Below are 113,911 nucleotides of genomic sequence, written 5' to 3'. Positions count from 1 at the left end.
CAGCATAGGCAGCGAATGGCAGGTAGCTACCGCCGCCGGTAATGAAGGTTTGATACACCGCAGGTGAACTCACTGCACTGGTATCCACCGTCACCGCCTGCGAAGCCGCCGTATTGTTGGCGTCCAGCGTGGCACAGCCATAGCTGCCGGCCATGCGCAAATCGCGTGAAATCTGCAGCAGGGCAATGCGGGCATCCTGTTGCATGCTGATGCGCTGGCTGACCACATTGAAAGTGCGCTTGCTGTTGACATAAACCGCTACAACCGCTCCCAACACGATCATGCCCAGGGTCAGTGACACCATCAGCTCGATCAGGGTAAAGCCGCGCATCCGTTTCATGGAATTACTCATGGTTCAAACTGCAAAACATAGCCATATACCCGGCTTGTGGTACTGGAAGCTGACGAATTGGCACTATTGTTGCCCAGGGCAGTATTCGCGGCTTTTTCCATGGCAGCCTTCCAGGCCACCCGTATCATCAGCTTGCTGCCACCGGTGCAACCACCCAGTTTGCTATCGTTGAAATTAACGGTGGACGAGGCATTGCTGTCGCGACAGATAATGGCCCGCACATTGTTCTGGCTGCTGTCGGAGAATGCTGTGGCCAGGTTATTTTTGAATTGGTACAGGTCGTAGGCCGCCATTTGTGCACTCGTGCACTGCGCACCGCTCGCCGCATTGCACAGGGTGGCAGGAACAGTAGTGTGGTCGCTGTAGCTGGTTTCCACGTAGTTGGTCCAGTCTTCCGTCACGCTGCCACTGGCATTGATCACCGCATTGGAATTGGCGCGCATCGCATCAGATACTTCGGCAGCCAGCATGGCGGCTACGCCCTGCTGCTCGGCTTCGCGCACGGTCTTGAGGGTGCGGCCTTGCATCCCGGCCAGGGCCAGCATGCCGACACCGACAATCAGAATGGACATCAGCACTTCCAGCATGGTGAAGCCGGTCATTTTCTTCATGAGCAGGCTCCGCAACTGCTGTCGGTACTGCTATCACAAGCCTTGCTGCGGCCAGACCCAATCACCAGGATGACACGGCACAGATTATTGCTGGTGTCCTGCAACACCAGCTTGCGGCTGTTGCCATCCAGCAAACGGCCATCACTGCCAAAGGCCAACTGGTTGACGCTGCCCACTGGGCTGCTGGACATCACCAGATTGATGGCCGACGCGTTATTCATTTCGCCGTAGAAGGAAAAGCTCTTGATCGCTTCGCCACTGTCATAGCTCCCCATGGTGCCGGTGCTGATATTGTCGGCGTACACCAACAGCCCATAACCCCAGTTGTACTTGCTGCTGGTTTGCTGGTTGAGGCAGCCGCTGATGCTCATGCTGTTGGTATTGAGATTGGCCGAGCAGATGTAAACCGGCTGGTTGCGCCGCACGGCTTCGGTGCGGGCATAGTTGAAACCCGCCACGATGCGGTTGGCTTCGGTAGTGATCTTGTTGCTGGCCACCAGCATTCTGAACTGGGGGACGGCAACTGCCATCATGATGGCGCCAACGCCTACAGTGACCATCATCTCGACCAGAGTAAAACCCAGTCGTCGCTGGCGGGGCGCTACTGTTTTTCCTGCTGGGAATTGGGACATGGTGGTACGCATGGACAAGTCGCATGGCGATACGCTGCCAGCGAATATTCCATTATCAATACAATTTATCAATGCTACGCATTCTACATAGATAAAGGCTATTTACAAGATTTTTCCCAAAATAACAAAAGATACATCTTAAATTTTACATTTCAAAATCTGATTCATATTTGAGGTGAGACAAGGCCAAACACTAGAAATCAATAGAAAACAGCGTTAAATATTGATCAAATTATTCATACCCTGTTATCAAACCAAGCTTACCAGCCGGATGCGGCGCATTCTGTCTTGCTTGTGACACAGTTCTTTCGTACAGACTCGCTTGATCCCATACCAGATAATTTCAGGCCGCCTCTCCTCATGCAGGCCAATCGGTTCATCTCCCATCCGCTGCCTGGGCCAGACTGGGTCAATGCAAATCGTCATCCGGACGGCAAGCCCCACACACCACCGCGTGGATTGTCTGCGCTGCCTTTCCACCGGATTGCAGCCCGCATGCCACAGCTGACCCACAATAAGCTTGCAAACTAGACGACTGGTCTAGTACTATCTCGCCATGTCACGTCCCAGCCAGTTTTCCGATACCCGCGAACACCTGCTTGCCACCGGTGAGTCCATCATCCTGGGCAAGGGTTTTTCTGCCGTTGGCCTGGCCGAAATCCTCGGCTGCGCCGGGGTGCCCAAAGGCTCGTTCTACCATTACTTCCGTTCCAAGGAAGGCTTTGGGGTGGAAATGCTGCGGCGTTACTTTGAACATTACGATGCGCGCCTGCTGGAAGCGCTGGACCCAAGCCAGGGTGATGCACGCAGCTGCTTGCTGCGTTACTTCTCCGGCTGGCTGGACCGCCACCAGCAATGCGAGGAAGGCAATCAAAGCTGCCTGGCCATCAAGCTGGCCGCCGAGGTCTCTGACCTGTCCGAACCCATGCGCGAAGCGCTGGCCGAGGGCATGGGCCGGGTGATTGTCCGGCTGGCCGACTGTATCCGGCGTGGGCAGCAAGAAGGCAGTTTGTGTACCCGCCTGTCCGCGGAAGACACCGCTGGCAGCCTGTACAGCCTGTGGGTGGGTTCCGCCTTGTTGTTCAAGGTGCAGCACACCCAACAGCCCATGTTGCAGGCACAGGCCCTGACCGACGCCATGCTCAAGCCGGGTGACTGTCAGGCAAGCTGACGCAGTAACAGGAATTTATTTTGCCCGCCCCTGCAGCGGGTATTTTTGACATATCAACTAGACGACCGGTCTATTTATTTTACCCAAACGGGAGAATGCCATGAACAGCACACTGGAACTGATGCAACAACATCGCAGTATTCGCAGCTATCAGGACAAACCCATCCCCGCCGAAGTACTGGACGCAGTGCTGGACGCCGCCTGGAAAGGCCCCACCTCCATCAATGGCCAGCAAGTTTCGCTGGTGGTAGTGCAGGATGCCGCACGCCGCCAGCAGATTGCTGCTCTGGCCGGTGGCCAGCCGTGGATTGCCCAGGCCCCGGTGTTTGTCACCCTGGTGGTGGACTTCTACAAAACCCGCCTTGGCGTGGAAGCCGCAGGTGCCGAGCAGGTGATTCAGGACAGCGTGGAAGGCTTTGCCGTCGGCGCAGTAGACGCCGGCATTGCACTGGGCAACCTGATGACCGCCGCCCGCGCGGCAGGGCTGGGCGTGGTGCCGATCGGCGGCATCCGCCGCAATCCGCAAGCCATGATCGAGCTGCTACAACTGCCGGAACTCACCTTCCCCATCGTGGGCGTGGCACTGGGCTATGTGGATCAGGACAGCAGCATCAAACCGCGTCTGCCGCGTGACAGTTTTGTCCATCACGAGCATTACCAGGCTGCCAAGCTGCCGGAACAAATCCGCCAGTATGACCAGACCCTGGCCAGCTACTGGCAGCAGATTGGCCGCCCGGATGGCCTGCCGTGGACAGCCAATACCGCACAGTACTACCAGAATGTGTATTTCCCCGAAGTCGCCCCGGTTGCCCGCAAGCAGGGCTTTGGTTTTGACCGTTAATCAACTTGTCTTTGCCTACAGGAAGAAGCTGAAATGAGTCTGGATAAACTGTTTACCCCGCTGCAAGTGGGTGCCGTCACCCTCAACAACCGTGTGGCCATGGCCCCGCTCACCCGCCTGCGCAATACCGAGCCGGGTGATGTACCGACTGATTTGTCGGTGCAGTATTACACCCAGCGCGCCAGTGCCGGGCTGATCATTGCCGAAGGCACGCATATCTCCCCCACCGCCAAGGGCTATGCCGGTGCACCGGGCATTTATAGCGAAGAACAAGTTGCCGCCTGGAGCAAGGTGAATGCATCCGTCCACGCTGCCGGTGGCAAGACCGCGCTGCAACTGTGGCATACCGGCCGTATCTCGCACCGCTCCTTGCAGCCGGATGGCGAAGCACCGGTAGCCCCGTCGGCCATCCGCGCCGAAAGCAATACCAATATCCGCCAGCCGGATGGCAGCCTGGCCCGCGTGCCATGCGATGAGCCGCGCGCGCTGGAAGTCTCCGAGCTGGAAGACATTCTGGAAGACTACCGCCGCGCCACCGACAACGCGCGCCGCGCCGGTTTCGACCTGGTGGAAATCCACGGTGCCCACGGTTATCTGCTGGACCAATTCCTGTCGCCGGAAGCCAATGTACGCACCGACGCCTACGGTGGCATCGTGGAAAACCGCGCCCGCTTCCTGCTGGAAGTCGTAGATGCCGTGGTAGCTGAATGGGATGCCGAACACGTGGGCATCCGCATTTCGCCGCTGGGGGTGTTCAATGGCGTGTCCAACGTCGAGCAGCAAGACATCGCACTGTATGTGATCGAACAGCTGACCAAACGCAAGCTGGCATTCCTGCACATTTCCGAACCGGACTGGGCTGGTGGCCCGGCATTGAGCGAAGCCTTCCGTCAGGAAATCCGCAAGCGTTACCCGGGCGTAATCATCGCCGCTGGTGGCTATAGCGCAGAAAAAGCGGAAAAACTGATTGGCGAGGGCTATATCGACGCCGTGGCCTTTGGCCGCAGCTATATCGCCAACCCGGACCTGGTGGAACGCCTGCAAGCCGGTGCTGCGCTCAACACCCCGGATGCCGCCACCTTCTACGGTGGCGATGCCAAGGGCTATACCGACTACCCGACGCTGTAAACCTGATCAATCACTGACAACAACAGTCCGGGTTGGCCAGCGCCGCCCGGACCACATCACACGAGAAGCCACACCATGAAAAAAGTCCTGTTTGTCCTCACCAGCCATGACACGCTGGGCAATACCGGCCACAAAACCGGTTTCTGGATCGAAGAATTCGCCGCGCCCTACTACGCGCTGGCTGACAAGGGCGTTGCCATCACGCTGGCCTCACCCAAGGGTGGTCAACCGCCCATCGACCCCAAGAGCGCCGACCCGAGCTTCAGTACCCCGGCCACCGAACGCTTTAATCAGGACAGCGCGCTGCAAGCCGTACTGGCCAATACCGTCCCCCTGGACAGCGTACAGGCCGATGATTTTGATGCTGTGTTCTACCCCGGCGGCCATGGCCCGCTGTGGGACCTGGTCGACAACAGCGCCTCCATCGCCCTGATTGAAGCCTTTGTTGCCGCCAGCAAGCCGGTAGCCGCCGTGTGCCATGCCTCGGCCGTGCTGGTGAATGTGCGCGATGCCGCAGGCCAGCCCTTGGTGGCCGGTCGCAAGGTCACCGGTTTTTCCAATACCGAAGAAGACGCGGTGCAACTGACTGACATCGTGCCGCTGCTGGTGGAAGACGCACTGCAAGCCAAGGGTGGCCTCTACGAAAAAGGCCCGGACTGGGGGGTATTCGTGCGTGAAGACGGCCTGCTGATTACCGGTCAGAACCCGGCATCATCCGAACTGGTGGCTGAAAAACTGCTGGCCCGGCTGAACGGCTGATTGATTGCTACAGGGCGGACAGGCAACGCAGCGCCGCCGGCTCCAGCGTAAAGCGGGCCGGTGCCTGGCCGACCAGTTCGCCATCCACCTCCAGCGGGCAGTCTTGCCCCTCTACCAAGATGCTGCGCACACTCAGATAGCGCACCCGCTCGTCCAGCACCGGCTGTGCCTTGCGCAGGCTGGGCAGATGGCGCAAAAAATCCAGCCCGCCGCCACGCCGTATCATCACCACTTCCAGCAAACCATCGTCCAGCCGTGCCATAGGGGCAATGCCCAACCCGCTGCCAAAGTAACGGCCATTGGCCACGCACAGGCTGAGGAAATCACCGCTGATGACTTCGCCATCAGCCAGCGTCAGTTGCATGCGCCGGGGACGGTAACGCAGCAGAGTGAGCAGGATGGACAGATAAAACGCCACGCTGGCCGGCAGCCAGCCCGGCAGGCGGCGCACTTGCTGCACAATGGCCGAGCTGATGCCCAGCGAAGCGATATTGCCAAACCAGATCACCCGCTCGCCGTCAGCACCAGGCAGGCTCAGCCGCCCCAGGTCGATACGGCGCACGCGCTGACTGGCAATCAGCTGTTCCAGTTGCTCCAGTGAATCGCTCACCCCCAGCGAACGGACAAAGTCATTGCCGGTGCCAAAGGGCAGCGCGCCCACCGCCACCCGCTCACGCGCGGTGGCATCCGCGCGCATCACGCCATTGATCACTTCGTGGATGGTGCCATCGCCCCCCACGGCAATCAGGTAATCGCAGCCCTGCCGTACCGCCGTGAGCGCCATGTCTTCGGCACTGGCCGCCGACGTGGTGATGTGGATGTCCACCTGATAATCCGCAGCAAAACGCTGCAACAGGCGGTCGGGCAGGCTGCGCGGACAACGCAGGCCATGCAGGATGAAAACCAGCCGGGTCTGAGCCATAACAAGACTATCGCAACATAACCGTTGGATTATCAGACAGAACATCGGCTTTTGATACCAGCCTGCTCTGCACTGCCAACAGCCCAGTCAGCACTGCAGGTAATAAAATCAATGCACTAATCGCGCCAGCCAACTGGCTGGCAAGGCGGTTTTCTGATAGATTACGCGGTTTTGCTGCGCGGCATTTTGGCTGCCAGTACCTGCCGGGTGAGACCGATCCCGCGTGCGTATTGCCACCGCAACAGCACCTTGCACCGCAAGGCCAAGCAAGCTGCGACAGCACCACTGCCTCGACTGTTTATCGATGGATCACGCCATGACACCGAATACCACTAAGACTGCGGAAAAAGCACTGGTTGTGCTGTCCGGCGGTCAGGACTCCACCACCTGCCTGTACTGGGCAGTGCAAAAATTTGGCGCGGCCAATGTGGAAGCCCTTACCTTTGACTACGGCCAGCGCCACCGCGTGGAGCTGGACTGCGCCCGCAAGATTGCCGTCATGGCAGGCGTACGCCAGACCGTGCTGCCCATCGACACCTTTGCCGCCATTGGTGGCAATGCGCTGACCGATGACAGCATTACGCCCGAAGAAGGCAGCCGTGACGACGACGCCCTGCCCAACACTTTTGTGCCGGGCCGCAACCTGATATTCCTTACTTTTGCTGCCGCTTTTGCTTACACCCGCGGTGCCCGTCACATCGTCACCGGCGTGGCGCAAACCGACTACTCCGGCTACCCGGACTGCCGCGAAAACACCCTGCAAGCGCTGCAACTGGCGGTACGCCTGGGCATGGACAGCCGGGTGGAACTGCATACCCCGCTGATGTATCTGAGCAAGGCCGAAACCGTCACCCTGGCGCAGCAAGTAGGCGCCATAGAAGCACTGGCCTGGAGCCACACCTGCTATAACGGCGCGGTGCCGCCTTGCGGTCATTGTGCTTCCTGCGAGCTGCGCGCCAAGGGCTTTGCCGAGGCTGGCGTGGCCGACCCGCTGATCGAACGCTGCAGCAAGGAGGCCTGACATGCATGCATCCTGCCTGCTGGCCGGTGGCCGCTTTGAAGCCGCCCGCCGCGTTGCCGGTGACGAACACCGTCTGAGCGGCCTGCACGGCCACAGCTTCCGCGTACTGGCGCGCGCCGATGTCACCCACATCGAACAAGCCGAACTGCATACCGCACTGGCACAGGCCCTGGCCCCGCTCGACTATGCCGACCTCAACCAGCAACTGCCGCAGTGTGACGATCTGAGCCTGGCCCAGCACATCAAAGATGCGCTGAACTGCCCGTCCGCCCTGCTGCTGCAAAGCGCACCGGAACGCGGTGTGATGCTGGAAAACGGTACCGCCCTGCACTGGATTGCCGCCAGCTTCGAGGCCGCCCACCATCTGCCCCACGTACCGGTCGGCCACAAATGCGGCCGCCTGCATGGCCATGGTTTTGGCGTGCGCATCGTGGCAGATGCCCGCCAGCACAGCCAGGCCGGGCTGGAAGCGGCCTGGGCACCGCTGTTCCTGCGCTTGAACCACCGCTACCTCAATGACATCGCCGGGCTGGAAAACCCCACCAGCGAGGTGATTGCCGCCTGGCTTTACCATGAGCTAGAGGCCGCTGGCCTGACAGGCCTGGCCTGGGTGGAAGTACGCGAAACCCACACGGCGGGCAGCCAGTTCGACGGCAAGCGCTTCCGCATCTGGAAGGAACAACGCTTTGAAAGCGCGGTACCCTTCGACAGCCATGGCAACTACACCGGCCACAGCTATCTGGTGCGGCTGATGCTCACCGGCAGCCTGGACCGCACCATGGGCTGGCTGTTGGACTTTGGCGATGTGAAAGACCGTTTCAAGCCTATCTACCGCCAACTGGACCACAACCCGCTGGACAAGCTGGCCGGCGTGCGCGACGGCCACAGCCAATCGGTGGCCGAATGGGTGCATGCCCATCTGTCGCCGCTGGTGCCGGAACTGGCCCGCATCGACCTGATGGAAAATGCCCATCAGGGTGTGTCGCTGCTGTTCCATGACGATATGCGCTGGCCGCTGCTGCAAGGGGAATGACCATGTACACGGTAAAGGAAATCTTCTACACCTTGCAGGGTGAAGGCCGCCAAGCTGGCCGTGCTGCGGTGTTCTGCCGCTTTAGCGGCTGTAATTTGTGGTCTGGCCGCGAGGAAGACCGCAGCAAGGCGGTATGCCAGTTCTGTGATACCGACTTTGTCGGCACCGGCCCGGATGGCGGCAAGTTTGCCAGCGCTGCCGAACTGGCCGCCCGTATTGCCAGCCAGTGGCCAGCAGGTAGCGGCGGCACGCCCTATGTGGTGTGCACCGGCGGTGAGCCGCTCTTGCAACTGGATGCCGAGTTGATTGACGCCCTGCATGCCGAGGGTTTTGAAATCGCGGTGGAAACCAATGGCACCATCGCCGCCCCGGCCGGTATCGACTGGATCTGCGTCAGCCCCAAGGCAGGCGCGCCTCTGCTGCAAACCAGCGGCAATGAGCTGAAGCTGGTCTACCCGCAAGCCACCCAGTTGCCGGAAACTGTCGCCCATTTGCAATTTGACACCCGCTATTTGCAGCCGATGGACGGGCCGGAGCTGGCGGCCAATACCCGCGCCGCCATTGCTTACTGCATGGCGCATCCGCGCTGGCGTTTGTCAGTACAGACCCACAAGGTGGTGAATATCCGCTGAGCACGGCTCAAGCCTGCTGCGGCGCGCTACTGTCCATCGCGTCAAACCATCGGGTGCACAGTCGCCCGATTTTTTTTGCCTGCACGTGTAAGAAAGTGCCAGTGGCGTCGACAGATGCTGCAGAGACAGTCACGCAGCAGGTCGGCGTAATCAGCATTGAAATTATGGCAACGGCAGCCAATGGCAGCGAAATGCAGATAATTTCAAAATATTTTTCGCCAGTGTGTAAGAAAGCCCCAGCCCGTGCGACTGACTCCTGAAACCCGGCATTTGCCGCTACCCCCGACAGGAGATTGACATGAACACTTCCAAAACTCTGCTTGCTTCCGCCATGGGCGCTGTAGTTACCCTGGCCGCCCTGACTGCCGCGCCTGCCCAGGCAGCAGAACAGGAAAAATGTTACGGCGTGGCCATGGCCGGCATGAACGACTGTGCCTCCGCCACCGGCGCACACGGCTGCAAAGGCCAGGCCATGGTGGACAAGGACCCGGGCGACTGGAAGCTGGTGGCCAAGGGCAGCTGCCAACAGATGGGTGGCAATACCATGGCACCAATGAAACAATAAGCAGTCTATTCAAGCTTGCAAACCACAGGCACGGGCATGCACCGTGCCACCCCAGCACAACAACTGTTTTTTCAGGAGAACCACCATGAATGCTTCCAAAGCCCTGCTCGCTTCCGCCCTGGGTGCCGTTGTCGCCATGGGCGCGCTTAGCGCCACCCCGGCTGCCGCCGCAGAAAAGGAAAAATGTTTCGGCATTGCCCAGGCTGGCAAGAACGACTGCGCCTCCGGTGCCCACTCCTGCGCCGGCCAGGCCACCAAGGACAAAGACCCGGGCGACTGGAAATACGTCGCCAAGGGCAGCTGCGAGAAAATGGGCGGCAAGCTGGCCAAGTAAGCCAGGCCGCTCGTTTTCTGAATCCTGATCACAGAAGCTGAACCATGAGCCACTCCACCCTCCCCGCTGTTGCCGGCATAGGCCTGCGCGCCCCCCACTATCGCCAGGTGCTGGACACCCTGCCACCGCTGGGCTGGGTGGAGGTTCACAGTGAAAACTTCTTCGATGGCGGCATGCCGCTGGCCATGCTGCAACGGGTGGCGGAACACTATCCGCTGTCGCTGCACGGCGTGGGCCTGGGGCTGGGCTCGCTGGTACGCCCGGACGGGAAACATCTGGCCGCGCTCAAGCGGCTGGTGGATGCCATCCAGCCATCCGCGGTGTCGGAACACCTGTCCTTCAACCACAGTGCCCAACGTTATGTGAACGACCTGCTACCCATTCCTTACACCCGCGCCGCACTGGAGGTGATTGCCAGCCATGTGGCGGAAACCCAGGAGCTGCTGGGCCGTGCCATCTTGCTGGAAAACCTGTCCAGCTATGTCGAATACCCCGGCAACGAGATGAACGAAGGCGAGTTTCTGGCCGAACTGGTGGCACGTACCGGCTGTGGCCTGCTGCTTGACGTTAACAATCTGTACGTCAACGGGGAGAATCTCGGTACCGATGTGCAGGCGGTACTGGCCGCCCTGCCCGCGGCTGCAATTGGTGAAATCCATCTGGCAGGCTATAGCGAGCGCGACGGCATGCTGGTGGATACCCACAGCCAGCCGGTACACCCCGGTGTGTGGCAGCTGTATGCCCAAGTAATTGAAAAGCTGGGCCCACGCCCGACACTGATCGAGTGGGATCTGGACATTCCGCCGCTGGATACGCTGCAAGCCGAGGCGGCCAAGGCCGACAGCATCCTGCAAGGAGCGCACCATGACGCCTGAAGCACGCTGGCAGACAGCGCTACTGGAGCTGATTGCCCGTCAAGAGCAACCGCCGGATGACACACTGGGCCTGGATGCAGCAGGACTGGCGGTCTACCGCAACAACTACCGGCTTGGTCTGATGGACACCCTGAAAATGATTTATCCGGTTTGCGGGCAAATCGTCGGCGAGGAGTTTTTTACCGGACTGGCACGGGAATATAGCAAGCGCAACGCCTCGCTCAGCGGCAACCTGCATGAATACGGCGGCCTGTTTGGCGACTTCCTGCAAGGTTTTCCACCGGCACAAACCCTGCCTTATCTGGCCGATGTGGCCCGGCTGGAATGGGCAGTACACCGCAGCTATTACGCCATCGACCAACAAGCACTGACTGCCGTGGCGCTGACCGGCGTGGCAGCCGAACACTACGGTGCATTGCAGTTCCGTCTGCCTGACAGCTGCACCGTGTTGAGCTCTCCCTGGCCGATTGTCGGCATCTGGCAAGGCCATCAGCCGGGACACGCTCTTGAGGTCAATCTGGATGCTGGCGGCGAAGCCGCGCTGGTGCAGCGTAATGCGGGCCGTGTCGGCGTTACGCTACTGAGCCCCGGCATGGCCGCGCTGCTGCACAGCCTGCAACAGGGCGAAACACTGGGCCAGGCTGCTGAACAAGCCTTGCAGGCCGAGGCGGATTTTGACCTGCAAGCGGCGCTGCTGCACTTGTTCACCGACGGCCTGATCACCGAATTCCATCTTTAACCCAGCACAAAAGCCCTGCATCCGTCCGTGTGGCGGAGGGGCGCGGCTTGCCTGCCGCAAGGGAGACCGACCATGAACGCTCTCAGACAAAAACTGCTGCCACTGCAGCGGCTGTTCGACCAAGCCAGCCATAGCGCCCGCCCACTGGTGCTGCTGTTGTTCCGACTGTGGATTGCCAATGTGTTTTTCAAATCCGGTCTGACCAAGCTGGATGACTGGGACACCACCGTCTTGCTGTTTACCGAGGAATACCACGTCCCCTTACTGCCACCTGCGCTGGCTGCGGTGATGGGAACCTTGGGAGAAACCGTGTTTTCCAGCCTGCTGGCCATCGGGCTGTTTGGCCGCTTTGCCGCCGCCGGGCTGTTTGTGGTCAACCTGATGGCGGTGATCAGCTATCCCGGCCTGACCGATGTCACCCGCCAGTTCCATCTTTACTGGGGCATGTTGCTGCTGGCACTGTTTGCCTTCGGCCCCGGCGGCCTGTCGCTGGATGCCGCCTGGCAACGCTGGCGTCTACGTCGCGCAGGACATTGAAGCCACAGCGCCGGAAGGGGGCACATCCCCATTCCGGCTGTCGGCCTGCAAGTGGCATAATGACGTATTGCCCATCAGACTGCTTGTAAGCCCATGTCCATCACCCTCGTCATTCAATCCCCCCGCCTCGACAGCCGCGAACTGCAGGAACTGGCCACACTGGCCGGTGCCAGCAGCATCCAGCAGCCCAGCCCGGAGGTGGCCAGACTGGCCGACGCCGACCCGGCCAGCCGCGATGCCATCAGCGCCTGCTGCCAGACCCTGGGCTATGACTTTGCCTTTGTCGACAGCAGCCTGAAACTGGCGGACTTCGGCCTGTTGGTGTCCGATATGGACTCAACGCTGATCACCATAGAATGCATTGATGAAATTGCCGACATGCAAGGCATCAAGCCACAAGTAGCCGCCATTACCGAACGCTCGATGCGTGGCGAACTGGACTTTTCCGCCTCGCTGCGCGAACGGGTGGCCTTGCTGGCAGGCCTGTCGGAAGGCGCGCTGGAAAAGGTTTACCAGGAGCGCCTGCAACTAAGCCCCGGTGCGGAAAAACTACTGGCCCACTGCAAGGAACACGGCATCCGCTTCATGCTGGTTTCCGGCGGTTTCACCTTCTTTACCGAGCGGCTGAAACAGCAACTTGGACTGGACTATGCTTACGCCAACCAGCTGGAAGTGGTGGATGGCAAGCTGACCGGCCGCGTGGTGGGAGACATTGTCGATGCCGCCGCCAAACAGCGCCTGCTGATCGAAAAACGCAGCGAACTGGGCTTGCGTCCGGAACAGGTGATTGCCATGGGCGACGGTGCCAACGACCTGCTGATGCTGGGCGAAGCCGGCGTAGGCGTGGCTTACCGTGCCAAGCCGGTAGTGCAGGACAAGGCCGATGTCGCCATCAATGTCGTGGGGCTGGACGGCGTGGCCAAGCTGTTTGCCTGATTACGTTTTCACCGGGAGATCACCATGCACCTGCTGCCCGCGCTGGACAGTGCCAGCTTTGATGCCCACCTGCCCTTGCAGGTGCAGTTGCTGAACGACGCGCAGTGCTCTGCTGCACGCCAGCGCGAAACCCGGCTGGCGCTGCGGGTGCTGGCAGCACCGAGCGAGACGCCTGAAGAACCGGACCCGATGCTGATGCGTCTGGAAGCCAAACTGGACCTGGCGCTGGAAATCGCCCTGCTAGGCCATCATCCGGACCGCCCGCCGCTCACCCCCTGCCGACTGGGACTGGACAGCATCGCCTGGGTGTCCGACCACCCCTGGCGGGTGGGCGATACGGTGCAGATTGCCCTGATGCCCAATCCCGATTCGGCGCTGATGTTGTTTCTGGCGGCGCATATCGAAGATCAGCACCCCACTCCCGACGAATCCTACGCCATCATTGCCCGCTTGCAGCTGCCGCAAGACGAACAGACCCAGCCCTTATGGGAACGCTGGGTGTTTCGCCGACATCGCCGGGCCATTCTGGAACGCTGAAACCACCCCGCTGCATTCCGCTGCAATGGGCGGGAAAGTGGAATAGACTGGACTGCCCGGCACCACGCCCTTATGCAAGGATGTCGCCATGGCCAGCCCGTTTACCCTCCAAACGCTAATCGACACCGTACAGGGTGGCTTGTTACTGGTAAAGCCGGAAAACGGCCTGATCATCGCCGCCAACCAGCTGGCTGCCATTTTGCTGGCAACGCCTCACCCCAAGCTGCCAGGCAGTCCGTTCAGCCAATTCCTGCCACAGGCAGAGGACAGCAGCGCCCTGCGTAATCTGCTCGACCAGCAAGGCATGATCTACAACCTGCCCTTTCGCTTGATCAGCGCCAATGGCAGGGCGCTCGACGTGCAACTGTCATTGCGTGAAGTGCTGCTGGCGGACCAAACCAGCCTGGTCATCAGTTTTAGCGACCGCAGCGAAAGCCAGTTGATGCACCAGTTGATCAAGCTGGAACACGAACTGCTACAGCGCGCGCTCAATATGTTGAAAAGCATGAACCAGGGCACATCAAACCAGCTGGAAGATGACCAGCTCATGGGCGCGGTCAGCATCCCGCAGCTCTTGAGTAACGCCCATGCCGAAACCGGTCGCATCCGTCGCTATGGCGGTGCACTCGCCAGCATGCTGGTGCAAGTTGTCAATCTGCCACCGCCGGATGACAACACCACCCGGCGCCAGTTGTTACGTCTGGCTGGCAGCCTGTGCATGCAAGGAACACGCGACAGTGATCAGGTGGCACGCCAACAGGAAGACAAATTTCTGGTGTTAATGCCCAATACCAGCCTGGATGGCGCGCAGGGAGTGGCGCAACGCCTGCAGCAAACACTGGGCCAACTGGTATATCGCCATCAGGCAAGGGAATGCCAGGCAGAAGTCTGTATCGGCCTGAGTGCATTGCGGGTGGCTGAAACCGCCCCCAATGCCATGCTCCAGCGCGTGGACAGCGCGCTGGAACAAGCCAGACAGGCCGGCAGCAACCAGATCAGCCGCCTGGCCTGAAGCGTTAGCGCTGTCCCTGCCGAGCCAGATGCACAGCCATCAGCCCCAGCACGCCGCCCATCAGCCAGCGCTGTAACTGCAAAAACAGCGGCCTGCCAGCCAGAAACGCTGCCATCCGGCCGGCCAGCAAAATCAATAGCGCATTCACCAGCAAGCTGATGGCAATCTGACTGCAGCCCAGCAGCAAGGACTGGGATAACACGCTGCCTTGTAGTGGGTTGATGAACTGTGGCAGCAAGGACAAATACATCACAGCGACCTTGGGATTGAGCAAATTGGTAAACAAACCCATGGCAAACAGCTTGCGCGGACTATCCGGTGGTAATTGGCGCACCGCAAACGGCGAATGGCCGCCGGGCTTGAGCGCCTGCAAGGCGAGGTAAAACAAATAGGCGGCACCGGCCAGCCGCAGTACGTCATAGGCAAGGGGCACGGCCAGCAACAAGGCACTGATGCCAAGCGCGGCGCACAACATGTAGCACAAGAAGCCTGCGCCGACTCCCGCCAGCGAAACCATACCTGCACGGCGCCCCTGACAGATAGAGCGAGACAACAGGTAAGCCATATTGGGACCGGGCGTCAGCACCATGCCCAAAGCCAGCAGGGAAAAGGTTAACCAGTGTGCGCTGTCTGGCATGATGGGCTCCGGTTTGGTAGTCAGCGCCTAGTGTGCCTGAGCCTTTTGCAAACCATCCAGCAGTTTCTGGTGTATGCCGCCAAAACCACCGTTACTCATCACCAGGATATGATCGCCACTGCGGGCTTCAGCCAGAATGGCGGCGATGAGCGCATCCAGCTGATCGAAAGTCTCCGCCTTGTCGCCCATCGGCAGCAAGGCTTCAGCCGGGCTCCAGTTGAGGCCGGCTGCCGAGCAGAACACCCGGTCGGCCAGCACCAGCGAGGCGGGCAGCGCATCCTTCATGGTGCCCAGCTTCATGGTGTTGGAGCGCGGCTCCAGCACCGCCAGAATGCGTGCGTCACCCACATGGCGACGCAAGCCTTCCAGCGTGGTGGCAATGGCAGTGGGGTGATGGGCAAAGTCGTCATACACGGTGACACCAGCCACCTTGCCGCGCACTTCCATGCGGCGCTTTACGTTGTCAAAGCGTGCCAGCGCGGCAATGGCATCACGTACGGCCACCCCGGCGTGGCGAGCGGCGGCAATGGCGGCCACCGCATTCAGGCGGTTGTGCTCGCCCATCAGCGTCCACTCCACCCGGCCTTGCTGCAGGCCATGCAGCAGCACATCGAAGTGGCCATGGGCATCCGGCTCGCCCGCTTGCCAGCCAGATTCGATACCAAACGTCTCTACCGGCGTCCAGCAGCCACGCTCCAGCACGCGGCTCAGGCTGGCCTCGCGGCCATTGCTGACAATCAGGCCCTGCGCCGGGATGGTGCGCACCATGTGATGGAATTGTGTTTCGATGGCAGCCAGATCAGCGAAGATGTCCGCATGATCGTATTCCAGATTATTCAGGATGGCAGTACGCGGCCGGTAATGGACAAACTTGGAACGCTTGTCGAAGAAGGCGGTATCGTATTCGTCCGCCTCGATCACAAAGAAAGGGCTGCGGCTGGCCGGGTCCTGCGTCGGCGCACCGGGCAGGCGGGCAGAGACGCCAAAGTTCTGCGGAATGCCGCCAATCAGAAAACCCGGAGCCAGACCGGCGTCTTCCAGAATCCACGCCAGCATGGAGCTGGTGGTGGTTTTGCCATGGGTACCGGCCACTGCCAGCACCCATTTGTCGTGCAGCACATTTTCCGCCAGCCATTGCGGGCCGGAGATATACGGCAGGCCGCGATTGAGGATTTCTTCCATCAAGGGCTTACCGCGGGTGACGACATTACCAATCACATACATGTCGGCCCCCAGTTCCAGCTGTTCGGCCCCGAAACCCTGGGTCAGGGTAATGCCCATGGACTCCAGCTGGGTGCTCATCGGAGGATAGACGTTGGCATCGCAACCGGTGACGGTGTGGCCGGCCTGCTTGGCAATGGCAGCAATGCCGCCCATGAAGGTGCCGCAAATGCCCAGAATGTGGATGTGCATGTGAGTGAATGCTGTGTTAACCGCGAGGGAGCTATTATAACGCTGCATTGGCCTTATATTTCACTCTGTTCACACGCGGCCCATGGCCCGCTCATCATTCCAGCCGGACACTTTTGGCAAACGGGCCGGCAGATCAGGAGAAAACAGATGCGCCACGATATCGTGATTCAACAACCGGCCAGCCCAGTACAACTGATGTTGCTGTTCCATGGCGTGGGTGGCAGCCCGGAAAGCATGGCCGAACTGGGACGCTATCTGGGCAAAAGCTTTCCGCAAGCGCTGATTGTCAGCGTGGCCGGGGCGGATGAGAGTGATCTGGGTCAGGGTTTCCAGTGGTTTTCGGTACAAGGCGTCACCGAGGAAAACCGCTTGCAACGGGTAGCCACCGCCCTGCCTCGCTTTGTCGCTGCCGTGGAGTACTGGCAGCAGCAAAGCGGCCTGGGCCATGCCGCCACCGCGCTATTGGGTTTCAGCCAGGGTGCCATCATGGCGCTGGAAGCTGCGGTCGCCTACCCGGCGCTGGCCAGCCGGGTGCTGGCGTTCAGCGGTCGCTTTGCCAGCCTGCCTGAACGTGCACTGCCGCACACCACCATCCACCTGTTCCATGGCAAGGCCGACCCGGTGATTCCGTATGTGCACAGCGTGCGGGCAGCCGAGCACCTGATTGCGCTGGGGGGCGATGTGACCGCTGAAATCGAGCCATTCGTCGGCCATCAACTGCATGAGGACTTGCTGGAAAAAGCGGTGGAATACCTGCAATCGCATATTCCCAAACATGTGTGGGATGAGGCGCTGTCCGCCACGCCACCACAGGGCAGCATCAAACCGCATTGATGTCACGGCGAGTCTCCTGGGTGGAGGCTCGCCGTTTTTGCTTCAGAAAAACAGCCAGGTCAGCAGCACAAACAGCGGCATCAGCACCGCACCAGACCACAGCATGTAGGCAAAGAAGCTGGGCATGACCACGCCGCGCTGCTCGGCAATGGCTTTCACCATGAAGTTGGGGGCGTTGCCGATATAGGTATTGGCCCCCATGAACACCGCGCCCATGGAAATGGCCAGCAGGGTTTGCGCCAGCGGCCCCATCAGCGTCACCGCATTGCCATCCGCCAGATTGAAAAACACCAGATAGGTGGGGGCATTGTCCAGGAAGCTGGATAGCAGCCCGGTCATCCAGAAATACATGGCATTCGCCGGCTGGCCATCTGCCCCGGATACCGCATGCACCAGCGCCGCCAACTGGCCGCTGCTACCGGCACGCAAGATGGCAATGGCCGGGCCTATGGTGATGAAGATGCCGGCAAACAGCTTGCCCACTTCCAGAATCGGGTCCCAGTTGAATTCATTACCGGCCCGTACCTGCTTTGGTGTCAGCAATAAAGAAGCCAGCGCCAGCAATAACAACAGCCCGTCACGCACCAGGTTTTGCAGCTCGGCATGTACACCGGCCACTTCCAGATGAATGCCCGGCTGCCAGAAACCGGACAGCAGCACCGCCCCCACCACACCGGCCAACAAGAAGAAATTACGCTTGCCATACAGCCGCAGTGGTTGATCTTGATGCGGCTTGAATTCTTCGTCCTCACGGCGGTAAAAATGGCTGTCCAGCAAAAAGAACACCAGCAACAAGGCGGCAGACAGGGTCAGTACCGGCAGCAGCATGTGCTGGAAGGTCCAGCCGAATGTCACGCCCTTGAGGAAGCCCAGAAACAGCGGCGGGTCGCCCAACGGCGTCAGACCGCCGCCGACATTGGCCACCAGGAAAATGAAAAACACCACCACATGCACCCGGTGCTTGCGGTTGTCATTGGCCTTCAGCAAAGGGCGAATCAGCAACATGGCCGCCCCGGTAGTGCCCATGATGGAAGCCAGCGCCGTGCCGATGGCCAGAATGGTGGTATTGACCCTGGGCGAACCATGCAGGCTGCCGCCCACCAGAATGCCACCCGACACCGTATACAGCGCCAGCAGCAGCATGATGAAGGGAATGTACTCGGCCACCAGCGCATGCACGATCAGGCTGATGGCACTGCCTGCGCCAAAGCTGGCGGTAAACGGCAGCAGGAACAATACCGTCCAGCAGGCGGTGATCTTGCCGAAATGGTGATGCCAGAAGCCCGGCGCAAAAATGGGGAACAAGGCAATGGACAGCAGGATGCCGGCAAAAGGCAGCACCCAGGCCAGGCTGAGCGTGCTGCCATCCAGATCGGCAGCCTGCGCCAGTGCAGGCAGGGTCAACAGCGGCAGGAAAAACAGATAGCGCAGTGCGTTAGGCATTGAAGCTCCGTGAATACCGCGTACACATGAAAAAGGCCGGAACAGCGTCTCCGGCCCCTTATTGCCCGACCGCGCGGGCCATGCAGCCGGAAGCCTTACAGGCGGCCAGGCTGCTGACAAAGTATTGATGCGACGGCATTGGACCCGGCAAAGCCGGGCCTTCCGACTAAGTGGTTAATTCCGCAGCCTTCCCATCTAATCCCAATCCCCCCGCCCTTGCCTTGCCAATTGAAGAAGGAGCCTCGCTTTCCTTTCAGAAAGCGAGAAGAGGGTGTCAATAATCTGAAAGCCTACAGACTGCCCTTCTGGATGAACTCGATCTTATAACCGTCCGGGTCTTCCACGAAAGCAATCACCGTGGTGCCGTGTTTCATCGGGCCAGCCTCGCGCACTACCTTGCCACCCTTGGCGCGCACCGCATCACAGGCCTGATAGGCATCTTCCACCCCGATAGCGATATGGCCGAAGGCGTTGCCCAGCTCATAGCTGTCGGTATCCCAGTTGTGGGTCAGTTCCAGCACGGTATGGTCGGCTTCGTCACCGTAGCCGACAAAGGCCAGGGTGAAGCGGCCTTCCGGGTAATCCTGACGGCGCAACAGGCGCATGCCCAGCACGTCTTGATAAAAAGCCAGCGAACGTTCCAGATTACCGACACGCAGCATGGTGTGCAGAAATTGCATGTTGTGGACTCCTGTGTGATGTAAGGGCGGCTGCCACCGGCTGACCCGTTGCACCGGATCTGGCTCAGGGTCAACCAAAGCGGAACAGGCTACTGCCCTGTTGTTTCAACCAATGACGTGCGTTTTGCCAATCGGGAAACAGGCGGGCGGTTTCCTGCCAGAAGGCCGCCGAATGGTTCATGTGCTGCAAATGCGCCAGCTCGTGGGCCAGCACATAATCGATGATGGCGAGCGGGGCCTGCACCAGTCGCCAGTTAAGGCGGATATCGCCCCGCGCGGTACAACTCCCCCAGCGGGTACGGGCGGATGACAGCGAAAGTTTGCCGGGTGGGCGCGGGCAGTGTGACTGCATCTGCGCCATGCGCTGGGCAAACAGCAGCTGGGCCTGGCGCTTGAGCCAGGCGGATACCACGGCCTGCAGGCCAGTCTCGTCATCCGGCGCTACGCCGGAGACTTGCAATACATCGCCTTCCAGCCTGGCGCTGCGCCGCACTCCGGTTACCCGCTGCAGGCTGATGGGCCGTCCCAGCAAGGTCAAGCCTGTCAGATCGGCCAGTTGCTGTTTTTGTTCCCGCTGCATCACCACATGGCGGGCAATCCAGTCGCGCCGCGCCTGCAATACTTCGTGCAGACGGGCCTGGCTGACGCGCGGATGGGCAATCAGCTCCACCCGGCCATCGGCAATGCGGATGCCAATGCTTTTGCGCACCCGGCGTACCAGGTGCACATCCACCGCGCCCTCAGGCAGCGGCAGGACGGTCCAGGCGGCGGCGCTTGTCATCGGGATGGGCAAAGGGGCCGACACCGCCAATTTCCCGCTGGCGCGCTTCAATCCACTGCTGCGCCTGCTGGGTCATGGCTTCGGGGCCGACACCGTCTTGCGGGTAAATGGCCGGGCCAATCACTACGGTGATCTCCCCCGGATATTTCAAAAAGGCATTACGCGGCCAGAATTCGCCGGCATTGTGTGCCACCGGCACCAGCGGCATGTCCAGCTGGCGCGACATGCGTGCCGCACCATGCTTGTACTTGCCAGCCACGCCCGGCTTGGTACGCGTGCCTTCCGGAAACACGGTAATCCAGAAGCCGTGTTTCTTGCGCTCCAGCCCCTGCTTGAGCATGCGGTCATTGGCACGGGCACGGTCGGAACGGTTGATGGCAATCGGGTTCATCAAGGCCAGGCCCCAGCCGAAGAAGGGCAGCCACAACAGCTCGCGCTTGGCCACGTAAATCTGCGAAGGGAAGATTTTCTGCAAGGCCAGGGTTTCCCAGCCGGACTGGTGCTTGGAACAGATGATGGAGGGGACGGACGGCATGTTTTCCGCGCCGATGACCTTGTATTTCAGTCCCACCACATGCACCAGCAGCCACAGCATGATCTTGGCCCAGCTCTCGCCAAACACATGGCGGGTACGGCGCGGCAACGGCGCAGCAATGAACAGGCCCAGAAAGCACAGCGGCGTGACAATCAGCAGTAACAGCCAGTAAATCAGGTTACGAATCCAGATCATGGGTTAATTCAGCCTCACAACAAACCACTTCAGGAATTGATCAGGTGTTCTGCGGCGTCAAACAGGTCGTCGAACACCAGCGTGCCTTCGGGCAAGCCGCCCTTTTCCAGGGTTTTCATGCCTTTGCCGGTACGTACCAGAATGGGCTGACCGCCAACCGCCGCCACCGATTCCAGATCGCGCAGGCTGTCGCCAATCAGCGGCAGGCCTTGCAATTTGACATTGAAACGCTCGGCCAGCTCCAGCACCATGCCCGGCAGGGGCTTACGGCATTCACAGCCGTGATCCGGCCCGTGCGGGCAGTAGGCTACGGCATCGATGCGGCCACCAGTCTGACCCACCAGACGGTGCATCTTCTCATGCATGGCGTTGAGCGCATGCACATCGAACAGGCCACGGGCCAGGCCGGACTGATTGGTGGCCACCACCACGCGCCAGCCCGCCTGGGTCAGGTTGGCTATCGCTTCCAGACTGTGCGGCAGCGGTACCCATTCCATGGTGTTCTTGACGAAATCATCGCGGTCTTCATTGATGACACCGTCGCGATCCAGGATGACAAGTTTCATGTTGAGCGTGCACTTCCTGAGAAGGGAATGGGGAGTGGCGAGTAGAGCGTAGCGGAGCCCGGCTTGTTGCCCACTCCCTATTCCCGACTCTCCACTCCCCTCCCGGGTTAATCCGCCAGCAGCGAGATATCCGCCACGCGGTTGAACAGGGCTGCCAGGCGGGCCAGCAAGGCAATACGGTTGGCACGCACGGCCAGGTCGTCCGCCATCACCATCACGCCATCAAAGAAGGCATCCACCGGTGCCTTCAGGCTGGAGAGCTGCGCCAGCGCACCGGCAAAGTCGTGGGCGGCAAACTTGGCATCCACCTGCGGAGCCAGCTCGGTCACGGCAGCGTACAGGGCCTGCTCGGCGGCTTCGCTCAGCAGGGCCGGGTTTACCGAGCCCACTTCGCCTTCCACCTTCTTCAGGATGTTCTTCACCCGCTTGTTGGCGGCAGCCAGGGTAGCCGCTTCCGGCAGTGTCTTGAAGGCAGCCACGGCCGCCAGTACCGCCGGGACTTCGTTCAGGGTGGACGGAGCCAGTGCCAGCACGGCTTCCACTTCGTCAGCCTGATAGTCAGCCGCCAGGTAGTTCTTCAGGCGGTCCATCATGAAGGCAAACACTTCGTCCGCCGTGGTGGCGGACAGCTTGCCAGCCGGGAAGGCGGCAGCCACCAGCGTCAGCAGGGCCTTGAGGTCCAACTTGGCCTCTAGTGCCATGCGCAGCACGCCCAGGGCGGCACGACGCAAGGCGTAGGGGTCTTTGTCACCGGTCGGAATCAGGCCGATGCCCCAGATGCCGACAATGGCTTCCAGCTTGTCTGCCAGCGCCACGGCAGTGGCGATATCGCCCTGCGGCAGGCTGTCACCGGCAAAGCGCGGGTGGTAGTGGCCTTCAATGGCGGCGGCAACCACGTCGCTTTCGCCGTCGTGCAGAGCGTAGTACATGCCCATGACGCCTTGAAGTTCGGGGAATTCACCCACCATGTCGGTGACCAGATCGGCCTTGGCCAGCAAGGCGGCACGTTCGGCCACGGACTGGTCTGCACCCAGTTGGGCGGCGATCTGGCCGGCAATGGCTTGCAGGCGTTCGACACGTTCCAGCTGGCTGCCGATCTTGTTGTGGTAAACCACTTCGGCCAGTTTGGCCAGACGGGTTTCCAGACGGGCTTTCTGATCCTGCTCGAAGAAGAACTTGGCATCGGACAGGCGGGCGCGCAGCACGCGCTCGTTACCCTGGATGATGTGGCTGGGGTCGGCGGTTTCCAGATTGGACACCAGCAGGAAGCGGTTCATCAGCTTGCCCTTGGCATCCAGCAGCGGGAAGTACTTCTGATTTTGCTGCATGGTCAGGATGAGGCATTCCTGCGGCACCTTGAGGAATTCGGCTTCGAAGCCTGCTTCCAGCACCACCGGCCATTCCACCAGCGCGGTTACTTCGTCCAGCAAAGCGTCGTCGGCGGCAATGGTGGCACCATGCACGGCAGCGGCATCGGCCAGGCGCTTCTTGATCAGTTCGCGGCGTGCGTCAAAGCTGGCCAACACCTTGCCCTGCTCGAACAGCACGCGGGCATAGTCGTCGGCTTTTTCGACAAACACATCGCCGCTGGACAGGAAGCGGTGACCACGGGTGGCGTTACGGCTGGTGAGGCCCAGCAGGCTGCCATCGATCACGGTTTCGCCCCACAGCATGATCAGGCCATGCACCGGACGTACGAACTGGTAGTCGTAGTCGGCCCAGCGCATCAGCTTGGGAATCGGCAGCTTTTTCAGTGCCAGCGCCACGATGTCGGTGAGTACGGCGGACAGGGCTTCACCGGTCTTGGTGCTTTCATAGGCAAACACGTCCTGCTTGCCATCGCTCATGGTGGTGAGCGCGGAGACATCCACACCGCAGGAGCGGGCAAAACCAGCCAGTGCCGGGGTGGGCTGGCCATCCTTCATGCCGGCGGCCACAGCCGGGCCCTTGCGCACGATTTTCTGGTCCGGCTGCACGGCCAGCACGGCCGGGACTTGCACAGCCAGGCGGCGCGGCGAGGCAAACACGGTGGCGGCGACATCGGCAGCCACAAACTGCAGTTTTTTCAGTTCTTCGGTAATGGTCTGGCCAAAGCTGTGCGACAGCTTTTCCAGCGCCTTGGGCGGCAGCTCTTCGGTGAGCAACTCGATAAGCAAGGTGGCGTTCATGATTTATTCAGGTTTCTTGTGCGGAGCGGATTTGGCGAGATAGCACACGACTTGCAACATGGTGTCGGCAACCGACCCCTGCTCCACCGACTGCCACTTCCAGGCAAAACGTTGTACCGGGAACATGGTGGCGTACAGCTGGCGGCCACGCTTGTCGGCATATTCGAAGCCGACAAAGGTATATTGCTGCTTGCTGCAGCTGGCATAGCCGCTGGTGCGCCGGATGAAATACTTGATGTCGGTGGCCTTGTCGTACTGACGTTCGCTAAAGCGCTCCTGATTCACAAAATGGACCAGCCCGTCCTTTTCTACCCAGATGGAATTACGGTCCATAGACAGTTCCAGCGCGGAACCTTGCTGGTATACGCCCCAGTCAGGTTCTGCCGCCATGGCAGGCAGGGACAGCAGGGCCAGAAGCAGACTGATCCGTGTTTTCATGGCCGGTCAGGCCTTGGGGCACATGGGGAAACCCAGTGCCTCGCGCGCGGCGTAGTAAGCCTGAGCCACACCGCGCGACAGGGTACGCACCCGGCCGATATAGGTGGCACGCTCAGTGACCGAGATCGCACCACGCGCATCCAGCAGGTTGAAGCAGTGACCGGCCTTGAGCACCATTTCGTAAGCCGGCAGCGCCAGCGGGATGTCCAGCAGACGCTTGGCTTCGGATTCGTAGTAGCTGAACAGTTCGAACAGCTTGGGCACATTGGCGTGCTCGAAGTTGTAGGTGGACTGCTCCACTTCGTTCTGGTGGTACACGTCGCCGTAGGTCACGCGCTGACCGTTGGGGTAGACCGTCCACAGCAGGTCGTAGACGTTTTCCACACCTTGCAGATACATGGCCAGACGTTCGATACCGTAGGTGATTTCACCCAGTACCGGCTTGCAGTCCAGACCGCCCACTTGCTGGAAGTAGGTGAACTGGGTGACTTCCATGCCGTTCAGCCAGACTTCCCAACCCAGACCCCAGGCACCCAGCGTCGGGTTTTCCCAGTCGTCCTCGACAAAGCGGATGTCATGCACGGTGGGGTCGATGCCCAGCACCTTGAGCGAACCCAGGTAGAGTTCCTGGATATTGGCCGGCGACGGCTTGAGCGCTACCTGGAACTGGTAGTAATGCTGCAGGCGGTTCGGGTTTTCACCGTAGCGGCCATCCTTGGGACGACGCGACGGTTGTACATAGGCGGCGTTCCACGGCTCCGGGCCGATGGCACGCAGACAGGTGGCCGGATGTGAGGTACCGGCGCCCACCTCCATGTCGAAGGGTTGCATGATGACGCACCCTTGCTCGTTCCAATAATTCTGGAGGGTAAGGATGATTTCCTGGAAGGTAAGCATAGACGTGGGGTAGCGAGTAAAAAGTCAAAGGTCGATTCTACCGCCTAGAGCCCACGGCGCAAAGCAAGGAGACGGCCTGAACGTACGCCGCGTTGTGCATTGCATGAAAAGCCAGCTTATTCGGACAAATGATAATGCCGTCGCAGACGCGACAATGTACCGGCTTGCTGCTGCAGGAATTGATTGAACTGATCGATGATTTCCGGATTGTGCGTGGATGACAGCATCAGCGGCACCCGGTCCACCGGCAATTCCCGTGCCGGTTCCAGCTGACCGGCAGCGCCCATGGTTCGGGCCAGGCGCATGCCGACACTCCAGTCCAGATAGATCGCTTGCACACGTCCTACCAGTAACTGCCGCAAAAGACCCTGCTGCGAGCTGTTTTCTGTCAGCTGGATCTGGCCACTGTGCACCTGGTCCAGATAAGCAACCGGGGTAAAACCGGTCAGCGTAGCCATATTGCTCAGCTGCTCCAGCTTCAGGGCCTGATGTGGAGCACGCACCAGCAAGCCCTCTTTCAGTGTCACCAGTGGCAGGCTGTAGCTGAGCAAGACACCCCGCCTGGCGTCCACACTCCAGCGCGGGTGATCGGGAAATTTGAAATCGACATTCTGCTCGGACAAAAAGGCAGACATCAGCCGTGCAGGCGGCATCGGCTTGTAGACAAACACATAGCCCCGGCTGCGTGCAAAGGCATCCAGCACATCGCGCGCCAGCCCCCGATAATTGCCATTGCTGTCCAGATAGTAATAAGGCGCGTAGTCCAGTGCCTCTACCCCGATGGTCAGAACACGGGAATCAGCCAGCGCAGGCAACGCATACAGTACGCCCCAGCATGACAGCAGAAACCATCGACGCATCCAGCCCCTGTTACCCATGTACTTTACTCATCCTTACCTGGCGGACAGACAGCGTAGATAAGCCGGATGTCAGCAAGATGGCCAGCACGACAGGCAGGGACAAATCATGTCATTTTAATTAATTGGCATGAAAAATTGCGCCCCAGCCCGGAAGCAACAGCGAAAATGCAGCGGGAAACCAGAGAATCTACAGCAGCCAGCGCAACCTGGCACAACGATGACCAAGCCCGGCACAGCCGGGCTTGGTCATCCATCTGACTGGCTTGCCAGCCAGGCCGGGGACTCAACTCCAGTCCAGAATCACCTTGCCGCTTTGGCCGGACAACATCGCAGCGAAGCCCTGCTCGAAATCATCCACCTTGAAGTGATGGGTGATGATGGGACGGATATCCAGCCCGGACTGGATCAGCGCCACCATCTTGTACCAGGTTTCAAACATCTCGCGGCCATAAATACCCTTGATTTCCAGGCCCTTGAAGATGACCTGGTTCCAGTCGATGGCGGTATTGGCAGGAGGAATGCCCAGCAAGGCCACCTTGCCACCGTGGTTCATGGTTTCCAGCATCTGGCGGAAGGCCTGCGGGTTGCCGGACATTTCCAGGCCCACATCGAAGCCTTCGCACATGTGCAACTCGCTCATCACCTGTTTCAGGTCTTCCCGCGCCACGTTTACTGCGCGGCTGGCACCCATCTGGCGCGCCAGTTCCAGGCGATAGTCGTTGACGTCGGTAATCACGATATGGCGCGCGCCCACATGCTTGGCAATGGCCACCGCCATGATGCCGATGGGGCCGGCACCGGTAATCAAAACGTCCTCACCTACCAGATTGAAGGACAGCGCGGTATGCACCGCATTGCCGAAGGGGTCGAAGATAGCCGCCAGATCGTCGGAAATGTCGTCCGGAATGGGGAAGGCATTGAAGGCCGGAATCACCAGGTATTCGGCAAATGCACCTTCACGGTTGACGCCCACGCCCACCGTGTTGCGGCACAGGTGGCGACGGCCGGCACGACAGTTGCGGCAATGGCCACAGGTGATGTGGCCTTCGCCGGATACACGCTGGCCGATTTCAAAGCCGCGCACTTCGGAGCCCATCGCGGCCACTACGCCGACGTATTCATGCCCCACGTGCATCGGCACCGGAATGGTCTTCTGCGCCCATTCGTCCCAGTTCCAGATGTGGATATCAGTGCCGCAGATGGCGGTTTTGCTGATCTTGATCAGCAGGTCGTTATGGCCGATTTCCGGTTGCGGTACATCGTTCATCCACAGCCCGGGAGCGGATTTGAGTTTGGAAAGTGCTTTCATGATGTTTGCCTGCCTGTCAGTTGCGCGCCCGCCGGACTTGTGGCCAGCGGGCTGATGTCTGGATGCGGTTCAGTCGATGACTTTCAGATCGCGGCCCACCTTGATGAAGGCGGCCACCGCGCGCTGTACCTGCTCCACCGTGTGACCGGCCGACATCTGGGTACGGATGCGCGCCTTGCCCTTGGGTACCACCGGGAAGGAAAAGCCAATCACATACACGCCCTCTTGCAGCAAGCGGGCGGCCATTTCCCCAGCCAGGCGGGCATCACCCAGCATCACCGGAATGATGGGGTGCTGACCCGGCACCAGGGTGAAACCGGCGGCAGACATTTCGTTGCGGAACAGCTCGGCATTGCGCTTGAGCTGGACGCGCAATTGACGGCCTTCGTTCTGAATCAGCTTGAGCACTTCCAGGCTGGCGGCGGTAATGGCCGGAGCCAGGCTGTTGGAGAACAGATAGGGGCGCGAACGCTGACGCAGCAGATCGACAATAGGCTGGCGTGCCGACACATAACCGCCGGAAGCCCCGCCCAGCGCCTTGCCCAGCGTGCCAGTGTAGATATCCACCTTGTCGGCCACGCCGCACAGCTCTGGCGTACCGGCACCGTTTTCACCGATGAAACCGACGGCGTGGGAGTCGTCCACCATCACCAGTGCACCATGACGGCCTGCCACTTCGCACAGGGTTTTCAGGTCGGCAATGATGCCGTCCATGGAGAACACGCCGTCGGTCACGATCAGCTTGAAACGCGCACCGGCCGCTTCAGCGGCAATCAGCTGCGCTTCCAGATCAGCCATGTCGTTGTTCTTGTAACGGAAGCGCTTGGCCTTGCACAGGCGCACGCCGTCGATGATGGAGGCGTGGTTGAGTTCGTCGGAAATCACCGCGTCTTCTTCACCCAGGAGGGTTTCGAATACGCCACCGTTAGCGTCGAAACAGCTGGAATACAGAATGGTGTCGTCGGTGCCAAGAAAGCCGGAAATGGCTTGTTCCAGATCCTTGTGCACCTGCTGGGTACCACAGATGAAACGTACCGAGGCGCAGCCATAACCATAATCATCCAGCCCGCGCTTGGCCGCGTCGATCAGGCGGGCATCATCGGCCAGACCCAGATAGTTGTTGGCGCAGAAGTTGAGTACATGGGCACCACCGGACAGGGCGATATCGGCACGCTGCGGGGTGGCAATCACCCGCTCCGGCTTTTCAAAACCATCCGCGCGGATTTGGGCCAGCGTCGCTTCAAGATGGGCAAGATAGGTATGGTTCATGGCAGGGATGTCCTTGTAGGCCAATCGTGGGGCGCCGGGACTGCAGTCGCAGCGGGATCACCGCGCGCCGGAAACTGTCATCCATTCTAGCCCAGCGTATCCGGCTTTATCAGTGACAGTTGTCAAGGAAATCACGGGGCGGCTGTCACCATTATTTTGTTCAGCCATGACGCACTGTCACCATCCATTTCACCTTGATAGCCCCCTCCGGCCAGCAGGCGAGCACGCCATTGCATGGTTTTACAGATCCAGCACGATACGACTGCCTTTGGCGCGCGATACGCAAATCAGCATGCTGTTTTGCGCCTGTTTTTCTTCTTCGCTCAGGTATTGGTCACGGTGCTCGGCCTCGCCTTCGACAATGCCCACCTCACAGGTGCCGCATACCCCTTCGCGACACAGACAATCCACCGCCACCGAGCCATCCGACTCGATGGCTTGCAGGATGGTTTGTTCTGCCGCCACCGGAATTTCGCGCCCGGAACGGGCCAGCACCACGGTAAATGCCGCGCCACCCGAAGTGCTGGCAGCAAACTGCTCCCAATGCAGGCGGGCGGGTGGAATGCCCTGCTCTGCTCCGGCCTGCTGCACGGCCTCAATCAAGGACTGCGGCCCGCAGACATAGACGTGGTCATGTTCACCCAGGTGTGCCAGCAAGGCACTGACATTGCACTGCTCCCCCCGGGAGGCATCATGAAAATGGCAGTGCGCGCCGTAACGGGCGGTCAGTTCGTCGACAAAGGCCGCCTGCTCCTGACTGCGAAACGCGTAATGCAGCTCAAAGGCTGCGCCACTGGCCTGCAGCACCTCCATCTGCGACATGAAAGGGGTAATGCCGATGCCACCGGCAATCAGGATTTGCCGCTCTGGCGTGGCATGCAGCGGGAATAAATTGTTGGGCGGTGAGATCTGCAAAATATCCCCCTCGGCCAAAAAGTCGTGCATGAAGGCCGATCCGCCACGCGAGACCTCCTCGCGGCGCACGGCAATCTGGTACTGCTGTAGCTTGTATGGAGAACTGAGCAGCGAATAGGCGTTGTGGATCAGTCCGCTGGCCGCAGGGATTTGCACCATGATGTGGCTGCCGCCACTGAAGGCCGGCAGCGGGCCGCCATCTGCCGCCTCCAGGGTGAAGCGTTTGATCAAGGGACTGGCTTGTTCGATCCGCAGCACGCGGACGTTGATATTCGGGGTTTTAAGGCTCATGTCACTTCATGCTCGGGATTAACTGGAAAACCGGAAGTGTCCGCCCAGTGGGCAGCGCACCTTGGTCCATGGATATAGACATGCTGCCGCATGAGCAGAGGATGAGTCAGCGTCATGCAGAACACTCCAGGCGCAATGGCGGCAGTGCAAACGCGCCGCCGCCAGGGATGGACTTACTTAGCGTGTTGCTGTGCGACCAGATGATGGAAATGGGCAATGCCGTGCTCGCTGATGCCACTGCGCTGGCGATCGGTCATGATCCGCCCCTGACCACGATAGCCACGCGACTTCAGCCCGCGCTGCACACTTTCCACCAGGCGCAGGTCTTCCGGCCGGAATACGGTGCGATACCATTCCACCAGTGCCTGCTGTTGTTCCGTCAGTTCTTTGTTACGAAAATAGATGTCGTAATGCTGCAAGGTGGTTTCGGCATTCATCGGGTATTCGTAAATCACCGTCATGAAGTCGGCACCCGGCGGTACGTTGAACATGGTGCAAGGCCAGGCCCAGTAACCGCTGAAGCTGGGGTCCTTGACCGAGGGATCAATCCTGAAAGATTTCTCGGAGGAACGGGCCAAGCCGTACTGCAACGTCCAGTTGCCGTGCAGGGTGTGCGTGTATTTGTCCACCTGGACCGAATCGGCAAAACCCGGATGGGCCGGCGCACAGTGGTAGCACTCCATGTAGTTGTCAACGATGACTTTCCAGTTGGCGGGCGTCTGCGTGACAAAACGCGCAGCCAGATGCAACTGGTCGATCACCGGGCATGCCTGACGCAAGCTGTCGGCCAGACCGGGCAATTGCTGCTCCACCGGGCCGGCCGCCAGATTCATGTTGATGAAGACGAAGCCGGCGTACTCCTCCACCTTCAGCGGCGACAAAGTCGCCTTGCCCGCATCGAAATCGACTACGTTTTCGCAATTGCGGGCATGGCCCAGTTGACCGTCCAGTTTGAAGGTCCAGGCGTGATAGGGACAGGTCATCACGTTCTTGGCCCGGCCACTGCCTTGCAGCAACTGATGACCACGATGGGGGCAGACATTGTAAAAACTGCGCAGGACACCATCCCGTCCACGTACCACGATGATGCTTTCACCAGCGACATCGCGGGTGATGTAGTCGTTGGATTCAGCAAGTTCGCTACCATGTGCCACGCAAATCCAGCTGTGGGCGAAAATCTTTTCCTTCTCAAACTGATAGACCTGGTCCGAGGTGTAATACATGGCCGGCAGTGTCCAGGCGCGTTCGGGATCGCCGCAGAAATCCGGGCTCAATCTGGTGTAGTCATGCATGGAGGTCTCCTCTGCTTGGGGGTCACAGGGCTGCAAGTACCTGCCCTTTACTTTGCCGGTCACACCTTAGAGATCGAAATGGCAAGACCGGCGGCGTGCGCGCAGCGCGACAGAACAGGCGGCTGCGCCATTAATCTGAGCTGTGGTCAGCCAGCATGCGACGCATGGCCACCACCAGCGCCCGATACATGCGGGCGGTCTGGCAGCCCTGTTGCCAGAAGCGCAGGCAGCCATGCAGCAGGCCATGAGCCAAATAACATTCCGTCGCCACGCCACTGCGCTGCAGGCGGCGGGCATAGCACAGGCCATCGTCACGAAGGGGGTCGTATTCGGCTACTGCAATAAAAGCGGGGGGCAAACCTTGCAGACTGGCAGCTGCCAACGGGGCCAGCCGCGGGTCGGCATGCGTGGCCGGATCCGGCGCGTACTGCGCCAGGCAATAGGCCATGTCATGACGGCCAAATAACGGGGCATCGGCGTGTTCACTCGCTGCGGGTTCCGTCGGCACTGCCGCCAGCACGGGATAAATCAATACCTGCCCACACAAGGCTGGCCCTGCCCGGCCACGCACAGCCAGGCATAAGGCCGCAGCCAGATTGCCTCCGGCGCTATCACCGGCAACCACAACTCGGGTGGTATTGATACCCAGCTGCAGGCCATCCACGCGCAGCCTGTCCCACAAAGCCAGGCAGTCGTCGAAGGCGGCGGGAAAGACATGCTCCGGTGCCAGCCGGTAATCCACCACCAGCACCGCAGCAGCACACGCCAGCGCCAACGGGGCCGCAATCACCGCATATGAATCCAGATCTCCCAGTATCCAGCCGCCGCCATGCAGGTACAGCACACAGGGCCAGCCGGCTGACGGTGAGGTAGTGGCTGGGCGGTACAAGCGCAGCGGAATATGCCGTCCATCCACCGGCAGGACATGGTCTTCAAGCTGCACACCATCTGGCAGCGGCGCAGTGAAGTGACGGCACAGCGCGCTGTAGGCAGCACGCATCGCCACCAGGCTGTCATCGGCAGCGTGGAACAGGGCGCTCTGGTTTACAAATGACCGCATTTCTGCAGAAAGCTGATAAGTTCTCGCCATGGCCACACTCACGAGCCTGACTGTTTGCTGGCCATGGCGGGAGGCGGCTCGTCGCCAATCTGATGCGCCGGAACATCACCGTAATCTTCACGCAGCCACTTGAGCAGGCCATACACCATCACCAACGTGATCAAGGCGAAGGGAATGGCGGTAATGATGACCGTACTCTTCATGGTATTGAGTGGAGCCTTGGCAAAAATCATTGCCAGCGGTACCAGCGTGAGCATGACGCACCAAAACAGGCGATCTATGGGCGATGGATCCTCCCCTTCAGACAGCTTGCGGGTACAGGTGGCGGAGACTGCATAACCCACCGCATCCATGTGGGCCGCCAGGAAGATCGCCATCACCACCAGAAAAAAACCCGTGACCCAGGCTCCGGCAGGTAACAGGGCCAGCAACTGGGCAATGGCCGACTCCCCACCCTGCGCCTGCAATACCTGTGGCACTGCCACCAGGCCAGTGATGAAGCTGTGCACGCCGTAGCTTTCCAGCACGCCATAAACAAACCAGATGCCGGCACAGCCCCCGAACATCATCGCCAGTAGCACCTCGCGGATGGTGCGGCCACGCGATACGCGGGTGACAAACAAGGCCACGCCTGGCGCATAGGAAATCCACCACAACCAGTAAAACACCGTCCACTCACGGGTAAACTTGCCGTCGCCCAGCGGATCGGTAAACAGGCTCATGTCGACAAAGCTGCTGAGCATCAAGCCCAGGCTGGACAACACATTACTGGTAATGAAGTGGGTAGGCCCCAGCAGATACACATAGGCTGCCAGCGCCAGTACACCCCAGCACACCAGCTGGCTGAGGCGCTTCATGCCGCCATCCATACCCACCCAGGATGACAGGGTAAACAGCACGGCAACCGAAAGAATCACGACCAGCTGGGTGACAAAATTATCCGGAATGCCCGTGAGGGCGGACAGCAAGCGGGTAAAGGTGGTGGCGGTCAGCACCAGCGAAATGGTCAGCGCCCCGAACATGCACAGCATGAACAGCAAATCCACCAGCCGGCCCAGCATGCCATCCGGGCGATGTCCTGTTATAGCGGCAATGATGGCCGCCAGGCTCAAGCCTTTGTTCTTGCGCACGTGATAGTAGTAACACATGGCCACCGCGCCCACGGCATACATGGCCCAGGCACTCAGGCCGGAATGAAACAAGGAATAAGCCACACTGTACTTCAGCGCCTGCGGCGATGATGGTGGCAGGTTCAGACCGGGGGTCTGGTAATAATATGCCCAGTCCAGGAAACCCCAGTACAAGGCAGACGACCCCATGCCGGACATGATGAACATGAAAATCCAGGACAAGGTGGAGTAATCCGGCCCGCCTTCACCCAAGCGAATTTGCCCGTACTTGCTCATGGCCAGCCACACCACAAACAGTACCGAGCCAAAGGCAAACAGCAAGATTGGTGAGGCAAAAACATGGGTACACCAGTACATCAAGCGATCCGCCACTTCGATCGAAGCCTGCGGCATGGCGATCATCATCACCACCATCAGCATCACGATCAGCAAACTGACCAGTGCCAACGGCACGTCGCGCCGGCTATGTGTGAGCTTGTGCATTCTGCCTCCCTGCTGCCAGGCTCAGGCCTGACCTGATTCGGAAATAAGAAATTACGCCATCCGGCCTGCGTCGCCCCGACGGCTGATGGCCAGGCCAGTCTGTGCTGGATCAGGCTTGAATCGCCAATGGTGCGTATGTAACGGCGGCGGCAATGGCCAGCCCCAGCTCGGTCGTGCTGGCATGGCCACCCAGATCAGCCGTCAGCGGGCCGGCCAGCAACACGGATTCGATTGCCTGCATGATGGCATCGTGCGCAGCCCGGCAATTCCCCTGGCCGTGGCCGAGAAAGTCCAGCATCAGCGCAGCCGACCAGATCATGGCGATGGGATTGGCAATGTTTTTGCCGAAGATGTCCGGCGCGGAACCGTGCACCGGTTCAAACAGGGAGGGAAAGCGACGGTCGGGATTGAGATTGGCCGACGCAGCCAGGCCGATGGTGCCGGTACAGGCAGGCCCCAGATCGGACAGGATGTCGCCAAACAGATTGGACGCCACTACCACATCAAAACGTTCCGGCTGCAATACAAAGCGGGCGGCCAGAATATCCACATGCTGGCATTCCCATTGCACGTCGGGATAGTGCTGTGCCACTGCGGCCACGCGTTCATCCCAATAGGGCATGCTGATGGCGATACCGTTGGATTTGGTCGCGGCAGTCAGCTTTTTGCGTGGCCGGCTTTGAGCCAGGGAAAAAGCATGGTGCAGGATGCGGTCCACCCCATGCCGGGTGAAGATTGACTGCTGTAAGACCAGTTCCCGCTCGGTACCTTCGAACATGCGCCCACCCACGGCAGAGTACTCACCCTCGGTATTCTCCCGCACCACCACAAAGTCGATATCCCCCGGCTGGCGATTGGCCAGCGGACAGGGAACGCCAGGCAAAAGGCGTACCGGTCGCAAATTGACGTATTGGTCGAACTGGCGGCGGAATTTCAGCAAGGACCCCCACAGCGACACATGGTCGGGGACTTTGTCCGGCATGCCCACCGCCCCGAAATAAATGGCGTCAAAACCCTGCAAGATGGCAAACCAGTCGTCCGGCAACATCTGGCCGTGCTGCTGGTAATAGTCGCAGGATGCCCAGTCAAACTGCGTTACCGACAAATCAATATCAAAGCGGCGGGCTGCGGCTTCCAGCACACGCAAGCCTTCTGGCATTACCTCCTGGCCGATGCCATCTCCCGCAATGGCAGCAATGCTGTATGCCCTCATCTTGCTCTCCTTAGTTCTTTCGCCATCATCAGCTGCGACATCAAGCGCTAGCATGGCGGAAAAGCAAGCCGGGATAATGGGTCGTGCTGTGCATACAGAAGACACGAAACATGAAAGATTTGCTGCAGCTGGAAGATTTACGTGTTTTTTGCCTGGTGGTCCGTAAAGGTGGGTTTGCCGCAGCGGCAGAAGCCATGCCCGCCTCGCCAGCCTATGTGAGCAAACGCATTCGCGTGCTGGAACACAGCCTGGGTTGTCGGCTGCTCAATCGCACGACACGACGGATTGCCCTGACGGAACAAGGAGAACGCATTCACGACTGGGCCGAAAAGATACTGCAGGATGTGGAACAGATGAGTGTGGAAATCGGGGCTGCCCGGCAACAGCCACGTGGCATGATGCGCATCAGCAGCAGCTTCGGTTTTGGCAGGGTTCACCTGGCACCGGCGCTGGGTGAGCTGGCACGCCATTACCCGGAGCTGAGTATCCGTCTGGAACTGGCCGACTGTCTGATCGACCTGGCACAGGAAGGCATTGATCTGGACATCCGGGTAGGCAACGAAATTGCCCCGCAACTACTGGCCCGCAAACTGGTGGATAACCGTCGCATCCTGTGTGCCGCGCCCGACTACCTGTCGCGGCACGGCACGCCGACCAGACTGGAAGCACTGAATCAGCACAATTGTCTGGTCATCAAGGAAAGGGATCATCCCTTCGGAGTATGGCGGCTGACCGGCCCACAGGGTGAACACTGTATCCGGGTGAATGGCGCCCTGGCTGCCAACCACGGAGAAGTGGTTCACCAATGGGCCTTGCAAGGCCACGGCATCATGTTGCGCTCGCTATGGGACGTAGCCGGCGAACTGGAACGGGGAGAATTGGTGCAGGTTTTGCCCGACTATTACCTGCAGGCAGATATCTGGGCGGTGTATCCGGAAAAGCTGGCCAGCTCTGCCAAGCTGCGGGTCTGTGTGGAATTCTTCCAGCAGTATTTCAGGTCAGGCAAGCTGGCCTGACACGGCCAGCCATGCTGCAAGTGCAGCACCACTACTTGGGCTTGCGCAAGCTTGCCGGGGTATGCCCGGCAGGGTTGTCCGCGTCTTGCTCCTCGTCATCATCCGCATAGGGCTGGGGTTTGACGCCGGGCAAATCAACCGGCGGCGGAGCCTTGGACAGACGGGCCAGCGAACCGATGGTGGACATCACCAGGGCGACGATGACGAACAACCAGAACCAGGTGGAGTGCAGAATATCCATGGCCATTTCCTTCAGGAATCATCTTGCCACCACCCGGCAGTTAAGCGGCTGGTGGCAAGCCAAGGTCAGCCGCGACGCAGCACACGCGCTGCATCCAGCGCAAAGTAAGTCAGAATGCCATCGGCCCCTGCACGCTTGAAGGCCATCAGGCTTTCCATCATGCACTTTTCCTCGTTCAGCCAGCCATTCTGGAAGGCAGCCTTCAACATGGCGTATTCACCAGATACCTGATAAGCGTAGGTTGGCACGCGGAAGGTGTCTTTCACGCGGCGAATCACGTCCAGATAAGGCATGCCTGGCTTGATCATCACCATGTCAGCGCCCTCTTCCAGATCCATCGCCACTTCCTGGATGGCTTCGTCCAGATTGGCCGGGTCCATCTGGTAGTTGTACTTGTCAGCCTTGCCCAGATTGCCCGCGGAACCAACAGCATCACGGAATGGGCCGTAGAAAGCAGAAGCATACTTGGCCGAGTAGGCCAGGATCTTGGTGTGGATGAAACCGGCTTCTTCAAACGCATCGCGCAGGGCGCCGATACGACCGTCCATCATGTCAGACGGGCCAAACACATCCACACCGGCTTCGGCGTGGCACAGCCCCTGACGAATCAGCACTTCGGTGGTTTCATCGTTCAAGACATAGCCGCTGTCATCAATCAGGCCATCCTGACCATGCACGGTGTACGGGTCCAGCGCACCGTCGGTCATGACGCCCAGTTCGGGAAAGCGCTGCTTGAGCGCGCGCACCACGGTAGGCACCAGACCATCCGGGTTGTAGGCCTCCTGCGCCGCATTGTCTTTGCCGGTTTCAATCACCGGAAACAGCGACAACATGGGAATGCCCAGTTCTACTGCCTGTTCGGCGGTATACAACAGCTTGTCCAGACTTTGCCGTACCACCCCCGGCATCGACGCCACAGCCTGTTCACGGTTATCACCTTCCAGTACGAACACCGGATAGATCAGATCATTAGTGGTGAGCACATTCTCGCGCATCAGGCGACGGGAAAAATCATCCTTGCGCATGCGACGCATGCGGGTGGCCGGGAAATAACGGTTGGCAAAAATCATGGTGTTTCCATCACAAGGGACAATGGCAATGTGCGGAATTGTACCCCTGTTGCCATGAACTGGGAGCGCCATTCGCCATTTTGCCGCCAGCACCAACATGCATTCGGCCAAGACATGCGCCACAGCCAGATTTCAGCCAGCATCACCATCACCCCAGAAAAGACATGTATAAAAATCATATCAGTCATTCTAGAGACTCATGACAAGCCGCAATATTTGTTGTGCAAAAGCTGCATTTTTCATGAAAAAACTGCCTTATTTGCCAAAATACAACAGCAAAAAACCAGGATGAAACAGCTGTTTCAATACTGGATCAACGATTGGAAACAAATATTTTCTGCCAGATGAAACTTCATTGAATATTTACAACAATATGATTTTAAAAGACTTTTACACAAAAAAACATTTAAAAACACAGTAGAAAGAGTTAATTCAGGCAGGAACAAACAGCTGCTTTGTTAATAAATGTTCGTTGACGCCCCCTCAGCCGTTTCGCACACTCAGCCCCGTCGGTGCAATCAAGTTTTTACATGGCTTGACCAGAACCGCAGCCAGCCTGCCAACAGATCAGGCGGACACAGAAATTACTAATAAAGGATTTAGAGGAATGAAAAAACTCGTACTCGCTGCCGCTATTGCTGCAGCCATGCCGGTATTGGCCCATGCTGACGTCACCATCTACGGTTCCATCCGTGCTGGCCTGGACAGCATGAAGAGCACCGACACCAGCTTCAAGTCGAGCACCGGTGTTGATGACTTTGGTAGCCGTATCGGCTTCAAGGGTAACGAAGACCTGGGCAATGGCCTGAAAGCCATCTGGCAGGTTGAAACCGGCCTGAACGTGGATGGCGTTGCTACCACCGGCACCGGTTCGGGCACCTTCGCCAACCGCACCAGCTTTGTTGGTGTGGAAGGCAACTTCGGTAAGGTTCGTCTGGGCTACATCGACGATGTACTGGCCGAAACCGAGTCCACTGACAACCTGTACGGCCCGCGTCGTGATGCCAACACCGGCATCGCCTTCCCGCTGTACGAAGGTACGGATGTATTCGGTGCCTACGGTGATGGCCGTGTGAAAAACGGCGTACGCTATGACAGCCCGGACCTGAACGGCTTCAATGCCATTGTTCAGGTAGGCTCCGGTGAAGCTCAAGTTTCCGGTGGCAAGAAGACCGGCAACACCCTCGGCACCCGTCTGGCCTACGCCAATTCTGGCTTCTTTGGTGCTTACGCCTACATGGCCAAGTACAACACCGTTAACGATCACAACAGCGGTATTCACCGTGTTGAATTCGGTTACGACGCCAACAATCTGTACCTGGCTGCCACCCTGCAACACAGCACCCTGTGGGGCGATGCGTCCACCATCTCCAACTTCTCCAGCTTCGGTATCGCCAACACCGGTGCCAACAAGCTGACCAGCAATGTCTGGGCCGTGAACGCAGCGTATACCCTGGGCGCATTCAAGCCCTCTTTCGTTTACTCCAAGCGCAGCAATGGCAAGGTTGACGGCCAGTCGCAAGACTGGGGTGCCACCCAGTGGGCTGCCGCTCTGGACTACAGCCTGAGCAAGCGCACCATGGTGGAAGCCGGTTATGGTCAAGTGAAGGAAAACAAGGGTGCCCAGTCTGCACTGGGTTGGGCACAGGACAAGGCGTCCATTACCTGGGTAATGCTGAAGCACAATTTCTAAGCACTGCCCACTGGCTGGTTCCTTTGAAGAAAGTCATTTGCCACCGCACTGCCGCGGTGGCTTTTTTCATTGCCGCCGCGTGCTGGTGAGCCAATGAAAAACGGAGCCCGCAGGCTCCGTCTGTGTTTACATCCCTGGCAGCACTTATTCGAAGAAATCGCGCAGCTTGTCCATGAAGGATTTGGAACGTGGGTTATGGGTGGCCACATCGCCCTGGCTGATGGCGTCAAATTCGCGCAGCAGCTCTTTCTGACGCTCGGTCAGCTTGACCGGGGTTTCCACCACCACATGGCAGTGCAGATCGCCATAATCAGTACCACGCACCGCCTTTACGCCCTTGCCGCGCAAACGGTATACCCGGCCGCTTTGCGTTTCGGCGGCAATCTTCACCTTGGCCATGCCATCGAGCGTGGGAATCTCGATTTCGCCGCCCAGCGCTGCCGTGGCAAAGGAAATCGGCATTTCGCAATGCAGGTCCATGCCATCGCGCTGGAATACGGCGTGCTGCTTGATGTGGGTCACCACATACAAATCACCCGACGGGCCGCCATTCTGACCAGGCTCGCCTTCGCCAGACAGGCGGATGCGGTCGCCCTCGTCCACGCCAGCCGGAATCTTCACGTTCAGCGTCTTGTTGGTCTTTTTCTGACCAGCACCATGGCAGCTGGTGCAAGGGTCGGTAATCTGCTTGCCGCTGCCATGGCAGGTCGGGCAGGTTTGCTGGATGGAGAAGAAACCCTGGCTCATGCGCACCTGACCATGCCCACCGCAGGTGGAGCAGGTCTTGGGCTGGGTGCCCGGTTTGGCACCGGTGCCATGGCACACTTCGCAATCTTCATGCGAAGGAATGCGGATTTGCTTTTCGCAGCCGCGCGCCGCTTCTTCCAGCGTGATGTCCAGGTTGTAACGCAGGTCAGCGCCACGATACACATTGGAACGGCCACCAGCGCCACCACGGCCACCGCCGAAGATGTCGCTGAAAATATCGGCAAAATCGCCAAAACCACCAAAGCCGGCACCACCACCGCCTGCACCGGCCTGCGGGTCTACCCCGGCATGGCCAAACTGGTCGTAAGCGCCACGCTTCTGGCTGTCAGAGAGGATTTCATAGGCCTCTTTGACTTCCTTGAACTTTTCTTCTGCTTCCTTGCTGTCCGGATTTCGGTCCGGGTGATACTTCATCGCCAGCTTGCGGTAAGCCTTTTTGATGTCGTCCTCGGTAGCGTCGCGATTGACGCCGAGCACATCATAAAAATCTCTTTTGGACATGGTGTTTCACTCTCTGGCCGCGACCACCCGGTCCGGCAGGCAATGATCTTCTTAACACGGCAAAGGCACAGAGGCCGGTGGAGCAGTCTCCGCCATTCCCTGTGCCTCGTTCAATCAGCAAGCTTGCGGCTTACTTCTTGTCTTTCACTTCTTCGAACTCGGCATCCACCACATCGCCTTCGTCCTTGGCTTTGCCGGCATCGGCAGCGCCCTGACCCGCTTCAGCCTGCTGAGCCTGAGCGTACATGATTTCGCCCAGTTTCTGGCTGGCCTTGGCCAGTTCTTCGGTCTTGGCTTCGATGACAGCCTTGTCTTCGCTCTTCACCACCTCTTCAGCGGCTTTGACAGCGTCTTCGATCTTGGCCTTTTCAGCGGCGTCGATCTTGTCGCCATGCTCGGACAGGGACTTCTTCACGCTGTGGATCAGGCCTTCAGCCTGGTTACGCGCGGTCACCAGTTCGTGCAGCTTCTTGTCTTCCTCGGCGTTGGCTTCGGCATCCTTCACCATGCGCTGGATTTCTTCTTCGGACAGACCGGAAGAAGCCTGGATGGTGATGTTGGCCTGCTTGCCACTGGCCTTGTCCTTGGCCGATACGTGCAGGATACCGTTGGCGTCGATGTTGAATTCCACTTCGATCTGCGGAATGCCACGCGGTGCCGGCGGAATGTCACCCAGGTTGAACTGACCCAGGCTCTTGTTGGCCGCAGCCTTTTCACGCTCGCCTTGCAGCACGTGAATAGTCACCGCAGTCTGGTTGTCATCCGCAGTAGAGAAGGTTTGCGATGCCTTGGTCGGAATGGTGGTGTTCTTCTGGATCAGCTTGGTCATCACGCCACCCAGGGTTTCAATACCCAGCGACAGCGGAGTCACGTCCAGCAGCAGCACGTCCTTGCGATCGCCGGACAGCACCGAACCCTGAATCGCAGCACCAACGGCCACTGCTTCGTCCGGGTTCACGTCCTTGCGCGGTTCCTTGCCAAAGAATTCCTTCACCGCATCCTGTACCTTCGGCATACGGGTTTGGCCGCCAACCAGAATCACGTCGGTGATGTCGGCCAGAGATACACCAGCATCCTTCAGCGCAACGCGGCACGGCTCGATAGAGCGGGTGATCAGGTCGTCAACCAGGCTTTCGAACTTGGCGCGGGTAATCTTCATGGCCAGGTGCTTGGGACCGGTGGCATCCATGGTGATGTACGGCAGGTTCACTTCGGTCTGAGTGGCGCTGGACAGCTCGATCTTGGCCTTTTCAGCAGCTTCCTTCAGACGTTGCAGTGCCATTACATCGTTCTTCAGGTTGACGCCCTGTTCGCGCTGGAACTCGGTCACGATGTAGTCGATCAGGCGTTGGTCGAAGTCTTCACCGCCCAGGAAGGTATCACCGTTGGTGGACAGCACTTCGAACTGGTGCTCACCGTCAACGTCGGCGATTTCGATGATGGACACGTCGAACGTACCGCCACCCAGGTCGTATACGGCAATCTTGCGGTCACCTTCCTGCTTGGCCAGACCAAAGGCCAGGGCAGCAGCGGTCGGCTCGTTGATGATGCGCTTTACTTCCAGACCGGCGATACGGCCGGCATCCTTGGTGGCCTGACGCTGACTGTCGTTAAAGTAGGCCGGCACGGTAATTACCGCCTCGGTCACTTCTTCACCCAGGTAGTCTTCGGCAGCCTTCTTCATCTTGCGCAGCACTTCTGCGGAGATTTGCGGCGGAGCCAGTTCCTGGTCACGTACTTTCACCCAGGCATCGCCATTGGGTGCCTTCATGATCTGGAAGGGCATCAGGTCGATGTCTTTTTGCACTTCCTTGTCTTCGAAGCGGCGGCCGATCAGGCGCTTGGCTGCGTACAGGGTGTTCTTCGGGTTGGTGACGGCCTGACGCTTGGCCGGTGCACCCACCAGGATTTCACCATCTTCCATGTAAGCAATGATGGAAGGCGTGGTACGTGCGCCTTCGGCGTTTTCAATCACTTTCGGGTTGCCACCTTCAACAACGGCTACGCAGGAGTTGGTCGTACCCAGGTCAATACCAATGATTTTGCCCATCTTTTATTCCTTTATATCTGAATTCGTTGCGACTACGGCCAGCAAGCTGATAGCCGAGGCCTGTTGCGTTCATAGGTATTGGCTATGTGGTCTTTTTCAAGAGCCGGCCAAGAACCTTTTTATGAATCTCGTGTCAGCCTTTGGCCTTGGCCACGATCACCATGGCCGGACGCAGCGTGCGCTCAGCCAGTTGATAACCTTTTTGCAGCACCCGTAACACCGTATTGGCTTCCGCGTCGGATTCTTCCGCACTCATCGCCTGGTGTTGATGCGGGTCCAGCTTGTCGCCCACGGCCGGGCTGATTTCCTTGATTTGTGCCTTGTCAAAGGCAGCCACCAGCTGCTTGAGTGTCATGTCCACGCCCATTTTCAGGGTGTCGATCTGACCGCTTTGGTCCAGCAGTGCCATTTCAAGGTAATCCTTGACCGGCACCAGCTCCTGGGCAAACTTGTTGATGGCGTATTTCTGGGTGTTCAGCAGTTCTTCGGCATTGCGCCGGCGCTGGTTTTCCTGATCTGCACGGCTGCGCAGCAGTTGATCCTGCAGATCGGCCACCTGGGCTTCCAGTTCGGCAATGCGCTGTTCCACGGTTTGTTCTGCTTGCTGTTCGCTGGCAGCGGCGTTGTTCACGTTGTCAACGACGGCTTCGTTGCTCGTGTTGTTCTGGTTTTCCTGCATGGCAAGACCTCAAAAAAGTCGGCTTTTAACAATGTCCCGACGTCAGATAAGGTCTATCCCGAGGAATTCAAGTCCTTTGTCTTGCCCCACGGTAACAACGCCTGTTACCGGGCCTCACCGCACTGCGCGTTTTCGGACTTTTCTTTTCGCAACTGCAACAAAACCCGCCCTAATTTGGCTTCATTTTTAGCCATGAATTGTTGACATCTGAACATCGCTTTTTTTCGGTGTTGCACCGCACACAAAGCATTTTTTTTGTGCATATAATGGGCTCACACATGCTAAGTGACCCACCCGGAAAGCCGTCAGCCACGGGGATCCGGTGGTCATAAGGGGCAATGGACATAAACCGTTGTCAACAAAATCAGTCCGGAAAAACCGGAATGTCATTTGGCCAGAGGACTGCCGGAATTTACCGGCTCTGCAGAGAAAACTATTCGAGAAGGGTTTGAACATGACTACTCGCGAACAACGTATCGCCGCCATTCAACATGACTGGGACACCAACCCGCGCTGGAAAGGTATCAAGCGTGGTTATACCGCTGCCGACGTAGAACGTCTGCGTGGTTCGGTGCAAGTGGAACACACCCTGGCCCGCCAAGGCGCCGAGAAACTGTGGAACCTGGTCAACAACGAACCCTATATCAACTGTCTGGGCGCGCTGACCGGTGGTCAGGCCATGCAGCAGGTGAAAGCCGGTATCAAGGCCATCTACCTGTCCGGCTGGCAAGTGGCTGCTGACAACAACGAATACTCCGCCATGTACCCGGACCAGTCCCTGTACCCGGTGGACTCCGTGCCGAAGGTGGTAGAGCGCATCAACAATGCCTTCACCCGCGCCGATGAAATCCAGCACTCCAAGGGCGTTGAAAAAGGCCAGCCTGGCTTTGTTGACTACTACGCGCCCATCGTGGCTGATGCCGAAGCCGGTTTCGGCGGCGTGCTCAACGCCTACGAACTGATGAAGGCCATGATCCGTGCTGGTGCCGGTGGCGTTCACTTCGAAGACCAGCTGGCCTCCGTGAAGAAGTGTGGCCACATGGGTGGCAAGGTACTGGTTCCGACCCAGGAAGCCATCCAGAAGCTGATCGCTGCTCGTATGGCTGCTGACGTGTACGGCGTGCCGACTCTGGTGATTGCCCGTACCGATGCAGAAGCTGCGGACCTGATCACCAGCGACTACGATGCCAACGACAAGCCCTTCCTGACTGGCGAGCGCACTGCCGAAGGCTTCTACAAGACCAAGAAGGGGCTGGAACAAGCCATCAGCCGCGCCGTGGCCTACGCTGACTACGCCGACCTGGTATGGTGCGAAACCGGCACCCCGGACCTGGAATTTGCCCGCAAGTTCGCCGAAGCCGTTCACGCCAAGCATCCGGGCAAACTGCTGGCCTACAACTGCTCGCCGTCCTTCAACTGGAAGAAGAACCTGGACGATGCCACCATCGCCAAGTTCCAGCGCGAACTGGGTGCCATGGGCTACAAATACCAGTTCATCACTTTGGCTGGTATCCACAACATGTGGTACAACATGTACGACCTGGCACAAGACTACGTTGCCCGCGGCATGTCGGCTTATGTTGAGAAGGTACAAGAGCCGGAATTCGCAGCGCGCGAACGTGGCTATACCTTCGTATCGCACCAGCAGGAAGTGGGTACCGGCTACTTCGACGACATCACCACGGTGATTCAAGGCGGCCAGTCCAGCGTGACCGCGCTGACCGGCTCCACCGAAGAAGAGCAGTTCCACTAAGCCAGGACAAGAGCTGCATGCCAGCTCTGTCCTCCACGCCCGCCAGCCTTGCGCTCGCGGGCGTTTTGCTTTCCTGCAGCCATTTATTAAATCTGGCTAAACAATCAATTCATCAAAAGCGACTAGTCCTGACACGAACAATCACTATACTGGACGCTGCTATTCTTTATGGTGCGCCGGTAACGGCACACATCTCCCGCTTCATCTCCAGCAAAGGGATTCTCCATGACCAAGGTTGTCGTTGTTTATCATTCCGGCTACGGCCATACCCAACGTGTTGCCCAGCAAGTGGCTGCCGGTGCGAATGCCGAGCTTGTTGCCATCGACGCCGAAGGCAATGTGCCGGACAGCGCCTGGGACCAGTTGGCCGCTGCCGACGCCATCATCTTTGGCGCGCCCACTTATATGGGCAGCCCGAGCTGGCAGTTCAAGAAATTTGCCGATGCCACTTCCAAGGCCTGGTTCACCCGCGCCTGGCAAGACAAGGTATTCGGCGGCTTCACCAACAGTGCCAGCCTGAACGGCGACAAGCAGGTTGCCCTGATCACCCTGCAAACCCTGGCTAGCCAGCATGGTGGCATCTGGGTGAGCCTGGGCCTGCTGCCAAGCAATACCAAGGCGGCACAACGCACCGACATCAATAATCTGGGTGGCTCGGTTGGCCTCCTGGTGCAGTCCCCGGCCGATGCCAGCGTGGATGAAATCCCACAGGGTGACCTGGACACGGCCAAGCAATACGGCGCACGCGTCGCTGCCATCGCCGCCAAGCTGCGCGGCTGATTCAGCCAGTTAGAGATGTAAAAAAGCCACCTCGTGAGGTGGCTTTTTTATTGGCAACCAGCAAAGCGGAATCAGGGCTGCTTGTGCAAGTGGGAGTTCTTGCGCGAGTAACCGAAGTACACCACCAGACCAATCACCAGCCATACCACGAAGCACAGCCAGGTCAGCATGGACAGCTGCGCCATCAGGAACACGCAGAAGATGACGGCCAGTGCCGGTACATAAGGCACGCCCGGGCACAGGAATTTGCGCGGCAGATTGGGCTCGGTCTTGCGCAGCTTGATGATGGCAATGGCAATCAGCGAGAAGGCAGCCAGCGTACCGATGTTCACCAGTTCGGCCAGGGTATGCAGCGGAATGAAACCGGCAATCAGCGCAATGATGGTGCCGATCAGCCAGGTCGCCTTGTACGGCGTGCCGTATTTCGGGTTCACTTCGGAGAAAATCTTCGGCAGCAAACCGTCGCGGCTCATGGCAAACAGGATGCGGGTCTGGCCGTAGGTCATCACCAGAATCACGGTCAGCATGCCCAGAATGGCACCCAGATCGACAAAACCGGCAAACCAGTCCAGCTTGGCCACTTGCAGGGCCAAGGATACCGGGTGGTCGATACCGGCAAAATGCGCGTAAGGCACGATGCCGGTCATGATGGCCGACACGATGACGTACAGGATGGAGCAGATGGCCAGCGACCAGATTACCCCCTTGGGGATATCACGCGCCGGGTCTTTCACCTCTTCGGCCGCGCAAGTCACAGCGTCAAAACCCAGGAAGCTGAAGAACACAATGGCCGCGCCATGGAACACGCCATTCATGCCATAAGGCAGAGCCGGGCTCCAGTTGGCCGGTTTGACATGCCAAACGCCAATGGCGATGAACATCAGCACCACGGCCACCTTGATCAACACCACGATATTGTTGACTCGCTTGGATTCCTTGATACCAAAAGCCAGCAAGGCCGTAATCAGCATGGCGATGGTGAAAGCAGGCAGGTTGAACAAGGTATCCTTGCCCGGAACCGCACCAGCCGCAGCCGTCAGCGCATCAGGCAAGTGAATGCCAAAACCGCCCAGCAAGCTCTGGAAATAGCCGGACCAGCCCACTGATACGGCAGAAGATGCCAGCAGGTATTCCAGCATCAGATCCCAGCCAATGATCCAGGCTACCAGTTCGCCCAGCGTGGCGTATGCATAGGTATACGTCGAGCCGGAAATCGGCAGCATCGCGGCGAATTCTGCGTAGCACAACGCAGCAAAGCCGCAGGCAAACGCGCCAATGATGAAAGACAACACCAGGCCCGGGCCTGCCACCGTGGCACCGGTACCGGTCAGCACGAAAATGCCGGTACCGATGATGGCACCAATCCCCAGCATGGTCAGGTCGAAAGCCGTCAGTTCCTTGCGGAGCCCTTTTGCAGTCTGGGCAAATTCCAGCATGCCCTGAACGCTCTTTTTGCGCATCAAACTCATGTTCAGACTATCCTGTGTGCGCCGGTGCCGTCGCCATGTTTGGGCAAGGGGACAACCGGCCTTAGATGATCATACTCAGCCCGTCCGCCGCTGCCCTGTCTGCTGCCGGTTCGTGACCGACAACTCAACGCAGAGCACTGCCGCGGAAAACGCGCGATCTTACAGCATCATGAGAACAGTTCAAGCAGGAAATACCCGCAAAGTGTATCCATTATTCATTATGCGCATGCAGGAACAGCATGATTGACTGCGAGAAAGCTCATGCCAAACCAGTTACGCCATGAAATGTCATGAATCAGGCAGAATCTGACTGAAAATGGCCAGAAAATGGCAAACAGATGTCTTTTTGCCACAAACTGACCTGCGGCAAGCTTTTGCTTGCCGCAGAGCTGTCCGGCAACAGACTAGGCCATCCTCCGCGAAAACGCTGCTGTACGGACAGTCCGATGCGGCCCTCTCCGCCATCCGGCCAACAGCTGTAAGGCAGACAGCCCGCAGAACAAGCAGTGCCACTGGCAAAGTGGACAGACCCGTTCAGATAGCAGGTGCAGCTTTTGTTACCACCATGCCTCGATTTGCGCGCCGTAGGTGGTGGCACGAGTACGACCGCCTACGCCAAAGCTGGAGAGATTCGCGGCCGCCGCGGCGTTGTTCCAGTTGAAATGACTGACATACAAACGGAACTCCGGCCGGCTCCAAAAGGCAGTGTCCGGCGAGAACGCCACTGCAAGCGTGACCTTGTCCAGCCGCTGGGTGTCGGCGTTGTCGACCTTGCGACCGGTTACCGCGCCTTCGGCCAACAGTTTCACATTGGCCGCCACGCCGTAAGACAGACGCCCACCCAAGGAGAAATCCTTGTAATGCGGCGCATTGTCCGGCGCCACACTCTGATAGCCCGCCAGCGCCTGCCCACCAAAACGGCCAAGCTGCCAGTTGATCACTTCGGCGATGCGATGTTGCCGCGCGCCGGCCTGGGCTGCACCGTTGTTGTCGAGGTTATAAAACTCACCAGACAGGGAGGCGTGTCCGTCCGAAGTTTGCAGGAACAGCGAGTTGTTCAGACCCTTGACCAAAAAATCCTGCTGCTTGTGCAGCAGGCCCCAGGCACTGCCTGCCTTGCCGATGGCGAAGTCGCCGCTGATCACGCCGCCAGTGAGGGTAAGCGTGCCACCCGGATTGAGCGGAATACCCGTCAGCTGGAAATTGACGCGGCGGGCGTTGTTGAGCTGGGCATTGTCATTTCCATAGCTGCCGGATGTGGAAGCCGACAGATTCAGGCGAGCGTTCTGGCCCAGATGAATGCCATCCACCCCTGCGCCATAGTTGTCGCCGTCCTGCATCAGCCAGTTGTCCACAATGTGGATGTCCTGGATGCGGTGATAGCGCTGACCGGCCCAGAAGGTAAGTTCCGGGGCGAAATCCAGCCCGGACAGATAGGCATACAACTGGGCGGCGCTGGTTTTGCTGCTGCTGCCGCTATCGCCGATCACCGGGTTGTAACTGTAGAAAGTGGGCATGACGTACACGCCCCAACTGGCACCGCCGCTGGTAGTCCATTTTTTGCCGATGCCGAATTCACCGTAGGTGTCGCCTTCGTTGCCAAGGCGAAAATGCTGCAAATCCCCGCCCAGCTGGTATTGCGCGCGCGGCTCGTCCTTGCCGCCGCCATAAAAGCCGCTGCGCAGATAGCCTTCGAACTGGAAGCCCGAGTCATCCAGTGCCTTCTTCATGGCTTCCGCCAGTTGGGCGGCGGAGGCGCTGGCCAGCGGACTGGCGGCAGGCGCGGGCGCAGAGCCCGGTGCGACGGCGTCTTCGGCCAAGGTATAAGCGGAGGCGGCGGTAAAGCCGAGCGCCAGCGACAGGGCGATGAGGTGTTGTTTCATTCTTGTCTCCTGAGTAGTAGCTGCCTGCAACGCGGACATGACTATCCCCCCGGCGCCGCACTGGACGGCGGTCCGCGATGTCAGGACGAACGCCGGCCTGCCGGACAAGACCGGCACGGCAAGCGTCAGAGGGGGAAAATCAGGGCGGTGTCAGCCGGTACAACAGCGAATGCCAGGGCCGCAGTTGCCATTGCCAGCCGACTGCCGGTGCCGGGTAATTGCTCAACAGCAATTCGGCTTGCCAGCCCTCCGGAATCACCCCCTCCGGCAGCCGGTAGCTTTGCGCTTCGGCTCCGAAATGGCTGATCACCAGCAACATTTCTGCGGCGCTTCGCCGGGTATACACCCACAGGCTGGGGTGTTCCGGCGTCAGGCAGTGGTAGTCGCCATCAGCCAGTACCCGGTATTGCTTGCGCAGGGCAATCAAGCGCCGGTAGTGGTGCAGGACCGAATCCGGGTCGGCCAGGGCAGAGGCCACATTGATGTAGCCAGCATCATCGGCCAGCCGCAACCAGGGCTGGGTCTGGCTGAAGCCGGCAAACCGGCTGCTGTCCCATTGCATGGGCGTGCGGCTGTTATCACGTGATTTCTGGCGGATCACCGCCATCGCCTGTGTGCGATCCAGCCCGCTGGCCAGCAGCTGCTGGTAGGCATTGAGGCTTTCCACATCGCGCAGCTCTTCAATGTGCTGGAATGCAGGGTTGGCCATGGCGATTTCCTCGCCCTGATAGAGATAAGGCGTGCCTTGCAAGCCATGCAGGGCGGTGGCCAGCATTTTGGCTGAAACCTGCCGGTACTGGCCTTCATCACCAAAGCGCGATACCACACGCGGCTGATCATGGTTGCACCAGAACAAAGCGTTCCAGCCACCACCGGCATGCATGCCTTGCTGCCAGTCCGACATGATGCGTTTGAGGCCGACAAAATCGAAACGGCCCAGCTGCCACTTCTTCCCCTGCGGGTAATCGACTTTCAGGTGATGAAAATTGAAGGTCATCGACAACTCACGCCGCTCCGGGCGCGAATAATCGATGCAGTGCGCCAGCGAGGTGGATGACATCTCGCCTACGGTCAGCAGTTCGCGCCCGGCAAAGACTTCACGGTGCATCTGCTGCAGGTATTCGTGCACGCGCGGGCCATCGGTATAAAAATGGCGGCCATCGCTGTCATCTTCGGAAAAAGCCGGGTCTTTCGAGATCAGGTTGATCACGTCCAGCCGGAAACCTGCCACCCCCTTGTCAGCCCAAAAACGCATCATCTCGAACACCGCCTGGCGCAACTGCGGGTTTTCCCAGTTCAGGTCGGCCTGGGTCTGATCGAACAGATGCAGATAATACTGGCCGCTTTCCGGCTCGAAAGCCCAGGCCGAGCCACCAAACTTGGACTGCCAGTTATTGGGCTGGTCGCGCCAGATATAGAAGTCGCGGTAGAAATTGTCGCGCCCCTTCAGCGCCTGACGAAACCAGGCGTGCTCGGTCGAGGTATGGTTGACCACGATGTCCAGCATGATGCCGATGCCACGCCGCCGCGCCTCCGCCAGCAGCAGCTCGAAATCAGCCATGCTGCCGTAGGCCGGATCAATGCGGTAATAATCGCTGACATCGTAGCCATTGTCCTTTTGCGGCGAGCAATAAAACGGCGTCAGCCATAGATAATCCACACCCAGCCAGGCCAGGTAGTCCAGCCGGTCGACCACCCCCAGCAGATCGCCGGTAGCCTGCTGGCGATGGCTGCTGAAACTCTTGGGATAAATCTGGTAGACCACGGCCTGCTTCATGTTCTCAGGCATGCTGTGCTACCTCATCCCCGGCCATGACAGCATGCCGGCGCGCCAGCAGCAGAGTAAGGGTGATCGGGACGATGATCGCCACCAGTGTTCCCAGCAAAAACAGTGGAATGAATGTGGGAATGATGGAAATAAATGCCGGCAGGCCGCCTACCCCGATGGCTGCCGCCCGGACATGGCCCAGGGTAATCAGCACAGCAGCGCAGGCCGAACCGGTCAGCCCGGCATAAAAGGGCAGCTTGTAGCGCAGGTTCACCCCGAACATGGCCGGCTCGGTGATGCCAAAGAAGGCCGAGATGGCCGAAGTGGAAGCCATGCTCTTGTCGCGTGGCGACTTGAGCAGCCAGAACATGGCCAGCGCCGCACTACCCTGCGCGATATTGGACAGCGCAATCATCGGCCAGATGAAGGTGCCGCCCTGGTTGGCAATCAGCTGCAGGTCTACCGCGATAAACATGTGATGCATGCCGGTCAGCACCAGCGGGGCATACAGCGCGCCAAACAGTAAAGCGCCCATCCATGGTGCCAGATTGAACACATAGACCAGCGCATCGGTAATGGCGATACCCAGATGGCGCGTCAGCGGGCCGATCACTGCCAGCGCCAGCAGGCCGCTGATCACAATGGTCACGATGGGAATCACCAGCAGCTGGATGGCGTTGGGCACGCGCGGACGCAGCCACAGCTCGATACGACTCATTACCCAGCTGGCGGCGAGAATCGGCAGAATCTGCCCCTGGTAGCCCACTTTTTCGATATGCAGGCCAAATACATCAAAATACGGCACGGATGCACCGTCCAGCCCGGCAGCGGCCTTGCCGTAGCTCCAGGCATTGAGCAAATCCGGATGTACCAGCAGCAAGCCCAGCACGATGCCAAGGATCTCACTGCCGCCAAAGCGCTTGGCTGCCGACCACCCCACCAGCGCCGGCAAGAACACAAAGGAAGTGTTGGCCATCATATTGATCAGCCCCCATACCCCGTCCAGGCCGGGATAGGCCTGCAGCAGGGTTTTATCCGCGATGAACATGCCACGGGCACCCAGCAGGTTGTTCAGGCCCATCAGCAAGCCAGCCACGATAATGGCCGGCAGAATCGGCATGAACACATCGGAAAACACCTTCACCAGCTGTTGCAGCCGGCTCTGCTTGTGATCACCACTGGACTTCACTTGCGCGACCGTGGCGGTGGCGATCCCCGCCTGAGCCACCAGTTCGGCATAAACCCGGTCAACATCACCGGCACCTATCACGATTTGAAATACCCCGGCATTGCTGAAACAGCCCTTGACCAGTTCGACCTGGCGTATGGCATCGACCTGCACCAGGCTGTCGTGACGCAGGGCAATGCGCAGCCGGGTCAGGCAGTGGGCAGCCTGCTGGATATTGCCAGCCCCGCCGATGGCAGCAAGCAGTTGAGTGGCAATTGCTGAATAGTTCTGGCTCATTTTGTCTCCGTCCTGTTTGGCAGACCGGGCAGGCCCGTACTGACGCTTGCCTGGTCTGATGGTTTATCAGTCACCATGACGGCATTAAACTCGTACATACGAGTTCTTGCAATACTCGTATGTACGAGTTGTCAATTTAGTGGACAGCGCTGCGGCCAAAGCGCAACACGGCTGCGGCAATAACAAGGGCCCGGCCTGGATCAACCAGTACCGGGCCCAAAATTGCTAGCAAAATCACTCTAAAAAACGCTAACGTCTGGCAATGTCGGTAAAGTAGAACTTATCCAGCCGATGACGCGACTCGGTGTACTCAAACAGCCGGCCATCGTAGAGATGAGTCAGGTTCTTCACCACGATGACGTGGTCCATGCCATTGAGATCCAGGTACTGGCGGTCATCGTCATTACAGGGCTGGGCCTCGATGATGCGCTGGGCATAACTGATGGTCAGCCCCAGCTGCTGTTCGATGTAGTGATAAATGGAGCCTGCCGCCACTCCGGCATCCAAGCCGGGAACCAGCTCGGCCACGAAATGATTGATGTCGACAATGACATTTTCGCCATCGATATTGCGCACCCGCTTGATCTTGACCAGCGGCGTCGCTTCCGCCAGCCCCATCTGCCGGGCCAGCGCCGCATCAGCCAGCACCTGTTCCAGAGCGGCCACCTGCGACACGACCTGCCGCCCCATGCGGTCGTTCATTTCCTGAAAGCTGACAATGCCGCTCAGCTGGAATTCGATATTGCCCGGCTTGAGCACATACACGCCCTTGCCATGGATTTTCTGCACATAGCCGCGCTCCTGCAGCATGTCCACCGCTTTGCGCACCGTGCCGCGGCTGGCCTGGTACTGGCTCATCAGCTCGGTTTCCGAAGGAATGCGCTCCCCCTGGCCAAAACGCTGATTATCAATATCGGCAACAATGTCGGAATAAATCTGGTTGTACTTGTTCACAGGCTTTCACTCGGCCATTGGCCGGGACTCGCGTCCCGGATGAGAAACGCTACCTTACAAGACTGCCCGACGCCGGTCCACCTGCGCCCATGACTCAGTCCCAGTAACCAGCAGCGGTGTAGATCTGTCGCAGATGCTCGATGAAATGCCGCACGCGCGCCGGCAGGAAGCGGCGCTGCGGCACCACGGCATACACCGGGTAGTCTGGTGAAGCAAACTGGTCCAGCACCGTCACCAGCCGCCCTTCGGACAAGTCATCCTTGACCTCCCACAAGGAACGCCAGGCCAGTCCCAAGCCCTGCAAGGCCCAGTCATGCAGCACCGCACCGTCATTGCATTCCTGGCGGCCTGATACTCGCAAATTGATCAGTTCGCCATCCCGTTCAAAGCTCCAGCCGCGACTTTGGCTTTCGCCCAGCGACAGGCAGTTGTGCTGCGCCAGCTCTTCCAGCGTATGTGGAATGCCATGCCGCGCCAGATAGGCAGGTGACGCCACCACCACCCGGCGGTTTTCTGCCAGCCGCATGGCAACCAGCGAAGAGTCGGCCAGGTCAGAAATGCGAATCGCACAGTCAATGCGTTCGCGCTGCAAATCAATCAGCCGGTCCGACAGATCCAGCGTCACACGGATATCCGGGTGCGCCAGCTGGAAGGCCGCAATATGTGGTGCCACATGGCGTCGGCCAAACCCGGCCGGGGCGGATACCCGCAGATGGCCGCGCGCCCGGCCGCTGCCAGAGGCTACCGCCGCCTCCGCCTCGGACAGCTCGGACAGAATGCGCTGGCAATCTTCAAAAAATGCCGCACCTTCCTGGGTCAGGGTCACGCTGCGTGTGGTGCGCACCAGCAGCTTGACCCCCAAGCGCTCCTCCAGTGCATCCAGCCGGCGGCCTATCATGGCCGGCACCACGCCTTGCTGGCGTGCGGCGGCGGACAGACTGCCATGATTGACTACGGCAACAAAGGTTTCCAGCTGTTTGAGTTCACTCATTGCCTACTTAAAAGTAAAAGATGTTATGCCTATTTATGCATTTTTTTTTACTGTTTGGCTAGATACACTGCTTACATCGCATTGCAGCATTTTGTTGATCAAAGGCAGCGGTTCTGCCGTATAAACGCATTTACTTCAGGAGCAAGCACATGGCTATCACCCTTCCGCAAGGCGTGGAAATCCTCGCCCCGCTGACCCCGGCGTTTGAAGAAATCCTCACCACCGAAGCACTGTCTTTTGTTGCCAAACTGCACCGCCAGTTTGAAGCACGTCGCCGCGAGCTGATTGCGGCCCGCGTGGTACGTCAGGCCGAACTGGATGCCGGCAAACTGCCGGACTTCCTGCCGGAAACCGCTGCCATCCGCGCCGGCGACTGGAAAATTGCCCCGCTGCCACAAGACCTGCTGGACCGCCGCGTGGAAATCACCGGGCCGGTTGACCGCAAGATGATGATCAATGCACTGAATTCCGGTGCCAAGAGCTTCATGGCCGACTTCGAGGACTCCAACTGTCCGAGCTGGGAAAACCAGATCAGCGGCCAGATCAACGTCCGTGATGCCTATCGCAAGACCATTTCCTTTGCCAATCCGGATGGCAAGCAATACAAGCTGAACGACACCATTGCCACCCTGATCCTGCGTCCACGCGGCTGGCACCTGATGGAAAAGCACGTCACCGTGGATGGTGAAATCGTCTCCGGCGCGCTGTTCGACTTCGCCCTGTCCTTCTTCCACAATATTGCCTACCTGCAAACCGTGGGCAGCGCCACCTATTACTACCTGCCGAAGATGGAAGGCCATCTGGAAGCACGCCTGTGGAACGATGTGTTCGTGTTTGCCCAGAACGAACTGGGTATCCCGCAAGGCACCATCAAGGCCACGGTACTGATCGAAACCATCCTCGCCGCCTTCGAGATGGACGAAATCCTGTATGAGCTGCGCGAACACAGCTCGGGCCTGAACGCCGGTCGCTGGGACTACATTTTCAGCTGCATCAAGAAGTTCAAGCAGAACCGCGACTTCTGCCTGGCCAACCGTGCGCAGATCACCATGACCGTACCCTTCATGCGTGCCTATGCCCTGCTGCTGCTGAAAACCTGCCACCAGCGCAATGCACCGGCCATCGGCGGCATGGCCGCGCTGATTCCGATCAAGAACGATCCGGTCGCCAACGAAAAGGCGCTGGGTGGTGTGAAGGCCGACAAGGACCGCGATGCCACCGACGGCTACGACGGCGGCTGGGTGGCCCACCCGGGCCTGGTGCCGATTGCCAACGAAGCCTTCAGCCGTGTGCTGGGTGATGCCCCCAACCAGATTGCCAAGCAGCGTCCGGATGTGAATGTCACCGCTGCCGACCTGTTGAACTTCCAACCGGAAGCGCCGATCACCGAAGCTGGCCTGTCCATGAACATCAATGTGGGCATCCAGTATCTGGGCTCCTGGATTTCCGGCAACGGCTGCGTACCGATTCACAACCTGATGGAAGATGCTGCCACCGCGGAAATCTCCCGCTCGCAGATCTGGCAATGGATCCGCAGCCCCAAGGGCGTGCTGGAAGATGGCCGCAAGGTAACGGTGGAACTGTTCCGCGAACTGCAAGCGGCTGAAGTAGCCAAACTCAAGGCGGAATACGGCAATCGCTGGACCAAACAGTACGAAGACGCAGCCCGTATGTTCGACCATCTGACCACCTCGGATGACTTTGTCGAATTCCTCACTCTGCCGGGTTACGACTACATCGACTAAAAACAGGGAACAAAATAGGGCACCGTCCCTGAGGCAAGACACGCTGACGCAGACTGTACATCGCGTACGGCAAGGAGGCGTAACGCAGCAGCAGGGATTGTGCAGGCTCTGAACGATCGATCCAATGGTTGGCAATTTGCCAGCTTACACTCATGTGGCCCGTGATCCGGGCCGCTTTTTTTTCGCCTGTCTGGCGATCGGGCAACTTCCTGTCTCCAATATCCAATCTCAGCCATTTTATTGCGCAGCGCAATAAGAAAAATCTTTAGCATTGGAATAAAATTGCGCGAAATATTCATTTTCCAAAAAAATCTATCCTGACTCACAAGGAATTGTCATGTCCCTACGCCATCGCCAACTGCTGGCTGCCGCTGCAGCCGTGCTCTCCCTGTCTGCTTCCGCTGCCGAACTCAAGTCGGTTGCCATCACGGCCATTGTCGATCACCCGGCGCTGGATGCCGCCCGCAAAGGAGTGACTGACGAACTGAAAGCCGAGGGTTTTGGTGAGGACAAGGTCAAGGTCCAGTATCAAAGCGCCCAAGGCAACCCGGCTACTGCCGGCCAGATCGCCCGCAAGTTTGTCGGCGACAAACCTGACGTCGCCGTCGCCATTGCCACGCCGTCGGCACAGGCACTGGTTGCCGCCAGCAAAACCCTGCCCATCGTGTTCACCGCTGTCACCGACCCGGTGGCTGCCAAGCTGGTCAGCAGCTGGAAACCCAGTGGCACCAATGTAACCGGCGTTTCCGACATGCTGCCGCTGGGTCCGCAGGTAGACCTGATCCTGAAGGTGAAACCGGGTGCCAAGCGCATCGGCATGGTGTTCAGCCCGGGTGAAGTCAACTCCACCATCGTGGTGAAGGAACTGAAAGCAGAACTGGCCAAGCGCGGCATGAGCCTGGTGGAAGCCCCGGCACCGCGTACCGTGGATGTGGCCCCGGCCGCCAAGAGCCTGATCGGCAAGGTTGACGCCATCTACAGCAGCACCGACAACAATGTGGTGTCCACCTATGAATCGCTGGTGGCCGTAGCCAATCAGGCCAAACTGCCGCTGATTGCCTCCGATACCGACTCGGTAAAGCGCGGTGCCATCGCCGCACTGGGCATGAACTACTACGATATGGGCCGTCAGACCGGCAAGATCGTGGTTCGCATCCTGAAGGGTGAAAAGCCGGGTGCCATTGCGCCGGAAGTAGGCAGCAAGCTGAGCCTGACCGTAAACCCGTCTGCCGCCATGAAGCAAGGTGCACCGCTGTCCGCCGCCCTGCTGAAAGAAGCGCAGAACACCGTCAAGTAAGCGCTTACCAGCCTGACTGCCCGGATGGTTTCACCACCATCCGGGCTTTTTCCGTCTCAACAGCCCGGCCTCACCCAGGCCAGGCTTGCCGGCCACTACCCTGACAAGCCGGCATGTCACAGAGGTGTTCATGTCCCTGATTTCAATGATGGGCGCGCTGGAAATCGGCCTTATCTTTGCCCTAGTCGCGCTGGGCGTGCTGATTTCCTTCCGCCTGCTCAACTTTCCCGACCTTACCGCCGACGGCAGTTTCCCGCTGGGCGGCGCGGTGGCTGCCGTGCTGATTGCCGGTGGCCATGACCCGTGGCTGGCTTGCGGCCTCGCTGCCATTGCCGGTGCTGCTGCAGGATGGCTCACCGCCTGGCTCAATGTGCGTCTGGGCATCCTGCAATTGCTGGCCAGTATTCTGGTAATGATTGCGCTGTATTCCATCAACCTGCGCATCATGGGTGCACCCAATATCGCGCTGATCGGCCTGCCTACCGTATTCACCCCCTTCATCAGCACGGTCAATGACAACGGCTGGCTGATTCAACCTGCCGTACTGGCAGTGGTTGTGGTAATCGCCAAGCTGTTACTGGATGCCTTCTTCGCTTCCGAAACCGGCCTCGCGCTACGCGCCACCGGTGCCAACCCGCGCATGGCACGGGCCCAGGGCATTTCCACCGACCGCATGACCCTGGCCGGCATGGCCCTGTCCAATGCGCTGATTGCACTGGCCGGTGCGCTCTACGTGCAAACCCAGGGCGGTGCCGACATTTCCATGGGCATCGGCACCATCGTGGTTGGCCTGGCGGCCGTCATCATCGGCGAAACCCTGTTGCCGCCGCGCACACTCTGGCTGGTGACACTGGCCACCGTGCTGGGCGCACTGCTGTACCGTCTGCTGATCGCCCTGGCGCTGAATGCCGACTTCATCGGCCTGCAAGCGCAAGACCTGAACCTGATTACCGCCGTGCTGGTGGGCCTGGCGCTGGTACTGCCCAAAATCAAGGGCAAGCTGCGCAACAAGCAAGGAGGGAAAACCGCATGATGCGCGCCGACAATCTGTTTAAGACATTCAACCCCGGCACCCCACTGGAAAACCCGGTGCTGCGCGGCCTGTCACTCACTATTGAGTCTGGCCAGTTCGTCACCGTGATCGGCAGCAATGGTGCTGGTAAATCCACCTTCCTGAATGCCATCAGCGGCGACATCAGCCCGGATAGCGGCAGCCTGTCCATTGATGGCCAAGACGTGACGCGTCAGTCCGCCTGGCAGCGTGCCGCACTGGTGGCCCGCGTGTTTCAGGACCCGCTGGCCGGTACCTGTGAAGGCCTCACCATTGAAGAAAACCTGGCACTGGCCATGCAGCGCGGCCAGGGACGCGGCCTGTCGCGCGCAGTGAAGGCCAGTTATCGCGAAGCCTTCCGCGACAAGCTGTCCACACTCAAGCTGGGTCTGGAAAACCGCCTGGGCGACCGCATGGGCCTGCTCTCCGGTGGTCAGCGCCAGGCCGTCAGCTTGCTGATGGCATCCTTGCAGCCTTCCCGCCTGCTGCTGCTGGATGAACACACCGCCGCGCTCGACCCCAAAACCGCGGCCTTCGTGCTGGAGCTGACTGACCGCATCGTAACCGAGAACAAGCTGACCGCCCTGATGGTGACTCACTCCATGCGTCAGGCACTGGACCATGGCCATCGCACCGTCATGCTGCACCAAGGCCGCGTGGTATTGGATGTCAGCGGCGACAGCCGCAGCCGCATGGATGTGCCCGATCTGTTGGCCATGTTCGAACAGACGCGCGGCGAAAAGCTGGACGACGACGCGCTGTTATTGGGCTGAGTCCTCATCCTGCACGCCGGTTGATGTCCATCGACCGGCGTGAGCCAGCCGCGCTCAGTAGTCATTCCCCGGCCAGATATGCGAACCTTCTACACCAGCCCCACTCCAAAGCCTGTTTTGCTTATTCTTGCAGGAGCCCGAATGAAGACCACGCTTATCCACCCCCTGATGGCAGCGAGCCTGCTCATCACGCCGGCCCTGGCCAAGGCGGCTGATGGCATCGAACTACGCTTGTCAGGCTCTGCCCAGCAAGAAGTCGCCAACGACCAGCTACAAGCCACACTCTACCTGCAGGAAAAAAGCGATCAGCCTGCCTCGCTGGCCAATCGCCTGAACAAGGGCATTACCCAAGGTATGGCACTGGGCAAGAAATATCCCCAGGTGGAGGTCAGTAGTGGTAGCTACAACAGCTGGCCCAGCTACGACAAGAACGGCAAGATACAAGGCTGGCAAGGCCGCGCGGAAATCCGCCTGAAAAGCCGGGACATGACTCAGGCTGCCGAGCTGGTGGCACAGTTACAGAAAACCATGCTGCTGGAAGGCGTGCAGTTCACTGTATCTGACGCTGCCCGTCGCGCAGCAGAAAAAGCCATGATTCCGGCTGCATTGGCCGAAATGCAGTCACAAGCCAATATCACGGCGCAGACCCTGGGCAAAAGCCGCATCACCATCAAGGAGCTGGAGTTTGGCAATGCAGCACCTGCCTTCCGCCCTCCCATGCTGATGCGTGCAGCGGCAGCCCCGATGGCCAAGGAAGCGGACGTTGCCCAGCCCGACTGGCAACCCGGCCAAAGCCAGTTGCAGCTCACCATCAATGGCAAGATTGAGCTCAACTAACCCTTTATGCCACCGCAGCCTTGCGCTACAGTAAGCAACACAACGGGCTGAACTCATCAGCCCGCTTTTACGACCCGCCGAGCACTCTACCACCATGAAACTGATTGCCTCCTACACCAGTCCGTATGCCCGCAAGGTACGTATCGTACTGGCCGACAAGAAGATTGATTGCCCGCTGGAAGAGGATATGCCGTGGAATCCGGATAGCCAGGTCCCGCATTACAACCCACTGGGCAAAGTCCCCGTGCTGGAGCTGGATGACGGCAGCACCCTGTTCGATTCGCGGGTCATCGTGGAATATCTGGACAATATCTCGCCAGTTGCACGCCTGCTGCCGCAGGAAAACCGCCGCCTGATCAACACCCGCCGCTGGGAAGCACTGGCTGATGGCATTACCGATGCCGCAGTCGCCATTGTGCTGGAACAACGCCGCCCGTCAGACAAGCAGATGCCGGAGTGGATTGCCCGCCAGCAAGGCAAGATTGACCGCGGCCTGGCCACCATGTCTGCGGACTTGGCAGAACGCCAATGGTGCAATGGCGAAAGCTATAGCCTGGCCGATATTGCCGTCGGCTGCTGCCTGGGCTACCTCGATTTCCGCTTTCCGGCCATAGCCTGGCGCGAACGCCACCCCAATCTGGCAAGCCTGCTGGAACGGTTGTCCACTCGCCAATCATTTATCGATACCCGGCCACCTGCGGTCTGAACAAAGCAAACAGAAAAACCGGGATAATCCCGGTTTTTTAATTGCAATGACCACTACACTCATGACTGCCGTGGTGCCAGCATGATGATGGCCATGCCCGCCAAGGCCAGCATGCCCCCCAGTAGGTCGTACAGGCTAGGTCGCACGCCATCGACCACCCACAACCAGAACACAGCCACCACGACATAGACGCCGCCATAAGCGGCATAGACACGCCCGGCCGCTGCCGGATGCAAGGTCAGCAGCCAGACAAAAAGCAACAGTGCAAACGCAGCCGGCACTAACAAATAGGCTGAACCCTGCTGCTTCAGCCACAGCCAGGGCAGATAACAGCCAGTAATCTCAGCCAGTGCCGTCAGGCCAAACAGGAGCAATAACTTCAGTAAAGCCACTAGTGTTTTCCTTTAGTCCGTTTTCTGGCCACCGGCACCAATATCAGCGGGCTGCCTGCGCCAATTCATGTTCATACGCAGCCACCTCCTCAGCCATCCAGCCGGCAAAATCGCGCTGCTTGAGCAGTGAGCTTTCGCGCTGTGGCCACACCAGCCAGTGTGGGTAGGGATAAGGCACCACGATGTCACTCAGTTGCACCAACATGCCGGATTGCAAGGCAGCATGGACCAGGCTGCGACGCTCCAGTGCCACGCCCATTCCCTGCTGCACGGCCTGTAATACCAGATTGGAATCATTAATCCACAAGCCAGCCTGCGATGGCTCATCCACCCCCGCAGCCTGACACCACCCCATCCAGCTTTCCACCGTCCGCACCACCGGCCCAGCCACGATTTCGGCCGGGGTCCGTGGCAAGTTTCCCTGACGGAAACCAGGTGCAGCCACCACCACCAGCGCGTCATCAAACAGATGTTGCTGCTGCAAACCCTCCCAACCGCCCTGCCCCATGCGCACACCAATATCCACCAGGCCCTGACGCAAATCCTGAATGTCCAGACTGGCACGCAAACTGACACGATATTGCGGAAACCGCGCCTGAAAACGGGGTAAGCGTGGCAACAACCAATGCGCACCAAAGGAAGGCAGCACGGCGACTACCAGCTCGCCATCCCGCGGGCGGGCCTGAATCAACCGTGTAGCTTCGGTTAACTCGGTCAGGCCCGTGCGCACTTGCAGGGCATACAACCTTCCGTCCTCGGTCAGGCGTAGCCCTCGCCCTTCACGCACAAACAGCATCACACCCAGCATTTCTTCAAGCTGGCGTATTTGCTGGCTGATCGCCGAATGAGTCACATGCAGCTCGCTAGCGGCCAGTGTGACACTACCCAGCCGGGCAAGCGCTTCGAAACTGCGCAGAGCAGATAAGGGAGGCAAAGGTCTCATGTAAGTAAAACTAACATGAATTCCAAATAAATATCAATTTTCACCAGCCGTCTCACAACTTATAGTGAACTCACCCCCACGAAAGGAGATGACCATGTCCCACTCACTACGGCTGGAACTGGCAGCAGGTGAACTACTGGTAGTGCAACTATCCCACCCCTGCCAGATTTATGCGCGTAGCGGCGCACACTGGCTGACGATTGACGGTCTGGACATCTGCTTACAAGGTGGTGACACGGTACAACTCCCCGCGGGCAAGCTGTTGCTGGAAGGACGTGGCCAGCTGGAAATGCGCCCAGGTACCAATTTCCCGCAGTGCAGCTGGCTAAGTATTGCCAGCCATTTTCAAACCGCTTGAACAGAAAGGCAGATCATGCAATTGATTGGCATGCTGGACTCCCCCTATGTACGCCGTGTTGCCGTCAGCATGCACTTGATGGCGATACCATTTACACATCGCGCCGTTTCGGTATTCCGCCATCTGGCTGAATTCCAAACCATCAATCCGGTGGTGAAGGCACCAACCTTGATTCTGGATGACGACAGCACGCTGATGGACTCTACCCTGATTCTGGATTATCTGGACACCATGCACCCAGAGCGCAGCCTGATGCCGAAGGCCTTGCCACAGCGGCAGCGTGCGCTGCGTTTGCTGGGATTGGCTTTGGCGGCAATGGAAAAAAGTGTACAGCTGGCCTACGAGCAGAACTTGCGTCCAGAGGACAAACGACATCAGCCCTGGCAGGAGCGAATCAGCGCTCAGTTGCTGGCCGCTTATGGCTTGCTGGAGAAGGAACTGGGTATTGAAGCACTGTCGTCCACACCGCTGGACCAAGCAGGAATCAGTATCGCCATAGCCTGGCGCTTCAGTCGGGAAATACTGCCACAGCAAATGGTATGGGACGATTTTCCGCTGTTACAACAATGGAGTGCGCAGGCAGAAGCCCACCCTGCTTTTCTCGCCGCGCCGTTTGAATAGACCGCCCCGCACCAGACCGCTGCCTCCTGCAAAAACGAACAAGGATAGCTGCAGCAAATCATCAGTACATCTTGCCGCCCCCATAACATGTAGAGACGTGCTTGGGAAAGGTATGGTTTTAACACCCCATCGCTGACTACCACACCGTATCGGGCCTGCGGTGCACAAGGGACAATGCTGCCATCGGCCAGCAGCAGCCCCAGTTTGTGTCACGGTTTACTCATCACCACATCTTTACCACGGTAGAGAATGAAAACCGCCCCAGATACACGGCAAGCCGGTCGTCTGGGGCGGTTTCGGTTTACTAGCAAGCAGTCGCTACTTAGGCAGACAGCTCCAGCAGCAGCTTGTTGATACGCTTGACAAAGGTTGCCGGATCTTCCAGCTTGCCACCCTCTGCCAGCAAGGCCTGGTCGTACAGCACCTGAGCCAGATCGGCAGCACGTCCGGCGTCCGACTCTTCAGCCAAACGTTTCACCAGCACGTGTTCTGGATTGATTTCCAAGGTAGGCTTGCTCGCTTCCACTTTCTGGCCGGCCGCCTTCAGCATACGTTCCAGGTGGGCACTCATATCGTGTTCACCTGCAACCAGGCAGGCCGGGCTGTCGGTCAGACGCACAGTAGCACGCACTTCCTTCACCTTGTCGCCCAATGCATTCTGCACTTTTTCCACCACCGGTTTGGCGGCTTCTTCAGCCTGCTTCTGTGCTTCCTTGTCAGCTTCGTCTTCCAGTGCGCCCAAATCCAGTTCGCCTTTGGCTACCGACTGCAAGGACTTACCATCAAATTCAAACAAGGAACCGACAACCCACTCATCCACACGATCGGTCAACAGCAGTACTTCCACACCCTTCTTCTTGAACACTTCCAAGTGCGGGCTGTTGCGGGCTGCTGCCAGGGTATCGGCAGTAATGAAGTAAATCTTGTCCTGGCCTTCCTTCATTCGAGCGATATAGTCACTCAGGCTGACCGTCGGCTCATCGCCCTCCACCGCCGTGGATGCAAAGCGCAACAGCTTGGCGATACGCTCTTTGTTGGCATGGTCTTCCCCCACACCTTCTTTCAGCACCTGGCCGAATTCTTTCCAGAATGCGGCATATTTTTCAGGCTGATTGCTGGCCAGATCTTCCAGCAAGCCAAGCACCTTCTTCACGCAACCAGCGCGAATGGCATCGATATCCTTGCTTTCCTGCAGGATTTCACGCGAAACATTCAACGGCAGATCGTTGCTGTCGATTACGCCACGCACAAAGCGCAGGTATTGCGGCATCAGCTTATCGCTGTCTTCCATGATGAACACACGACGCACATACAGCTTGATGCCCTGCTTGCGCTCACGGTCCCACATGTCAAACGGTGCGCGGGCCGGGATGTACAGCAGCTCGGTGTATTCCTGGCGCCCCTCGACGCGGGCATGACTCCACGCCAACGGGTCGGTGAAGTCGTGCGCCACATGTTTGTAAAACTCGATGTACTGCTCGTCACTGATTTCACTCTTGCTGCGGGTCCACAAGGCAGAAGCGGCATTGACGGCTTCAAGCTCGTCACTTTCAATTACTTCGCCATTTTCGCCGTAGCTATTGCCCTTCTTCATCAGAATCGGGATGGAAATATGGTCGGAGTAGGTACGCACAATGCGCTTGAGTGCCCAGTCGGCCAACAACTCGTCTTCACCTTCCTTCAGGTGCAGCACGATATCGGTACCACGACCCGCTTTTTCCACCTGTTCCAGCGTGTACTCGCCCTCGCCCTGGGATTCCCAGCGGACACCTTCGCTTGCAGCAGCACCGGCACGGCGGGTAGTCAGGCTCACCTTGTCGGCAACAATGAAGGCCGAGTAAAAGCCAACACCAAACTGGCCGATCAGATTGGCATCTTTCTTGGAGTCTCCGGACAGTTGTTCGAAGAATGCCTTGGTGCCGGACTTGGCGATGGTACCGATATTGGCAATCACCTCGTCGCGACTCATGCCGATACCATTGTCAGAAATGGTAATGGTGCGGGCTTCCTTGTCGAAGCCAACAGTAATCTTCAGCTCGGCATCATTCTCGAACAACTCGGGCTTGGCCAGACCTTCAAAACGCAATTTGTCGGCAGCATCCGATGCATTGGAGATCAGCTCTCGCAGGAAGATTTCCTTGTTGGAGTACAAGGAGTGGATCATCAGGTGAAGCAGTTGCTTGACTTCGGTCTGAAAGCCCAGGGTTTCTTTCTGTGCGCTCATGGTCTCTATTCATCAGTGGTTGGGTAGCAGTGAGCACACAGATAGGGACAAGCCAGCCGATTTCAATACCCTCAACACAGCAATGGTCAGGATTGTCTGCCTGCAGAGCAACACTCATACAGTAGGATATCGAATCAGTCCGGCTTGAGTTGCTGCATGAGCTGCGCCACGATGGAAATTGCCATTACTGCTGGCTGTCGACTGCTGATCCCTTCTATCCCCAAGGGGCAGTGAACACTGGCAATACTCCCAAGGGGAACTCGATTAATCAGGCGCACATTGAAACTGGCCAGTTTGCCACGACATCCCAGCAAGCCGATAAATCTCGCATCACCGCGCAGCAGAATCTGCTCGACCCAGTCGAAATCAAGCAAATCGTCATCAGTCATCACCAGCCAGCAAGCATTGGCAGGCAAATTGCACATCTGCTCGACACCGCCTGACACAGGATGAATATTGCTGGCCAATTCCTCGGGGAAATTTGCCAGGGGACGATCCAGCCAAAATACGCTACAAGGCAGCTCGCCCAGCAAACGAATCACCGCCCGACCGACAAGCCCTGCTCCACACAACACCACCTGCATCTTAGCGACACCTGCATCAACCACTTAATGTCCCGGTACGGACATGACCTCCGTCGAGCTGGCTTCAGTCAGATCGCTACTGCCAAGTCCATTGAAAAAGGCATTCAAGATCACTGCAGTCAAACTTGCCAACAAGATCCCACTATGTAGTAGTGGGGCCATTCCAGCAGGCATCTGACCGAAAAAATCCTTGGCAACCGTAGGAATCATGCCCATTCCCAAACTGATGGCAACAATGTAGAGATTGTAACGATTCTGGAAATCCACTCGTGACAACACCTTGATGCCAGTAGCCAGCACCATGCCAAACATCACAATGCCAGCGCCACCCAGTACAAAGGGCGGAATGGAGGCCACAACAATGGACATTTTTGGTACCAGCCCAAAAGCAATCAGGATAAAACCCGACATCACGCAAACCCAGCGGCTACTGACCCCGGTAATGCTAACCAGACCGATATTCTGCGAAAACGAAGTATGTGGGAACGTGTTGAACATGCCCCCAAACAGGGTTCCCAAGGCATCGACTCGCAAACCACGTACCAGATCCTGACGTTTAACTGGGCGATTGACGATTTCACCCAGTGCCAGAAACATCCCCATGGATTCAATGAACACAATCAGCATCACTACGGTCAATGTCACGATGGACCATAGCTCAAATCTTGGTGCACCAAACTTGAAAGGCAGAATCATGGCAAACCAATTGGCATCCTGAAGTCCATTAAAGTCAACTTTTCCCAGTAGCAATGCGATGACAAAACCCAGCACCAAGCCAAGCAGTATGGAGATATTGGCAAGAAAACCTGAAGCAAATCGGATGATCAACAAAATGAAGACTAGTACGGTCAAGGAAATGCCCAGATATAAGGGACTACCGTAATCAGGAGAACCCAGCCCACCTGCCGACCAATTGATTCCGACTCCGATAATAGAAAGCCCTATCGAAGTAATTACCACCCCGGTTACCAATGGCGGAAAAAATCGCATCAGGCGGCCGATCAGCGGCACCAGCAGCAGGGATATCAAGCCTGCCGCCATGGTTGCACCAAAAATACCGGGCAGGCCTAACTCCACATTCTGTCCAATTGCAATCATTGGACCCACCGTGGCAAATGTCACAGCCATGATGACAGGCATGCGTATCCCGAAACCCTTGATGCCTAGACATTGCAATACGGTGACCAAACCACAACAGAACAAATCCGCACTGACAAGAAATGCAATTTGTTCCTTGGGTAGACCGACTGCACCTCCAACGATCAGCGGCACAGCCACTGCCCCGGCATACATCACCAAAACATGCTGTATTCCAAGAGTAAATAACTGTATAAAGGGCAGCTTTTCATCCACCGGATGAATCGGTTTTGTTACGCTCATCAGATCTCTCCTGTGCATCGCTCATGCCAACTGATTTATATCGTCCTTGGAGAAAACCATCCAATTACAGGCATGACCGGGCCTCCCAGTTGCGTCGGCAACAAGGGAAATTACAAAACTCAGGCAAATAAATTAGAGGGAAGCTTCGATTCGGTATTGCTGCGAAAGCATCACTTCATCACAGTTGTTACCACTGCCTACACGGTCAACCACGATGAAATCTCCTTCCCGTTGCAAGCTGATCAATGGGTGATGCCAACAATTCCGAAAATAGTTAACACCCTGATTCGATTTGGCATGAAATGCACGTAGAGCGCGCTCATCTGGCATTCCATCAGGCAAACTTGGGGCAACCACCACGATAAAAGAAACACCATTACAGGGAATGAATGACTGGCTTCCTAAAGGGTGTCGCTCTAACATATTTATATTGAGCGGAAAATCAAATGCAACACCTCGTGCCATACTGATGGCAGGTAAACCATCATCACCACAAATATCAACCAAACCAAGCTTATGATAACGACGCGTACTGCCATTATTGATAGGAAACCAGTCACTACCTGCCACTTCAATTACATTACCGAATGGTGAAAATGCTTCCTTGGTCAGCACTTCCAGATTTAGCAAAGCCATAATGACTCTCCTCATTATTCATATTTTCTTGACTTTACTCACTGATCAAACGGCCCCAAACACGTAAGCGGCTGACCCCACCATCTGGAAAAATATTTAATCGCACGTGATTGACCGGACCTAAAGGACGAATATGTTCACGATCAAAAAAGTGCTGGGCATCCATGGTCGTTTTTTGCTCTGGTAGCAAAGTTCCCCAGAACATGGCCTGGGTCACAATAGACTGATCGGCTCCCTGAGTAACCAATGCAGCCTGAATGGAAACACTATCGGGGTAGTTTCCCTTGAAGTGAGCGGTATCGACTTCAATACGCTCTATTACTGCCGCATGTCCAAGCTTAACAATACACCAGTCATTTCCAGGCTCACGCCTACGTCGGGTTTCCCAGCCATCCCCCATATTTACTCCTCGACCAGGCATAATTAGTCTAAATGGTACACCAAAATGGGCATCGTTATATGCAAGGACATGCCCGCCCAGTTGCAGAGCTGATACTTCGTACAGAGCACTCTTATCCTTACTGCTCCAATCAATATGAACTTCTCCATATACACGTAATCGTGCCACACCGCCATCAGGATAAATATTCAAACGAACATGAGTCCAGACGCGCTCATCATCAATGGTAAAAAAATGGTGTGCATTACCGCTTATAGGCAAAGCAGGAATAAGCGTTGTCCATTGCGTATTTTCATCGGGAATTCCATCAAGTCGGCAAGCCTCCAGAACTATTGCAGGGGGAAAATTACCAGTAAAATGGCTGGTATCAATATCAACCCCTTTGATTACTCCTGGCAAACCCAACTGAATGACAGCATAGTCATGCCCTCCATTACGGCGACGCTGTGTTTCCCAACCATCCATCCATTTACCATGATCGTCAAACTTACCTACTAGAAACACAGGTGATGCTGACTGCAACATACGCTCAGCTGGTGCAAACCATTCATCAGAACAGTGTACAACCTCGGCTCCAAAATCAGCATCCGCCAAGTTCACATAGCGCCGGGCATAATCTGGCAACTCTATAGCCGCGGCATGTAGCACAGTGGAAGCATGCTGGGAATTAATTCTCATGATGTTTCTCCTTTATTATTCATATGCAAAATCTATTTTAATATAAAGTATGAACTACGGTTTGCACTAGCAGGACTGCACCAATTAGGGAAAAGCATAAAGATGAAATAACGAGGAAGAACTTACGAAGACCAGCCATTTTTGTCAGCAAGTAGCTAGCTAACAGCCCATAGCCAAACTTGCAAAAAAAATCCACTAGCATCCAACCAACAACCATCCATACAAGCTGAGGAAATAATGGCCGAGCCGGCATCAAAAACTGTGGTAAAAGTGCCAAAAAAAACACAATATCTTTTGGATTACTGATACCGAGCAAAAAGGCTTTGGAAAAGAGTTTAGTGCCAATCGGCAGGCCTCCCGTTTTCAGTTCAATAGATTTCATCCGCCCCTGCCAGGTTCGCAATCCTAGATATAATAAATAGCAGGCCCCAAATAGCTGCAATAGCAGAAACATAGAAGGAGATGCCAATAACAGGGAACCAATTCCTAGAGCAGACAACAGCAACAAACTGACCGAGGCTAGAACTCCACCGATAAAACCAGGCCAACTCTGCCATACTCCGTATTGCACTGCATTTCCGACCATGAAAAGAGACAATGGGCCCGGCACAGCAATCACTACCGTAATGGCCAACAGGTATAAGACCATCATCTCAATAGTCATCTAGCAAAATCCTCAGGAAACATGGCCTCCAAACGTAAACGTGCAATACGGTATATTTGCTTCAAGCATTCACGACGTTCTTCTTCAACTTCAGACCCCAAACGTCGTTCAAACTCACGAAGAATTCCCATGCGGTCATACCCGCGAACGGCCAGAATGAAAGGAAACCCGAATTTGGTCTGGTAAGCCTGATTGAGGTGATTTAACCGGGCGTACTCTTCGGGTGAGCATTGATCAAGCCCGGCCCCCACCTGCTCCTCCGAGGACTCCCGGGTCAACTCACCATGAATCGCGGCTTTTCCCGCCAATTCAGGGTGTGCCCTGATCAATGCCATCTGCGGGCCGTAGCCTGCCTTTTCCACTTCCGCGCTCATCACTGCAGCCAATTCCATCACCGAATTAAACGGACGCAAAGCAGCAGTACGTTCGGCCACCCAAGGAGAGTGTTCAAATATCCCAGCAAGGGCATCGACATAATCATCAAAAGGCAGCTGATTTAACAACTCCAATGTCATATTAGGTTTCATGGATATACCTCCCGTACTGAATAAGGATGATGGCGTACCCAGTGACGAGCTATATCAACTCGCCGACATATCCAGACCCATTGATGTTGTTGAATGTAATCAAGAAATTTTTGCAGAGCAGCAAATCGGCCAGGCCGCCCAATCAAGCGACAGTGCAAACCGATGGACAGCATTGCGGGTGATGACTCACCCTCTGCATACAGCACATCAAAGCTGTCCTTGAGGTACTGATAAAAGTGCTTCCCTGTATTGAACCCTTGCAGAGAAGCAAAGCGCATATCGTTAACATCCAGCGTATATGGCACCACCAGATGAGGTTTGCATTCCCCATTGTGCAAACGCACTTCAGTCCAAAAAGGTAATTCGTCTCCATAATTATCCGCGTCGTATAGAAACCCCCCCTCCTCAACCACCAGGCGTCGCGTATTGGGACTATCCCTTCCCGTATACCAACCTGCAGGATGCTCACCAGTATATTGTTGTACGATTTCAACACACCGTTGCATGTGCTCTCGCTCCAGCCCTACATCTATATCTTGGTAATGTAACCAGCGATAACCATGACATGCCAACTCATGGCCCTGCTCCACAAATGCAGCTGCAGCTTCCGGATTACGCTCTAGCGCCATACCCACAGCAAACACTGTCAATGGTAATTCACGGCGTTCAAATTCGCGCAGAATACGCCATACTCCAACCCTGGATCCATATTCATATAAACTTTCCATCGACATATGACGTGTCGAATATGCCGCGGCTCCTATAATTTCTGATAAAAATTGCTCTGAAACGGAATCACCATGAAGAACATTACTTTCTCCACCTTCTTCATAATTGAGTACAAATTGTACAGCCACCCTGGCTTGGCCTGGCCAACATACCCGTGGGCGCCGTTTGCCATAGCCGACCATATCACGTGGATAATCGCTCTTCATTCAATGAACTCCTTCGCCTTGACATAAGCTGACATCTACGACAAAAAAATGGATTCATTCAAATGAGATGCTGAAATGCATACCATGATCACCCTAGCTCTGAATACATGCATGGACTGCATGCATAGCTGCTCCAATTAACTCAGGTCAGCAGTCATAACTGCTGAAACGATTGATATACTGATGCACTCCGAACTTCATCAACACCACGACCAACATATCCCCAGCTGTCAAAGACAGCCCTACATTCTCTACATACATTTTACGCATTGATTTCACAGCGAAAGTAGCAAATCGTTAATCTACATCAGTCTCGATTCACCGGAACCAAGCGTACCGTAGCTACCAATGCGATAAACATGTCTGAAAGTACAGTTTCAGACCACCTCACAGCATAAAATCACGCCATCACAACCTCTCAAAGACAAGCCTCCTGCTCATAGCCTATCGGTATTTACGTTTAGCAGAATGACAGGTACCGTCACTAAGGGGTACTTATCCAAGAAGGATGGTGTGCCATTTTTTCAGTTTTCACAACATGGCGGGCACCTTCATTCAAATATTGACAATTATCACAAAAACAAAACAATATCGCCAAAATCATGTTCACAACAACCCTAGATATAATAATTCCAACTGAACTATAAGCCAGGGCTTTCTTACAAGGAGACAATAATGGGACAAATCTCCACACATGTGTTGGACACCATGCATGGCTGTGCTGCCAAGGGGATGTACTTCGAGTTATACCGTGTAACTGAAGAAACGCGGCACTTGCTGTGTCAGCAACATACCAATGCGGATGGTCGGAGCAGCAAGGCATTATTGAAAGGTGATGAAATGAAAGCTGGCATCTACGAACTGATCTTTCATGCAGGAGACTACTTTATTGCTCAAGGTGTAAAGCTGGCTCAGCCCAGTTTTATTGACCAGGTAATACTGCGCTTTGGTATTGCCGACACCAATCAAAATTATCACGTCCCACTGATTATCACACCTTGGACGTACTCAACTTATCGCGGTAGCTGACTACCATTCTTTCTATCAGGAAAACAACTTATGGAAAGCTACCTCATGGAATTTGGCAACCTGCTGCTACGCTGGTTGCACGTCATTGTCGCCATTGCTTGGATCGGTGAATCAATTTATTTCGTCATGCTAGACAACAGCCTGACAAAACCAAATGGAGAAAAGGATTCACGCTATGATTTGATTGGAGAAATGTCATCGGTACACGGTGGCGGCTTCTACCACAATCAGAAATATCTTACCCACCCGCCCTTCCCTTTGGACGAGAAACTACACTGGTCATTCTGGAAGTCATACACTACCTGGCTTTCAGGCTTTGCCTTGTTTTGCTTGCTATACCTGAGCAATGCTTCGGTCTATCTGGTTAATCCAGCCAGCCCTTGGGCGTGGGCTGCAGTATTGACCCCAGAAGAGGCCAGTGTTGCTGCACTTGCATTGCTTGTTGTTGGATGGTTGTTCTACGACGAGTTATGTCGCCGGATCAGTCCAGATATGCAAAGAGATGGTCTCTTGAGCGTGGCTGTCTCAATCATGATGTCAGGAGTCGCGTACTTCAGCAGCCATGTATTTCAAGGGCGTGCTGCATTCCTTTTGACAGGAGCAGTAATGGCAACATGCATGTCTGCAAATGTATTCTTCTGGATCATTCCGGGTCAGCGAAGAATGGTAAAAGCACTTAACGCAGGAGAACCACCCAATCCACTAGATGGTAAGCGGGGAAAACAACGGTCTGTACACAATACCTACTTTACGCTACCCGTGGTTTTTCTAATGATCAGCAATCACTATGCCTTTACTTATAGTAATGAAGCATCATGGTTCATCATGACGCTATTTATTCTGGCCGGGGCACTAATCAGACAGTATTTTGTGCTACGCCATCAAGGTCAGAATATGCTGACTTTACCAGCGGCCAGTGGCATTCTCTTGTTTGTCATTGGGATGATAGCGTCCCCCACTGACATCAAAGTAGCCCCAACTGAAGCAAAGAGTAGCAATAGCCATGATAATAAATCTATACCGGCTAATAGCAATGATACCCACATGGTCAGTCGCATACTGCAAGAGCGCTGTGTTTCTTGCCATGCAGCAAGGCCGACACAAGCCGGATTTAGTGCCCCACCGGCAGGAATCCTCCTTGATAATGAGCAGGATATCCTCAGACACCAGATCAAAATTAAGCAAGTGGTGACCAGTAGATATATGCCATTGGCCAATTTAACAAAAATGAGTGATGAGGAGCGCCAGCAGATTTCCCAGTGGAAACCTTAAAGCACACGCGCTCATTTACCAGGTGAAACTAGGCATTAGTTTCACCTTCTTATTTTTAAATATATACTACAAAAGCAATGAGGGACATTTCAATCCATTTAATATGAAATAAAAATGGGGTGGAAAAATCCACCCCAATTGATTAGTACGCTATCAACAAAGCATGATTTTAAAACTACTGTGCCGAAATAGAAAAATCAGATAGTCGTTCCAACGCACATATCATCGCACTATGATCCCAAGCCTCCCCTCCCTGAGCGACACAACTATTAAATAACTGTTGAGCCAGTGCCGTTGCAGGCAAAGCTAGCCCCATTTCCTGCGCACTCTTTAGAGCTAGGTTAAGGTCTTTCTGATGCAAAGCAATGCGGAACCCCGGATCAAATGTGCGTTTAACCATACGCTCACCATGCACTTCCAGTATTTTGGAAGATGCAAAGCCACCCAGCAATGCCTGTCTTACCATTTCAGGGTTTGCTCCAGCGTGTGAGGCAAACAGTAGAGCCTCGCCCACCGCCTCAATGGTCAATGCAACTACCATCTGATTGGCTACCTTTGCGGTTTGACCATCTCCGTTATCACCAACTCTAGTGATATTTTTCCCCATCAATTGCAATACAGGTAGCATTTTTTCGAAGATAATCTGAGGTCCACCTACCATGATGGATAAACTGGCCGCACGAGCACCCACCTCACCTCCGGACACCGGGGCATCAAGATAATGCCCTCCCAATTGCTCTATACGATTGGCAAATTTCTTGGTTTCAATTGGTGAAATGGATGACATATCCACTACTACCTTACCAGCCAGATTTGCTTCCGATACCCCCTTACTACCAAATAAAACAGCATCCACATCAGGCGTATCAGGCAGCATCGTGATAATGGCGTCAGCTTGCTCAGCTACCTGTTTTCCACTAGCACAGACCGTAAGCTGATAACCTGCCAATGACGGAGGTAGCCCGCTACGTGAGTTCACAAAAAGAGTATGGTCAGCTTCTAACAAGTGTTTGACCATGGGGGTACCCATAATGCCTAAGCCGATAAATCCAATTTTCATCAATGTCTCCTTATTTAATGAACTCACAGATACTGGCTTATCCATCCCAAGCCAGCGACGGTAGTACTTTTAGGCTTGTATTCGCAGCCAATCCAACCTTGATAGCCAATACGATCCAAAAAACTGAACAAGAAGGAGTAATTGATTTCCCCTGTTCCAGGCTCGTGCCGACCGGGATTATCCGCCAGCTGGATATGTGCTATATGCGGCAGCTGTAGCTGCAGCGTTTGGGCCAGTTCACCCTCCATACGTTGCATGTGATAGACGTCGTACTGAACATAGAGATTGTCGCAACCAAGCTCCCTGATCATTGCCAGCACCTGACGGGTTCGAGAGACTACAAAACCGGGAATATCAAATGTATTGATAGGTTCCACCAAAAGTTTTATGCCTTCTGCCTTTAAGGCTTTTGCAGCAAACCGCAGGTTGTTGTGCAGGGTTTCCTGCACAACATCAGCATCTGCATTTTGGGGCCGTATCCCTGCCAAAACATTTAATTGACGGCATCCTAATGCTTTGGCATAGCTAATTGCCTCGCCTACCCCATCCTGAAATTCTGATTTGCGGTCAGGCAGGCAAGCTATTCCACGTTCACCTGCAGCCCAATTCCCAGCAGGAAGGTTGTGTATTACTTGTTCCAGCTGGTGCTTATCCAATAGCTCAGCCAACAGCTGCTTGTCATAACCATAGGGAAACAGGTATTCAACTCCCCGAAATCCCGCTTTGGCTGCTGCTTGAAAACGTGATAGAAAATCCACTTCGTTAAACAGCATGCTGAGGTTGGCGGCAAATCTTGGCATAGGACTCTCCCATAGGATGTCGGCCGGTCAAGTTTGACGGCCACACGGTTATTGCCGACTTACACGGTCAAATCGACAATATCTTCAAATTCATTGATGGCATTGATTTCAGTGCCCATGGCGATATTGGTAACTCGTTCTAGGATTACCTCAACTACGACGGGTACAGAAAATGCCTCCATCAACCGGCGGGCTTCTGCAAAGCCTGTTGCCAGCTGCTCTGGGTCAGTCACTCGTACCGCTTTACACCCCAACCCTTCCACCACCTTGATGTGATCAACACCGTAATTACCCAGCTCCGGAGCATTGATGTTCTCGAAACTTAGTTGTACGCAGTAGTCGATATCAAACTGGCGCTGTGCCTGGCGAATAAGACCCAGATAGCTGTTGTTAACCAAAACATGGATGTAAGGAATACGGAACTGAGCGCCGACTGCGAGCTCTTCCAGCATGAACTGGAAGTCATAATCTCCAGAGATGGCAACTACATCACGCGTGGAATCCCCCACCTTGGCACCAAGTGCTGCTGGGATAGTCCAGCCCAGTGGCCCAGCCTGGCCACAGTTAATCCAGTTGCGTGGCTGATAAACATGTAGGAACTGGGCTGCAGCAATCTGCGATAAACCGATGGTGCTGACATAACGGACATCCCGACCGAAATGGCGATTCATCTCTTCATACACCCGCATCGGTTTGATTGGTTTGTCGGCTTGGTCCGATCGACGCAACATACTGGCTTTTCGATGCTGGCACGCCAGCAGCCACTCATCCCGAATGGTTAGGCGGCCTTGAACGCGCCATTCACAAGCAACTTCTATCAATAGCTCCAATGCCATGGCAGCATCAGAGGTGATACCAAAATCGGGGGGGAAAACCCGACCGATTTGGGTGGACTCGATATCGATGTGAACGAATTTACGTCCATGGGTATAGACTTCGACCGATCCGGTATGACGGTTGGCCCAGCGATTTCCAATACCAAAGACAAAATCAGCAGCCAGAAGTGTGGCATTGCCATAGCGATGTGAGGTTTGCAATCCAGCCATACCTGCCATCAGAGGATGATCGTCAGGAATACACCCCCACCCCATCAGCGTCGGAATCACTGGAATCTGAACAATTTCAGCAAACTGTGTCAGCAACGCGGAGGCATTGGCATTGATCACACCACCGCCTGCCACAATAACTGGACGCTCGGCCTCCAACAGCATTGCAAGTGCCTTTTCAATTTGCGCACGGGTGGCACTGGGTTTGAAGGCAGGTATGGATTGATAGGTTTCCGGGTCAAATTCGATTTCAGCCATCTGCACATCAAAGGGTAGATCCAGCAATACCGGTCCAGGCCGTCCTGAACGCATCAAATGAAATGCTTGTTGCAGCGCACCTGGTAATTGTGCGGGCTCCATCACAGTAGTCGCCCACTTGGACACTGGCCGGGCAATTTCCTTGATATCCACTGCCTGGAAATCTTCCTTGTGCAATCGTGAGCGTGGTGCCTGCCCGGTAATGCACAGGATGGGAATGGAATCTGCCGCAGCGGAGTACAAGCCAGTAATCATGTCGGTACCCGCTGGGCCGGAGGTGCCGATACAGACGCCGATATTGCCGGACCGCGCGCGCGTATAACCTTCCGCCATATGAGAGGCCCCTTCAACATGGCGTGCCAGAAAATGACGTATGCCACCGATTTTTTTCATGCCTGCATACAAGGGATTGATCGCCGCACCGGGGACACCAAATGCTGTCGTTACACCCTCTTTGATCAGTACATGTACTGCAGCCTCGATTGCTCGCATTTTGGCCATTGGATAGCTCCTGAGTTAAGCAGGCCTCACCACACTGGTTGCAGCCCATTTTCTTGGGAGACTATCTCGCGCGACAATTTTCAGTCAATGGCAAATGGAAGTAGTTTCCATTTTTATAATTTTTAAAAAAATATTATTTATATTCAGTTAGTTAGTATTTTTTTAACTATGGAATAACATACCATTTTTTATTATTCTGCATTTAACAAGCTCATGCTCAGGCAGTTATTACACTCAACTGTACCTAAGGCGTAAAATCCAGCTGCGACAACGCCCAATCCACACTCAGCACGAGGATTTATGAGCAAAGCCGATACACTTCCCGCCCGAGGCAATATACGTAAGCGTACCGATGGCACGGCAAGCAGCACTGGCCAAGTACAATCGCTAACCCGGGGGCTGGTTTTGCTGGAACGCATTGCTGAAGCACCTGCTGGCATCATGCTGACCGACCTTTCCATACAAGTGGGATTGCCCAACTCCACGACACATCGTTTGCTGACCACCATGCAACAAATGGGTTTCGTTCAGCAGACCGGGGACCTTGGGCTGTGGAGCATTGGTGTACGCGCGTTTACTGTCGGGAGCGGTTTTCTGAGCAGCCGCGACCTGTCTACGCTCGCAATGCCAATCTTGCGGCAAGTCATGGAGGCCGCAGGGGAAACCAGCAATCTGGTTGTTTTTGATACGGAAGCCTGGCAAAGCGTTGTCGTTGGACAAGTCCAATGCCGGGAGCTGATGCGGATGCTCGCCCCGATAGGAGGACGCCTGCCATTGCACGCATCTGGCGCAGGCAAGGCATTTCTTGCTGCACAAGATGAAGTACACCTTGTGCGCATCCTGCAGAAGACTGGCTTGCCTCAGTTTACCGGGAACACCATCACAAGCCCGGCGCGATTGAAAGAAGAGATAGTGCAAATCCATAAACAGGGATTTGCCTTTGATGATGGTGAACATGCAGTTGGCCTGCGCTGTGTTGCCAGTTGCATTTACGATGAATCAGGCAATGCCTTTGCTGCCATCTCGATTTCCGGACCTGCATCGCGTATTCCGGATGAGCGCATCACTCACCTGGGTTCTCTGGTGATGCGGGCTGCAGGAGAAATCACCCACTTGTATGGCGGAAAAGCAGGAAAGCACAGCTGATTGCCGCCGAAAAACAAAAAGGCTCTGCCAATGCAGAGCCTTTTTTGTCAGGTTGAATCTGAACTAATGCGGGTCTCGCAAGCCTGGAGGCAGGGCAAAAACCGTGGATTCTTCCACTCCACTGAGTTCAGAAACACTTTCAGCACCATAGCTGCGAATCTGCTCGATAACTGCCTGGACCAGCACTTCCGGAGCGCTGGCTCCTGCAGTGACACCAACTCGCTGCTTGCCATCAAACCACTCTGGCTTAAGCAAAGAGGCATTGTCCACCATATACGCGTCCACTCCCCGCAACGCGGCAACTTCTCTCAGACGATTGGAGTTGGAGCTATTGGCGGAGCCAACCACCACGATGATGTCGCACTGGTCGGACAGCAGCTTGACCGCATCCTGGCGATTCTGCGTGGCATAGCAGATATCGTCCTTTTTGGGACTAGTGATGGCAGGAAAGCGCTGTTTGAGTGCTGCAATAATGTCGCGGGTTTCATCGACAGAAAGCGTGGTCTGACTAACATAGGACAGAGCCGAGGGGTTGCGCACTTCAAGGCGGGCAACATCCTCAACACTTTCCACCAGGTACATGCCGCTATCGACCTGGCCCATGGTGCCTTCGACTTCCGGATGGCCGGCATGGCCAATCATGATGATTTCCATCGCGGCCTTGTGCATGCGCTTCACTTCGACATGCACCTTGGTCACCAGCGGACAGGTGGCATCAAAGACTTGCAAGCCAAGCGCTTCGGCTTCGGCACGTACAGCCAGCGGCACACCATGCGCGGAGTACACCAGTGTGCTTCCCGCCGGAACGTCTTTCAGTTCTTCGATGAAAATGGCACCCTTCGCACGCAGGTTTTCCACCACAAACCGGTTGTGCACCACTTCATGCCTTACATAAATGGGTGCGCCAAACTTCTCGATCGCACGCTCGACGATGGCGATGGCCCGGTCCACTCCGGCACAAAACCCGCGCGGGTTGGCCAGCATAATGGTCTTCGTCATCTGTAATCCTTGCAAAACGCCATCACACAGATGGCAAAAAAGGGTTCAATGCACTTTGGGTTGCTTAAGACTATCGAGCACCATCAGTACAGCACCGACACAAATGAAGGAGTCTGCCAGGTTAAAAGCAGGGTAATACCAGCTGTGCTGATAATGCACCAGGATGAAATCGACAACATGGCCATAGGCCAGCCGGTCAATCACATTCCCGATGGCTCCGCCCATAATGAAACTGGCGGCAATATTCATCAGCTTGCTGAAACGGCCCCGGATGATGTTCCACCCCAGATAGGCAGAAACACCAAGCGCCAGCAGGGTGAACAAGTACTTTTGCCAACCGCCTGCATCCCGCAGGAAACTGAATGCGGCACCCGGGTTGTAAATCAGGGTGAAACTGAAATAGCCGGGGATGACATCCCGCATTTCACCAAACTGGTACTGCGTGTTGAAATAAATCTTGGAAAGCTGGTCCAGAATAATGACCAGCAATGCCAGCCCTATCCATTTGCCCCAGACTCTGGCTTGAGGCACCTGCATGACAGATTCCATTTGATGACTTCCTTACCGGTCTATCCCCCGGAGCAAGTCCGGGGGAAGCTAGGGATCAATCAGGCGTGCGCTCTGACTTCACCCTTGCCATCGATATTATCGACGCAGCGTCCACATACTGCGCCATGACCGGCATGAGACCCCACATCAGCTCGATAGTGCCAGCAGCGATCACATTTCTGATGCGCCGAAGGGGTTACAGTGATACGGGTCTCCTGAGCTTCACGAACGCGTGCTGCCGAGACGATGAGCACGAACTTGAGATCGTCACCCAGGCTGGCCAGTTGCTGGTACAAGTCGCCGGCGGCCTCGATATCCAGCTCAGCCTGTAGAGAGGAGCCCAGCTGGTCGGCACTACGCAGTTCTTCAATCTGCTTGTTGACCTGGGCGCGCAGGCTGCGAATAGCCTCCCACTTCTGCTGCAAGGCTTGCTCGCTGGCTGCGGTGAGGGCCGGGAACTCATGCCAAGTATGATAAAGAGTAGATTCTTCTTCGCTCTTAGTAAGGACTTCCCAAGCTTCATCCGCAGTGAAACACAATACCGGCGCAATCAGCAGCAGCAAGCTGCGGCTGAGATGATAGAGTGCGGTCTGGGCGCTGCGGCGCGCATGACTGTCTGCCTTGGTGGTGTACAGACGGTCCTTGATGATATCCAGATAGAAAGCACCCAGGTCTTCCGAGCAATAATTCACTACTTCCTGCATGGCATGGTGGAAGGCATAGCGGGTGTATAGCTCGCCCGCCACTTTTTCCTGAACCTGACGCGCCATCAACAGGGCGTATTGATCCAGCTCCAGCATTTCACCAAACGGCACGGCATTTTCCAACGGATCAAAATCCGACAGATTAGCCAGCAAGAAGCGCAGGGTATTACGCAGGCGGCGGTAGCTTTCAGTCACTCGCTTGAGGATTTCATCAGAAATCGCCAGCTCGCCGGAATAATCGGTGGAAGCCACCCACAGACGCAGGATGTCAGCGCCCAGACTGTCGTTCACCTTCTGTGGAGCCACCACATTGCCCTTGGACTTGGACATCTTCAGACCCTTGCCATCCACCACGAAACCGTGGGTCAGCAATTGCTTGTACGGCGCACGACCAATGGTGGCACAACCGGTCAGCAAGGAGGACTGGAACCAGCCGCGATGCTGGTCACTACCTTCCAGATACAGGTCGGCTGGCCAAGCCAGTTCCGGACGCTGCTTGAGCACGGCAAAGTGGGTGGAACCGGAGTCGAACCATACGTCCAGGGTATCGGACAACTTGCGATACTCGGCGGCTTCGCTACCCAGCAGCTCCTGTGCATCCAGGCTGAACCAGGCTTCGATGCCCTGCTGTTCGATGCGCAGCGCCACTTCTTCCAGCAAGGCCAACGAGCGCGGATGCAGTTCGCCGGTTTCCTTGTGCACGAAGAAGGTCATCGGCACGCCCCAGTTGCGCTGGCGCGATACGCACCAGTCCGGACGGTTGCCAATCATGGCCTCCAGACGCGCACGTCCCCATGCAGGGAAGAATTCGGTTGCATCTACTGCGCTCTTGGCTCGCTCACGCAGGGCAACACCATCCTTGCCCTGCTTGTCCATGCCAATGAACCATTGGGCAGTCGCGCGGAAAATGATGGGCGTTTTGTGACGCCAGCAATGCGGGTAGCTATGCAGCAAGCGGGCCTGATGAATCAGGGTGCCATGCTGTTCCAGCGTTTCGATGACTTTGGGATTGGCTTCCCATACCGACAGGCCGGCAAACAACTCGGTCGTGGACTTGTAGCGGCCATCATCGGCCACCGGGTTGTCGATGGGTAGACCGTATTGCTGGCCAACCTGGAAGTCTTCCAGACCGTGAGCCGGTGCGGTATGCACCAGACCGGTACCTGCATCGGTCGTAACGTGGTCCCCGCAAATGACGGGTACGCTGCGGCCATAGAAGGGATGTTGCAGTTGCAACAACTCCAGCTTGTCGCCTGTGGTTTCTGCCAGCACCTTGACATCAGCAAAACCATAGCGTTGCAGCGCCGACTCGGCCAGCTCCTTGACCAGAATCAACTTGCCTTTCGGCGTATCGATCAACTGGTAGGTCAGCGCAGCACTGACCGCAACAGCCTGGTTGGCCGGCAGTGTCCACGGCGTGGTTGTCCAGATGACAGCCATGGCACCTGCAACCTGTTCGGCGCTCAGACCGAATGCGGCAGCCAGCTTGTTCAGATCCTGCACACGGAAACCAACGTCGATGGCAGGGGAGTTCTTGTCTTCGTACTCAACCTCGGCCTCGGCCAGTGCAGAACCGCACTCAATGCACCAGTGCACGGGCTTTTCGCCCTTGAACAGATAACCGTTGCTGTAAATCGTACCCAGGGTACGGACGATGTCCGCTTCAGTCTTGAAGTCCATGGTCAGGTAGGGATTGTCCCAATCGCCCAGTACGCCCAGGCGAATGAAGTCCTTCTTCTGACGGGAGATTTGCTCCTTGGCATACTCACGGCACAGCTCGCGGAACTTGGCAGCGGGGATGGATTTACCGTGCAGTTTCTCCACCATCAATTCGATCGGCAAACCATGGCAATCCCAGCCCGGCACATAGGGGGCATCGAAACCTGCCAGTGTTTTGGAGCGGACGATGATGTCCTTCAGCACCTTATTGACCGCATGGCCGATATGAATGTCGCCATTGGCATACGGCGGGCCGTCATGCAGAATGAATTTAGGGCGACCGGCAGACAATTTACGCACTTTGTCATAGCGCTTCTGTTCCTGCCAACGCTTGACCCAGGCAGGTTCGCGTTTGGCCAGATCCCCTCGCATGGCGAACGGGGTATCCAGCAGGTTGACGGTTTTACGGTAATCGATGCTCATGCCTGCTCTCGCTGCAAACTGGTCAAATAAGTATGGGCACTGGCAGCGTCTCGTTCTATCTGCGCCACCAATGCCGGCAAATTGTCGTAGCGCTCTTCGTCGCGCAACTTTTTCAGGAAATGCACCGTGACGCGCTGGCCGTAAAGATCGCCAGCAAAATCAAACAGGTGTGCTTCCAACTTGTAATCACTGCTACTGCTGACCGTGGGGTTGAGACCCAGACTGGCCACCCCGCCCTTGCGTCCGAACGGGGTATCTACTTCTACCACAAACACACCTTGCAAAGCCGGTTTCAGATGAGGCAAATGTACATTAACCGTGGGAAAACCGATGGTACGTCCCAGCTTCTGACCATGCATGACTTTGCCGGAAATCTGGTAGCGACGCCCGAGCAATGCATTGGCTGCATCCAGGTCTCCCACAGCCAGCCGTTCGCGCACCAACGTACTGGAAGCGCGTTCTCCCTGTACCAAAACCGATGGCATCGCTTCCGTCACAAAATGCGGACAGGCCGATAGCAGTTGAAAATTGCCTTGGCGCGCAGCACCAAACTGAAAATCATCGCCGATTAGCAGATAGCGTGTTTTCAGATCCCGAACCAGAACATCCTGGATAAAATCCTGCGCACTCATGCTTGCAAAACGCTGGTTGAAGCGAAAGACAAACACATAATCCAGCAGACCGGAGGCTTGCAAGACATTCAGCTTATCGCGCAAGGTGGATAAGCGGGCAGGAGGATTACTTCGGGTAAAGAACTCTCGAGGATGGGGCTCGAATGTCAGCAAGGCTGTGGGCAAGGAGCGCGCAGTGGCCTCATCCTTGAGACGCCGCAGCATGTGCTGATGGCCAAGATGCACGCCATCAAAGTTTCCAATGGTCAATGCACAGCCAGCGAGCCCGAAACGTCGTGGATCTCCTAGAAATACCTGCATCTGACGCCTAGCATCCTGAAAACTTATGATTGTAGCTGCCGGCAAGCGGTAGCGTCCAGCCATCCAATCAGAAGTGATAAAACAAAAAAGCCCCACGTTTGTGGGGCTTTTCGGGGTTTACCAAAGCAGCTTACTGCTGGGTGGTAACCTTAACGGCGTCGATAACTACATCAACACGACGATCCGGCTCGATGCATGCCTTGATTTCAGCATTTTGCTTCTTGTTCTTGGCATATTTCGGGAACTTGGCCTTGCACTCGTCGGTCATCTTGGCATCAGCCTTGCCTTTGCCTACGGCAGTAACCTTCTCAGCCGGAACACCAGCGTCAACGAAGTAAGCCTTAACAGCATCAGCACGCTTCTGGGACAGAGCGTTGTTCAGCTTGTCGGAACCCATGAAGTCAGTGTAACCGTCGATTTCAACACCGTTCAGATGACCTTCGCCAGCGTGGGCCTTCAGCTTGGCAACCAACGGATCCAGTTCGCTCTTGGCATCCGGACGCAGGGTAGCCTTGTCGAAGTTGAACAGTACCTTGGCGGACAGGGTTACATGTTCCTTCACGGAAACCGGAGCAGCCTTCGGAGCTTCAGCTACCGGAGCAACCGGCTTGGCAGCTTCGCGATCACCACACTCAACCAGACCATCTTTAGCCTTGTCGAAGTAAGCGGTATGCCAGCATTCGCCGTAGTTGTTACGGGAAACGGCATCGGTGGATTGATCAACGGTGTAGCCCGGCTTAGCTGCGAACGCGCTAGCGGAAACCAGCAGAGCAGCAACCAAGGCGCTCAGTTTCAGCTGTTTAGTCATATTATTCCCTCTTTTATCTATGAATCGGTATTGATGCGGTTGACGCAAACACCACGCGGACAATTCTACTGCAAACAACAGGGTAAGCGCCAAACTGTGTTTATGCAGTTAACGGGCACTATAGAAATGCGTCAATCCGGTGTCAACACAGCACGACGGCAAAAGCCACGAAGTTGTTGCAGAAAAGCATCATAAATCAGCAACAAGTCGGGCTTTTTGTATCATTCGCACGACACTATCACTGAGATGTTACACGCCGACGAAACAGCGGAACAGGTTCCCGCTGTGTCGATTGGTAACGTTCCGTGAAGGTGTCATATCCGGCCAGCGCAGTATCAGTATCCTTGCCATCCTTGATTTCGAAGGCATTGAAGCCTACTTGCCACAGATAATGCAGCAAATCCACCCATACGTCGCCGAGGGCTCTTAGCTCACCGGCATAGCTGTAGCGCTCCCGCAACAAGCGACCAAGACTGTAACCGCGACCATCAGTGAAGGCCGGGAAATCGACCGCCACCAGAGGCAAGCTGGACAAATCGGCAGCCAGCAAGGCCGGATCGTCGTCCGGAGCCAGCCAAACTGCAGTTTTGCCAAGGCGGTTCTGCCAAGCTGCCTTGTCTGCCAGCCACAGTCCAAGCGGAACAATCACATCGACATCGGCAGCCACTTGCGGGTATTGGCCTTGTGCATCGGCTCGCAATACCTGCCAGCTGTCCTGCGTAACTTGTCCGTCTTTAATGATGCTTCGCATACACGCGCTCCTTGAAGGGGTCGAGGCCGATACGGCGTACGGTTTCAATAAAGCGCTCTCCGTTTGTGCGCTGCTCCAGATAGACCGTCATGATTTTTTCAAAAGCCAGGGGCACATCAGCCTGGGCGAAGGAGGGACCGATCACTTTGCCAATGGTGGTATGACTCCCCTGGCTGCCACCCAGAGTGATCTGGTACCACTCCTCGCCATTCTTATCCACACCCAGAATGCCGATGTTGCCGATATGGTGGTGACCGCAAGCATTCATGCAGCCGGAAAAATTGCAGTCAATCTCGCCAAGGTCGAACAAGTAGTCCAGATCATCAAAGCGAGTCTGGATAGCTTCGGCAACAGGAATGGAGCGCGCGTTGGCTAGGCTGCAGAAATCGCCGCCCGGGCAGCAGATGATGTCGGTCAGCAAGCCGACATTCGGCGTGGCAAAACCTTGGCTCTTGGCCAGTTGCCATACTTCATACAAGTCGCGCTCACGGACATCCGGCAAGATCAGGTTCTGCTCATGCGCAACACGAAGTTCGCCATATCCAAAGCGGTCTGCCCAGTCGGCAGCGGCGTCCATCTGGTCTGCCGTGATATCCCCCGGTGGTACGCCGGTCTTTTTCAATGACAGCACGACAGAACGATAACCAGCCTGCTTGTGAGGACGGGTATTACGCTCCAGCCAGCGGGCAAATGCAGGTTCTGCAGCCAGTTTTTCTGTCAGCTCCGCCGGATTGGACGGCAGTACGTCATAGGCCGGATCGGTGAAGTAACTGGCGTAATGGGCGACATCCACATCGCGCAGGGTGGATGGGCCATCTTTCAGATGCAGCCATTCGTCTTCAACCTTGGCAGCAAAACCGGCAACGGTCATGGCTTTGACCAGAATCTTGATCCGCGCCTTGTACTTGTTGTCACGACGACCAAAACGGTTATAGACGCGCAGCACTGCATCCAGATAGGTCAGCAGATGACGGGTAGGTAGGAATTCCTTCACCACTTCACCAACAATGGGGGTACGTCCCAGACCACCACCGACAATCACCTTGAAGCCGACTTCACCAGCCTCATTACGCACCACATGCAGGCCGATGTCGTGCACTTGCGTTGCAGCACGGTCTTCCAGGCTACCGGATACGGCAATCTTGAACTTGCGCGGCAGGAAGGCGAACTCGGGATGCAGGGTGCTCCACTGGCGGATGATTTCGCAGTAGGCACGCGGATCAAGCAATTCGTCCTGGGCGACGCCGGCGAAGGCATCGGTGGTGGTATTGCGCACGCAGTTGCCCGAAGTCTGGATGGCATGCATTTCCACCTCTGCCAGCTCTGCCAGGATATCCGGCACGCGCGCCAGTTCCGGCCAGTTGAACTGGATGTTCTGACGCGTGGTGAAGTGTGCGTAATTCTTGTCGTAGGTGCGGGCAATGTGCGCCAGCTTGCGCAATTGACGGCTGGACAGGTGACCATAGGGAATGGCTACGCGCAGCATGGGCGCATGGCGCTGCACATACAAACCATTCATCAGGCGCAGTGGGCGGAATTCGTCTTCGGTCAGTGCGCCGCTCAGAAAGCGCTGGGTCTGATCGCGAAATTGCTCGACTCGCTCGCGCACAATGCGATGGTCGACTTCATCATAACGGTACATGGTTGCTTGTCCTTGGGTAAGGTTGGCCTGGTAGGAACGGCCAGCCTTATGCTGGGCGCTTCAGAGGACTGGATTTGATGTGCAGTCCGCACTCTTTGGATTCCGGATTTTCCCACCACCAGCGTCCGGCGCGCACGTCTTCGCCAACCGTGATGGCACGGGTGCAAGGGGCGCAGCCGATGGAGGGGTAACGCTGATCATGCAGGGCGTTGTACGGCACATCGTTGCTGCGGATGTATTCCCATACTTCGGCCTCGGTCCACTCGATCAGCGGATTGAATTTCATCAAACCGTTGTCTGCGTCAAACTCCTGATTACCCAGATCTTGCCGGGTGGGCGACTGTTCGCGTCGCAGGCCGGTAATCCATGCCGACTTGCCTGCCAAGGCGCGCTTTAGCGGCTCGATCTTGCGGATCTGGCAACAGGACTTGCGCAATTCGACACTTTGATAGAAACCGTTGATGCCATGGGTGTTGACATAGCTTTCGGTCGCCGCTGTTTCCGGGAAGTAAACCTTGACCGGTACTGCCGGATAACGCTCGGCAACCCGCTGCATGAGGGTATAGGTTTCGGCGGGCAGACGACCGGTATCCAGGCTGAACACCTGCAGCGGCAGGGACAGGCGGGCGATCAGGTCGGTCAGCACCATGTCTTCGGCACCATAGCTGTTGGCCAGCACTGCGTCCGGGTGTTTGGCGGCAATGTCGGTCAGCAGGGCTTGAGTTGCTGCAAGTTTTACATCCAGGCTCATCGAGCGCTCCACGAATAGGTAAAGTCTGGCTAGGGCATCATCCTACCCAAGCCCTATATAAACCTAAAAGAATATTGTGTTAGTATTTAATGCCTACAGGTTTTATGGAATATGCCCGTCTTATGAAACTGCAACAGCTACGCTATCTGGTCGAAGTGGCCAAACAGGGTCTGAATGTGTCGGAAGCGGCAGAGAAACTGCACACTTCGCAACCGGGCATTTCCAAACAAATCCGCTTGCTGGAAGACGAGCTGGGCATTCAGGTGTTCATCCGCAATGGCAAGCGGGTGGTCTCCGTTTCCGAACCGGGCAAGGAAGTATTGCGCATTTCCGAGCGCATCCTGCGCGAAGCGCAAAACCTGAAGCGCGTCGGGGATGAGTTCTCGCGCGAGTCGGAAGGCGCGCTCACCATTGCCACCACCCACACGCAGGCACGCTACGCCCTGCCCCCCACCATTGCCGCTTTCGTGCAACGCTATCCCAAGGTCAAGCTATCGATCAAGCAGGGTAGCCCCACCCAGATTTGCGAGATGGTGGTTTCCGGTGAGGCGGACCTGGCCGTTGCCACCGAGGGCATCGCTCTTTATAAAGAGCTGGCCATGCTGCCTTGCTATGAGTGGAACCGCTCGGTAGTTGTCCCGCAAGACCACCCCTTGTTGCAGCTGGATCGCCCGCTTTCCCTGGCCGATATCGCCAGCTATCCCATTGTCACCTACGACTTTGCCTTTGCCGGTCGCTCCAAGATCAACAAAGCCTTTGCCGACCAGGGCCTTAGCCCCAATGTCGTGCTGACCGCCATCGATACTGACGTGATCAAGACTTATGTTGCCTTGGGCCTGGGCATCGGCATCATCGCCAGCATGGCATTCGAGCCTAATCGTGATGCCGGTTTGCGCATTATCGATGCAGGCCACCTGTTCGAGCCATCCACCACCAAGATCGGCATTCGCAAGGACGCCTACCTGCGGGGCTTTGCCTATACCTTTGTCGAGCTGTTTGCGCCGCATCTGCACCGCCGCGAAGTAGAAGCAGCCCTGCTTGCCCATGACACAGATCTGGACGACTAAGAACCGCGACATCTGCTCAGCAACAGGCACAGTGCACCGACAAGCAAACGCCCCGGCATGCCGGGGCGTTTTATTGCGTAGACCTGCTGTTATTTACAGGGTCAGGCCGCCGGTTACTTCAATGGCGGCACCATTGATGTAGCTGGCTTCGTCCGATGCCAGGAAGGCATAGACGTTAGCGATTTCGCTCGGATCGGCCATACGCTTCATCGGCACCTTGTCTTCCATGGCCTGGATCACTTTTTCCGGCATGGATTTCAGGATGGGCGTTGCCACAAAGCCCGGGCACACGGCGTTGGCACGGATGCCTTTCTTGCCCAATTCCTTGGCCCAGGTTTTGACAAAGCCAATAACGCCAAACTTGGTGGCCGCGTAGTTGGTCTGACCAAAGTTGCCATATACACCAACAACGGAGGAGGCATTCAGGATCACACCGCCACCCTGTTCAACCATGGTATCCACCACGGCGCGGGCGCAGTTGTAAACACCCTTCAGGTTGATGTCGATCACCTTGTCAAACTGGTCGTCGGTCATCTTGATCAGCTGGGCATCCATCACGATACCAGCATTGTTGACCAGCACGTCGATGCGGCCAAAACGGTTTTTCAGATCGCCAACCATATCGGCAATCTGTGCCTTGTCCGTGACATTGACCTGGTAGCCGACAGCTTCCCCACCCAGAGCCTTGAGTTCTTCCACCACAACATTCACGGCATCGATGTTCAGGTCACAGACGGCAACAATGGCACCTTCCTTGACAAACTTCTCTGCAGTCGCCTTACCGATACCGCTGGCAGCGCCAGTGATGATGGAGACTTTCCCTTTCAATCGCATGGTTCTTCCTTCATTAACTTGAGGTTGCAGGCAACCCGGTGCCGGGTCGACTTTCGGGCTCCACCATCGACCCATTCAAGATCGGGTTCCTGTTTGGTCTTGTCGTTATTATGTTTTTGCTACAAAAAACGGGAGCATCGTGCGCTGATTTTGCAGCGCAACACGATGTCGCACTGCAATATAGCGCACCTGCCCCCGTCGGTAAAGCAATCGCTCTAAGCCATCTGTCAACAAGACAAAGGCATTGAATAAAGAGCGATTTCCAGCTTATTCCAGACCCTTGCTGGCCAGGTAGTCTTCGTAATTGCCGGTGTAGTAGTCGTAACCACCCTTGCCATCCAGCTCCAGCACATGGGTAGCCAGCGAGCTGACGAACTGACGGTCGTGCGAGACGAAAATCAGCGTGCCCTTGTACTTTTCCAGTGCCATGTTCAGGGACTCGATCGACTCCATATCCATGTGGTTGGTCGGTTCGTCCATGATCATCACATTCGGCTTTTGCAGAATCAGCTTGCCATACAGCATGCGACCTTTTTCACCACCCGACAGCACACGTACCGGTTTGGTCACTTCGTCGCCACCAAACAGCAGCCGGCCCAGCGTGCCACGGATCACCTGCTCGTCATCGCCTTCCTGACCCCACTCACGCATCCATTCGGTGAGGTTCATGTCGGTGTCGAAGTCGGCTTCGTGATCCTGTGCGAAATAACCGATCTGGGCTTTTTCCGCCCATTTGATATTGCCGTAGTCTGCAGTCAGGCCTTCAGCAAAAGCGGGTTCGAACGCACCAGCCAGCAGCTTGACCAGCGAGGTTTTACCCGCGCCGTTAGGGCCGATCACGGCCAGGCGGGCACCGGCTTCCAGGATGAAGCTCATGTCCTTGAACAGCACCTTGCTGTCGTAGGCTTTGCTCAGGTTTTCCACTTCAACCGCCTGGCGGTGCAGCTTGAACTTGTCGTCGGTTTCGAAACGAATGAACGGGTTCTGGCGGCTGGAAGGCTTCACCTCCACCATTTCCGACTTCAACTTGTCCACTTGCTTCAGGCGCGAAGTTGCCTGACGCGCCTTGGATTTGTTGGCCGAAAAACGGGCCACGAATTCCTGCAGTTCCTGGATACGCTCCTTGGCCTTGCTGTTGGAAGACAGCTGACGTTCGCGAGCCTGGGCCGAGGCAATCATGTAGTCATCATAATTACCCGGATAGATACGGATGGTGTTGTAGTCCAGATCCGCCATGTGGGTACACACGGAATTCAGGAAGTGGCGGTCGTGGGAAATGATGATCATGGTGGAGTTGCGCTCGTTCAGCACATGCTCCAGCCAGCGAATGGTGTTGATGTCCAAGTTGTTGGTCGGTTCGTCCAGCAACAGGATGTCCGGGTTGGAGAACAGCGCCTGTGCCAGCAGCACACGCAGCTTCCAGCCAGGTGCCACTTCACTCATCGGACCAAAGTGCTGCTCCACCGGAATGCCCACGCCCATCAGCAGTTCGCCGGCACGTGCTTCAGCAGTATAGCCGTCATATTCGGCAAACTTGGCCTCCAGCTCGGCCGCGTGCATGTAGTCTTCTTCAGTCGCTTCGAGATTGGCATAAATGGCGTCACGCTCGCTCATTGCCGCCCACATCTCGGTATGGCCCATCATCACCACATCGATGACGCGCTGGTCTTCGTAGGCAAACTGGTCCTGACGCAGCTTACCCAGTCGCAGGCCGTTCTCAATGGCCACTTCACCGCTGGTCTGCTCCAGGTCGCCACCCAGAATCTTCATGAAAGTCGATTTGCCGGAACCGTTGGCACCAATCAGGCCATAACGGTTGCCTTCGCCAAACTTGACGGAAACCTTTTCAAACAAAGGCTTCACGCCAAACTGCATGGTAATGTTGCTTGTCGTAATCACGCTTGGGATCCTTCAGCCAATCCAGCCGTAAGTATCGGAAAAACCGTGGATTCTAACACATCAGCACGACATTCCGCTGCCGGGCACCAAATGCAATGACATGCTTTTGACCCGTAGGGGAATTCCGCTACAATCGAAGACTTTGAATCCTCATCCCTAGATATAGGCAGAACTATGCTTACCGGTAGCTTGGTTGCCCTGGTCACCCCGATGTCCGCAGATGGTCGGGTCGACTTCGAATCCCTTTCCCGCCTGGTCGATTTCCACATCGACAATGGCACCAGCGGCATTGTTGCCGTTGGTACCACTGGTGAATCCGCCACCCTCGCCGTTGATGAACACATCGCTGTTGTCGAAGCGGTCATCAAACAGGCCAAGGGCCGCGTCAAGGTTATCGCCGGTACCGGGGCAAACTCCACCGCCGAAGCCATCGAACTGGCAGCCCATGCCAAGCAGGCCGGCGCCGACATGACTCTTTCCGTGGTGCCCTACTACAACAAGCCGACGCAGGAAGGCATGTATCGCCATTTCCGCGCAATTGCTGAAAGTGTCGACATTCCGGTAATCCTGTACAACGTACCGGGTCGTACTGTTGCCGACATGAATAATGACACCGTACTGCGCCTCACCGAAGTGCCTGGCATCATCGGGCTGAAGGATGCAACAGGCGATATCGGCCGCGCTTGCGACCTGATCAGCCGTGTCCCGAAGAACTTTGCGCTGTACTCCGGCGACGACGCAACCGGCATGGCATTCATGCTGTGTGGTGGTAATGGCGTCATCTCCGTCACCTCCAATGTTGCACCGAAGCTGATGAGCCAGATGTGCGACGCCGCCATTGCCGGTAACGCGGCTTTGGCACGCGAACTGAACGACAAGTTGCAAGGTCTGCACAAGCAGCTGTTTGCCGAACCCAACCCGATTCCGGCCAAATGGGTACTGCAAGAGCTGGGCATGATTCCTGCAGGCATCCGCCTTCCCCTTCATGTGATGTCGGACAGCCTGCGCCCGCAGCTGACGGCCGCCATGAAGCAGGCTGAACTCATTTAAACCCCCTGACGACAAGGGAGTCCGCATGAAACGAAGCGCGCCCGCCGCGATTCTGCTCGCAACCGGCATTCTTGCCGGTTGCAGCACCTCCAACCCGCTGGAAAAGAAACTGGACTACAAGTCCGCCGAACCGCCCAAAGCGGGCAACACGCTGGAAGTGCCGCCGGACCTGACCGCGCCGCAAATCCAGAACAAATATGTCATTCCGACTACTGGCAGCGCCTCTGCCCTGGCCAGCAGCAATACTGTGGCAGCCACTCAGCAAGCCGCTGCCGTTCAGGCGGCCGTGACTGGCAATACTGTCGCCGTCAACAGTATCGACAATATCACCATGGAACGCGCCGGCACCCAGCGCTGGCTTGAGGTGAAGGGCAAATCGCCGGCCGAACTGTGGCCGGTGCTGAAGGCCTTCTGGCAAGAAAACGGTTTTGTCATCAAGACCGAAGAGCCGGACCTTGGCATCATGGAAACTGACTGGGCGGAAAACCGCGCCAAGCTGCCGTCCGATGGTATTCGCAAGCTGATGGAAACGGTTGGCCTGGGTGGCGCAATGTCCACTCCGGAGCGTGACAAATTCCGCATCCGCCTGGAAAAAACCGCCAACGGCACCGAGATTTACTTCTCGCACCGCGGCATGTACGAAACCTTCATCAACGAAGGCAAGTCGGACACCATGTGGCAGCCGCGTCCGGTTGATCCCAATCTGGAAGCCGAGCTGCTGGGCCGCTTCATGATCCGCATGGGTATCAACGAAGAGAAAGCCAAGGAAGCAATCAAGAAAACCCAGGTGGTTGCCGACAAGCCGAAAGACAGCATTGTTGATGGCAAACTCAACATCAACGACGGTTTTGATCGTGCATGGCGTCGTGTAGGTCTGGCACTCGACCGTATTGGCCTGGTGGTCAATGATCGCGACCGCTCACAAGGTATTTACTTCGTAAAACCCGCCAAGGGTGAACTGGACAAGGAAGAGTCGTCCAGCGGCGGTTTCTGGTCTGGCCTCGCCTTCTGGAAGAGCAAGGACGCTGATCAGAAGGCCAATCCTGGCGCACCGGAATACCGTGTGGTGGTCAAGGAAGAAGGCAACGGCATCAGCTCTCTGGTGGTACAGAACAAGCAAGGTCAGGTTCTTTCCGACAGCTTTGCCAAATCTGTCCTGTCCAAACTACAGACAGAACTGCAGTAAGCCTGCGCTTCCGCATGAAAAAGCCCGCTATTGCGGGCTTTTTTATTTCACCGCACTCATCTGCTATACAGCAGAAAGAAAGTGCAGGCATAAAAAAACCGGCCGAAGCCGGTTTTTTGGTGCTTTCGCGCTGAATTACTGAGCAGCGGAAGCAGCCGGAGCGGAAGCAGCAGCAGCGGAAGCGTCAGCAGCCGGAGCGGAAGCATCAGCAGCCGGAGCGGAAGCGTCAGCAGCCGGAGCGGAAGCTTCAACAGCAGGAGCGGAAGCTTCAGCCGGAGCATCAGCCTTCTTACCGCAAGCGGACAGAGCAACGGCCAGCAGGGCAGCAACGAGGAGCGACTGTTTCATTTTTTCTTGACCTTTAAAGATAAGTTAACAAGACGTCAATTTAATCGCCCAAGCTGTATTTGGAAATGACTGGGCGACTGAAAATCTTTCAGTGCGCAAATTGTATCACGAAAAAAATTGCTGTGTAGGGGGGTAGAGTAGCAAAAATGCCACCAATCGCCCGGCAACCTTCCGCAGTGCAACATTCACAGCAAAATGAGCGTTTGAACGCCGATGCTTGCCGCTTGGATGCCTTGCCATGAGTACATTTGAACATCTGATGTGGTTATTTTGCTACAGACGGCGACAAATGCCAATATCCATTGAGATATCCTTCGTACAGCACACCCAATAACGACGGCCTGATGTCAGCTGCCGACAAATGTCGCTGATTGGCAAACTGTTGCCACACCGCAACATCATCTGGTTCGATTTCGAGAACCTCGCCATTGCAATAGAACATTTCCTGATGGAACAGTATCAGGCTCTTTCGGTCCAGCTCGACACCGCGCAAGGAAATTTCACTGGCAAATTCGTCCTCATCCAACTCATCGTCAGGAGAGTCGTAGAAAACGTGCGGCTTTGGTTCTGTCAGGTAGTGGCCAAGGAAATCGCTCACCGTGTCTTTGTTCCAGACAATCTGGCTGAGCATCTGGCTGACTTTTTCCACCATTTCCTCGCTGATACGGGCCGGATCCGCTTGGCGCTGTAATTCCGGATCAGCATAGCGTCCGTCCAGACAGATATGGTCTTGCAGATGAACCAGGAACTGTGTGGCCAACTCCTGAGCGGGTGCTGCGCGAAAACCGATTGAATAGGTCATGCCCGGTTCCAGTGCCACACCGTAATGCGCACATTTGGGCGGCAGATACAGCATGTCACCGTGCTCCAGCACGAACTCCTCTTCGACACGGAAATCCTGCAACACACGGATGGGGGCATCCGGGATGAAGTCGTCATCAGCCTGTGAGGAAATCTGCCAGCGCTTTTTACCCCCGACTTGCAGCAGGAATACATCATAGGAGTCGAAATGCGGACCGACCGTGCCACCGGGAGGCGCATAACTGATCATCAGGTCATCCAGCCTGGCAAACGGGATGAAATCGAATTGCCACAGAATCTTGTCGATATGCGGCAAATGATGATTCACATTCTGCACCAGTATGGTCCAGTCGGTTTCACCCAGCTTGCGAAAGCGAGCCGGACGGAAGGGCCCGCGCTCCAGATGCCAGCGACCATTGCGGTTCTCGATCAGGCGGGATTCGACGTCTTCCTGCATGGCCAGTTCGGACAGGCATTTAAAATCGACATGGGGACCGACATCGGTCAGCGCACCACGAATCAGCAAAGGCTTTTTTTGCCAGTATTCTTTGAGGAAGGCTTCTGGAGTGAGCCCACCCAGTAATGTCATCGGTTTCATGGCAGTTTCACGGGCTTGCGAGCCCTTCTATGGTTTACAATACGTTCAAGCGGCTGTTCCGCACCATTCCTTGCAGGAGAGGGAATTTTTGTGCTCCCTGCCCTGTCAAGATTTTTCATTTCATCCCGGACAATTTCTGATGCAAATCGCCAAAGATACCGTCGTTACCCTCCACTACGAGATGTTCGACGCGGAAAACAACCTTCTCGACAAGACCGAAGAGCCGATTGCTTACCTGCACGGTGGCTATGATGGCATTTTCCCGCTGGTGGAAGAGGCCCTGCACGGCAAGAACGTTGGCGACTCCGTCGACGTCAAGCTGAGCCCGGATGACGCTTTTGGCGACCCGGAAGAAGAACTGGTTCGCGTTGAAGACCTGGACGTGTTCCCGGCTGACGTGGAAGTCGGCATGATGTTTGAAGCCGACGACCCGGAAACCGGCGACGTTCTGCTGTTCCGCGTCACCGACATCGCTGACGGCAAGGCCATCGTGGATGCCAACCACCCGCTGGCTGGCCAGACCATCCGCTTTGTTGCCAAGGTTACCGAAGTACGTGCCGCCAGTGCTGAAGAACTCAGCCACGGCCACGTTCACGGTGCGCACGGCCATCACCACTAAGCACTAGCCGCGCAATGCCTCCGGCATTGCCTGCCGACACTGGCGCATTACTGTCTTCCAACGGACGGGAATGCGCCAGTTTCATTTCCAGCGCGCCTCACTTGTCGATGGCAGACATCAGGTACCGGCTGTCTGCTTATAGACGGGCACCAGCATGCCGTCAGAAACGCCCTCGTCACTTGATACAGGGCAAAAGATGTCGATGACAGATAAAGCGCCCACCCGGCTGCGGTAAAACTTTCCTACCTGCACACGCAGCACACCATCAACTTATGGTGCAGGCATCTGTCCCAAGCTCACACGATCCAGCCCAGCCAGATCCAGCAGCGTTTCAACTTGCTCAAACCCGGCATGTCGTAGCAAGTCTCTCACTGCAGGCCCCTGATCATAACCATGTTCCAGCATGATCCATGCGCCAGGCCTCAATCGGGACGGCGCACCCTCAATAATGGCGCGCAGGCACATCAAGCCGTCAGCCTCATCAGTCAGGGCCATGCGCGGTTCGAAACGGACATCCCCCTCGTCCAGGTGGTGATCGTGCTGCTCGATATACGGTGGGTTGGAAACGATCAGGTCAAACGTATCCTGCCCGGCCAATGACTGGTACCAGCTTCCCTGATGAAACACGACCGCTGCGCCTAACTGCTGCGCATTGTCACGGGCAACCTCAAGCGCTGCCGGAGACAAATCCACGGCCTGCACCTGCCACGCCGGCGCTTCCAGTGCCAGGGTGATGGCGATGGCACCACTACCGCAGCCCAGGTCCAGCACACGCCTTGGTGCAAGCGTGGTCACGCGCTGCAAGGCGGCTTCCACCAGGTGCTCGGTTTCCGGCCGAGGGATCAATACGGCCGGGCTGACACGAAACGGACGGCCATAAAATTCGCGCTCGCCCAGCAAATAAGCCATCGGTTCGCCTTGCAGCCGGCGCTGTGCCAACTGCGTGAAGCGCGCGACTTCGTCTTCCGTAAGCGGCAGGTCCGGGTCCGCAATCATGCGGGCATGGGTCAGGCCAGGGCGAACATGCTGCAACAGCATGCGTGCCTCAAGACGTGGCAGGGAATGGCAACGCAGTGCCTGTTCAAGTGTCAGCATGATTTACAGCAAGAAAAGAGTGGCAAGGCCAAGGAAAATGAAAAAGCCACCGGAGTCCGTACATGCGGTGATCAGCACGCTGGAGCCCAGTGCCGGGTCACGGCCCAGCTTTTGCATCAATGAAGGAATCAACACACCCATGGTGGCGGCCAGCATCAGGTTGAGCGTCATGGCGGCTAACATGACCAGGCCCAGAGACAGGCGTCCGTACAGCATCCAGGCGATCAGGCCAATTGCACCACCCCAAATCAAACCGTTAAAGATGCTGACACCCAGTTCCTTGCGCCACAAGCGCCAGGCATGATTGACCTGCATCTGTCCCATGGCCAGCGCCCGTACGATCATGGTGATGGTTTGATTGCCGGAGTTACCACCGATACCCGCCACGATGGGCATCAGGGCGGCGAGCGCCACCAGTTGGTTGATGGAGTGTTCGAATGCGCCTATCACCCGCGAGGCGACAAAGGCTGTGCACAGATTGAGGGCCAGCCAGGACCAGCGGTTTTTGACCGAGTCGATGACTGGCGCGAACAGGTCTTCCTCTTCTTTCAGACCAGCAAGGTTCAGCACTTCACTGTCTGATTCTTCCCGCAGTACGTCCACCATTTCATCGACGGTCAGCCGGCCAAGCAAGGCTCCGCGCTCATCCACCACCGGAGCGGATACCAGATCATAACGCTCGAATGCCAGGGCAGCATCGCGCGCTTCGTCCTCAGGCTGAAACGACACCACCTCGGTGGCCATTACGTCGGCCACCATGGCTTCCGGGTCTGCTACCAGCAGGCTGCGCAAAGGCAGTACGCCACAGAGTACTTCGCTGGCATCCAGTACGAAAATCTTGTCGGTCTGGTGTGGCAGCTCATCAAAGCGACGCAGATAGCGCAACACGACTTCGCAGCTGACATCGGCACGGATTTTCACCAGTTCAAAATCCATCAACGCACCAATACTGCCTTCCGGATAAGACAAAGCCGATTGCAATTGCTGACGCTCGGCCTCGTCCAGTTCACCCATGACTTCATACACCACCTGCCGTGGAAGGTCGCCGGCAAGATCAGCCAGTTCGTCGGTATCCAGCTGGCGCGCGGCGGCCAGCAGTTCAGCCGGTGCCATGGATTCGATCAGGGTTTCCCGCACCGCATCGGAAACCTCCAGCAGAATGTCTCCATCCTGCTGGGCCTTGACACGGTCCCACACCAGTAGGCGGTCATCCAGCGGCAGGGCTTCCAGAATGTAGGCGATATCTGCCGGATGCAGGTTTTGCAGTCTTTGCTGTAGCTCGTCCAGTGCCGGCGAATTAGCAGGGGCGACGGCATCATCTTGGTGATGCAGCGCAATCAGCCTTTGCACCTCGGCCAGGCTTTCGCTCAATCGTTCAGCAGTTTGTTTTTTTTCGATAACCGACAAGCACAACTCCTTCCGCCATGGCGACGGAGACTGGGCTACACGGTCGTAATGGCGGCAATCAACAAGGAAAAACGGGGAAGCCAGGGGCTATGGGATAACTGGGTAAGTCCATGTGCAATACCGCACCTTTTCGGTACGGCAGAACGGATAAACAGAGGCAGGATTGTAACATGAAGCCCCCTTCGCCTTCCAGCAAAGGGGGGATCTCAAGGCAGGTCGGCATAGGCCATCCGCCGCTGGATGATGCGGGTTTTCTTCATCAGGCCGCTGGCATTGCGATGTTCATCGTAATAGCGCGGATTGGGCACCATTGCCGCCAGCTTGGCTGCCTGACCGGCAGACAGCCGGGCAGCACTCGTATGGAAGTAATAGCGGGCGGCAGCTTCGGCTCCAAACACCCCGTTCCCCCACTCGATGACATTGAGGTAGATCTCGAAAATACGGCGCTTATCCAGCACCTTCTCCAGCATCACGGTAATGGCGGCTTCTTCCAACTTGCGCCATGGTGTTTTCTTGCTGGACAGAAACAGGTTCTTCGCCAATTGCTGGCTGATGGTGGAGCCACCAGCCACAATGCGACCCTGCTTCAGGTTCTTTTCAAAAGCAGCCTCGATGCCATCCCAGTCAAACCCTTCGTGATCGGCAAACTTGGCATCTTCCGCGGCAATCAGCGCCCGTTTCAGATTGGGGGAAATCTGGGCGTACGGCACCCACTTCTGCCGCAATTCAGCCTCGGGGTCGTCTTCCTGCAACTTGGCCAACTGCTCGTTCATGAAGGCACTGGCGGCAGGGTTATGACTGCGCCAGTACACGATGTGACCGAAAATCCACAGGTTGTACAACACAATGGCGGCCACCAGGACCGCCATGATCTTCAAAATGAGCCGCATCAAATCAGGCCAGCACTTCTCGCAGCATATTGGTGACCTTGCGCGTATCCGGTTTTACACCACGCCAGATATGGAAGGACTCGGCAGCCTGCTCCACCAGCATGCCCAGGCCATCGGCCAGCATGCCGGCGTTTTCGCTTTGCGCACGTTTCAGGAAAGGGGTGAGACCCTTGCTGTACACCATGTCGTAAGCCAGGGTGCGGGCGGTGAAGATGTTGGCCGGCAGCGGCGGAATTTCGTTGTGCAAGCTGGTGGAAGTACCGTTGATGATGATGTCGAAGGTTTTGCCTTCCAGTGCCTCGTAGCCACTAGCCACCACTTCACCCCAGGGTGCGAAATGGTGGGCAATGGATTCCGCCTTGATCAGGGTCCGGTTGGCAATGGTCACCTTGGCCGGTTTCTGCTCCAGAATGGGTTCCAGCACGCCGCGCACGGCACCGCCAGCCCCCAGAATCAGGATGCTTTTGCCTTCCATCGGGAAATCGAGGTTTTCCACGATATCGCGGACCAGACCGACACCGTCGGTATTGTCGCCATATACTTTGCCATCGCGGAAAGTCAGGGTGTTAACGGCTTCGGCGGCGCGGGCCCGTTCGGTGACTTCCTGAGCCATGCGGAAGGCATCCCCTTTGAACGGCAAGGTGACGTTCAGGCCCAGGCCACCATTTTGTACAAACTGGCCAACCACTTCGTTGAATTTGTCCAGCTCGGCAAACAGCTTTTCATATTGCACTGCTTCGCCAGTGGCACGAGCGAATTCGCTGTGAATGAACGGCGACTGGCTATGGGAAACGGGGTTACCGATAACGGCGTAACGGTTGGTCATGATCAGCTTTCTTGGATTCCTGTGGTGCTACCGCATCGTGCGGTTCATCTGCTGAGGTAGCACTTTGCCGTGTAAAGTCATAAACATCAACCGGTCAATACCCCTGTCCCAACAAATCCGCCCTGCTTCAGCCTTGCACCCACGGCAAGCCATGGGCTTTCCAGCCATTAAGCACGCCGCGATGTTCGTGGGCATCCTTGTCGCCCTCAAAGCCCTCCATCACGTTGTATACACGGGTATATCCGGCGGCGGCGGCCTGCACGGCTGCCTCATGAGAGCGCACGCCGCTGCGGCACATCAATAGCAGCAAAGCCTGCTTGTCCACTGCGCCCTGCAATTGCGCAAGAAACTGCGCATTAGGCTGCATGCCGGGAAAACTGCGCAGTTCGATCCGCAATGCACCAGGAACCACACCAACAAATTGCCACTCTGCCGCGCTACGTACGTCCACCAGCACGGTGCCTTCCACTTGCTGAATCAGGTAATACGCTTCGGTAGGCGTCAGGGCTCCCTGATAAGTCAATTGCTGACTGACGGCACGTTCTGCAGCGTTTTGCAGGATCTTGACTGTTTGTTCCATAAGCTACCTTTCTTTGTAACGGGGCCGTGCCACACTATGGTGCGCAGGGCCTGCATGGATGGTGACGTTGCCGGCACAAGGTGGCGCACCAAGATGAAGCAAATGCACCCATGACTGTTCCATTTTGGTGCAAAACTTACGACTGGCAGGACCGAACACCCTGTGACACAATGATTGAATTAGCGTTCTTAGCCTGGCACGCTTCATGCTTCAAGCAAAGCGTACCATCTTTATCAAGCAATATTGCTTTCGATGCACGTTGCCTTTAGGAGAACATTCATGGCGGTTGCAGACGTAGTCAAGCTGATTCAAGAAAACGACGTCAAGTTCGTAGACCTGCGTTTTACTGATACCCGTGGTAAAGAACAACACGTTACCATTCCGGCACACGTGCTGCTGGAAGATGCTGACGAGTGGTTCGAGCGCGGCCACGCTTTTGATGGTTCCTCCATTGCTGGCTGGAAAGGCATTCAAGCCTCCGACATGCTGCTGATGGCTGACCCGGCTACCGCCAAGATTGACCCCTTCTTTGACGAACCGACCGTATTCATGTCTTGTGACGTGATCGACCCGGCCGACGGCAAGGGCTACGACCGCGACCCGCGCTCCATCGCCAAGCGCGCTGAAGCTTACCTGAAGGCATCCGGCCTGGGCGACACCGCCTACTTTGGTCCGGAACCGGAATTCTTCGTATTCGACAGCATCACCTGGGGCACCGACATGTCCGGTTGCTTCGTGAAGATCAAGTCCGAAGAAGCTGCCTGGGCCTCCGCTGAAGAATTCGAAGGTGGCAACACCGGTCACCGTCCGGGCGTGAAGGGTGGTTACTTCCCGGTTCCGCCGGTTGACTCCGCACAAGACCTGCGTTCTGCCATGGTTCTGCTGCTGGAAGAACTGGGCGTGCCGGTTGAAGTGCACCACCACGAAGTGGCTACTGCCGGCCAGATGGAAATCGGTACCAAGTTCAGCACCCTGACCCAACGTGCCGACTGGACCCAGATCCTGAAATACGTGGTTCAGAACGTAGCGCACAGCTACGGCAAGACCGCTACCTTCATGCCCAAGCCCATCGTTGGTGACAACGGTTCCGGCATGCACGTTCACCAGTCCATCTGGAAAGACGGCAAAAACCTGTTTGCTGGCGACGGCTATGCCGGTCTGTCCGACACTGCCCTGTACTACATCGGCGGTATCATCAAGCACGCCAAGGCACTGAATGCCATCACCAACCCGGGTACCAACTCCTACAAGCGTCTGGTTCCGCACTATGAAGCTCCGGTAAAACTGGCTTATTCCGCCAAGAACCGTTCTGCTTCCATCCGTATCCCGCACGTGGCCAATCCTAAGGCTCGTCGTATCGAGGCGCGCTTCCCGGATCCGCTGGCTAACCCGTACCTGTGCTTCTCCGCACTGCTGATGGCCGGTCTGGATGGTATCCAGAACAAGATTCACCCGGGCGATGCTGCTGACAAGAACCTGTACGACCTGCCGCCGGAAGAAGACAAGCTGATCCCGACCGTGTGCGCCAGCCTGGACGAAGCCCTGGCTGCCCTGGACGCAGACCGCGACTTCCTGACCCGTGGCGGTGTGTTCTCCAACGAATGGATCGACGCCTACATCGAACTGAAGATGCAGGAAGTGAACCTGACCCGCATGACTACCCACCCGGTAGAATTTGCAATGTACTACTCGCTGTAATCAGGCCTTTGGCGTCCACGGACGCCTTGCCGGATACAGAAAACCCGCGCAAGCACTGCTTGTGCGGGTTTTTTCATGCCAATGCGCTACCCCCGCACGACCACCGGATTCACTCAGCCCGGCAGCTCGGCAAACACCTTGAGCATGGCCAGGCCATCTTGCGGCGTAACAACCAACTGGCTGACGTCGAATTCCGGATCAAACACCGGGGCAAACTGGGGAAACTTTGCCAGCGCCGCGGGCTGCGGAACATGGAACCCCATATACCACTGAGCAAACTCGCGTTGTTTGCACTCATTGTAAAACAAGGATTCCACCTGATGATGGCGCGGGTCCCGGCTGATTCTCCTGAAAGCCGCATCCACCACGCCAGCCTCCCCTTCCAGCAGCTGCAAGAAACAGCCATCGCGGTACAGCAACAGACCGGTGATCTGGCTGGCCTGATTATTGGCCACGGACTTGTCCAGGATTGCCGTCAAATCAGCAGGCGACAGTGCCGAGGTAGCCTTGCTGGAATAAAGCAACTGAATCAGCATGGGCAGGCTTTCACTAAAGTGACAAGCTGACGGCCTGAACGAATGACTGCAAACATTTCCTCATTACCTTCTGCATGGAGACCGGATAGCAAATACAGGCACACGCCATGCCATTGGCACGACGTGAACCCCGTGCGCATGATGACACAGACAGCAGATGTACGACATGCTGGCCGCAGCACTGTTGTCATGCAGATGTGACGCGCGCCAGCCTTTTGCTTATCATAGCGTCACGTCCACCCGTTTTCACCGCTGATGCCCGCTATCATGAAAACCCTTGCTTTCTGCCTGCTGCTGACTTGTGGTCTGGCCCATGCCGAGGTGTACAAATACATCGACGCCAATGGCAATGTCACCTTCACCAATGTGCCGATCAAGGGCGCCAAGCCCATGCACCTGGCACCGCTGTCCACCTATGGCGGCAGTGGCAGCGGCAAGGGCAAGGCGGCCGCCAGCGGCAAATCTGCCTCCACCCCGGATGGTTACCCCAGCGTGGATAACGGCACCCAGACCAAGCGCGACGAAGGCCGCCGCAAGATTCTGGAAAACGAACTGGCTAACGAACAAAAAGCCCTGGCCGATGCGCAAAAGGCTTACACCGATGGCGCAGCCACCCGCAACGGGGATGAAACCCGCAACTACCAGAAATATCTGGACCGGGTGCAAAAACTGAAAGACGCCGTGACCGAGCGTCAGAAGAATGTAGATGCATTACGCCGCGAACTGGGGCAATCTTCATCATCTGCACAATAATGGTGCATCATTAAGGCCGATTTCGTGCATATGCGGTGCTCTGGCTTGGCGTACTTATTGCTAATGGTCAGATGCACAGCCTTATCCGATTCGGAGCACCATGAACTCGCCCAGCTTTGCCGGTCTGGATTTACTCGACACCCCGGTCCTGATCACCCATGCCGATGGCAAACTCGAATTTGCCAATCCCGCCTGTGAAAACCTGCTGGCCATAGGCCGGCGTGAGTTGCTACGGCACTCGCTGTTCGAGTTACTGCAAGACAGCCCCGCCCTGCGCCAGGCATTGGCTACCGCATTACAACACAACTCCAGCTATATCGAGCACGATCTCGAACTGCGCACGCCACATGGCGAGCAGCCGCTGCATATTGCCCTGTCAGTCACGCCGATTGACGCAGAAGGGAGGCTGGCGCTGGTCGAGCTGCGACCACTGGATCAACAACTGAAAATTGCCAATGAAGAGCGGCTTTTGCTGCAACAACAGGCTAATCGGGAGCTGATTCGTAACCTCGCACATGAAATCAAGAACCCGCTGGGGGGAATCCGCGGCGCGGCCCAGTTGCTGGAGCATGAGCTGTCCGACCGGCCGGAGCTGAAGGAATACACCGAAGTCATCCAGGAAGAAGCCCTGCGCCTGCAATCGCTGGTAGACCGCCTGCTGGCCCCGCACCGCCGTCATGTACGCAGCGAAATCAATATCCACGAAGTGCTGGAGCGGGTGCGCAGCATTGCCCTGGCCGAGTATCCACAAGGCCTCATCATTCGTCGTGACTACGACACCAGCCTGCCGCATATGGTGGCGGACAAGGAACAGCTGATCCAGGTGGTGCTCAATATCGTCAAGAACGCGGTACAGGCGATGAAGGCCAAAGGCGAGGTGATTTTGCGCACCCGCGTCGCCCGCCAGGTCACCCTGGCACGGAAGCGTCACGTGCTGGCATTAAAATTGCAGATTGTCGACAACGGTCCCGGTATTCCGGAAGAAATCAGGGATCACATTTTTTATCCCCTGGTCACCGGACGTGCCGAAGGTACCGGCCTGGGACTGACACTGGCCCAGGCGTATGTACACCAGCACGGCGGCAGCATCGAATTTGAATCCCGCCCCGGCCAGACCTGCTTTACCGTGATGCTGCCCTTCAGCAACACGGACTGAACCCCATTACAGAAACGAGGGCTGCTATGAATAACCCGGTGTGGATCATTGATGACGACAAGGCCATCCGCTGGGTCCTGGAAAAGGCACTCGGCCGCAGTGGCATCGGCTTTGACAGTTTTTCCAGCGCCGACGATGCCCTGAATGCCCTGTACGACAATACCCCGCGCGTTATCATTTCCGACATCCGCATGCCCGGCACCGATGGTTTGAAATTCCTCTCCCGGGTCAAGGCCGATCATCCGCAGCTGCCGGTCATCATCATGACTGCGCACTCCGACCTGGACTCGGCAGTGGCTGCCTTCCAGGGCGGTGCGTTCGAGTACCTGCCCAAGCCCTTTGATGTCGACCAGGCTGTGCAGCTGATCGAGCGTGCCCTGGCCGAGAGCAATAGCCAGATCGAAGCCACCGGCGGCGTGGAAGCCATGCCGGTGCTGCTAGGCCAGGCCCCCGCCATGCAAGACGTGTTCCGCGCGATTGGCCGCTTGTCGCAATCCCACGTCACCGTGCTGATTACCGGCGAGTCCGGTACCGGCAAGGAACGGGTGGCTGAAGCACTGCACCGCCATTCAGTGCGTTCCAGCAAGCCTTTCATTGCCTTGAATACCGCAGCCATTCCCAAGGACTTGCTGGAATCCGAACTGTTCGGCCACGAAAAAGGTGCGTTTACCGGTGCGCTGGCTACCCGACGTGGCCGTTTTGAAGAGGCGGAAGGCGGCACGCTGTTTCTGGATGAAATCGGCGACATGCCCACCGAGCTGCAAACCCGCTTGCTGCGTGTGCTGTCGGACGGACATTTTTACCGCGTGGGCGGCCATGTGCCGATCAAGGCTAATGTGCGGGTGATAGCCGCCACGCACCAGAACCTGGAAGACCGTGTCAAACGGGGGCTGTTCCGTGAGGACTTGTTCCACCGCCTGAACGTGATCCGCCTGCGTCTGCCGCCCTTGCGCGAACGGCGCGAGGACATCCCCTTGCTGACCCGCCACTTCCTGGCCAAAAGCGCCAGCAGTCTGGGCGTTGAGCCCAAGCGCCTGACCGAAGCCGCCATGGAAGTCATCAAGTTCCACAGCTTTACCGGTAATGTGCGTGAACTGGAAAACCTGTGTCAGTGGATTACCGTGATGGCCCCGGGCCAGCAGGTGGAAGTGGGCGACTTGCCCGCCGAACTGCGTGAACCGGAAACCCTTACCCCGGCCACAGACAGTGAGGGCAGCCCGGTGGTCAGCAGTGCCGTACACGTGGTGGACTGGACGCTGGGCCTGGCCGAAGAAGTGGCACGCCGCCTGCGCGCCGGAGAAGTCGGCATCATCGACGACCTCACGCGCCGCTTTGAGGAAAGCTGCATCCGCACCGGGCTGGCCCATACCGGGGGCCGCAAGGTGGAAGCCGCCCATCTGCTGGGCTGGGGCCGCAACACCCTGACCCGCAAGATTCAGGAACTGGGCATGGAAGGGCATGATGAACATGCCGACCATGTCTAGGCACTGACTGACTAGCCAGCCAAAACGGTAAGGCCGGGGAGCGTGGCAAAGCTGCGCTCCCGCACTGTGGCCAGAAAATCCTGCATGAAGGCAAGCGCTGCATCCTCGCTGCGTACCGCCGCATACAACTCGCTGCGCAGGCCCCCATCGCCAATGGTGCGCGCCACCACATAGCCCTTTTCCAGATAAGGCCGAACTGCCCAGTACGGCAAGGCTGCCACACCACGGCGACTGGCCACCAGCTGGATGATGGCCACCGTCAGCTCGCTGCTGCGTCGTGGCGGATTCACCCCGGCGGGCAACAATACCTTGCGCCACAAATCCAGCATGTCATCCGGTACCGGGTACTGGATCAGCGTTTCACCGGCGAAATCCGCCGCCTGCCATATTTTCTTTTCTGCCAGCGGATGATCCCGCGCCACGATGCCCACCATTTCGTAGGCAAACAAGGGGTGGTGCACCACACCGGCTTGCGGCTCCATTTCCGACACGATGGCCAGGTCCGCCCTTTGGGTCAGCAGCAGGCTGACCGGGTCGGCATGAAAACCGGACACGATGTCCAACTCCACCGCCGGCCAATGCTGGCGGTAGCTGTCCATGGCCGGCATCAGCCAGTCAAAACAGGTGTGACATTCCACCGCCACGCGCAACTCACCGGCATCCCCTTCGCGAATGCGCGCCACATCCCGCTCCGCCGCAGCCACACGGCCCAGCAACTCATGCGCCAACGTCAGCAGCCGCTCCCCCGCCAGGGTAAAGCGCAGCGGCTGGCTTTTACGCTCGAACAGCGGCTGTTGATAGTAAGCCTCCAGCTGCTTCAGTTGATGCGACAAGGCAGACTGGGTGAGAAACACCCGCTCTGCCGCCAGCGACACGCTGCCGGTTTCCTGCAAGGCGAGCAGGGTACGCAAGTGACGCAACTCCAACATGATTGACCTGCCTGTTCATGAAAATAATTAATTCAAATCGACAAAATTATGCGTTTTAATCATACAACAAAAACCACCATGCTGGAGCCACTGACAACAAGGAGCCCCGCATGACCACCCTGCACCTGGCCGGTTTTCCCCGTATCGGCGCCAAACGTGAACTGAAATTCCTGCTGGAAAACTACTGGCAGGGACAAATTGACCAACAGGCACTGCAACAGGGAGCGCGTGAACTGCGCCAACGCCACTGGCTGCTGCAAAAGGGGGCGGGCATCACCCTGTCGCCACTGGGGGACTTCTCCTTGTACGACCATGTGCTGGATACGCAGATTCTGGTGGGAGCCACCCCGCCCCGCTTCGGCTTTGACGCTGCCAATCTCAGCCTGGATCAGTATTTCCAGCTGGCACGCGGCAACCAGCAGCAGCCCGCGCAGGAAATGACCAAATGGTTTGATACCAACTACCACTATCTGGTACCGGAATGGCATGCCGACACCCGCTTTACCGCCAATCCGGCCGCCTTGCTAAGCCAACTGGCCGAGGCACGGGCACTGGGCATCCACACCAAGCCGGTGTTGATCGGCCCGGTCAGCCTGCTGTGGCTGGGCAAATGCAAAGGTGGGGAGTTTGACCGGCTGCAACTGCTGCCCGCGCTGCTGGCCTGCTATGAACAGATCCTGCAGCAACTGGCCGCAGCCGGCGTGAGTTGGGTACAGCTGGACGAACCCATCCTGGCGCTGGACCTGCCCGCCGACTGGCTGCAGGCCATCACCACCGCCTACCAGCAATTGGGCAGCATAGCGCTGAACATTATGCTGGCCACCTATTTTGGCAGCGTTGCCGGCCATGCCGAGCTACTCACCGCCCTGCCGGTCGCCGGCCTGCATCTGGACCTGGTGCGCGCACCGGAGCAGTTGTCGGCTTTTACCGCGCATTGGCCCGCCGACAAGATTCTTTCCGCGGGAATTGTCGATGGGCGCAATATCTGGCGCAGCAATTTGTCGGCCCGGCTGGAACAGCTGGAGACCGTGGCCGGACAACTGGGTGATCGACTGTGGCTGGCCCCCAGTTGCTCGCTATTGCACTGCCCGGTAGATGCCGCGGCCGAAACCACCATGGATGCAGACATCCGCAGCTGGCTGGCTTTTTCCGTACAAAAGCTGAACGAGCTGAAGCTGCTGCAGCGCGGGTTGAAACAGGGCCGCAGCAGCATCGTGCATGAGCTGCAGGCCAGCGACCATGTGCAAGCCCTGCGCCGAAACAGCCCGTTGATTCATCGCCCGGCAGTGCAGGACAGGCTGACCACCTTGCCGTCGGGTGCCGATCAACGCCGCAGCCCCTTCGCCAGCCGGGCCAAGCAGCAACAGGACTGGCTGCAGCTCCCGCTGTTGCCCACCACAACTATCGGTTCCTTTCCGCAAACCTCCAGCATCCGCAGCGCCCGCGCCGCCTTCAAACGCGGGGAACTGTCCGCCAGCGACTATCAACAAGCCATGCAGCAGGACATCGCCCTGGCCATACGCCGTCAGGAAGCACTGGGCCTGGATGTACTGGTACACGGCGAGGCAGAGCGCAACGACATGGTGGAATACTTTGGTGAACAGCTGGATGGCTTTGTGTTTACCCAGCTGGGTTGGGTGCAAAGCTATGGCAGCCGCTGCGTCAAGCCCCCCATCATCGTGGGGGATGTGGCACGGCCACAGGCCATGACCGTTAACTGGGCCGTCTACGCGCAAAGCCTGACGCAGCGCCCGGTGAAAGGCATGCTGACCGGGCCGGTCACCTTGCTGCAATGGAGCTTTGTCCGCGACGACCTGCCGCGCAGCACGGTATGCAAGCAAATTGCCCTGGCCTTGAATGAAGAAGTACTGGAACTGGAAAATGCCGGCATCCGCATCATCCAGATTGACGAGCCCGCCATCCGCGAAGGCCTGCCACTGAAAAAGGCCGAACAGGCAGACTACCTGCGCTGGGCGGGTGAAGCCTTCCGGCTATGCAGCTGGCGGCTGGATGACAGCACGCAGATTCACACCCATATGTGTTACTCGGCTTTTGGCGATATCCTGCCGCAAATTGCCGCCCTGGATGCAGACGTGATCACCATCGAAACATCGCGTTCGGACATGGCGCTGTTGCAGGATTTTGCCCAGTTCCATTATCCCAACCAGATCGGCCCCGGCGTATACGACATCCACAGCCCACGCACACCAGGCGCCGACGAAATGACGGCGCTGCTGGAGAAAGCCTTGCAAGTGATTCCGGCAGAGTGCCTGTGGGTCAACCCGGATTGCGGCCTGAAAACCCGCAGCTGGCCGGAAGTGGAAGCCGCACTGCAACGCATGGTGGCTGTAGCAAAAAACCTGCGCCAACAGCTGGCTGCTACCGCGTGCTGACCGCCATCTATTGCATTTAGTGAAAAGTATTTCTAGTATTCACTTACCAAGACTCTCTCAGGGCCCACCCCGGCCCGCTTGGTACCCGCTGATCAAGGGCTCCTTCGGGAGCCCTCTTTTTTTGTGCAGTAAAGAATAAAAAACCGCCCAACAGGCGGTTTTCTTTCCAAAACAAGCAACAAGCTCATTCATTTGGCGTCAGCATGCCTGGCGTCATCATCACCTTCAGCCGCACTTGCTCCAGATCGTGGCGCACGCGATGGCTCAACCACCACACCGCGCCTTTCTTGACGCTCCACAACAAAGGCTGCTCGCCCAGCAACTGGGCAGACAAGCGACCGATATAGGGCTGATGGCCCACCAGCACAATGGTTTTGCCTGCTTCAGGCCAGTTGACCGCCTGCATCACCGCCTCGATCGAGGCATCCGGGTTCAGTTCCGGCAGCACGGTATAACGCTTGCTCAGCAATGCAGCGGTCTGCTGCGAGCGCTTGGCTTCCGATGCCAGCAAGATGAAATCGCGCGGCAGGCGATCACGCAACCACGCAGCCATCTGGCTGGCCTGTTGCTGGCCGCGACGCGTCAGCGCACGCGCCAGATCATCCGAGCCCTCTTCCGCTTCAGCATGACGCCATAGAATCAGATCCATCATTCACCTCCGTTATTGTTGTTGGTGCGACATCCGGGCAAGGCCAAACCGCCTTGCGGTATCGCACGACATGCCTCTATCCCAGGACATGACAGCAGACCGGCAGCCTACACCAGGCGTGTGTCAGCTGCATGTCGGACAAACACCTAGCCGGCCCCGGGCCTAGTGCAGCAACGGGGCCAGCACGGGCACCAGAATGGCCGTCACCACACCATTCAGCCCCATGGCGAGGCCAGCAAAGGCACCCGCCGTTTCCGACAACTGAAACACCCTGGCCGTGCCGATGCCGTGGGCGGAAATTCCGGTTGCCGTCCCCAGCACCATGTCATCGCGCAAGCCCAGCAGATTGAACAAGGGTTTGACGATGACCGCACCGAAAATGCCGGACAAAATCACGAACATGGCGGACAACTCCGGAATGCCGCCAATGCCCTGCGACACGCTCATGGCAATGGGCGTGGTAACGGCACGGGTGGTGAGCGACAGCAATACCTGCTGCGGCAATTGCAGCAGCCAGCCCACCCCCACCGCACTGACAATCCCTACCAACCCACCAAACCCGATGGTGATGGCCAGGGGGCCGGCGGCACGCTTCAGCCGCGACAGATTGCCATACAGCGGCACGGCCAGTGCCACTGTGGCCGGGCCAAGCAGCATCTGCACCATCACCCCGCCCTTCATGTAATCGCGGTAACTGGTGCCGGTGGCCAACAGCCAGGCCAGCAGCAGCAATACACCGATCAGCACCGGATTGGACAAGGGATGTCCTTTGCAGCGGCGGTTGAACAATACCGCCAGCTTGTAAGCCAGCAAGGTGACAAACACGCCGGTCAGGGGAGAAGTGCGGAGCACGCTCAGCGCAGCATCGGTATTCATGCGCCCTCCTGGTGTCGATGGCGCGCCAGCAGCAGCTTGAGCAACAGGCCGGGCAGCAGCAGGGTCAGCGTGGTGGACAACACCAGCACCACAATCAACTGCCAGCCAAAACCGGCCAGCACGTCACGGTAGGCCAGCACGGCAGCCCCGGCCGGAATGAACAGCAGTGACAGGTGCGACAGAAAACGCGGCACATTCAGCTTCATGCTTTCCGGTACGGATTTGCGCAAGGCCAGCGTGGCAAACAGCAACAGCATGCCCAGCACCGGGCCAGGCAAGGGCAGCGAGAAAGTGCGGCTGATCAGTTCTCCAGCCAGCTGGTAGCCTACCAGCCACAACAGGGTTTCTATCATGATCGTCATTCCGCTTGCGGCAACAGGGCTGACACAAGTCCGGCAAAGGGCAAGAACAGGGGCTTTCATCATACCTGCCGCAGCCCTGCGGTGAAATAAACAGGCAAGCGTATTGTCGTATTACAGGCGACAAACAGGACAAGCATCGTCCTGCTTTGGCATAATGCGCGCCATGATCGAGGATTCCCACTGGCTGCCGCAGCCGCCCGCCCTCTCCCCGGCCCTGCTCGGCTTTGTCACCGAGCCCGGCTCGCTCACCGAAAGGCTGCTGGCCACCGGCCACCGCTTTGCGGTGCAACCGCTCAGCCAGGGCAGCAGCCCGGCCCATGCCGATGAACCCGCCCTGCTGGGCATCGCCCCGGACGAACAACTGTATGCCCGCCATGTGCTGCTGACGCTGGACGAGGTGCCAGTCGTTTATGCGCGCAGCATCGCCCGGCTGGACTGCCCGGTATGGCAGCCGATTCTGGACCGGGGCAGCCGTTCGCTCGGCTTCACCCTGTTTGGCGGCCTGCCACAGCTGCAACGCGCCCCCCTGCATTACCGGCAACTGGACCGCAACCATCCGCTACACCAGGCCAGTACAGCCCAGGCCGACAGCCTGAGCGCCCGCCGCTGCCGTTTTGTGCTGGATGACGCCCCCATGGTGGTATGCGAGGTGTTCCTGCCCGCACTGAAAGACTTTGCCCGATGACACTGCACGCCCTGAAAGACCGCTACACCGTTTATAAGCAGCTGATGCGCATGGACAAGCCCATCGGCACCCTGCTGCTGCTGTGGCCAACCCTGTGGGGGCTGTGGATCGCCGGTAACGGCAAGCCGGACCCGCTGGTGGTGCTGATTTTCGTGGTCGGCACCTTTCTGATGCGTTCCGCCGGCTGTGTCATCAACGACTATGCCGACCGCCACTACGACATGCATGTGGAGCGCACCAGCCAGCGTCCGTTTGCCCGTGGCGCGGTGACCGAGCGCGAAGCCCTGCTGCTGGCGCTGGTGCTGGCCATTCTCTCTTTCCTGCTGATCTTGCCACTCAACCAGCTGACCTGGCTGATGAGCGTGCCAGCGGTTTTCGTCGCTGCCAGCTATCCCTTCACCAAGCGCTTCTTCCCCATGCCACAGGCGTATCTGGGCATTGCCTTCTCATTTGGCATTCCCATGGCCTTTGCCGCGCTCAACAATCAGGTCCCTGCGCTGGCCTGGCTGCTGCTGCTGGCCAATGCTTTCTGGACCGTCGCTTACGATACCGCCTATGCCATGGCCGACAAGCCGGATGACCTGAAGATCGGCATCAAGACCTCAGCCATCACCTTTGGCGACCACGACGTCACCGGCATCATGTTATGCCATGCCGTATTCATCAGCATGATGGCCGGCATCGGCCTGCACCTGGGCCTGGGCTGGCCGTTATTTGCCGCGCTGGCTATCAGCCTGGGTTTGATTGCCAAGCAGTATCTGGAAATCCGCACCCGCGACCGAGGGCTGTGTTTCAAGGCTTTTCTGGACAACAACCGGGTTGGCGCGGTGCTGATGGCGGGGATTGTGCTGAGTTATCTGTTGAAGTGATGGGGTAGCCAGATGGTGGGCGCTCAAAGTAAAAACAGGCTTTGCCTCCGCTCTCACGGTTGCCGCCACAGAGTGAAAACAGGCGCTGCATCCGCTCAAGCGGATGATGATTTACATGCCGCTTCCGCGCGGCAAACGGGAAGGAGGGCTTGCCTGGCCAAACCCTCCTTCACCTCCAAGGCCACCCCGCAAGCATGGCCTGCGGCTGCCCGACAGGGCCCGTCCGGTGCGAGGCACGCCTGAACTCGCGATTTGCTAACGTCAAATCGCTCAGACAGGGCAGGCGCTTAAGACCTCGCCCCGGCCACCCGTCGGCATGCTTGACGGGGCCAAGGGTGGCGTCGGTGCGGTGGTTATCTAATCAAGAAGGCCTGTCTAAGCTGCCCCTGCCCCATCAGCGCGCACCAACTCAGACGTGCCGCCCTGTGCGTAGTGCGGAAGCCCCAGCCTTACCTGGTCGTTCCGCCGCAGCTGGTCCAGCGCCAAATAAAATCCCAAAAACAGCACAGTCATTTTCTGCTCTGACACATTTGTCGGAGCCGCCCCGGTCCCGTCAGCGCGAGCCGACGCAGGCGTGCTGCCCAAGGTTTTAAGCGGCTGCATGTTTGAGCGCCGTGACGGTAGCACGGTGCGAGTTCAGCCGCGCCTTGGGCGGTGCGGCTGGGGCGGGAATTCGACGCGCTGCGGGTCGCCTTTTCTTTGGGTACTTTCTTTTGGCGAAGCAAAAGTAAAGTACCTCGCCAGCGGGGCGAGACCCGCAATTTGGTTTTTCCTTTGATTTTAAAAGGGAAATCTGTAATAAAAGTCCGCTCACACGGATGATATTTGACCTTGCCGCTTCCGCGCGGCGAACGGGAAAGAGGGCTTGCCTGGCCAAGCCCTCCTTCACCTCCAAGGCCACCCTAGCAAGCATGGCCTGCGGCTGCCCTCCTGGACCCGACCAGGGCGAGGCGCGGCTGAACTCGCGATTTGCTAACGTCAAATCGCTCAGACATTGCAGACGCTTAACACCTCGCCCCGGCCAGCCGTCGGCATGCTTGACGGGGCCAAGGG

112 protein-coding genes and 1 pseudogene (1 of these 113 cut by a window edge) are annotated in these 113,911 nt (G+C 57.2%); 43 read left to right on the top strand and 70 right to left on the bottom strand.

Features of this window, described 5'->3' with window-relative positions; translation table 11 throughout:
• The 3 genes in view from HWX34_RS11900 to HWX34_RS11890 are tightly spaced (at most 8 nt apart) and all read right to left on the bottom strand, a layout consistent with a single transcriptional unit that may run on beyond the window.
• Positions 1-340, bottom strand: partial view of a PilW family protein gene (locus HWX34_RS11900; RefSeq protein ID WP_178972441.1) — the 5' portion only. The gene continues 626 nt to the left of window position 1, outside the view; 340 of the gene's 966 nt are visible here — the first part of the coding sequence; it begins with the start codon at positions 338-340; its stop codon lies off the left edge, out of view.
• 8 nt (positions 341-348) lie between these two features.
• Positions 349-963: a type IV pilus modification protein PilV gene (gene pilV / locus HWX34_RS11895; RefSeq protein ID WP_178972440.1), complete on the bottom strand. Its 615-nt coding sequence runs from the start codon at positions 961-963 to the stop codon at positions 349-351.
• The gene (locus HWX34_RS11890; protein WP_178972439.1) at positions 960-1,595 is read right to left on the bottom strand and encodes a GspH/FimT family pseudopilin; all 636 of its coding nucleotides are present in this window, start codon (positions 1,593-1,595) and stop codon (positions 960-962) included. The genes pilV and HWX34_RS11890 overlap by 4 nt, the downstream gene beginning before the upstream one ends.
• Positions 1,596-2,151: 556 nt before the next feature.
• Here HWX34_RS11890 and HWX34_RS11885 point away from each other — a divergent pair.
• The 4 genes from HWX34_RS11885 (at position 2,152) to HWX34_RS11870 (ending at position 5,494) form a co-directional block, all read left to right on the top strand.
• The gene (locus HWX34_RS11885; protein ID WP_178972438.1) at positions 2,152-2,766 is read left to right on the top strand and encodes a TetR/AcrR family transcriptional regulator; all 615 of its coding nucleotides are present in this window, start codon (positions 2,152-2,154) and stop codon (positions 2,764-2,766) included.
• A gap of 100 nt (positions 2,767-2,866) precedes the next feature.
• Positions 2,867-3,607 carry an NADPH-dependent oxidoreductase gene (locus HWX34_RS11880; RefSeq protein ID WP_178972437.1) on the top strand — a complete coding sequence of 247 codons (741 nt, stop codon included), beginning with the start codon at positions 2,867-2,869 and terminating at the stop codon, positions 3,605-3,607.
• A 33-nt stretch (positions 3,608-3,640) separates the two neighbouring features.
• Positions 3,641-4,735 (top strand): N-ethylmaleimide reductase, encoded by a 1,095-nt coding sequence (nemA, locus tag HWX34_RS11875; RefSeq protein WP_178972436.1) that lies wholly within the window; start codon positions 3,641-3,643, stop codon positions 4,733-4,735.
• A gap of 75 nt (positions 4,736-4,810) precedes the next feature.
• Positions 4,811-5,494, top strand: a complete 684-nt coding sequence (locus HWX34_RS11870) for a type 1 glutamine amidotransferase domain-containing protein (protein WP_178972435.1) — start codon at positions 4,811-4,813, stop codon at positions 5,492-5,494.
• A gap of 7 nt (positions 5,495-5,501) precedes the next feature.
• Here the strand turns inward: HWX34_RS11870 and HWX34_RS11865 are convergent, their stop codons facing one another.
• The gene (locus tag HWX34_RS11865) at positions 5,502-6,416 is read right to left on the bottom strand and encodes a diacylglycerol kinase family protein (protein WP_178972434.1); all 915 of its coding nucleotides are present in this window, start codon (positions 6,414-6,416) and stop codon (positions 5,502-5,504) included.
• A 316-nt stretch (positions 6,417-6,732) separates the two neighbouring features.
• On the opposite strand from HWX34_RS11865, the gene queC reads away from it, so the two are divergent.
• From queC to HWX34_RS11810, 12 genes and pseudogenes are all read left to right on the top strand, one after another.
• On the top strand, positions 6,733-7,437 hold the full coding sequence (queC, locus tag HWX34_RS11860; protein WP_178972433.1) for a 7-cyano-7-deazaguanine synthase QueC: 705 nt from the start codon (positions 6,733-6,735) through the stop codon (positions 7,435-7,437).
• Positions 7,438-7,741: 304 nt separating this feature from the next.
• A pseudogene (locus HWX34_RS21490) lies at positions 7,742-8,095 on the top strand (6-pyruvoyl tetrahydropterin synthase family protein); the annotation flags it as partial.
• Positions 8,096-8,104: 9 nt separating this feature from the next.
• Entirely contained in the window at positions 8,105-8,470 is a 366-nt protein-coding gene (locus tag HWX34_RS21485) for a 6-carboxytetrahydropterin synthase (RefSeq protein WP_231960256.1), read from the top strand.
• A 2-nt stretch (positions 8,471-8,472) separates the two neighbouring features.
• Positions 8,473-9,102 (top strand): 7-carboxy-7-deazaguanine synthase, encoded by a 630-nt coding sequence (gene queE / locus HWX34_RS11850; protein WP_255496687.1) that lies wholly within the window; start codon positions 8,473-8,475, stop codon positions 9,100-9,102.
• Positions 9,103-9,400: 298 nt separating this feature from the next.
• On the top strand, positions 9,401-9,667 hold the full coding sequence (locus HWX34_RS11845) for a DUF2282 domain-containing protein (RefSeq protein WP_178972430.1): 267 nt from the start codon (positions 9,401-9,403) through the stop codon (positions 9,665-9,667).
• 85 nt (positions 9,668-9,752) lie between these two features.
• Positions 9,753-10,001 (top strand): DUF2282 domain-containing protein, encoded by a 249-nt coding sequence (locus HWX34_RS11840; protein WP_178972429.1) that lies wholly within the window; start codon positions 9,753-9,755, stop codon positions 9,999-10,001.
• Between the two features lie 44 nt (positions 10,002-10,045).
• Positions 10,046-10,876 (top strand): DUF692 domain-containing protein, encoded by an 831-nt coding sequence (locus tag HWX34_RS11835; protein ID WP_178972428.1) that lies wholly within the window; start codon positions 10,046-10,048, stop codon positions 10,874-10,876.
• Positions 10,866-11,615, top strand: a complete 750-nt coding sequence (locus tag HWX34_RS11830; protein ID WP_178972427.1) for a DNA-binding domain-containing protein — start codon at positions 10,866-10,868, stop codon at positions 11,613-11,615. Before HWX34_RS11835 ends, HWX34_RS11830 begins: the two co-directional genes overlap by 11 nt.
• A gap of 72 nt (positions 11,616-11,687) precedes the next feature.
• A complete protein-coding gene (locus tag HWX34_RS11825) occupies positions 11,688-12,152 on the top strand; it encodes a DoxX family protein (protein ID WP_178972426.1) in 465 nt (154 codons plus the stop codon).
• A gap of 93 nt (positions 12,153-12,245) precedes the next feature.
• Entirely contained in the window at positions 12,246-13,088 is an 843-nt protein-coding gene (gene serB / locus HWX34_RS11820) for a phosphoserine phosphatase SerB (protein ID WP_178972425.1), read from the top strand.
• A 24-nt stretch (positions 13,089-13,112) separates the two neighbouring features.
• Positions 13,113-13,625, top strand: a complete 513-nt coding sequence (locus tag HWX34_RS11815) for a PilZ domain-containing protein (RefSeq protein WP_178972424.1) — start codon at positions 13,113-13,115, stop codon at positions 13,623-13,625.
• Positions 13,626-13,713: 88 nt separating this feature from the next.
• Complete coding sequence (locus HWX34_RS11810) at positions 13,714-14,637, top strand: PAS domain-containing protein (RefSeq protein ID WP_178972423.1); 924 nt, start codon at positions 13,714-13,716, stop codon at positions 14,635-14,637.
• A 4-nt stretch (positions 14,638-14,641) separates the two neighbouring features.
• Here the strand turns inward: HWX34_RS11810 and HWX34_RS11805 are convergent, their stop codons facing one another.
• The gene (locus HWX34_RS11805) at positions 14,642-15,274 is read right to left on the bottom strand and encodes a LysE family translocator (protein WP_178972422.1); all 633 of its coding nucleotides are present in this window, start codon (positions 15,272-15,274) and stop codon (positions 14,642-14,644) included.
• 27 nt (positions 15,275-15,301) lie between these two features.
• Complete coding sequence (gene mpl / locus HWX34_RS11800; protein ID WP_178972421.1) at positions 15,302-16,687, bottom strand: UDP-N-acetylmuramate:L-alanyl-gamma-D-glutamyl-meso-diaminopimelate ligase; 1,386 nt, start codon at positions 16,685-16,687, stop codon at positions 15,302-15,304.
• Positions 16,688-16,834: 147 nt separating this feature from the next.
• On the opposite strand from mpl, the gene ypfH reads away from it, so the two are divergent.
• Positions 16,835-17,521 carry an esterase gene (gene ypfH, locus HWX34_RS11795; RefSeq protein WP_178972420.1) on the top strand — a complete coding sequence of 229 codons (687 nt, stop codon included), beginning with the start codon at positions 16,835-16,837 and terminating at the stop codon, positions 17,519-17,521.
• Positions 17,522-17,563: 42 nt separating this feature from the next.
• Here ypfH and HWX34_RS11790 read toward each other — a convergent pair whose 3' ends face one another.
• The 16 genes from HWX34_RS11790 to HWX34_RS11715 all read right to left on the bottom strand — a co-directional run bounded on the left by HWX34_RS11790 (position 17,564) and on the right by HWX34_RS11715 (position 35,046).
• Entirely contained in the window at positions 17,564-18,964 is a 1,401-nt protein-coding gene (locus HWX34_RS11790; RefSeq protein ID WP_178972419.1) for a sodium:proton antiporter, read from the bottom strand.
• Positions 18,965-19,254: 290 nt separating this feature from the next.
• Positions 19,255-19,644 carry a lactoylglutathione lyase gene (gloA, locus tag HWX34_RS11785; protein WP_062787566.1) on the bottom strand — a complete coding sequence of 130 codons (390 nt, stop codon included), beginning with the start codon at positions 19,642-19,644 and terminating at the stop codon, positions 19,255-19,257.
• Positions 19,645-19,714: 70 nt separating this feature from the next.
• Positions 19,715-20,425, bottom strand: coding sequence for a M48 family metallopeptidase (locus HWX34_RS11780; RefSeq protein WP_178972418.1), 711 nt, complete (start codon positions 20,423-20,425; stop codon positions 19,715-19,717).
• On the bottom strand, positions 20,385-21,155 hold the full coding sequence (locus tag HWX34_RS11775; RefSeq protein WP_178972417.1) for a 1-acyl-sn-glycerol-3-phosphate acyltransferase: 771 nt from the start codon (positions 21,153-21,155) through the stop codon (positions 20,385-20,387). The genes HWX34_RS11780 and HWX34_RS11775 overlap by 41 nt, the downstream gene beginning before the upstream one ends.
• 29 nt (positions 21,156-21,184) lie before the next feature.
• Positions 21,185-21,721 carry a D-glycero-beta-D-manno-heptose 1,7-bisphosphate 7-phosphatase gene (gene gmhB, locus HWX34_RS11770; RefSeq protein ID WP_178972416.1) on the bottom strand — a complete coding sequence of 179 codons (537 nt, stop codon included), beginning with the start codon at positions 21,719-21,721 and terminating at the stop codon, positions 21,185-21,187.
• 107 nt (positions 21,722-21,828) lie between these two features.
• Complete coding sequence (gene glyS, locus HWX34_RS11765) at positions 21,829-23,892, bottom strand: glycine--tRNA ligase subunit beta (protein WP_370459740.1); 2,064 nt, start codon at positions 23,890-23,892, stop codon at positions 21,829-21,831.
• A complete protein-coding gene (locus HWX34_RS11760) occupies positions 23,893-24,327 on the bottom strand; it encodes a surface-adhesin E family protein (RefSeq protein WP_178972414.1) in 435 nt (144 codons plus the stop codon).
• Between the two features lie 6 nt (positions 24,328-24,333).
• Positions 24,334-25,224, bottom strand: coding sequence for a glycine--tRNA ligase subunit alpha (glyQ, locus tag HWX34_RS11755; protein ID WP_045847557.1), 891 nt, complete (start codon positions 25,222-25,224; stop codon positions 24,334-24,336).
• Between the two features lie 116 nt (positions 25,225-25,340).
• Complete coding sequence (locus HWX34_RS11750; protein ID WP_178972413.1) at positions 25,341-26,084, bottom strand: ABC transporter substrate-binding protein; 744 nt, start codon at positions 26,082-26,084, stop codon at positions 25,341-25,343.
• Between the two features lie 283 nt (positions 26,085-26,367).
• Positions 26,368-27,393 (bottom strand): L-threonine 3-dehydrogenase, encoded by a 1,026-nt coding sequence (tdh, locus tag HWX34_RS11745; protein WP_178972412.1) that lies wholly within the window; start codon positions 27,391-27,393, stop codon positions 26,368-26,370.
• 69 nt (positions 27,394-27,462) lie between these two features.
• Positions 27,463-28,662, bottom strand: a complete 1,200-nt coding sequence (locus HWX34_RS11740) for a glycine C-acetyltransferase (protein ID WP_178972411.1) — start codon at positions 28,660-28,662, stop codon at positions 27,463-27,465.
• A 240-nt stretch (positions 28,663-28,902) separates the two neighbouring features.
• Positions 28,903-29,868 carry a PDR/VanB family oxidoreductase gene (locus tag HWX34_RS11735; protein WP_178972410.1) on the bottom strand — a complete coding sequence of 322 codons (966 nt, stop codon included), beginning with the start codon at positions 29,866-29,868 and terminating at the stop codon, positions 28,903-28,905.
• A 173-nt stretch (positions 29,869-30,041) separates the two neighbouring features.
• Positions 30,042-31,160, bottom strand: coding sequence for an aromatic ring-hydroxylating dioxygenase subunit alpha (locus HWX34_RS11730; protein WP_178972409.1), 1,119 nt, complete (start codon positions 31,158-31,160; stop codon positions 30,042-30,044).
• 130 nt (positions 31,161-31,290) lie between these two features.
• The gene (locus HWX34_RS11725) at positions 31,291-32,220 is read right to left on the bottom strand and encodes an alpha/beta hydrolase (protein ID WP_218645154.1); all 930 of its coding nucleotides are present in this window, start codon (positions 32,218-32,220) and stop codon (positions 31,291-31,293) included.
• A 38-nt stretch (positions 32,221-32,258) separates the two neighbouring features.
• Positions 32,259-33,833: a BCCT family transporter gene (locus tag HWX34_RS11720; protein WP_178972407.1), complete on the bottom strand. Its 1,575-nt coding sequence runs from the start codon at positions 33,831-33,833 to the stop codon at positions 32,259-32,261.
• A 109-nt stretch (positions 33,834-33,942) separates the two neighbouring features.
• Positions 33,943-35,046 (bottom strand): tartrate dehydrogenase, encoded by a 1,104-nt coding sequence (locus HWX34_RS11715; RefSeq protein WP_178972406.1) that lies wholly within the window; start codon positions 35,044-35,046, stop codon positions 33,943-33,945.
• A 110-nt stretch (positions 35,047-35,156) separates the two neighbouring features.
• On the opposite strand from HWX34_RS11715, the gene HWX34_RS11710 reads away from it, so the two are divergent.
• Positions 35,157-36,062: a LysR family transcriptional regulator gene (locus HWX34_RS11710; RefSeq protein ID WP_178972405.1), complete on the top strand. Its 906-nt coding sequence runs from the start codon at positions 35,157-35,159 to the stop codon at positions 36,060-36,062.
• Positions 36,063-36,093: 31 nt separating this feature from the next.
• On the opposite strand, the gene HWX34_RS11705 is transcribed toward HWX34_RS11710, so the two are convergent.
• From HWX34_RS11705 to HWX34_RS11695, 3 genes are all read right to left on the bottom strand, one after another.
• Entirely contained in the window at positions 36,094-36,303 is a 210-nt protein-coding gene (locus HWX34_RS11705) for a hypothetical protein (RefSeq protein WP_178972404.1), read from the bottom strand.
• A 65-nt stretch (positions 36,304-36,368) separates the two neighbouring features.
• Positions 36,369-37,373 carry a porphobilinogen synthase gene (gene hemB, locus HWX34_RS11700; protein WP_178972403.1) on the bottom strand — a complete coding sequence of 335 codons (1,005 nt, stop codon included), beginning with the start codon at positions 37,371-37,373 and terminating at the stop codon, positions 36,369-36,371.
• Entirely contained in the window at positions 37,370-37,561 is a 192-nt protein-coding gene (locus HWX34_RS11695) for a hypothetical protein (protein ID WP_178972402.1), read from the bottom strand. The genes hemB and HWX34_RS11695 overlap by 4 nt, the downstream gene beginning before the upstream one ends.
• Before the next feature lie 419 nt (positions 37,562-37,980).
• Between HWX34_RS11695 and HWX34_RS11690 the strand changes: the two genes are divergently transcribed.
• The gene (locus HWX34_RS11690) at positions 37,981-39,066 is read left to right on the top strand and encodes a porin (RefSeq protein ID WP_178972401.1); all 1,086 of its coding nucleotides are present in this window, start codon (positions 37,981-37,983) and stop codon (positions 39,064-39,066) included.
• Positions 39,067-39,210: 144 nt separating this feature from the next.
• Here HWX34_RS11690 and dnaJ read toward each other — a convergent pair whose 3' ends face one another.
• The 3 genes from dnaJ to grpE all read right to left on the bottom strand — a co-directional run bounded on the left by dnaJ (position 39,211) and on the right by grpE (position 43,064).
• Entirely contained in the window at positions 39,211-40,335 is a 1,125-nt protein-coding gene (dnaJ, locus tag HWX34_RS11685) for a molecular chaperone DnaJ (RefSeq protein WP_178972400.1), read from the bottom strand.
• Positions 40,336-40,465: 130 nt separating this feature from the next.
• On the bottom strand, positions 40,466-42,385 hold the full coding sequence (gene dnaK / locus HWX34_RS11680) for a molecular chaperone DnaK (RefSeq protein ID WP_178972399.1): 1,920 nt from the start codon (positions 42,383-42,385) through the stop codon (positions 40,466-40,468).
• Positions 42,386-42,518: 133 nt separating this feature from the next.
• Entirely contained in the window at positions 42,519-43,064 is a 546-nt protein-coding gene (grpE, locus tag HWX34_RS11675) for a nucleotide exchange factor GrpE (RefSeq protein ID WP_178972398.1), read from the bottom strand.
• A 454-nt stretch (positions 43,065-43,518) separates the two neighbouring features.
• Between grpE and aceA the strand changes: the two genes are divergently transcribed.
• Entirely contained in the window at positions 43,519-44,817 is a 1,299-nt protein-coding gene (gene aceA / locus HWX34_RS11670) for an isocitrate lyase (RefSeq protein ID WP_045847570.1), read from the top strand.
• 225 nt (positions 44,818-45,042) lie between these two features.
• Complete coding sequence (locus HWX34_RS11665) at positions 45,043-45,597, top strand: flavodoxin family protein (RefSeq protein ID WP_045847571.1); 555 nt, start codon at positions 45,043-45,045, stop codon at positions 45,595-45,597.
• 71 nt (positions 45,598-45,668) lie between these two features.
• Here the strand turns inward: HWX34_RS11665 and HWX34_RS11660 are convergent, their stop codons facing one another.
• The 6 genes from HWX34_RS11660 to HWX34_RS11635 all read right to left on the bottom strand — a co-directional run bounded on the left by HWX34_RS11660 (position 45,669) and on the right by HWX34_RS11635 (position 54,127).
• Positions 45,669-47,066 carry an amino acid permease gene (locus HWX34_RS11660; protein WP_304506138.1) on the bottom strand — a complete coding sequence of 466 codons (1,398 nt, stop codon included), beginning with the start codon at positions 47,064-47,066 and terminating at the stop codon, positions 45,669-45,671.
• A 557-nt stretch (positions 47,067-47,623) separates the two neighbouring features.
• Positions 47,624-48,949: a carbohydrate porin gene (locus HWX34_RS11655; protein WP_178972397.1), complete on the bottom strand. Its 1,326-nt coding sequence runs from the start codon at positions 48,947-48,949 to the stop codon at positions 47,624-47,626.
• Positions 48,950-49,088: 139 nt separating this feature from the next.
• Positions 49,089-50,738 (bottom strand): alpha,alpha-phosphotrehalase, encoded by a 1,650-nt coding sequence (gene treC, locus HWX34_RS11650; RefSeq protein WP_178972396.1) that lies wholly within the window; start codon positions 50,736-50,738, stop codon positions 49,089-49,091.
• The gene (gene treP, locus HWX34_RS11645; RefSeq protein WP_178972395.1) at positions 50,731-52,182 is read right to left on the bottom strand and encodes a PTS system trehalose-specific EIIBC component; all 1,452 of its coding nucleotides are present in this window, start codon (positions 52,180-52,182) and stop codon (positions 50,731-50,733) included. Before treP ends, treC begins: the two co-directional genes overlap by 8 nt.
• A gap of 249 nt (positions 52,183-52,431) precedes the next feature.
• Positions 52,432-53,136 carry a trehalose operon repressor gene (treR, locus tag HWX34_RS11640; protein WP_178972394.1) on the bottom strand — a complete coding sequence of 235 codons (705 nt, stop codon included), beginning with the start codon at positions 53,134-53,136 and terminating at the stop codon, positions 52,432-52,434.
• 94 nt (positions 53,137-53,230) lie between these two features.
• Positions 53,231-54,127: a LysR family transcriptional regulator gene (locus HWX34_RS11635; RefSeq protein ID WP_178972393.1), complete on the bottom strand. Its 897-nt coding sequence runs from the start codon at positions 54,125-54,127 to the stop codon at positions 53,231-53,233.
• 149 nt (positions 54,128-54,276) lie between these two features.
• Between HWX34_RS11635 and aceB the strand changes: the two genes are divergently transcribed.
• From aceB to HWX34_RS11605, 6 genes are all read left to right on the top strand, one after another.
• Positions 54,277-55,872: a malate synthase A gene (gene aceB / locus HWX34_RS11630; protein WP_178972392.1), complete on the top strand. Its 1,596-nt coding sequence runs from the start codon at positions 54,277-54,279 to the stop codon at positions 55,870-55,872.
• Positions 55,873-56,209: 337 nt separating this feature from the next.
• On the top strand, positions 56,210-57,169 hold the full coding sequence (locus tag HWX34_RS11625; protein WP_178972391.1) for an ABC transporter substrate-binding protein: 960 nt from the start codon (positions 56,210-56,212) through the stop codon (positions 57,167-57,169).
• A 130-nt stretch (positions 57,170-57,299) separates the two neighbouring features.
• A complete protein-coding gene (locus tag HWX34_RS11620; protein WP_178972390.1) occupies positions 57,300-58,202 on the top strand; it encodes an ABC transporter permease in 903 nt (300 codons plus the stop codon).
• Positions 58,199-58,993, top strand: a complete 795-nt coding sequence (locus HWX34_RS11615; RefSeq protein WP_178972389.1) for an ABC transporter ATP-binding protein — start codon at positions 58,199-58,201, stop codon at positions 58,991-58,993. The genes HWX34_RS11620 and HWX34_RS11615 overlap by 4 nt, the downstream gene beginning before the upstream one ends.
• A 141-nt stretch (positions 58,994-59,134) precedes the next feature.
• A complete protein-coding gene (locus tag HWX34_RS11610) occupies positions 59,135-59,830 on the top strand; it encodes an SIMPL domain-containing protein (protein ID WP_178972388.1) in 696 nt (231 codons plus the stop codon).
• A gap of 94 nt (positions 59,831-59,924) precedes the next feature.
• The gene (locus HWX34_RS11605; RefSeq protein ID WP_178972387.1) at positions 59,925-60,536 is read left to right on the top strand and encodes a glutathione S-transferase; all 612 of its coding nucleotides are present in this window, start codon (positions 59,925-59,927) and stop codon (positions 60,534-60,536) included.
• Positions 60,537-60,595: 59 nt separating this feature from the next.
• Here the strand turns inward: HWX34_RS11605 and HWX34_RS11600 are convergent, their stop codons facing one another.
• Together HWX34_RS11600 and HWX34_RS11595 are read right to left on the bottom strand one after the other, a co-directional pair.
• A complete protein-coding gene (locus HWX34_RS11600) occupies positions 60,596-60,928 on the bottom strand; it encodes a YnfA family protein (RefSeq protein ID WP_370459731.1) in 333 nt (110 codons plus the stop codon).
• Positions 60,929-60,971: 43 nt separating this feature from the next.
• Positions 60,972-61,871 carry a LysR substrate-binding domain-containing protein gene (locus HWX34_RS11595; RefSeq protein WP_178972386.1) on the bottom strand — a complete coding sequence of 300 codons (900 nt, stop codon included), beginning with the start codon at positions 61,869-61,871 and terminating at the stop codon, positions 60,972-60,974.
• A 94-nt stretch (positions 61,872-61,965) separates the two neighbouring features.
• On the opposite strand from HWX34_RS11595, the gene HWX34_RS11590 reads away from it, so the two are divergent.
• Positions 61,966-62,229, top strand: a complete 264-nt coding sequence (locus HWX34_RS11590; protein WP_178972385.1) for a hypothetical protein — start codon at positions 61,966-61,968, stop codon at positions 62,227-62,229.
• A gap of 15 nt (positions 62,230-62,244) precedes the next feature.
• A complete protein-coding gene (locus tag HWX34_RS11585; protein WP_178972384.1) occupies positions 62,245-62,850 on the top strand; it encodes a glutathione S-transferase family protein in 606 nt (201 codons plus the stop codon).
• A gap of 322 nt (positions 62,851-63,172) precedes the next feature.
• On the opposite strand, the gene htpG is transcribed toward HWX34_RS11585, so the two are convergent.
• The 8 genes from htpG to puuE all read right to left on the bottom strand — a co-directional run bounded on the left by htpG (position 63,173) and on the right by puuE (position 70,878).
• Positions 63,173-65,074 (bottom strand): molecular chaperone HtpG, encoded by a 1,902-nt coding sequence (gene htpG, locus HWX34_RS11580; RefSeq protein ID WP_178972383.1) that lies wholly within the window; start codon positions 65,072-65,074, stop codon positions 63,173-63,175.
• A gap of 134 nt (positions 65,075-65,208) precedes the next feature.
• A complete protein-coding gene (locus HWX34_RS11575; protein WP_178972382.1) occupies positions 65,209-65,658 on the bottom strand; it encodes an XdhC family protein in 450 nt (149 codons plus the stop codon).
• Positions 65,659-65,682: 24 nt separating this feature from the next.
• Positions 65,683-67,038: a nucleobase:cation symporter-2 family protein gene (locus HWX34_RS11570; protein WP_178972381.1), complete on the bottom strand. Its 1,356-nt coding sequence runs from the start codon at positions 67,036-67,038 to the stop codon at positions 65,683-65,685.
• A 132-nt stretch (positions 67,039-67,170) separates the two neighbouring features.
• Entirely contained in the window at positions 67,171-67,674 is a 504-nt protein-coding gene (locus HWX34_RS11565; RefSeq protein WP_178972380.1) for an ureidoglycolate lyase, read from the bottom strand.
• Positions 67,675-67,708: 34 nt separating this feature from the next.
• Positions 67,709-68,752: an allantoicase gene (alc, locus tag HWX34_RS11560; RefSeq protein WP_178972379.1), complete on the bottom strand. Its 1,044-nt coding sequence runs from the start codon at positions 68,750-68,752 to the stop codon at positions 67,709-67,711.
• 37 nt (positions 68,753-68,789) lie between these two features.
• Positions 68,790-69,416, bottom strand: a complete 627-nt coding sequence (locus tag HWX34_RS11555) for a LysE family translocator (RefSeq protein ID WP_178972378.1) — start codon at positions 69,414-69,416, stop codon at positions 68,790-68,792.
• Positions 69,413-69,943 (bottom strand): 2-oxo-4-hydroxy-4-carboxy-5-ureidoimidazoline decarboxylase, encoded by a 531-nt coding sequence (gene uraD / locus HWX34_RS11550; protein ID WP_178972377.1) that lies wholly within the window; start codon positions 69,941-69,943, stop codon positions 69,413-69,415. Before uraD ends, HWX34_RS11555 begins: the two co-directional genes overlap by 4 nt.
• Entirely contained in the window at positions 69,940-70,878 is a 939-nt protein-coding gene (gene puuE / locus HWX34_RS11545) for an allantoinase PuuE (protein WP_178972376.1), read from the bottom strand. The genes uraD and puuE overlap by 4 nt, the downstream gene beginning before the upstream one ends.
• Before the next feature lie 675 nt (positions 70,879-71,553).
• Here puuE and uraH point away from each other — a divergent pair.
• Positions 71,554-71,907, top strand: a complete 354-nt coding sequence (gene uraH / locus HWX34_RS11540) for a hydroxyisourate hydrolase (RefSeq protein ID WP_178972375.1) — start codon at positions 71,554-71,556, stop codon at positions 71,905-71,907.
• A 30-nt stretch (positions 71,908-71,937) separates the two neighbouring features.
• A complete protein-coding gene (locus tag HWX34_RS11535; RefSeq protein WP_178972374.1) occupies positions 71,938-73,179 on the top strand; it encodes a urate hydroxylase PuuD in 1,242 nt (413 codons plus the stop codon).
• Positions 73,180-73,354: 175 nt separating this feature from the next.
• Here HWX34_RS11535 and HWX34_RS11530 read toward each other — a convergent pair whose 3' ends face one another.
• Genes HWX34_RS11530 through gcl form a run of 3 tightly spaced genes read right to left on the bottom strand, consistent with a single transcriptional unit; the run spans position 73,355 to position 76,844 of the window.
• Positions 73,355-74,242, bottom strand: a complete 888-nt coding sequence (locus tag HWX34_RS11530; protein ID WP_218645157.1) for a 2-hydroxy-3-oxopropionate reductase — start codon at positions 74,240-74,242, stop codon at positions 73,355-73,357.
• Between the two features lie 20 nt (positions 74,243-74,262).
• Complete coding sequence (gene hyi / locus HWX34_RS11525; protein ID WP_178972372.1) at positions 74,263-75,039, bottom strand: hydroxypyruvate isomerase; 777 nt, start codon at positions 75,037-75,039, stop codon at positions 74,263-74,265.
• A 59-nt stretch (positions 75,040-75,098) separates the two neighbouring features.
• Positions 75,099-76,844 carry a glyoxylate carboligase gene (gene gcl, locus HWX34_RS11520; protein WP_178972371.1) on the bottom strand — a complete coding sequence of 582 codons (1,746 nt, stop codon included), beginning with the start codon at positions 76,842-76,844 and terminating at the stop codon, positions 75,099-75,101.
• 300 nt (positions 76,845-77,144) lie between these two features.
• Between gcl and iclR the strand changes: the two genes are divergently transcribed.
• On the top strand, positions 77,145-77,990 hold the full coding sequence (gene iclR / locus HWX34_RS11515; RefSeq protein ID WP_178972370.1) for a glyoxylate bypass operon transcriptional repressor IclR: 846 nt from the start codon (positions 77,145-77,147) through the stop codon (positions 77,988-77,990).
• Between the two features lie 63 nt (positions 77,991-78,053).
• On the opposite strand, the gene ispH is transcribed toward iclR, so the two are convergent.
• The 8 genes from ispH to HWX34_RS11475 all read right to left on the bottom strand — a co-directional run bounded on the left by ispH (position 78,054) and on the right by HWX34_RS11475 (position 87,268).
• Entirely contained in the window at positions 78,054-78,989 is a 936-nt protein-coding gene (gene ispH, locus HWX34_RS11510; RefSeq protein WP_178972369.1) for a 4-hydroxy-3-methylbut-2-enyl diphosphate reductase, read from the bottom strand.
• Between the two features lie 45 nt (positions 78,990-79,034).
• Positions 79,035-79,526: a signal peptidase II gene (lspA, locus tag HWX34_RS11505; protein WP_255496685.1), complete on the bottom strand. Its 492-nt coding sequence runs from the start codon at positions 79,524-79,526 to the stop codon at positions 79,035-79,037.
• 71 nt (positions 79,527-79,597) lie between these two features.
• The gene (ileS, locus tag HWX34_RS11500) at positions 79,598-82,384 is read right to left on the bottom strand and encodes an isoleucine--tRNA ligase (RefSeq protein ID WP_178972367.1); all 2,787 of its coding nucleotides are present in this window, start codon (positions 82,382-82,384) and stop codon (positions 79,598-79,600) included.
• Complete coding sequence (locus HWX34_RS11495) at positions 82,381-83,316, bottom strand: bifunctional riboflavin kinase/FAD synthetase (RefSeq protein ID WP_178972366.1); 936 nt, start codon at positions 83,314-83,316, stop codon at positions 82,381-82,383. The genes ileS and HWX34_RS11495 overlap by 4 nt, the downstream gene beginning before the upstream one ends.
• Positions 83,317-83,446: 130 nt before the next feature.
• A complete protein-coding gene (locus tag HWX34_RS11490; RefSeq protein WP_178972365.1) occupies positions 83,447-84,124 on the bottom strand; it encodes an OmpA family protein in 678 nt (225 codons plus the stop codon).
• 238 nt (positions 84,125-84,362) lie between these two features.
• A complete protein-coding gene (locus tag HWX34_RS11485) occupies positions 84,363-84,875 on the bottom strand; it encodes a DUF934 domain-containing protein (protein WP_178972364.1) in 513 nt (170 codons plus the stop codon).
• Positions 84,859-86,517, bottom strand: coding sequence for a nitrite/sulfite reductase (locus HWX34_RS11480; RefSeq protein WP_178972363.1), 1,659 nt, complete (start codon positions 86,515-86,517; stop codon positions 84,859-84,861). Before HWX34_RS11480 ends, HWX34_RS11485 begins: the two co-directional genes overlap by 17 nt.
• A gap of 46 nt (positions 86,518-86,563) precedes the next feature.
• On the bottom strand, positions 86,564-87,268 hold the full coding sequence (locus HWX34_RS11475; RefSeq protein ID WP_178972362.1) for a phosphoadenylyl-sulfate reductase: 705 nt from the start codon (positions 87,266-87,268) through the stop codon (positions 86,564-86,566).
• A gap of 122 nt (positions 87,269-87,390) precedes the next feature.
• Here HWX34_RS11475 and cysB point away from each other — a divergent pair, with 122 nt between their 5' ends.
• A complete protein-coding gene (cysB, locus tag HWX34_RS11470) occupies positions 87,391-88,335 on the top strand; it encodes an HTH-type transcriptional regulator CysB (protein ID WP_178972361.1) in 945 nt (314 codons plus the stop codon).
• Positions 88,336-88,428: 93 nt separating this feature from the next.
• On the opposite strand, the gene fabG is transcribed toward cysB, so the two are convergent.
• Together fabG and HWX34_RS11460 are read right to left on the bottom strand one after the other, a co-directional pair.
• The gene (gene fabG, locus HWX34_RS11465) at positions 88,429-89,169 is read right to left on the bottom strand and encodes a 3-oxoacyl-ACP reductase FabG (RefSeq protein WP_045847603.1); all 741 of its coding nucleotides are present in this window, start codon (positions 89,167-89,169) and stop codon (positions 88,429-88,431) included.
• A 267-nt stretch (positions 89,170-89,436) separates the two neighbouring features.
• Positions 89,437-91,068 (bottom strand): ABC-F family ATPase, encoded by a 1,632-nt coding sequence (locus HWX34_RS11460; protein ID WP_178972360.1) that lies wholly within the window; start codon positions 91,066-91,068, stop codon positions 89,437-89,439.
• Between the two features lie 174 nt (positions 91,069-91,242).
• Between HWX34_RS11460 and dapA the strand changes: the two genes are divergently transcribed.
• Together dapA and bamC are read left to right on the top strand one after the other, a co-directional pair.
• Positions 91,243-92,118, top strand: a complete 876-nt coding sequence (dapA, locus tag HWX34_RS11455; RefSeq protein ID WP_178972359.1) for a 4-hydroxy-tetrahydrodipicolinate synthase — start codon at positions 91,243-91,245, stop codon at positions 92,116-92,118.
• Positions 92,119-92,143: 25 nt separating this feature from the next.
• On the top strand, positions 92,144-93,304 hold the full coding sequence (bamC, locus tag HWX34_RS11450) for an outer membrane protein assembly factor BamC (protein ID WP_178972358.1): 1,161 nt from the start codon (positions 92,144-92,146) through the stop codon (positions 93,302-93,304).
• 135 nt (positions 93,305-93,439) lie between these two features.
• Here bamC and HWX34_RS11445 read toward each other — a convergent pair whose 3' ends face one another.
• Together HWX34_RS11445 and HWX34_RS11440 are read right to left on the bottom strand one after the other, a co-directional pair.
• On the bottom strand, positions 93,440-93,652 hold the full coding sequence (locus HWX34_RS11445) for a hypothetical protein (protein ID WP_045847607.1): 213 nt from the start codon (positions 93,650-93,652) through the stop codon (positions 93,440-93,442).
• Positions 93,653-93,917: 265 nt separating this feature from the next.
• Complete coding sequence (locus tag HWX34_RS11440; RefSeq protein WP_178972357.1) at positions 93,918-95,051, bottom strand: cupin domain-containing protein; 1,134 nt, start codon at positions 95,049-95,051, stop codon at positions 93,918-93,920.
• A 139-nt stretch (positions 95,052-95,190) separates the two neighbouring features.
• Here HWX34_RS11440 and HWX34_RS11435 point away from each other — a divergent pair, with 139 nt between their 5' ends.
• Positions 95,191-95,670 (top strand): peptidylprolyl isomerase, encoded by a 480-nt coding sequence (locus HWX34_RS11435; RefSeq protein ID WP_045847609.1) that lies wholly within the window; start codon positions 95,191-95,193, stop codon positions 95,668-95,670.
• Positions 95,671-95,940: 270 nt separating this feature from the next.
• Here HWX34_RS11435 and prmC read toward each other — a convergent pair whose 3' ends face one another.
• The 5 genes from prmC to HWX34_RS11410 all read right to left on the bottom strand — a co-directional run bounded on the left by prmC (position 95,941) and on the right by HWX34_RS11410 (position 100,468).
• Complete coding sequence (gene prmC / locus HWX34_RS11430; RefSeq protein WP_370459739.1) at positions 95,941-96,762, bottom strand: peptide chain release factor N(5)-glutamine methyltransferase; 822 nt, start codon at positions 96,760-96,762, stop codon at positions 95,941-95,943.
• A gap of 6 nt (positions 96,763-96,768) precedes the next feature.
• Positions 96,769-98,172, bottom strand: a complete 1,404-nt coding sequence (gene mgtE / locus HWX34_RS11425) for a magnesium transporter (protein WP_178972355.1) — start codon at positions 98,170-98,172, stop codon at positions 96,769-96,771.
• Positions 98,173-98,378: 206 nt separating this feature from the next.
• Complete coding sequence (gene mtgA / locus HWX34_RS11420; protein WP_178972354.1) at positions 98,379-99,062, bottom strand: monofunctional biosynthetic peptidoglycan transglycosylase; 684 nt, start codon at positions 99,060-99,062, stop codon at positions 98,379-98,381.
• A 4-nt stretch (positions 99,063-99,066) separates the two neighbouring features.
• A complete protein-coding gene (gene aroE, locus HWX34_RS11415) occupies positions 99,067-99,888 on the bottom strand; it encodes a shikimate dehydrogenase (protein ID WP_178972353.1) in 822 nt (273 codons plus the stop codon).
• 127 nt (positions 99,889-100,015) lie between these two features.
• The gene (locus HWX34_RS11410; protein ID WP_178972352.1) at positions 100,016-100,468 is read right to left on the bottom strand and encodes a rhodanese-like domain-containing protein; all 453 of its coding nucleotides are present in this window, start codon (positions 100,466-100,468) and stop codon (positions 100,016-100,018) included.
• Between the two features lie 279 nt (positions 100,469-100,747).
• Here HWX34_RS11410 and glnA point away from each other — a divergent pair, with 279 nt between their 5' ends.
• Positions 100,748-102,166 (top strand): type I glutamate--ammonia ligase, encoded by a 1,419-nt coding sequence (gene glnA, locus HWX34_RS11405; RefSeq protein WP_045847615.1) that lies wholly within the window; start codon positions 100,748-100,750, stop codon positions 102,164-102,166.
• 113 nt (positions 102,167-102,279) lie between these two features.
• On the opposite strand, the gene HWX34_RS11400 is transcribed toward glnA, so the two are convergent.
• A complete protein-coding gene (locus tag HWX34_RS11400; RefSeq protein WP_178972351.1) occupies positions 102,280-102,702 on the bottom strand; it encodes a BLUF domain-containing protein in 423 nt (140 codons plus the stop codon).
• A gap of 267 nt (positions 102,703-102,969) precedes the next feature.
• Here HWX34_RS11400 and HWX34_RS11395 point away from each other — a divergent pair, with 267 nt between their 5' ends.
• From HWX34_RS11395 to ntrC, 3 genes are all read left to right on the top strand, one after another.
• Positions 102,970-103,455 carry a DUF4124 domain-containing protein gene (locus tag HWX34_RS11395; RefSeq protein WP_178972350.1) on the top strand — a complete coding sequence of 162 codons (486 nt, stop codon included), beginning with the start codon at positions 102,970-102,972 and terminating at the stop codon, positions 103,453-103,455.
• 100 nt (positions 103,456-103,555) lie between these two features.
• Entirely contained in the window at positions 103,556-104,611 is a 1,056-nt protein-coding gene (gene glnL / locus HWX34_RS11390; protein WP_178972349.1) for a nitrogen regulation protein NR(II), read from the top strand.
• 26 nt (positions 104,612-104,637) lie between these two features.
• Positions 104,638-106,095, top strand: coding sequence for a nitrogen regulation protein NR(I) (ntrC, locus tag HWX34_RS11385; protein WP_178972348.1), 1,458 nt, complete (start codon positions 104,638-104,640; stop codon positions 106,093-106,095).
• An 11-nt stretch (positions 106,096-106,106) separates the two neighbouring features.
• Here ntrC and HWX34_RS11380 read toward each other — a convergent pair whose 3' ends face one another.
• Positions 106,107-107,024 carry a LysR family transcriptional regulator gene (locus HWX34_RS11380; protein WP_178972347.1) on the bottom strand — a complete coding sequence of 306 codons (918 nt, stop codon included), beginning with the start codon at positions 107,022-107,024 and terminating at the stop codon, positions 106,107-106,109.
• Positions 107,025-107,134: 110 nt separating this feature from the next.
• Between HWX34_RS11380 and metE the strand changes: the two genes are divergently transcribed.
• The gene (metE, locus tag HWX34_RS11375; RefSeq protein ID WP_178972346.1) at positions 107,135-109,417 is read left to right on the top strand and encodes a 5-methyltetrahydropteroyltriglutamate--homocysteine S-methyltransferase; all 2,283 of its coding nucleotides are present in this window, start codon (positions 107,135-107,137) and stop codon (positions 109,415-109,417) included.
• 184 nt (positions 109,418-109,601) lie between these two features.
• On the opposite strand, the gene HWX34_RS11370 is transcribed toward metE, so the two are convergent.
• From HWX34_RS11370 to HWX34_RS11360, 3 genes are all read right to left on the bottom strand, one after another.
• Positions 109,602-110,069, bottom strand: coding sequence for a histidine phosphatase family protein (locus HWX34_RS11370; RefSeq protein WP_242673487.1), 468 nt, complete (start codon positions 110,067-110,069; stop codon positions 109,602-109,604).
• A gap of 159 nt (positions 110,070-110,228) precedes the next feature.
• The gene (locus HWX34_RS11365; RefSeq protein ID WP_178972345.1) at positions 110,229-110,942 is read right to left on the bottom strand and encodes an LrgB family protein; all 714 of its coding nucleotides are present in this window, start codon (positions 110,940-110,942) and stop codon (positions 110,229-110,231) included.
• Positions 110,939-111,295: a CidA/LrgA family protein gene (locus HWX34_RS11360; protein ID WP_178972344.1), complete on the bottom strand. Its 357-nt coding sequence runs from the start codon at positions 111,293-111,295 to the stop codon at positions 110,939-110,941. The genes HWX34_RS11365 and HWX34_RS11360 overlap by 4 nt, the downstream gene beginning before the upstream one ends.
• A 172-nt stretch (positions 111,296-111,467) precedes the next feature.
• On the opposite strand from HWX34_RS11360, the gene HWX34_RS11355 reads away from it, so the two are divergent.
• Positions 111,468-111,989 (top strand): chorismate lyase, encoded by a 522-nt coding sequence (locus HWX34_RS11355; RefSeq protein WP_255496684.1) that lies wholly within the window; start codon positions 111,468-111,470, stop codon positions 111,987-111,989.
• Positions 111,986-112,858, top strand: a complete 873-nt coding sequence (gene ubiA, locus HWX34_RS11350) for a 4-hydroxybenzoate octaprenyltransferase (RefSeq protein WP_178972342.1) — start codon at positions 111,986-111,988, stop codon at positions 112,856-112,858. The genes HWX34_RS11355 and ubiA overlap by 4 nt, the downstream gene beginning before the upstream one ends.
• Before the next feature lie 589 nt (positions 112,859-113,447).
• Here the strand turns inward: ubiA and HWX34_RS21110 are convergent.
• Positions 113,448-113,911 (bottom strand): hypothetical protein (locus tag HWX34_RS21110; RefSeq protein WP_218645152.1); only part of this gene is annotated, 464 nt, incomplete at its 5' end.

This window comes from Aquitalea sp. LB_tupeE, assembly GCF_013391415.1.
Lineage (GTDB): Bacteria > Pseudomonadota > Gammaproteobacteria > Burkholderiales > Chromobacteriaceae > Aquitalea.
The sequence above is the reverse complement of the archived record's forward strand: the minus strand, read 5'-3'. Positions and strand labels throughout refer to the sequence as shown.

Coding starts and splice junctions, on each gene's coding strand:
- HWX34_RS11710 (WP_178972405.1), top strand. CDS start 35,157: ATGAAAGATTTGCTGCAGCTGGAAGATTTACGTGTTTTTTGCCTGGTG.
- mtgA (WP_178972354.1), bottom strand. CDS start 99,062: ATGCGGCTCATTTTGAAGATCATGGCGGTCCTGGTGGCCGCCATTGTG.
- HWX34_RS11695 (WP_178972402.1), bottom strand. CDS start 37,561: ATGACTGATATGATTTTTATACATGTCTTTTCTGGGGTGATGGTGATG.
- HWX34_RS11605 (WP_178972387.1), top strand. CDS start 59,925: ATGAAACTGATTGCCTCCTACACCAGTCCGTATGCCCGCAAGGTACGT.
- gmhB (WP_178972416.1), bottom strand. CDS start 21,721: ATGAAACTTGTCATCCTGGATCGCGACGGTGTCATCAATGAAGACCGC.
- HWX34_RS11775 (WP_178972417.1), bottom strand. CDS start 21,155: ATGATCTGGATTCGTAACCTGATTTACTGGCTGTTACTGCTGATTGTC.
- HWX34_RS11635 (WP_178972393.1), bottom strand. CDS start 54,127: ATGAGTGAACTCAAACAGCTGGAAACCTTTGTTGCCGTAGTCAATCAT.
- HWX34_RS11835 (WP_178972428.1), top strand. CDS start 10,046: ATGAGCCACTCCACCCTCCCCGCTGTTGCCGGCATAGGCCTGCGCGCC.
- puuE (WP_178972376.1), bottom strand. CDS start 70,878: ATGAAGAGCGATTATCCACGTGATATGGTCGGCTATGGCAAACGGCGC.
- hyi (WP_178972372.1), bottom strand. CDS start 75,039: ATGCCAAGATTTGCCGCCAACCTCAGCATGCTGTTTAACGAAGTGGAT.
- HWX34_RS11495 (WP_178972366.1), bottom strand. CDS start 83,316: ATGCAGGTATTTCTAGGAGATCCACGACGTTTCGGGCTCGCTGGCTGT.
- gloA (WP_062787566.1), bottom strand. CDS start 19,644: ATGCAATTTCTGCACACCATGCTGCGTGTCGGTAATCTGGAACGTTCG.
- glnL (WP_178972349.1), top strand. CDS start 103,556: ATGAACTCGCCCAGCTTTGCCGGTCTGGATTTACTCGACACCCCGGTC.
- HWX34_RS11355 (WP_255496684.1), top strand. CDS start 111,468: ATGATCGAGGATTCCCACTGGCTGCCGCAGCCGCCCGCCCTCTCCCCG.
- HWX34_RS11830 (WP_178972427.1), top strand. CDS start 10,866: ATGACGCCTGAAGCACGCTGGCAGACAGCGCTACTGGAGCTGATTGCC.
- mpl (WP_178972421.1), bottom strand. CDS start 16,687: ATGCACATCCACATTCTGGGCATTTGCGGCACCTTCATGGGCGGCATT.
- queC (WP_178972433.1), top strand. CDS start 6,733: ATGACACCGAATACCACTAAGACTGCGGAAAAAGCACTGGTTGTGCTG.
- ubiA (WP_178972342.1), top strand. CDS start 111,986: ATGACACTGCACGCCCTGAAAGACCGCTACACCGTTTATAAGCAGCTG.
- HWX34_RS11435 (WP_045847609.1), top strand. CDS start 95,191: ATGCAAATCGCCAAAGATACCGTCGTTACCCTCCACTACGAGATGTTC.
- HWX34_RS11475 (WP_178972362.1), bottom strand. CDS start 87,268: ATGAGCCTGGATGTAAAACTTGCAGCAACTCAAGCCCTGCTGACCGAC.
- HWX34_RS11575 (WP_178972382.1), bottom strand. CDS start 65,658: ATGCAGGTGGTGTTGTGTGGAGCAGGGCTTGTCGGTCGGGCGGTGATT.
- queE (WP_255496687.1), top strand. CDS start 8,473: ATGTACACGGTAAAGGAAATCTTCTACACCTTGCAGGGTGAAGGCCGC.
- HWX34_RS11705 (WP_178972404.1), bottom strand. CDS start 36,303: ATGGATATTCTGCACTCCACCTGGTTCTGGTTGTTCGTCATCGTCGCC.
- HWX34_RS11810 (WP_178972423.1), top strand. CDS start 13,714: ATGGCCAGCCCGTTTACCCTCCAAACGCTAATCGACACCGTACAGGGT.
- glnA (WP_045847615.1), top strand. CDS start 100,748: ATGGCGGTTGCAGACGTAGTCAAGCTGATTCAAGAAAACGACGTCAAG.
- HWX34_RS11735 (WP_178972410.1), bottom strand. CDS start 29,868: ATGAGCCTTAAAACCCCGAATATCAACGTCCGCGTGCTGCGGATCGAA.
- HWX34_RS11620 (WP_178972390.1), top strand. CDS start 57,300: ATGTCCCTGATTTCAATGATGGGCGCGCTGGAAATCGGCCTTATCTTT.
- pilV (WP_178972440.1), bottom strand. CDS start 963: ATGAAGAAAATGACCGGCTTCACCATGCTGGAAGTGCTGATGTCCATT.
- HWX34_RS11585 (WP_178972384.1), top strand. CDS start 62,245: ATGCAATTGATTGGCATGCTGGACTCCCCCTATGTACGCCGTGTTGCC.
- HWX34_RS11400 (WP_178972351.1), bottom strand. CDS start 102,702: ATGCTGATTCAGTTGCTTTATTCCAGCAAGGCTACCTCGGCACTGTCG.
- alc (WP_178972379.1), bottom strand. CDS start 68,752: ATGAGAATTAATTCCCAGCATGCTTCCACTGTGCTACATGCCGCGGCT.
- treC (WP_178972396.1), bottom strand. CDS start 50,738: ATGCCTGAGAACATGAAGCAGGCCGTGGTCTACCAGATTTATCCCAAG.
- HWX34_RS11380 (WP_178972347.1), bottom strand. CDS start 107,024: ATGTTGGAGTTGCGTCACTTGCGTACCCTGCTCGCCTTGCAGGAAACC.
- HWX34_RS11725 (WP_218645154.1), bottom strand. CDS start 32,220: ATGCGGTCATTTGTAAACCAGAGCGCCCTGTTCCACGCTGCCGATGAC.
- HWX34_RS11535 (WP_178972374.1), top strand. CDS start 71,938: ATGGAAAGCTACCTCATGGAATTTGGCAACCTGCTGCTACGCTGGTTG.
- HWX34_RS11365 (WP_178972345.1), bottom strand. CDS start 110,942: ATGAATACCGATGCTGCGCTGAGCGTGCTCCGCACTTCTCCCCTGACC.
- htpG (WP_178972383.1), bottom strand. CDS start 65,074: ATGAGCGCACAGAAAGAAACCCTGGGCTTTCAGACCGAAGTCAAGCAA.
- dnaJ (WP_178972400.1), bottom strand. CDS start 40,335: ATGTCCAAAAGAGATTTTTATGATGTGCTCGGCGTCAATCGCGACGCT.
- HWX34_RS11880 (WP_178972437.1), top strand. CDS start 2,867: ATGAACAGCACACTGGAACTGATGCAACAACATCGCAGTATTCGCAGC.
- ileS (WP_178972367.1), bottom strand. CDS start 82,384: ATGAGCATCGATTACCGTAAAACCGTCAACCTGCTGGATACCCCGTTC.
- aceB (WP_178972392.1), top strand. CDS start 54,277: ATGGCTATCACCCTTCCGCAAGGCGTGGAAATCCTCGCCCCGCTGACC.
- HWX34_RS11660 (WP_304506138.1), bottom strand. CDS start 47,066: ATGAGTTTGATGCGCAAAAAGAGCGTTCAGGGCATGCTGGAATTTGCC.
- fabG (WP_045847603.1), bottom strand. CDS start 89,169: ATGCGATTGAAAGGGAAAGTCTCCATCATCACTGGCGCTGCCAGCGGT.
- lspA (WP_255496685.1), bottom strand. CDS start 79,526: ATGCAGGTGCCTCAAGCCAGAGTCTGGGGCAAATGGATAGGGCTGGCA.
- HWX34_RS11840 (WP_178972429.1), top strand. CDS start 9,753: ATGAATGCTTCCAAAGCCCTGCTCGCTTCCGCCCTGGGTGCCGTTGTC.
- uraD (WP_178972377.1), bottom strand. CDS start 69,943: ATGAAACCTAATATGACATTGGAGTTGTTAAATCAGCTGCCTTTTGAT.
- HWX34_RS11790 (WP_178972419.1), bottom strand. CDS start 18,964: ATGCCTAACGCACTGCGCTATCTGTTTTTCCTGCCGCTGTTGACCCTG.
- HWX34_RS11370 (WP_242673487.1), bottom strand. CDS start 110,069: ATGATGGATCTGATTCTATGGCGTCATGCTGAAGCGGAAGAGGGCTCG.
- HWX34_RS11890 (WP_178972439.1), bottom strand. CDS start 1,595: ATGTCCCAATTCCCAGCAGGAAAAACAGTAGCGCCCCGCCAGCGACGA.
- HWX34_RS11740 (WP_178972411.1), bottom strand. CDS start 28,662: ATGAACCATACCTATCTTGCCCATCTTGAAGCGACGCTGGCCCAAATC.
- HWX34_RS11360 (WP_178972344.1), bottom strand. CDS start 111,295: ATGATAGAAACCCTGTTGTGGCTGGTAGGCTACCAGCTGGCTGGAGAA.
- HWX34_RS11570 (WP_178972381.1), bottom strand. CDS start 67,038: ATGAGCGTAACAAAACCGATTCATCCGGTGGATGAAAAGCTGCCCTTT.
- nemA (WP_178972436.1), top strand. CDS start 3,641: ATGAGTCTGGATAAACTGTTTACCCCGCTGCAAGTGGGTGCCGTCACC.
- ntrC (WP_178972348.1), top strand. CDS start 104,638: ATGAATAACCCGGTGTGGATCATTGATGACGACAAGGCCATCCGCTGG.
- HWX34_RS11590 (WP_178972385.1), top strand. CDS start 61,966: ATGTCCCACTCACTACGGCTGGAACTGGCAGCAGGTGAACTACTGGTA.
- iclR (WP_178972370.1), top strand. CDS start 77,145: ATGAGCAAAGCCGATACACTTCCCGCCCGAGGCAATATACGTAAGCGT.
- treP (WP_178972395.1), bottom strand. CDS start 52,182: ATGAGCCAGAACTATTCAGCAATTGCCACTCAACTGCTTGCTGCCATC.
- HWX34_RS11410 (WP_178972352.1), bottom strand. CDS start 100,468: ATGGAACAAACAGTCAAGATCCTGCAAAACGCTGCAGAACGTGCCGTC.
- tdh (WP_178972412.1), bottom strand. CDS start 27,393: ATGAAAGCACTTTCCAAACTCAAATCCGCTCCCGGGCTGTGGATGAAC.
- HWX34_RS11815 (WP_178972424.1), top strand. CDS start 13,113: ATGCACCTGCTGCCCGCGCTGGACAGTGCCAGCTTTGATGCCCACCTG.
- aceA (WP_045847570.1), top strand. CDS start 43,519: ATGACTACTCGCGAACAACGTATCGCCGCCATTCAACATGACTGGGAC.
- HWX34_RS11625 (WP_178972391.1), top strand. CDS start 56,210: ATGTCCCTACGCCATCGCCAACTGCTGGCTGCCGCTGCAGCCGTGCTC.
- HWX34_RS11445 (WP_045847607.1), bottom strand. CDS start 93,652: ATGAAACAGTCGCTCCTCGTTGCTGCCCTGCTGGCCGTTGCTCTGTCC.
- HWX34_RS11750 (WP_178972413.1), bottom strand. CDS start 26,084: ATGCGTCGATGGTTTCTGCTGTCATGCTGGGGCGTACTGTATGCGTTG.
- HWX34_RS11615 (WP_178972389.1), top strand. CDS start 58,199: ATGATGCGCGCCGACAATCTGTTTAAGACATTCAACCCCGGCACCCCA.
- HWX34_RS11485 (WP_178972364.1), bottom strand. CDS start 84,875: ATGCGAAGCATCATTAAAGACGGACAAGTTACGCAGGACAGCTGGCAG.
- HWX34_RS11720 (WP_178972407.1), bottom strand. CDS start 33,833: ATGCACAAGCTCACACATAGCCGGCGCGACGTGCCGTTGGCACTGGTC.
- HWX34_RS11440 (WP_178972357.1), bottom strand. CDS start 95,051: ATGAAACCGATGACATTACTGGGTGGGCTCACTCCAGAAGCCTTCCTC.
- hemB (WP_178972403.1), bottom strand. CDS start 37,373: ATGATTTTTGCCAACCGTTATTTCCCGGCCACCCGCATGCGTCGCATG.
- HWX34_RS11480 (WP_178972363.1), bottom strand. CDS start 86,517: ATGTACCGTTATGATGAAGTCGACCATCGCATTGTGCGCGAGCGAGTC.
- aroE (WP_178972353.1), bottom strand. CDS start 99,888: ATGACCAACCGTTACGCCGTTATCGGTAACCCCGTTTCCCATAGCCAG.
- HWX34_RS11715 (WP_178972406.1), bottom strand. CDS start 35,046: ATGAGGGCATACAGCATTGCTGCCATTGCGGGAGATGGCATCGGCCAG.
- uraH (WP_178972375.1), top strand. CDS start 71,554: ATGGGACAAATCTCCACACATGTGTTGGACACCATGCATGGCTGTGCT.
- HWX34_RS11865 (WP_178972434.1), bottom strand. CDS start 6,416: ATGGCTCAGACCCGGCTGGTTTTCATCCTGCATGGCCTGCGTTGTCCG.
- serB (WP_178972425.1), top strand. CDS start 12,246: ATGTCCATCACCCTCGTCATTCAATCCCCCCGCCTCGACAGCCGCGAA.
- HWX34_RS11730 (WP_178972409.1), bottom strand. CDS start 31,160: ATGCATGACTACACCAGATTGAGCCCGGATTTCTGCGGCGATCCCGAA.
- HWX34_RS11690 (WP_178972401.1), top strand. CDS start 37,981: ATGAAAAAACTCGTACTCGCTGCCGCTATTGCTGCAGCCATGCCGGTA.
- metE (WP_178972346.1), top strand. CDS start 107,135: ATGACCACCCTGCACCTGGCCGGTTTTCCCCGTATCGGCGCCAAACGT.
- HWX34_RS11665 (WP_045847571.1), top strand. CDS start 45,043: ATGACCAAGGTTGTCGTTGTTTATCATTCCGGCTACGGCCATACCCAA.
- ispH (WP_178972369.1), bottom strand. CDS start 78,989: ATGACGAAGACCATTATGCTGGCCAACCCGCGCGGGTTTTGTGCCGGA.
- glyQ (WP_045847557.1), bottom strand. CDS start 25,224: ATGCTTACCTTCCAGGAAATCATCCTTACCCTCCAGAATTATTGGAAC.
- HWX34_RS11610 (WP_178972388.1), top strand. CDS start 59,135: ATGAAGACCACGCTTATCCACCCCCTGATGGCAGCGAGCCTGCTCATC.
- HWX34_RS11870 (WP_178972435.1), top strand. CDS start 4,811: ATGAAAAAAGTCCTGTTTGTCCTCACCAGCCATGACACGCTGGGCAAT.
- HWX34_RS11805 (WP_178972422.1), bottom strand. CDS start 15,274: ATGCCAGACAGCGCACACTGGTTAACCTTTTCCCTGCTGGCTTTGGGC.
- dapA (WP_178972359.1), top strand. CDS start 91,243: ATGCTTACCGGTAGCTTGGTTGCCCTGGTCACCCCGATGTCCGCAGAT.
- HWX34_RS11825 (WP_178972426.1), top strand. CDS start 11,688: ATGAACGCTCTCAGACAAAAACTGCTGCCACTGCAGCGGCTGTTCGAC.
- HWX34_RS11555 (WP_178972378.1), bottom strand. CDS start 69,416: ATGACTATTGAGATGATGGTCTTATACCTGTTGGCCATTACGGTAGTG.
- HWX34_RS11845 (WP_178972430.1), top strand. CDS start 9,401: ATGAACACTTCCAAAACTCTGCTTGCTTCCGCCATGGGCGCTGTAGTT.
- HWX34_RS11595 (WP_178972386.1), bottom strand. CDS start 61,871: ATGAGACCTTTGCCTCCCTTATCTGCTCTGCGCAGTTTCGAAGCGCTT.
- HWX34_RS11885 (WP_178972438.1), top strand. CDS start 2,152: ATGTCACGTCCCAGCCAGTTTTCCGATACCCGCGAACACCTGCTTGCC.
- HWX34_RS11760 (WP_178972414.1), bottom strand. CDS start 24,327: ATGAAAACACGGATCAGTCTGCTTCTGGCCCTGCTGTCCCTGCCTGCC.
- ypfH (WP_178972420.1), top strand. CDS start 16,835: ATGCGCCACGATATCGTGATTCAACAACCGGCCAGCCCAGTACAACTG.
- HWX34_RS11565 (WP_178972380.1), bottom strand. CDS start 67,674: ATGGCTTTGCTAAATCTGGAAGTGCTGACCAAGGAAGCATTTTCACCA.
- grpE (WP_178972398.1), bottom strand. CDS start 43,064: ATGCAGGAAAACCAGAACAACACGAGCAACGAAGCCGTCGTTGACAAC.
- gcl (WP_178972371.1), bottom strand. CDS start 76,844: ATGGCCAAAATGCGAGCAATCGAGGCTGCAGTACATGTACTGATCAAA.
- HWX34_RS11655 (WP_178972397.1), bottom strand. CDS start 48,949: ATGAAACAACACCTCATCGCCCTGTCGCTGGCGCTCGGCTTTACCGCC.
- bamC (WP_178972358.1), top strand. CDS start 92,144: ATGAAACGAAGCGCGCCCGCCGCGATTCTGCTCGCAACCGGCATTCTT.
- HWX34_RS11490 (WP_178972365.1), bottom strand. CDS start 84,124: ATGACTAAACAGCTGAAACTGAGCGCCTTGGTTGCTGCTCTGCTGGTT.
- cysB (WP_178972361.1), top strand. CDS start 87,391: ATGAAACTGCAACAGCTACGCTATCTGGTCGAAGTGGCCAAACAGGGT.
- HWX34_RS11780 (WP_178972418.1), bottom strand. CDS start 20,425: ATGACAAGCGCCGCCGCCTGGACCGTCCTGCCGCTGCCTGAGGGCGCG.
- HWX34_RS11395 (WP_178972350.1), top strand. CDS start 102,970: ATGAAAACCCTTGCTTTCTGCCTGCTGCTGACTTGTGGTCTGGCCCAT.
- dnaK (WP_178972399.1), bottom strand. CDS start 42,385: ATGGGCAAAATCATTGGTATTGACCTGGGTACGACCAACTCCTGCGTA.